Origin of the sequence: Phytopseudomonas argentinensis (assembly GCF_900113905.1) — a bacterium.
Classification (GTDB): Bacteria; Pseudomonadota; Gammaproteobacteria; order Pseudomonadales; family Pseudomonadaceae; genus Aquipseudomonas; species Aquipseudomonas argentinensis.
Genome location: NZ_FORC01000001.1, coordinates 1412326 through 1527135, shown reverse-complemented (window position 1 = coordinate 1527135; position 114810 = coordinate 1412326). Strand labels below are relative to the sequence as shown.

The 114810-nt window shown below is 63.4% G+C and carries 101 protein-coding genes (2 of these 101 cut by a window edge); 59 read left to right on the top strand and 42 right to left on the bottom strand.

The genetic code is table 11. The features are described from left to right. The 3 genes from hisF to BM154_RS06900 all read left to right on the top strand — a co-directional run. A protein-coding gene (gene hisF / locus BM154_RS06910; RefSeq protein ID WP_074881602.1) for an imidazole glycerol phosphate synthase subunit HisF crosses the window boundary here: on the top strand, nt 1-348 show its 3' end. It extends 423 nt beyond the left edge of the window; the window shows 348 of its 771 coding nt (coding positions 424-771); the start codon falls outside the window, past its left edge; its stop codon occupies nt 346-348. Nucleotides 349-551: 203 nt separating this feature from the next. Then, nucleotides 552-1307, top strand: coding sequence for a substrate-binding periplasmic protein (locus tag BM154_RS06905; protein WP_074881601.1), 756 nt, complete (start codon nt 552-554; stop codon nt 1305-1307). 158 nt (nt 1308-1465) lie between these two features. Next, nucleotides 1466-2221 (top strand): substrate-binding periplasmic protein, encoded by a 756-nt coding sequence (locus BM154_RS06900; protein WP_074881600.1) that lies wholly within the window; start codon nt 1466-1468, stop codon nt 2219-2221. A gap of 910 nt (nt 2222-3131) precedes the next feature. Here BM154_RS06900 and BM154_RS06895 read toward each other — a convergent pair. The 3 genes from BM154_RS06895 to gpmI all read right to left on the bottom strand — a co-directional run bounded on the left by BM154_RS06895 (nt 3132) and on the right by gpmI (nt 7385). Continuing rightward, nucleotides 3132-4445: a S41 family peptidase gene (locus BM154_RS06895; protein WP_074881599.1), complete on the bottom strand. Its 1314-nt coding sequence runs from the start codon at nt 4443-4445 to the stop codon at nt 3132-3134. 32 nt (nt 4446-4477) lie between these two features. Continuing rightward, on the bottom strand, nt 4478-5728 hold the full coding sequence (locus tag BM154_RS06890) for a murein hydrolase activator EnvC family protein (protein ID WP_074881598.1): 1251 nt from the start codon (nt 5726-5728) through the stop codon (nt 4478-4480). A 121-nt stretch (nt 5729-5849) separates the two neighbouring features. Continuing rightward, nucleotides 5850-7385 carry a 2,3-bisphosphoglycerate-independent phosphoglycerate mutase gene (gpmI, locus tag BM154_RS06885; RefSeq protein WP_074881597.1) on the bottom strand — a complete coding sequence of 512 codons (1536 nt, stop codon included), beginning with the start codon at nt 7383-7385 and terminating at the stop codon, nt 5850-5852. A gap of 214 nt (nt 7386-7599) precedes the next feature. Between gpmI and BM154_RS06880 the strand changes: the two genes are divergently transcribed. The 3 genes from BM154_RS06880 to secB are packed head-to-tail and all read left to right on the top strand — an operon-like array spanning nt 7600 to nt 8767. Then, on the top strand, nt 7600-8013 hold the full coding sequence (locus tag BM154_RS06880; protein WP_074881596.1) for a rhodanese-like domain-containing protein: 414 nt from the start codon (nt 7600-7602) through the stop codon (nt 8011-8013). A gap of 1 nt (nt 8014) precedes the next feature. After that, nucleotides 8015-8269 carry a glutaredoxin 3 gene (grxC, locus tag BM154_RS06875; protein WP_074881595.1) on the top strand — a complete coding sequence of 85 codons (255 nt, stop codon included), beginning with the start codon at nt 8015-8017 and terminating at the stop codon, nt 8267-8269. A gap of 36 nt (nt 8270-8305) precedes the next feature. Continuing rightward, a complete protein-coding gene (gene secB / locus BM154_RS06870) occupies nt 8306-8767 on the top strand; it encodes a protein-export chaperone SecB (protein ID WP_013792982.1) in 462 nt (153 codons plus the stop codon). Nucleotides 8768-8870: 103 nt separating this feature from the next. On the opposite strand, the gene trmL is transcribed toward secB, so the two are convergent. Then, nucleotides 8871-9332 (bottom strand): tRNA (uridine(34)/cytosine(34)/5-carboxymethylaminomethyluridine(34)-2'-O)-methyltransferase TrmL, encoded by a 462-nt coding sequence (gene trmL / locus BM154_RS06865; RefSeq protein ID WP_074881594.1) that lies wholly within the window; start codon nt 9330-9332, stop codon nt 8871-8873. Here trmL and BM154_RS06860 point away from each other — a divergent pair. Next, entirely contained in the window at nt 9331-9771 is a 441-nt protein-coding gene (locus BM154_RS06860; protein ID WP_074881593.1) for a hypothetical protein, read from the top strand. The genes trmL and BM154_RS06860 overlap by 2 nt on opposite strands. A gap of 540 nt (nt 9772-10311) precedes the next feature. Here BM154_RS06860 and ntrC read toward each other — a convergent pair. The 5 genes from ntrC to glnA form a co-directional block, all read right to left on the bottom strand. After that, nucleotides 10312-11748, bottom strand: a complete 1437-nt coding sequence (gene ntrC / locus BM154_RS06855; RefSeq protein ID WP_074881592.1) for a nitrogen regulation protein NR(I) — start codon at nt 11746-11748, stop codon at nt 10312-10314. Further along, nucleotides 11745-12830, bottom strand: a complete 1086-nt coding sequence (gene glnL / locus BM154_RS06850; RefSeq protein WP_074881591.1) for a nitrogen regulation protein NR(II) — start codon at nt 12828-12830, stop codon at nt 11745-11747. Before glnL ends, ntrC begins: the two co-directional genes overlap by 4 nt. 595 nt (nt 12831-13425) lie before the next feature. Next, nucleotides 13426-14052, bottom strand: a complete 627-nt coding sequence (locus tag BM154_RS06845) for a DUF4124 domain-containing protein (protein ID WP_074881590.1) — start codon at nt 14050-14052, stop codon at nt 13426-13428. 5 nt (nt 14053-14057) lie between these two features. Further along, the gene (locus tag BM154_RS06840) at nt 14058-14585 is read right to left on the bottom strand and encodes a DUF4124 domain-containing protein (protein WP_074881589.1); all 528 of its coding nucleotides are present in this window, start codon (nt 14583-14585) and stop codon (nt 14058-14060) included. A gap of 169 nt (nt 14586-14754) precedes the next feature. Next, nucleotides 14755-16161, bottom strand: a complete 1407-nt coding sequence (gene glnA / locus BM154_RS06835; protein ID WP_074881588.1) for a glutamate--ammonia ligase — start codon at nt 16159-16161, stop codon at nt 14755-14757. A 329-nt stretch (nt 16162-16490) separates the two neighbouring features. On the opposite strand from glnA, the gene thiI reads away from it, so the two are divergent. From thiI to BM154_RS06815, 4 genes are all read left to right on the top strand, one after another. Next, a complete protein-coding gene (gene thiI / locus BM154_RS06830) occupies nt 16491-17945 on the top strand; it encodes a tRNA uracil 4-sulfurtransferase ThiI (protein ID WP_074881587.1) in 1455 nt (484 codons plus the stop codon). Between the two features lie 173 nt (nt 17946-18118). Beyond that, nucleotides 18119-19939, top strand: coding sequence for a translational GTPase TypA (typA, locus tag BM154_RS06825; RefSeq protein WP_074881586.1), 1821 nt, complete (start codon nt 18119-18121; stop codon nt 19937-19939). 295 nt (nt 19940-20234) lie between these two features. Further along, on the top strand, nt 20235-23486 hold the full coding sequence (locus BM154_RS06820) for a DUF2339 domain-containing protein (RefSeq protein WP_074881585.1): 3252 nt from the start codon (nt 20235-20237) through the stop codon (nt 23484-23486). Then, nucleotides 23483-24841 (top strand): DUF3999 domain-containing protein, encoded by a 1359-nt coding sequence (locus BM154_RS06815; RefSeq protein ID WP_074881584.1) that lies wholly within the window; start codon nt 23483-23485, stop codon nt 24839-24841. Before BM154_RS06820 ends, BM154_RS06815 begins: the two co-directional genes overlap by 4 nt. Before the next feature lie 9 nt (nt 24842-24850). On the opposite strand, the gene BM154_RS06810 is transcribed toward BM154_RS06815, so the two are convergent. From BM154_RS06810 to BM154_RS06800, 3 genes are all read right to left on the bottom strand, one after another. After that, entirely contained in the window at nt 24851-25930 is a 1080-nt protein-coding gene (locus BM154_RS06810; RefSeq protein WP_083414463.1) for a serine hydrolase, read from the bottom strand. Between the two features lie 10 nt (nt 25931-25940). Then, nucleotides 25941-27014: a serine hydrolase gene (locus BM154_RS06805; protein ID WP_074881583.1), complete on the bottom strand. Its 1074-nt coding sequence runs from the start codon at nt 27012-27014 to the stop codon at nt 25941-25943. Between the two features lie 96 nt (nt 27015-27110). After that, nucleotides 27111-27503, bottom strand: coding sequence for a YkgJ family cysteine cluster protein (locus BM154_RS06800; protein ID WP_074881582.1), 393 nt, complete (start codon nt 27501-27503; stop codon nt 27111-27113). Between the two features lie 351 nt (nt 27504-27854). Here BM154_RS06800 and BM154_RS06795 point away from each other — a divergent pair, with 351 nt between their 5' ends. The 5 genes from BM154_RS06795 to BM154_RS06775 are packed head-to-tail and all read left to right on the top strand — an operon-like array spanning nt 27855 to nt 32053. After that, nucleotides 27855-29543 carry a histidine kinase N-terminal 7TM domain-containing diguanylate cyclase gene (locus BM154_RS06795; RefSeq protein ID WP_074881581.1) on the top strand — a complete coding sequence of 563 codons (1689 nt, stop codon included), beginning with the start codon at nt 27855-27857 and terminating at the stop codon, nt 29541-29543. A 35-nt stretch (nt 29544-29578) separates the two neighbouring features. Continuing rightward, nucleotides 29579-30589, top strand: a complete 1011-nt coding sequence (locus BM154_RS06790; RefSeq protein ID WP_074881580.1) for a class 1 fructose-bisphosphatase — start codon at nt 29579-29581, stop codon at nt 30587-30589. Between the two features lie 3 nt (nt 30590-30592). Continuing rightward, complete coding sequence (locus BM154_RS06785; RefSeq protein WP_074881579.1) at nt 30593-31192, top strand: DUF924 family protein; 600 nt, start codon at nt 30593-30595, stop codon at nt 31190-31192. A gap of 43 nt (nt 31193-31235) precedes the next feature. Next, the gene (bamE, locus tag BM154_RS06780; protein WP_074881578.1) at nt 31236-31490 is read left to right on the top strand and encodes an outer membrane protein assembly factor BamE domain-containing protein; all 255 of its coding nucleotides are present in this window, start codon (nt 31236-31238) and stop codon (nt 31488-31490) included. After that, the gene (locus BM154_RS06775; protein ID WP_074881577.1) at nt 31490-32053 is read left to right on the top strand and encodes a lipocalin family protein; all 564 of its coding nucleotides are present in this window, start codon (nt 31490-31492) and stop codon (nt 32051-32053) included. Before bamE ends, BM154_RS06775 begins: the two co-directional genes overlap by 1 nt. Nucleotides 32054-32105: 52 nt before the next feature. Here BM154_RS06775 and BM154_RS06770 read toward each other — a convergent pair whose 3' ends face one another. Next, nucleotides 32106-32540 carry a hypothetical protein gene (locus tag BM154_RS06770; protein WP_074881576.1) on the bottom strand — a complete coding sequence of 145 codons (435 nt, stop codon included), beginning with the start codon at nt 32538-32540 and terminating at the stop codon, nt 32106-32108. Between the two features lie 100 nt (nt 32541-32640). Here BM154_RS06770 and pip point away from each other — a divergent pair, with 100 nt between their 5' ends. The 13 genes from pip (at nt 32641) to trhP (ending at nt 47061) form a co-directional block, all read left to right on the top strand. Then, on the top strand, nt 32641-33612 hold the full coding sequence (gene pip / locus BM154_RS06765; RefSeq protein WP_074881575.1) for a prolyl aminopeptidase: 972 nt from the start codon (nt 32641-32643) through the stop codon (nt 33610-33612). After that, nucleotides 33609-34046, top strand: coding sequence for a D-aminoacyl-tRNA deacylase (gene dtd, locus BM154_RS06760; protein WP_074881574.1), 438 nt, complete (start codon nt 33609-33611; stop codon nt 34044-34046). The genes pip and dtd overlap by 4 nt, the downstream gene beginning before the upstream one ends. A gap of 206 nt (nt 34047-34252) precedes the next feature. Further along, nucleotides 34253-35044, top strand: coding sequence for a transporter substrate-binding domain-containing protein (locus BM154_RS06755; RefSeq protein WP_074881573.1), 792 nt, complete (start codon nt 34253-34255; stop codon nt 35042-35044). Between the two features lie 294 nt (nt 35045-35338). Continuing rightward, complete coding sequence (locus BM154_RS06750; RefSeq protein ID WP_074881572.1) at nt 35339-36301, top strand: amino acid ABC transporter permease; 963 nt, start codon at nt 35339-35341, stop codon at nt 36299-36301. Then, the gene (locus BM154_RS06745) at nt 36294-37028 is read left to right on the top strand and encodes an amino acid ABC transporter ATP-binding protein (RefSeq protein WP_073263853.1); all 735 of its coding nucleotides are present in this window, start codon (nt 36294-36296) and stop codon (nt 37026-37028) included. Before BM154_RS06750 ends, BM154_RS06745 begins: the two co-directional genes overlap by 8 nt. Before the next feature lie 565 nt (nt 37029-37593). Next, complete coding sequence (gene rloA2, locus BM154_RS06740) at nt 37594-38094, top strand: retropepsin-like aspartic peptidase RloA2 (RefSeq protein ID WP_074881571.1); 501 nt, start codon at nt 37594-37596, stop codon at nt 38092-38094. 105 nt (nt 38095-38199) lie between these two features. Beyond that, nucleotides 38200-40227 carry a methyl-accepting chemotaxis protein gene (locus BM154_RS06735; RefSeq protein ID WP_074881570.1) on the top strand — a complete coding sequence of 676 codons (2028 nt, stop codon included), beginning with the start codon at nt 38200-38202 and terminating at the stop codon, nt 40225-40227. 759 nt (nt 40228-40986) lie between these two features. Continuing rightward, the gene (gene creB, locus BM154_RS06730; protein ID WP_074881569.1) at nt 40987-41667 is read left to right on the top strand and encodes a two-component system response regulator CreB; all 681 of its coding nucleotides are present in this window, start codon (nt 40987-40989) and stop codon (nt 41665-41667) included. Between the two features lie 30 nt (nt 41668-41697). Continuing rightward, nucleotides 41698-43119 carry a two-component system sensor histidine kinase CreC gene (creC, locus tag BM154_RS06725; RefSeq protein ID WP_074881568.1) on the top strand — a complete coding sequence of 474 codons (1422 nt, stop codon included), beginning with the start codon at nt 41698-41700 and terminating at the stop codon, nt 43117-43119. Between the two features lie 121 nt (nt 43120-43240). After that, on the top strand, nt 43241-43678 hold the full coding sequence (locus BM154_RS06720) for a CBS domain-containing protein (RefSeq protein WP_074881567.1): 438 nt from the start codon (nt 43241-43243) through the stop codon (nt 43676-43678). A 169-nt stretch (nt 43679-43847) separates the two neighbouring features. Beyond that, nucleotides 43848-45197 (top strand): cell envelope integrity protein CreD, encoded by a 1350-nt coding sequence (gene creD, locus BM154_RS06715; protein ID WP_074881566.1) that lies wholly within the window; start codon nt 43848-43850, stop codon nt 45195-45197. Nucleotides 45198-45241: 44 nt separating this feature from the next. Continuing rightward, nucleotides 45242-45544: a hypothetical protein gene (locus BM154_RS06710; RefSeq protein WP_074881565.1), complete on the top strand. Its 303-nt coding sequence runs from the start codon at nt 45242-45244 to the stop codon at nt 45542-45544. Between the two features lie 209 nt (nt 45545-45753). Continuing rightward, entirely contained in the window at nt 45754-47061 is a 1308-nt protein-coding gene (gene trhP / locus BM154_RS06705) for a prephenate-dependent tRNA uridine(34) hydroxylase TrhP (RefSeq protein ID WP_074881564.1), read from the top strand. 86 nt (nt 47062-47147) lie between these two features. Here trhP and BM154_RS06700 read toward each other — a convergent pair whose 3' ends face one another. After that, nucleotides 47148-47855 (bottom strand): 3'-5' exonuclease, encoded by a 708-nt coding sequence (locus tag BM154_RS06700; protein WP_074881563.1) that lies wholly within the window; start codon nt 47853-47855, stop codon nt 47148-47150. Further along, nucleotides 47852-49783: a putative nucleotidyltransferase substrate binding domain-containing protein gene (locus tag BM154_RS06695; RefSeq protein WP_074881562.1), complete on the bottom strand. Its 1932-nt coding sequence runs from the start codon at nt 49781-49783 to the stop codon at nt 47852-47854. The genes BM154_RS06700 and BM154_RS06695 overlap by 4 nt, the downstream gene beginning before the upstream one ends. 201 nt (nt 49784-49984) lie before the next feature. Here BM154_RS06695 and BM154_RS06690 point away from each other — a divergent pair, with 201 nt between their 5' ends. Further along, nucleotides 49985-51028, top strand: a complete 1044-nt coding sequence (locus BM154_RS06690; RefSeq protein WP_074881561.1) for a glycoside hydrolase family 5 protein — start codon at nt 49985-49987, stop codon at nt 51026-51028. A gap of 84 nt (nt 51029-51112) precedes the next feature. Continuing rightward, on the top strand, nt 51113-52156 hold the full coding sequence (locus BM154_RS06685; protein WP_074881560.1) for an acyltransferase family protein: 1044 nt from the start codon (nt 51113-51115) through the stop codon (nt 52154-52156). A gap of 204 nt (nt 52157-52360) precedes the next feature. Here the strand turns inward: BM154_RS06685 and BM154_RS06680 are convergent, their stop codons facing one another. Beyond that, nucleotides 52361-54538: a malate synthase G gene (locus BM154_RS06680; protein WP_074881559.1), complete on the bottom strand. Its 2178-nt coding sequence runs from the start codon at nt 54536-54538 to the stop codon at nt 52361-52363. Nucleotides 54539-54851: 313 nt separating this feature from the next. Between BM154_RS06680 and BM154_RS06675 the strand changes: the two genes are divergently transcribed. After that, nucleotides 54852-55298, top strand: a complete 447-nt coding sequence (locus BM154_RS06675) for a GNAT family N-acetyltransferase (RefSeq protein WP_074881558.1) — start codon at nt 54852-54854, stop codon at nt 55296-55298. Nucleotides 55299-55320: 22 nt separating this feature from the next. Beyond that, nucleotides 55321-55839 (top strand): glycine cleavage system transcriptional repressor, encoded by a 519-nt coding sequence (locus BM154_RS06670; protein ID WP_074881557.1) that lies wholly within the window; start codon nt 55321-55323, stop codon nt 55837-55839. Between the two features lie 87 nt (nt 55840-55926). Here the strand turns inward: BM154_RS06670 and BM154_RS06665 are convergent, their stop codons facing one another. The 7 genes from BM154_RS06665 to BM154_RS06635 all read right to left on the bottom strand — a co-directional run bounded on the left by BM154_RS06665 (nt 55927) and on the right by BM154_RS06635 (nt 63850). Beyond that, on the bottom strand, nt 55927-58356 hold the full coding sequence (locus tag BM154_RS06665) for a TonB-dependent siderophore receptor (protein WP_074881556.1): 2430 nt from the start codon (nt 58354-58356) through the stop codon (nt 55927-55929). An 84-nt stretch (nt 58357-58440) separates the two neighbouring features. Then, nucleotides 58441-59412, bottom strand: a complete 972-nt coding sequence (locus BM154_RS06660; RefSeq protein WP_074881555.1) for a FecR domain-containing protein — start codon at nt 59410-59412, stop codon at nt 58441-58443. Continuing rightward, a complete protein-coding gene (locus tag BM154_RS06655) occupies nt 59409-59930 on the bottom strand; it encodes an RNA polymerase sigma factor (RefSeq protein ID WP_074881554.1) in 522 nt (173 codons plus the stop codon). The genes BM154_RS06660 and BM154_RS06655 overlap by 4 nt, the downstream gene beginning before the upstream one ends. 188 nt (nt 59931-60118) lie before the next feature. Continuing rightward, nucleotides 60119-61003, bottom strand: coding sequence for an EamA family transporter RarD (gene rarD / locus BM154_RS06650; protein ID WP_074881553.1), 885 nt, complete (start codon nt 61001-61003; stop codon nt 60119-60121). An 88-nt stretch (nt 61004-61091) separates the two neighbouring features. Continuing rightward, entirely contained in the window at nt 61092-62066 is a 975-nt protein-coding gene (locus BM154_RS06645; protein ID WP_074881552.1) for a serine/threonine protein kinase, read from the bottom strand. A gap of 229 nt (nt 62067-62295) precedes the next feature. Beyond that, a complete protein-coding gene (locus BM154_RS06640) occupies nt 62296-63060 on the bottom strand; it encodes a TOBE domain-containing protein (protein ID WP_074881551.1) in 765 nt (254 codons plus the stop codon). Nucleotides 63061-63112: 52 nt separating this feature from the next. Continuing rightward, nucleotides 63113-63850, bottom strand: coding sequence for a ComF family protein (locus BM154_RS06635; protein WP_074881550.1), 738 nt, complete (start codon nt 63848-63850; stop codon nt 63113-63115). Between the two features lie 85 nt (nt 63851-63935). Here BM154_RS06635 and bioB point away from each other — a divergent pair, with 85 nt between their 5' ends. The 10 genes from bioB (at nt 63936) to BM154_RS06585 (ending at nt 74854) form a co-directional block, all read left to right on the top strand. Continuing rightward, nucleotides 63936-64991: a biotin synthase BioB gene (gene bioB / locus BM154_RS06630; protein WP_074881549.1), complete on the top strand. Its 1056-nt coding sequence runs from the start codon at nt 63936-63938 to the stop codon at nt 64989-64991. 99 nt (nt 64992-65090) lie between these two features. Continuing rightward, nucleotides 65091-66263, top strand: coding sequence for an 8-amino-7-oxononanoate synthase (gene bioF, locus BM154_RS06625; RefSeq protein ID WP_074881548.1), 1173 nt, complete (start codon nt 65091-65093; stop codon nt 66261-66263). Beyond that, complete coding sequence (locus tag BM154_RS06620) at nt 66260-66970, top strand: alpha/beta hydrolase family protein (protein WP_074881547.1); 711 nt, start codon at nt 66260-66262, stop codon at nt 66968-66970. Before bioF ends, BM154_RS06620 begins: the two co-directional genes overlap by 4 nt. Further along, nucleotides 66967-67758: a malonyl-ACP O-methyltransferase BioC gene (gene bioC / locus BM154_RS06615; protein ID WP_074881546.1), complete on the top strand. Its 792-nt coding sequence runs from the start codon at nt 66967-66969 to the stop codon at nt 67756-67758. Before BM154_RS06620 ends, bioC begins: the two co-directional genes overlap by 4 nt. Beyond that, entirely contained in the window at nt 67755-68438 is a 684-nt protein-coding gene (gene bioD / locus BM154_RS06610) for a dethiobiotin synthase (protein WP_074881545.1), read from the top strand. The genes bioC and bioD overlap by 4 nt, the downstream gene beginning before the upstream one ends. A gap of 92 nt (nt 68439-68530) precedes the next feature. Further along, a complete protein-coding gene (locus tag BM154_RS06605) occupies nt 68531-68797 on the top strand; it encodes a hypothetical protein (RefSeq protein WP_074881544.1) in 267 nt (88 codons plus the stop codon). 45 nt (nt 68798-68842) lie between these two features. After that, nucleotides 68843-69580 (top strand): putative metalloprotease CJM1_0395 family protein, encoded by a 738-nt coding sequence (locus BM154_RS06600; protein ID WP_074881543.1) that lies wholly within the window; start codon nt 68843-68845, stop codon nt 69578-69580. 150 nt (nt 69581-69730) lie between these two features. Continuing rightward, nucleotides 69731-71536: a phenylacyl-CoA dehydrogenase gene (locus BM154_RS06595; RefSeq protein WP_074881542.1), complete on the top strand. Its 1806-nt coding sequence runs from the start codon at nt 69731-69733 to the stop codon at nt 71534-71536. A 143-nt stretch (nt 71537-71679) separates the two neighbouring features. Beyond that, nucleotides 71680-72972, top strand: coding sequence for a GGDEF domain-containing protein (locus BM154_RS06590; protein WP_074881541.1), 1293 nt, complete (start codon nt 71680-71682; stop codon nt 72970-72972). Between the two features lie 106 nt (nt 72973-73078). Continuing rightward, nucleotides 73079-74854 carry an acyl-CoA dehydrogenase C-terminal domain-containing protein gene (locus tag BM154_RS06585; protein ID WP_074881540.1) on the top strand — a complete coding sequence of 592 codons (1776 nt, stop codon included), beginning with the start codon at nt 73079-73081 and terminating at the stop codon, nt 74852-74854. A 271-nt stretch (nt 74855-75125) separates the two neighbouring features. On the opposite strand, the gene BM154_RS06580 is transcribed toward BM154_RS06585, so the two are convergent. Beyond that, nucleotides 75126-75686 (bottom strand): NADPH-dependent FMN reductase, encoded by a 561-nt coding sequence (locus tag BM154_RS06580; RefSeq protein ID WP_074881539.1) that lies wholly within the window; start codon nt 75684-75686, stop codon nt 75126-75128. A 205-nt stretch (nt 75687-75891) separates the two neighbouring features. Here BM154_RS06580 and BM154_RS06575 point away from each other — a divergent pair, with 205 nt between their 5' ends. The 9 genes from BM154_RS06575 (at nt 75892) to BM154_RS06535 (ending at nt 85621) form a co-directional block, all read left to right on the top strand. Further along, on the top strand, nt 75892-76050 hold the full coding sequence (locus BM154_RS06575) for a YqaE/Pmp3 family membrane protein (protein WP_070884503.1): 159 nt from the start codon (nt 75892-75894) through the stop codon (nt 76048-76050). A 406-nt stretch (nt 76051-76456) separates the two neighbouring features. Continuing rightward, on the top strand, nt 76457-77611 hold the full coding sequence (locus BM154_RS06570) for a mandelate racemase family protein (protein ID WP_074881538.1): 1155 nt from the start codon (nt 76457-76459) through the stop codon (nt 77609-77611). Between the two features lie 69 nt (nt 77612-77680). Continuing rightward, nucleotides 77681-79294 (top strand): ABC transporter substrate-binding protein, encoded by a 1614-nt coding sequence (locus BM154_RS06565; protein WP_074881537.1) that lies wholly within the window; start codon nt 77681-77683, stop codon nt 79292-79294. A gap of 63 nt (nt 79295-79357) precedes the next feature. Next, nucleotides 79358-80395 (top strand): ABC transporter permease, encoded by a 1038-nt coding sequence (locus BM154_RS06560; RefSeq protein WP_074881536.1) that lies wholly within the window; start codon nt 79358-79360, stop codon nt 80393-80395. Nucleotides 80396-80453: 58 nt separating this feature from the next. Next, complete coding sequence (locus tag BM154_RS06555; protein ID WP_074881535.1) at nt 80454-82064, top strand: ABC transporter substrate-binding protein; 1611 nt, start codon at nt 80454-80456, stop codon at nt 82062-82064. 57 nt (nt 82065-82121) lie between these two features. Further along, on the top strand, nt 82122-83036 hold the full coding sequence (locus BM154_RS06550; protein WP_074881534.1) for an ABC transporter permease: 915 nt from the start codon (nt 82122-82124) through the stop codon (nt 83034-83036). Between the two features lie 9 nt (nt 83037-83045). Continuing rightward, nucleotides 83046-83885, top strand: coding sequence for an ABC transporter ATP-binding protein (locus BM154_RS06545; protein WP_074881533.1), 840 nt, complete (start codon nt 83046-83048; stop codon nt 83883-83885). 10 nt (nt 83886-83895) lie between these two features. Then, nucleotides 83896-84660 carry an ABC transporter ATP-binding protein gene (locus BM154_RS06540; RefSeq protein WP_074881532.1) on the top strand — a complete coding sequence of 255 codons (765 nt, stop codon included), beginning with the start codon at nt 83896-83898 and terminating at the stop codon, nt 84658-84660. A 226-nt stretch (nt 84661-84886) separates the two neighbouring features. After that, nucleotides 84887-85621, top strand: coding sequence for an oligogalacturonate-specific porin KdgM family protein (locus BM154_RS06535; RefSeq protein ID WP_074881531.1), 735 nt, complete (start codon nt 84887-84889; stop codon nt 85619-85621). A 115-nt stretch (nt 85622-85736) separates the two neighbouring features. Here the strand turns inward: BM154_RS06535 and BM154_RS06530 are convergent, their stop codons facing one another. The 9 genes from BM154_RS06530 to BM154_RS06490 form a co-directional block, all read right to left on the bottom strand. After that, nucleotides 85737-86480, bottom strand: a complete 744-nt coding sequence (locus tag BM154_RS06530) for a FadR/GntR family transcriptional regulator (RefSeq protein ID WP_074882419.1) — start codon at nt 86478-86480, stop codon at nt 85737-85739. A 177-nt stretch (nt 86481-86657) separates the two neighbouring features. Next, entirely contained in the window at nt 86658-90416 is a 3759-nt protein-coding gene (locus BM154_RS06525) for a pilus assembly protein (protein WP_074881530.1), read from the bottom strand. Between the two features lie 222 nt (nt 90417-90638). Next, nucleotides 90639-91091: a type IV pilin protein gene (locus BM154_RS06520; protein ID WP_279626211.1), complete on the bottom strand. Its 453-nt coding sequence runs from the start codon at nt 91089-91091 to the stop codon at nt 90639-90641. Then, entirely contained in the window at nt 91091-94843 is a 3753-nt protein-coding gene (locus BM154_RS06515; protein WP_244157066.1) for a pilus assembly protein, read from the bottom strand. Before BM154_RS06515 ends, BM154_RS06520 begins: the two co-directional genes overlap by 1 nt. Before the next feature lie 8 nt (nt 94844-94851). After that, on the bottom strand, nt 94852-95496 hold the full coding sequence (locus BM154_RS06510; protein ID WP_074881528.1) for a PilX N-terminal domain-containing pilus assembly protein: 645 nt from the start codon (nt 95494-95496) through the stop codon (nt 94852-94854). Next, nucleotides 95493-96341, bottom strand: a complete 849-nt coding sequence (locus tag BM154_RS06505; protein ID WP_074881527.1) for a PilW family protein — start codon at nt 96339-96341, stop codon at nt 95493-95495. The genes BM154_RS06510 and BM154_RS06505 overlap by 4 nt, the downstream gene beginning before the upstream one ends. Beyond that, nucleotides 96338-96904 carry a type IV pilus modification protein PilV gene (gene pilV, locus BM154_RS06500; protein WP_074881526.1) on the bottom strand — a complete coding sequence of 189 codons (567 nt, stop codon included), beginning with the start codon at nt 96902-96904 and terminating at the stop codon, nt 96338-96340. The genes BM154_RS06505 and pilV overlap by 4 nt, the downstream gene beginning before the upstream one ends. Before the next feature lie 15 nt (nt 96905-96919). Beyond that, complete coding sequence (locus BM154_RS06495) at nt 96920-97438, bottom strand: GspH/FimT family pseudopilin (protein ID WP_074881525.1); 519 nt, start codon at nt 97436-97438, stop codon at nt 96920-96922. Between the two features lie 102 nt (nt 97439-97540). After that, entirely contained in the window at nt 97541-98032 is a 492-nt protein-coding gene (locus tag BM154_RS06490; RefSeq protein ID WP_074881524.1) for a GspH/FimT family pseudopilin, read from the bottom strand. 95 nt (nt 98033-98127) lie between these two features. Between BM154_RS06490 and thiO the strand changes: the two genes are divergently transcribed. Next, on the top strand, nt 98128-99237 hold the full coding sequence (thiO, locus tag BM154_RS06485; RefSeq protein ID WP_074881523.1) for a glycine oxidase ThiO: 1110 nt from the start codon (nt 98128-98130) through the stop codon (nt 99235-99237). 90 nt (nt 99238-99327) lie between these two features. On the opposite strand, the gene BM154_RS06480 is transcribed toward thiO, so the two are convergent. The 4 genes from BM154_RS06480 to BM154_RS06465 form a co-directional block, all read right to left on the bottom strand. Beyond that, complete coding sequence (locus BM154_RS06480) at nt 99328-100665, bottom strand: sigma-54-dependent transcriptional regulator (protein ID WP_070884486.1); 1338 nt, start codon at nt 100663-100665, stop codon at nt 99328-99330. Nucleotides 100666-100673: 8 nt separating this feature from the next. Next, the gene (locus BM154_RS06475) at nt 100674-102266 is read right to left on the bottom strand and encodes a sensor histidine kinase (protein WP_074881522.1); all 1593 of its coding nucleotides are present in this window, start codon (nt 102264-102266) and stop codon (nt 100674-100676) included. Next, nucleotides 102256-102501: a PP0621 family protein gene (locus BM154_RS06470; protein ID WP_074881521.1), complete on the bottom strand. Its 246-nt coding sequence runs from the start codon at nt 102499-102501 to the stop codon at nt 102256-102258. The genes BM154_RS06475 and BM154_RS06470 overlap by 11 nt, the downstream gene beginning before the upstream one ends. Nucleotides 102502-102646: 145 nt before the next feature. Next, the gene (locus BM154_RS06465) at nt 102647-103639 is read right to left on the bottom strand and encodes an outer membrane protein assembly factor BamD (protein ID WP_074881520.1); all 993 of its coding nucleotides are present in this window, start codon (nt 103637-103639) and stop codon (nt 102647-102649) included. A 147-nt stretch (nt 103640-103786) separates the two neighbouring features. On the opposite strand from BM154_RS06465, the gene rluD reads away from it, so the two are divergent. From rluD to clpB, 3 genes are all read left to right on the top strand, one after another. Next, nucleotides 103787-104761, top strand: coding sequence for a 23S rRNA pseudouridine(1911/1915/1917) synthase RluD (gene rluD / locus BM154_RS06460; protein ID WP_074881519.1), 975 nt, complete (start codon nt 103787-103789; stop codon nt 104759-104761). After that, nucleotides 104758-105498 (top strand): peptidoglycan editing factor PgeF, encoded by a 741-nt coding sequence (gene pgeF, locus BM154_RS06455; RefSeq protein WP_074881518.1) that lies wholly within the window; start codon nt 104758-104760, stop codon nt 105496-105498. Before rluD ends, pgeF begins: the two co-directional genes overlap by 4 nt. Nucleotides 105499-105764: 266 nt before the next feature. Next, nucleotides 105765-108329 carry an ATP-dependent chaperone ClpB gene (gene clpB / locus BM154_RS06450; RefSeq protein WP_074881517.1) on the top strand — a complete coding sequence of 855 codons (2565 nt, stop codon included), beginning with the start codon at nt 105765-105767 and terminating at the stop codon, nt 108327-108329. A gap of 403 nt (nt 108330-108732) precedes the next feature. Here clpB and BM154_RS06445 read toward each other — a convergent pair whose 3' ends face one another. From BM154_RS06445 to BM154_RS06430, 4 genes are read right to left on the bottom strand one after another with little or no spacing between them, the layout of a single operon-like run. Next, entirely contained in the window at nt 108733-109362 is a 630-nt protein-coding gene (locus BM154_RS06445; RefSeq protein WP_074881516.1) for an ABC-type transport auxiliary lipoprotein family protein, read from the bottom strand. Further along, complete coding sequence (locus tag BM154_RS06440) at nt 109359-110276, bottom strand: MlaD family protein (protein WP_074881515.1); 918 nt, start codon at nt 110274-110276, stop codon at nt 109359-109361. The genes BM154_RS06445 and BM154_RS06440 overlap by 4 nt, the downstream gene beginning before the upstream one ends. Then, complete coding sequence (locus tag BM154_RS06435; protein ID WP_074881514.1) at nt 110277-111056, bottom strand: ABC transporter ATP-binding protein; 780 nt, start codon at nt 111054-111056, stop codon at nt 110277-110279. Then, nucleotides 111053-112183, bottom strand: coding sequence for an ABC transporter permease (locus tag BM154_RS06430; RefSeq protein WP_074881513.1), 1131 nt, complete (start codon nt 112181-112183; stop codon nt 111053-111055). The genes BM154_RS06435 and BM154_RS06430 overlap by 4 nt, the downstream gene beginning before the upstream one ends. A 239-nt stretch (nt 112184-112422) precedes the next feature. On the opposite strand from BM154_RS06430, the gene BM154_RS06425 reads away from it, so the two are divergent. Continuing rightward, nucleotides 112423-113025, top strand: coding sequence for a nitroreductase family protein (locus BM154_RS06425; protein ID WP_074881512.1), 603 nt, complete (start codon nt 112423-112425; stop codon nt 113023-113025). 113 nt (nt 113026-113138) lie between these two features. After that, nucleotides 113139-113564 carry an HPF/RaiA family ribosome-associated protein gene (locus tag BM154_RS06420; protein ID WP_074881511.1) on the top strand — a complete coding sequence of 142 codons (426 nt, stop codon included), beginning with the start codon at nt 113139-113141 and terminating at the stop codon, nt 113562-113564. Between the two features lie 113 nt (nt 113565-113677). Here BM154_RS06420 and BM154_RS06415 read toward each other — a convergent pair whose 3' ends face one another. Then, nucleotides 113678-114181, bottom strand: a complete 504-nt coding sequence (locus BM154_RS06415; protein WP_074881510.1) for a hypothetical protein — start codon at nt 114179-114181, stop codon at nt 113678-113680. A gap of 410 nt (nt 114182-114591) precedes the next feature. On the opposite strand from BM154_RS06415, the gene BM154_RS06410 reads away from it, so the two are divergent. Continuing rightward, nucleotides 114592-114810: the 5' end (the start) of an iron-containing alcohol dehydrogenase gene (locus tag BM154_RS06410; protein WP_074881509.1), read on the top strand. Its footprint extends 945 nt past the window's final position; only the first 219 of its 1164 coding nucleotides appear in the window; its start codon is at nt 114592-114594; the stop codon falls past the right edge of the window.

The following is a 114810-nucleotide window of genomic DNA, read 5'->3' as shown; positions in this document are numbered from 1 at the left end:
CCGCGCTGGGAAATCTTCACCCACGGTGGCCGCAAGCCGACCGGGCTGGATGCCGTGCAGTGGGCGATGAAGATGGAAGGCCTGGGCGCCGGCGAGATCCTGCTCACCAGCATGGATCAGGACGGCGTGAAGAGCGGCTATGACCTGGGCGTGACCCGGGCCATCAGTGAGGCCGTGGGTATTCCGGTGATCGCCTCCGGTGGCGTCGGCAACCTGCAGCACCTGGCCGATGGCATCACCGAAGGCAAGGCCGCTGCGGTGCTGGCGGCCAGCATCTTTCACTTCGGCGAATACACGGTGCCCGAGGCCAAGGCATACATGGCCAGCCGCGGAATCGTGGTGCGCTGAGGCCTGCCGGCGTCGGCGGGCGGCCAACCTGGTGCAATTGCCCTTTTGGATGCCCGCTAATGGCGCTAAGCTAGTACCCGAGTGACAAGGAACGGGTCCAAGCCAGAGCGTCTAGCTCGCCACTTCGCCATGTCGTCCGGTCGCTCCGGGCGCTACCTTTCCGGCCGCCCGTCAACGCTTTTGAATGACAGGTAGTCCAGTACATGTGCAAACGTCTGTGGTTGGCAGCGGCAAGTGCCCTGCTTTTGATGACATCGGCGGCGCGCGCCGAAATCGACCCGAACTACAACGTGGTGTTGCTGACGGAAAACTTCCCGCCGTACAACATGGCGATCAACGGCAAGAACTTCGCCCAGGAAGACAACGTCGATGGTATCGCCGTCGACGTGGTGCGCGAAATGTTCAAGCGCGCCGGCATCAAGTACAGCCTGACCCTGCGCTTTCCCTGGGATCGCATCTACAAGCTCGCACTGGAAAAGCCCGACTACGGCGTGTTCGTGACCGCGCGGCTGCCCGAGCGCGAGGCGCTGTTCAAGTGGGTCGGCCCCATCGGCCCGGACGACTGGGTGCTGCTGGCCCGCGGCGACAGCAAGCTGGTGGTGAACAACCTGCAGCAGGCCAAGCAGTACCGGATCGGCGCTTACAAGGGTGACGCGATTGCCGAGCATCTCGAGAAACAAGGCCTGCAGCCGGTGACCTCGTTGCGTGATCAGGAAAATGCCAAGAAGCTGATGGCCGGGCAGATCGACCTGTGGGCCACCGGTGACCCGGCAGGGCGTTATCTCGCCCGCCAGGAAGGCGTCAGCGGCCTGAAGACCATCCTGCGGTTCAACAGCGCACAGCTGTATCTGGCACTGAACAAGGACGTGCCGGACGAGGTGGTACAGAAGCTGCAGTCGGAACTGGACAAGATGCGTGCAGAGGGCATCGTCGACAGCATACTCAACAGCTATCTCTAGCGGCTTTTGAGGGGGCAGGCGCTGAGGGGGGGCGCCTGCCTGACGATCGTTCATGCTGCATGCGTGCAAGCGTTGGCAGCCATTGCCAGGAAGGTGGTGGTCGGTAGTTCGGCAGGAGGCCGCCAACCATAATCATAATCACGTGGCGGGGACGACAGATGTTGAACACCTTGAAGACCATTGCACTACTCGGACTGACCTTGGTTGCTTGTGCGGCTCGGGCCGAACTGCCCGCCGATTACAAGGTGGTGCTGCTGACCGAGAACTTCCCGCCGTTCAACATGGCGGTGGACGACAAGAACTTCGCCCGTGACGACGGCATCGACGGTATCAACGCCGAGATCGTCCGCGAGATGTTCAAGCGCGCCGGCATCAAGTACAGCCTGACCCTGCGCTTTCCGTGGGATCGTCTGTACAAGCTGACCCTCGACAAGCCCAACTACGGGCTGTTCTCCACCACCTTCACCCCCGAACGCCAGCCGCTGTTCAAATGGGTTGGCCCACTGGCCAAGACCGGCTGGGTGCTGCTTTCGGCGCCGGGTAATAACCTGACCGTGAAGAGCCTCAAGGACGCCGGACAGTACACCGTCGGCGCCTACAAGAACGACGCAGTTAGCCAGCACCTGGAAAGCCAGGGGCTGGCGCCGGTCAATGCCCTGCGTGACCAGGAGAACGTCAAGAAGCTCACCAGCGGCAAGATCGACCTGTGGGCCACCACCGATCCGGTCGGCCGCTACCTGGCCAAGCAGGAGGGCGTCAGCGGGCTGAATACCGTGCTGCGTTTCAACGAGGCGGAGCTATACCTGGCCTTGAACAAGGACACCCCGGACGAGGTGGTGCAACGTCTGCAGAAGGCCCTCGACGAGATGCGTAACGAAGGCTTTATCGACGAGATGACCAACAACTACCTGTAAGCCGCGCCAAGCAAAGCCCGGTACGGCTGATCGCGGTGGCGGGCTTTGTTTTGGTTCTTCGCGGAGTCTCGGGGTAGCCAGTCCTGATACCGGACTGGCAAGTTTGTGTGCGTACCACTTACTGGCTTCGCACTATCCATTACCGTGTCTGCTGAACCTTTGTGTTGCGCCCCTTACGGGCGCCACACCTTTCTTGCTTGCCCAAGAAAGGTGTGCCAAAGAAGGGCACCCCGACTTCCGGGTTTCGCTACGCGAAACTCCCCTTGTTCCGGCGCCGCTCCGGGGCCGGCTTACATGGGCCATCCTTGGCCCATTAAGCCTCTCGCCGCATCCATGCGGCTCGTCCCCCTACACGACACCTCCACTCGGCCTCCTGACGGGACCGGAACGCGAGCTTGAGTAATCTCCGCGAAAATTGAAATTGGCAGCGTCTATGCCTTTGCTCTTCAGCTGCGATGTTACAGGCGACGCTCCAGTCCCCTTCAGGAGGCCGATTGGAATCACCGCGTAAGGGGTTGAGCGACATGGATGTCGCGAGAGCTGCGATGGGCCAGGGATGGCCCTTCGCAGCGTGCCCCTGGAGTGGTGATGGAATGAGGGAACCCCGGCGCAGCCGGGGCCGTATGTAGGGGTGTGTTTCTTTGCTTACTTTCTTTGCACAAGCAAAGAAAGTGAGGCGCCCGTAAGGGGCGAAACCCATCCGGCCAGGCGGCGCGCTAATGGAAAGTGCCAAGTCATCGACAGCTAACACTTAATTGCCAGTCCGGTCTCAACCAAGCATTCCCCAAAAATGCGAAGAACCTTCCTTTTGCCCATCGCAAGGCCTGCAACATGGGTGCAGCGACGCCCATGACCAATAAAAGCCCCGGGGCAGTCGCCTGCGCCGGGGCTTTCGTGGGGCGACCGAGGCTCAGTCGGCGCGGGTGACGTTCAGGCCCTTGAGCAGGTTCAGCGCCTGGCTCAACTGGTAGTCGTCGTCCTGCGGGCGGGCCGCCTTGCCGGGGGCGCCCTGGCTTGGCCGGTCGGCGCCGCCGTTGCCGTTGCCCAGGTGACCTTGCAGGTCGGCTTCCTTGAGGCTCGGGTCGTCACTCTCGCGAGTCAGCTTGGCGCGAGCCACTTCCACGTCCGGGACGATGCCCTGGGCCTGGATGGAGCGGCCGTTGGGGGTGAAGTACAGCGCGGTGGTGATCTTCAGGGCGCGGTCGTTGTTCAGCGGCAGCACGGTCTGTACCGAGCCCTTGCCGAAGCTGTCGGTGCCCATGACGATGCCGCGCTTGTGGTCCTGCAGGGCGCCGGCGACGATTTCCGAGGCCGAGGCGCTGCCGCCGTTGATCAGCACCACCAGTGGCACACCCTCGCTGGCGTCCAGCGGGTCGGCGGAGAAGCGCAGTTCCGAGTTGGGGATGCGGCCCTTGGTGTAGACGATCAGGCCCTTCTTGAGGAAGTGGTCGGCCACTTCCACGGCCGACTGCAGCACGCCGCCGGGGTTGTTGCGCAGGTCGAGCACCAGGCCGCTGAGCTTCTTGCCGTTTTCCTTGCGCAGCTTGTTCAGGGCCTTGCCGACTTCCTCGCCGGTGTTGACCTGGAACTGGGTGACGCGGATGTAGCCATAGCCCGGGTCGATCATCTGGCTGCGTACGCTGGTGACCTTGATCACTGCGCGGGTCAGTTCGACGTCGAACGGCTTGCCGCCTTCGCGCACCAGGGTCAGGACGATCTTGCTGCCGGCCTTGCCGCGCATCCGTTCCACGGCTTCCATCATCGACTGGCCCTTGGTCGGCTTGCCGTCGATCTTGACGATCAGGTCGCCGGGATGGATGCCGGCCTTGGAGGCAGGGGTGTCATCGATGGGCGAGACCACCTTGATGAAGCCGTCTTCGGTGCCGACTTCGATGCCCAGGCCGCCGAATTCGCCGCTGGTGCTTTCCTGCAGTTCAGCGAAGGCTTTCGGGTCGAGGTAGGCCGAATGGGGGTCGAGGTTACTGAGCATGCCCTTGATGGCGTTCTCCAGCAGCTCCTTGTCGGTGACCGGCTCCACGTAGGCAGCCTTGATGCGATCCATCACCTCGGCGAAGGTGCGCAGCTCGTCCAGTGGCAGCGGCGCTGCGTTCTGGTCGGCGGCTGGCGGCGGGGCGATCGGAGCCTGGTCGGCATGCAGCACAGGTGCGCCACCGAGCAGGGCAATCGCCAGGGCCAGGGAGGTGAGGCGAGACAGATGCGGCATTCGAACTAACTCCTACGACAATGAGATGGCGCTTATCCTTGCGCCCGACACCATTGGGCCGGATCGCTGGCGCGGCCCTGCTGGCGAATCGCGAAATACAGTGCTGGGGTTTCCTGGCCGCCGCTGGTACCGACGGTGGCGATGGGATCCCCGGCCTTGACGATGTCTCCGGCATCCTTGAGCAGGCTCTGGTTGTGCCCGTAGAGGGTCAGGTAACCGTTGCCATGGTCGAGAATGACCAGAAGCCCGGAACCGCGCAACCAGTCTGCGAACACTACCCGTCCACCATGCACGGCGCGTACCTGACTGCCGGCGGTGGCGCCGATCAGCACGCCATCCCACTTAGTCCGAGCGTCTTCGCCCCGTGGGGTTCCATATCTCGCTACCAGACGGCCATTGACCGGCCATGGCAGCTTGCCCTTGGCGTTGGCGAACGGGCCGCCATAGGTGGCGCCGGAGCTGACCAGTGGGCCGCTTTCGGCGCGTTTGCCGGTGGCCGCCGGTGCGCTGGGCTTCTCGCGGGCCGCAGCCAGTTCGCGCTGGCGCTGGGCCTCGGCTTCGCGGGCCTGGCGGGCGAGGGTCTGCTCGATGGTCTTGAGCACGCGGCCGAGTTCGGCCTGCTCCTGCTCGCGGGCCTTGAGGCGCTGGTCGCGGGCGGCGTAATCCTTGTTCAGCTTGGCCAGGGCCAGCTGGCGTTCCTTGCGTACCTCGGCCAGCTGGGCGCTGCGGCTGTCCAGTTCGCCTTTCTGCGCCTGCAGCTGCGCCTGGTGGTGGCTGATGTCCTTCTCGACATTGGCCAACTGGCGCAGCGTCTCGTTGAAAGCCGTCAGCTGGGCCATGCGCGCTTCGGCGAGGTAATCGTAATAGGTCAGGGTGCGGGAGAATTTTTCCGGGTTCTGCTGGTTGAGCAGCAGCTTGATGTACTCCTGGCGCCCGCCCTGATAGGCGGCGCGGGCCTGGATGCCGATCAGCCGTTGCTGTTCAAGGCGCGCGCCCTGGAGTTTTTTTTTCTCCTGATCGAGGCGCTTGAGCTCTTCTTCGCTGTCCTGCAGTTCTTCGCGCAGGCCTTTGACCTGGTTCTCCAGCTCACCCATTTCGGTTTCGGTGGTCTTGAGCTGCTTCTGCACGCCGGATTTTTCCTGCTGCAGTTGTTCCAGCAGTTTCTTCAATTCGGCGACGTCGGCGCGCGCCGCTTCCAGCTGCTTCTGGGTGTCGGCTTTCTGATCGGCGAAAGCCGGTGCCAGCAGGCTGGTCATGAGAGCGAAGGTGAGGACACGGAGCATGGTGCAGGCGGTACCTGGCGGGAACGCGCCTAGTATGCCCTTGGCGCGGATTAAAAAGAACGCCCCGGCTCGTCGATTGCGACCCAAGGCGTGCCACTGTCGACCGATGGCCGATTTACCTTCAGTTCAGGGTGACGATGCTGGTGCCGGTCATTTCCTTGGGAATCGGCAGGCCCATCAGCGTCAGCATGGTCGGCGCCACGTCCGCTAGCACGCCGCCTTCGCGGATGCTCACCTGGCGCTTGCCGACATAGATGAAGGGCACCGGCTCGCAGGTGTGGGCGGTGTGCGCCTGGCCGGTGCACTCGTCCTGCATCTGCTCGACGTTGCCGTGGTCGGCGGTGATCAACGCCTCGCCGCCCACTTTTTCCAGCGCCGCCACGATGCGCCCGACGCAGGTGTCCAGGCATTCAACCGCGGCCACCGCGGCGTCGAACACGCCGGTATGGCCGACCATGTCTCCGTTGGCGTAGTTGACCACGATTACGTCGTAGCGCTGGTGCTCGATGGCATCGACGATCTTGTCGGTCACTTCGGGGGCATTCATCTGCGGCTGCAGATCGTAAGTGGCGACATTGGGCGAGGGGATCAGGATGCGCTCTTCGCCCGGGAAGGGCTCTTCACGGCCGCCGGAGAAGAAGAATGTGACGTGGGCGTATTTCTCGGTCTCGGCGATGCGCAGCTGGGTCTTGCCGTTGTTGGCCAGGTATTCGCCAAGCACGTTGACCAGCGGCTCGGGCTTGTAGGCGCTGGGCGTATCGATATTCGCAGCGTACTGGGTGAGCATGATGAAACCGGCGGTCTGCGGCACCCGGGCGCGCTCGAAGGCATCGAAGCCCGGCTCGACGAAGGCGCGGGTCAGCTCGCGGGCGCGGTCGGCGCGGAAGTTCATGAACACCACGGCGTCGCCATCCTCGACGCGCACCGGCTCGCCGATGCTGGTGGCCTTGACGAATTCGTCGCTCTCGTCGCGGGCATAGGCGGCTTGCAGGCCGGCCACGGCGGTTTCTGCCTGGTACTGGCTCTGCCCCTCGGCGATCAGGTTGTAGGCCTGGGCTACGCGGTCCCAGCGGTTGTCGCGATCCATGGCGAAGTAGCGGCCGATCAGCGAGGCGATGCGGCCCTTGCCGAGCCTGGCGAAGGTGGCATCGAGCAGTTCGATGGAGCCCTGGGCGCTTTTCGGCGCGGTGTCGCGGCCGTCGAGAAAGGCGTGCAGGTAGATCTTTTCGGCGCCGCGTCGCGCGGCCAGCTCGGCCATCGCCACGATATGGTCCTGGTGGCTGTGCACGCCACCGTCGGACAGCAGACCAAGGATGTGCACGGCCTTGCCGGCGCCAACCGCCTTGTCCACCGCGCCGGTGATCGCCGGGTTGTCGAAGAACTCGCCGTCGCGGATCGCCTTGGTCACCCGGGTGAAGTCCTGGTACACCACGCGGCCGGCGCCCAGGTTCATGTGGCCAACCTCGGAGTTGCCCATCTGCCCGTCCGGCAGGCCGACATCCATGCCGCTGCCGGAAATCAGCCCGTGGGGCTGGGTGGCGCGCAGGCGGTCGTAGACCGGCGTGTTGGCGGCGAAAATGGCGTTGTGCTCGGGCGTGTCGCTGTGGCCGAAGCCGTCGAGAATGACCAGAACCAGGGGTTTGGGCGCTGCGCTCATACGGGGCTCGCTCTGCTTGGGGTACGCAATGAAGGCCGCTAGCGAGTGCGTGCTCGCCCACGGCGATCCGGAGGCGGTCGCCTGGGGAGGCGACCTACTGAAAACGGTCAGACATTCTACGGCGCCGGAAAGATCCCGTCACCGCCGTGCGGCCTTTGGTGGACTCACCTTGCTGTGTATACTGGCCGGCATTTTACCGCCCCGGAACCGCGTGATGCTTGCCAACCTGATTGAATTCGCTACCAACCACTTCATCCTAGCCGGTCTGTTCGTCATCATTCTTGCGCTGCTGATCTTCACCGAACTGAGCAAGGGCGGCAAAAGCCTGAGCAGCCGTGAAGTGACGGCGCTGATCAACCGCGATGAAGGCGTGGTGGTCGACATTCGCAGCAAGAAGGATTTCGACACCGGCCATATCGTCGGTGCCCTGAACATCCCCCACGACAAGCTGGCGTCGCGCCTGGCCGAGCTGGAAAAGCACAAGGCCAAGACCATCATCGTCGTCGACGCCCTGGGCCAGCAGGCCGGCACTGCCGCCCGTGAACTGCAGAAGGCCGGTTTCACCGCCGCGCGCCTGGGCGGCGGCATCGCCACCTGGCGTGGCGATAACCTGCCCGTGGTGAAGTGACATGGCAAATGTCGTGATCTACTCCAGCGACTGGTGCCCCTACTGCATCCGCGCCAAGCAGCTGTTGACCAGCAAAAGCGTGTCGTTCGACGAGATCCGTGTCGACGGCAAACCCGACGTGCGCGCCGAGATGACGCGCAAGGCCGGTCGCACCTCGGTGCCGCAGATATGGATCGGTGATACCCATGTAGGTGGTTGCGACGAGCTGTACGCCCTGGAACGGGCCGGCAAGCTCGACGCGCTGCTCAACGCCTGATTTCCCTTTAAGTCCTACAGCAGAAGGCTTTGCCCCATGACCGAACAAGCTAACGGCGCCGCCCAAGGCGAACAGACTCCCCAGTTTTCCCTGCAGCGCATCTACGTGCGTGACCTGTCCTTCGAAGCGCCGAAGAGCCCCGAGATCTTCCGCCAGGAGTGGACGCCGAGCGTCTCGATGGACCTCAACACCCGTCAGAAGGCTCTGGAAGGTGACTTCCACGAAGTGGTGCTGACCCTGTCGGTGACCGTCAAGAACGGTGAAGAAACCGCCTTTATCGCCGAAGTGCAACAGGCCGGCATTTTCCTGATCAAGGGGCTGGATGCGGCTTCCATGAGCCACACCCTGGGTGCGTTCTGCCCGAACATCCTGTTCCCTTACGCCCGTGAAACCCTGGACAGCCTGGTGGTACGCGGCTCGTTCCCGGCGCTGATGCTGGCCCCGGTGAACTTCGACGCCCTGTACGCCCAGGAGCTGCAGCGTCAGCAGGCCAACTGAGTCATCGGTTGCTGCATAAAAAAACGCCCTTCGGGGCGTTTTTTATTGGTTGGGGTTCGTAGCCTGCGCTCAACGCCAGGCTACATCGCCGCAGTGGTTGCCCTCAGTCCATGGCAAAGCCGTGCTGGCGCCAGGCCTCGTAGACGGCCACTGCCACGGTGTTTGACAGGTTCAGGCTGCGGCAGCCTTCGCGCATCGGCAGGCGCACGCGTTGCGCCTCGGGCAGGGCATCGCGGATCTCGGCCGGCAGGCCACGGCTTTCCGGGCCGAACAGAAAGGCATCGCCCGGCTGGTAGGCGACTTCGTGGAAAGGCTGCGAGCCCTTGGTGGTAAAGGCGAATACCCGCGGCTGGCCCAGGCTCTCGAGGCAGGCCTCAAGGCTGGCGTGGCGCTTGAGCGGTGCGTACTCGTGGTAATCCAGCCCGGCGCGGCGCAGGCGCTTGTCGTCCAGTTCGAAGCCCAGGGGCTCGATCAGGTGCAGGTGGCAGCCGCTGTTGGCGCAGAGCCTGATAATGTTGCCGGTATTGGGCGGAATTTCCGGTTGAAAAAGGATCACATGAAACATGCACGGCTCCAGGCCAGAAGACGAGCGCCATTCTACGCCGGATAAGCCGCCAAGGCCGCGTCCGTGGCTGCGGGTGATCGGCTCGCTGGCGATCTTCGGCTTCCTAGTCGGGCTGATGATCGGCCGGCTGTTTCACCCCGATGCCATGCACCTCAAGGACGTCGAGGTTCAGGACGACCGCTTGTTGCTGTGGTTCAACGTCGAGCCCCAGGTGCAGGTCAGCGATGCCCACGGCATATTCGCGTTGCGCTTCGAGGGGCTGGGGTGTGAGCGTCAGGGGCAGTTGCAGATTGCCGGGCGTGCTGCGAACTGGCGCGTGGTGCGCGAAGGGCGGGAGCTGGAGGTGCGCGTGGTGGCGGCTCGCCCGCTGCGCGCTGAGATGCATGCCGAGAAAGTCGAGGGCCGCTGGCGCCTGACGGTTCGTCTGGCGCCGCGTTAGGAAGAAAAGAGGGAGGTCCCGGCCTGCCTGTACCAGGGCTCCCGAAGAAAAGGGGGATTGTCTGATCTGCCTGTATCAGAGTCCCCGAAGAAAGAAGGGAGTTCTCAGCCTGCCTGTACCGAGGCTCCCAAAGAAAGAGGGGAATCCCCGGCCTGCCTGTACCAAGGTCCCCGAAACTGGGTTGTCAGTACCATTGCAGGGGGCGTGCCAATTTTGGTTGATTTGCTGCAGGGGCCGTGAATGCTGGGCTGTAACGCTTATGGCGCATTTTTTATGCGCCCGGCATTGCTTCGCGAATGTTCCGCTCGGGTGCATCGCTGCACCTGTCGTGCGCTGATGGCGTGCATTCTTCGGTCGTGAGAGATATCAGGGCTGCCCGATCCCACGATGCCCGGTCTTACGCTGCTTGTTCTGCCGTATTTGCTCCCACAATGATATCGCCAAGCGGCTGTTGCTGTTTTCAGGAGGCGATAAGCCGGCCCCACAAAAAAAACGCCGCGCCCTGTTTGGGGCGCGGCGTTCTCGGTGTCGCAGCGCGGCTTAGTTGTCGTCGCTGTCGTCGTCTTCGCCACCGCCAACGTTCATGCCCAACTCCTTGATCTTGCGGGTCAGAGTGTTGCGGCCCCAGCCGAGCAGCAGCGCGGCGTCACGGCGGCGGCCGGCAGTGTGCTTGAGGGCGGTCTCGATCATGATCCGCTCGAAGGCCGGCACCGCGGTGTCGAGCAGGTTCGACTGGCCGCGGCCCAGGGCCTGGTCGGCCCACTGGCGCAGCGCCTGTTCCCAGTTGCTGACCGGTGCGTTGTCCTGGGGCTGCACCAGCAGCTCGGGCGGCAGGTCATCGACATGCACTTCGCGCCCCGAGGCCATCACGGTGATCCACCGGCAGGTATTCTCCAGCTGACGCACGTTGCCGGGCCACGGCAGCTGCTGCAGGTAGTCCTCGGTTTCGCTCTTGAGCAGCTTGGGCTCGACCGCCAGCTCCGTGGCCGCGCGGCTGAGGAAGTGGCGGGCGAGGGTGGGGATGTCTTCGCGGCGATCCGACAGGCGCGGAATATGGATGCGGATCACGTTGAGGCGGTGGAACAGGTCTTCGCGAAACTTGCCGGCGGTGACCAGGCTTTCCAGATTCTGGTGGGTGGCTGCGATGATGCGCACGTCCACCTTGACCGGCGTATGACCGCCGACCCGATAGAACTCGCCATCGGCCAGCACGCGCAGCAGGCGGGTCTGGGTATCGGCCGGCATGTCGCCGATCTCATCGAGGAACAGGGTGCCGCCATCGGCCTGCTCGAAGCGCCCGCGACGCTGGTTGGCCGCACCGGTGAAGGCGCCTTTCTCGTGTCCGAACAGCTCGGACTCCATCAGGTCCTTGGGGATGGCCGCCATGTTCAGCGCAATGAACGGCGAAGCTGCTCGCGGACTGTGGCGGTGCAGGGCATGGGCGACCAGCTCTTTACCGGTCCCCGATTCGCCATTGATCAGCACGGTGATATTGGAGTGGCTCAAGCGGCCGATGGCGCGGAACACCTCCTGCATCGCCGGCGCCTCACCGATGATTTCCGGGGTACGGGCCTGGGCGGCAGGCACATGCAGGCCTTGCTGCTCCTTGGCATGCTGGTTGGCACGCTTGACCAGGGATACCGCTTCGTCGACGTCGAAGGGCTTGGGCAGGTATTCGAAGGCGCCGCCCTGGTAGGACGCCACCGCGCTGTCCAGGTCGGAGTGGGCGGTCATGATGATCACCGGCAGGCGCGGGTGCATTTCGCGGATGCTCGACAGCAACTCCAGGCCGCTGGAGCCAGGCATGCGGATGTCGGAAATGATCACGTCCGGCTGCTGACGGGATAGTCGGCCCAGCACGCCATCGGCGCTGTCGAAGCTCTGGGTGCTCATGCCTTCCTGTTGCAAGGCCTTTTCCAGGACCCAGCGGATGGAGCGGTCGTCGTCAACGATCCATACGGTTTCACTGCGGCTCATGTCGGCGTTGCTCCTTGTTCCAGCGGCAGAAAGATCGAGAACACGGTTTGTCCGGGATGGCTCTCGCATTCGATCAGGCCTTGATGCTGACTGATGATGTTCTGGGTAATCGCCAGGCCCAGCCCGGTGCCGTCGGCACGCCCGCTGACCATGGGGTAGAAGATGGTTTCCTGCAGTTCCGGCGCGATGCCCGGGCCGTTGTCGATGATCTCGATCTTGGTCACCAGGCGGTGGCGGATATAGCCGATGGTGAACTGGCGCAGGGTGCGCGTGCGCAGAGTGATCCGGCCTGGACGCAGCTCGGGCTTGCCGGCCAGCGCCTGCATGGCGTTGCGCACGATATTGAGCACCGCCTGGATCATCTGTTCGCGGTCGATGATCAGGTCGGGAATGCTCGGGTCGTAGTCGCGCACCAGCACCACGCTGCCCTGGCTTTCCGCTTCCACCAGGCTGGCGACGCGTTCGAGCACCTCATGCACGTTGGTCACCGCCAGGGACGGCAGCTTGTTGGAGCCGAGCATGCGATCGACCAGGTTACGCAGCCGGTCGGACTCCTCGATGATCACATTGGTGTAATCCTTGAGACTTTCCTCGGGCAGCTCCCGGGCCAGCAACTGGGCGGCGCCACGAATGCCGCCCAGAGGGTTCTTGATCTCGTGGGCCAGGCCGCGCACCAGCAGTTTGGTGGTTTCCTGCTTGGACAGCTGGGCCTCTTCCTTGGTAATGCGCAGCAGCCGGTCGCGCGGGTGCACCTCGAGCAGCAGCATGGTCTCGCCGCGGCTCAGCACCGGTGTCACCGCGTAGTCGACGGTCAGGCTCTGCCCGGTCTGGGTGGTCAGCACGGCTTCGCGCTTGTTGAACGGGTGCGCCTCGGCTACCGCCTGGCGCAGGGCGCCAAGGGCTTCGCGGGTTTCGGTGAACAGCTCGCTGATGAACTGGCCATGGCTGCGCTGACCGCTGACCGCCAGCAGCATCTCCGCGGCGGGGTTCATGTACTCCAGGCGCAGGTCGGCGTTGAGCAGCAGCGTTGCCGTGGTCAGGTTGTCGAGCAGCAGGCGGTGCAGGGCGTCATTGATGATCATCGCGCTGCGCCCATCGCTGAGCGGGCTACCTGCAGCCCGGCGGAGTCGTTGTCTGGCAAGGTGGCGCAGCGTGGCAAGTCTCGTTGCGGGTGTAGGCCAGGCAAAAGTCGTTCCTCGTGCGTCATGAGCAGAAGGGCCGGCGAACGGAGCGGGCTTGTGCCTTCGCGTCGCGGCGGTGACGGAGAAAATGCAAGAAGCAAACCAAAGCCCCGCAAAGAAGCGCTGATCCGGATAAATAACCGGGATCGGCTACTTTTCGGCGCAGCGGCAGCGGCAGGCGTGTGCCAATTTGGGACGAGTATAGAAATGAGTGCGTCAATGTGCACCTTAATGGTGCGTATTGATGGGGCCTGAGCTATGGCCGGTGGGCCTGGAGCTTGTTTACGGTCCTTTAGGCGACATTGAGGAGGCTGCTACGAGGCAAGAGCGCATATCCAGCGACCTGGTGGGAGCGGCTTCAGCCGCGAGTGTGTCTATCTGGGCGCAAAGGGCTCGGGGCTAAAGCCCCTCCCACAAAAGCTGCAGCGTCCCATGTCCGCTATCGCCATCTTCAGGCAAAGCGCTGAAGTCGAGCCGACAGATCATGCACGGGCTCTTAAAGGAAGGGCAGGATGCTGATGATGCCCTTGTCCTCTTCCTTGGGTTTGTCCTCGATAGGGCACTCGGGGCGTACGCCGTAGTCGGCCTTCTCGCAGGGGCGTACCTTGCGTTTCTGGGCCAGGGAAACACGCTTCATGTGAAAGGGTTGACTGGGGGTGCGCTCGACGATGATGCCGCCCTCGGTAATGATCTCCACGGCGATCTGGTGGGTGCCGCGGTCGATGTTCTCCAGGGGAAACACCGGGCTGCGCCCCGCGCTGCCATAGGGCTGACCGTCGAGCAGCAGGCGGTAGCTATGGCCCGGGTGTAGCGCCGGCTCGGCATTGACGGTGACGATCAGGTTGCCGGCGCCATCGTTGATGGTCGCGTCGGGCTGCGGGATGGTGATGCGCAACAGCTCGTAGCTGAGGATCGGACCGGCGGGGGCGGCCGGCGCTGGAGGCGGTGACAGTCGCCGGGTCGGCGGCTCGGCGCGGTTGGACGGCGCCATCTGCACCTGCTTGGCGTTGCCGTCGCGGGGGCTGTCGGTAAATACCCGGTTACCCTCGGCATCCACATAGGTATACACCTGGGCAACGCTTGGCAGGGCGACCAGCAGCAGGGCAAAAAGCAGCGTGCGCATGGGCGTCAGTTACCCCGGGCCGGGCTGTTGGTGCTGACCCGCTGCACCGTGAAGGTGCGGGTCTCGCTTTGCTGCACGATACGTTCGCCCTGCATCACGGCAACGGCCAGGCTGTGCTCGCCGCGGTCGACTTCGGTGAGCTGCAGGCGCGGTACGTTGCTTGGCTGCCCGTAAGGCTTGCCGTCCAGCAGCAGGCGCAGGGTGTGCCCTGGCCCCAGGCGTGGTTCGATGGTCACGCCCACGGAAAAAGTACCATTGTTGGCGCGCAGCGCTTCTTCGCTGGGCAGATCGCGCAGTTCGAGAATCTGGTAGGGGTTCTGCGGCAGCTCGCTCAGGCGCGGTTCATCCGGGCTGCTGGGCGGCGTCGGTTGCGTGCTGGTATTGATCGGCTTGAGCTCGACGCTTTCGGCCTTGGTGCCTTCCGGCGGCTGATTGGTAAACACCGTATTGCCGTTGGCATCGGTGTATTTGTAGATCTGTGCGCTGACCGGCAGGGCCAGGATCAGCAGCAGGCAAGTCAGCGTGCGGCGCATCGGGCCAGTCTCCGCGTTAAGTGATGTCGATAGCCTTGCATCGCTGCGGCGTGCTGGCAAGCGTGTCGCGCTGGGGATTTGCACTGGGCCATGAAATGGCAGCCATAAAAAAACCTCCCCGGCACAACCGGGGAGGTTTCGTCGCGCTACCAGCGGTAGCGAGCCTGGCTTAGACGCTGTAGTACAGGTCGTATTCCAGCGGGTGCACGAAGGTGCGCACCTTGATTTCTTCTTCCGATTTCAGCTCGATGTAGGCATCGATGAAGTCGTCGGAGAACACGCCGCCCTTGGTCAGGAACGCACGGCCCTTGTCCAGCTCTTCCAGGGCTTCTTTCAGGCTGCCGCACACTTGCGGGATCAGCTTGCCTTCTTCCGGCGGCAGGTCATACAGGTTCTTGTCCGCCGCGTCGCCAGGGTGGATCTTGTTCTGGATACCGTCCAGGCCCGCCATCAGCAGTGCTGCGAAGGCCAGGTAAGGGTTGGCAGCCGGATCCGGGAAGCGCGCTTCGATGCGGCGGGCTTTCGGGCTGGATACGTAGGGGATACGAATCGAGGCCGAACGGTTACGGGCCGAGTAGGCCAGCATCACTGGCGCTTCGAAGCCTGGAACCAGACGCTTGTAGGAGTTGGTCGACGGGTTGGTGAAGCCGTTCAGGGCCTTGCCGTGCTTGATGATACCGCCGATGAAGTACAGGGCGGTTTCCGACAGACCGGCATAGCCTTCACCGGCGAAGGTGTTCTTGCCGTCTTTGGAGACCGAAATGTGTACGTGCATGCCCGAACCGTTGTCGCCGTACAGCGGCTTCGGCATGAAGGTCGCGGTCTTGCCGTAGGCATCGGCAACGTTGTGTACGCAGTACTTCAGAGTCTGGGTTTCGTCGGCCTTGGCCACCAGGGTGTTGAACTTCACACCGATTTCGTTCTGGCCGGCAGTCGCCACTTCGTGGTGGTGAACTTCGATGACCAGGCCCATTTCTTCCATGGCATTACACATGGCAGTACGGATTTCGTGGTCGTGGTCGCACGGCGGAACCGGGAAGTAACCGCCTTTGACGGCGGGGCGGTGGCCCTTGTTGCCGCCTTCGACGTCCTGGTCGGTCATCCAGGAACCTTGTTCGGAGTAGATCTTGAACATGGAGCCGGAGATGTCGGACTTGAACTTCACTTCGTCGAAGATGAAGAACTCTGGCTCCGGCCCTACGAAGACGGTGTCACCGATACCGGTGCTCTTCAGGTATTCCTCGGCGCGACGGGCGATGGAGCGCGGGTCACGATCGTAGCCCTGCATGGTGCTCGGCTCGATGATGTCGCAGACCAGGATCAGGGTCGGCTCTTCGGTGAACGGGTCGAGCACGGCAGTGCTGTCGTCCGGCAGCAGGATCATGTCGGAGGCTTCGATGCCTTTCCAGCCATGGATGGAGGAGCCGTCGAACATCTTGCCGACTTCGAAGAAGTCTTCGTCCAGGGCGTCACGGGCCGGCATGGTCACGTGGTGCTGCTTGCCCTTGGTGTCGGTGAAGCGCAGGTCTACCCACTTCACGTCGTGTTCTTTGATCAGTTGAACAGCCTTAGACATGTTGTCCTCCAGGTGGATAGGGTCTCTGTTGACCCTTCTTTGAGTTCGTGACGCCGGGCCAGATAGTCTGCCAGGACACCCTGCCTCACAAGGGAGCAATATGCATGCCAGTGCCCCGTGATGGACGCATGCCCGGAAAATCAGCGCTGTAGCGGGTGTTGGTGCCATAAAAGCAGACAGGAAGGCTCTTTGTTGGTGCGCTTTATCCGTGATTTGCTCTGTTTTGGTGCGATGACAGATTGTTTGCGGATTTTCGATCAAAGGTTGAGCAATTTCCTTTATAATCCGCGCCCCTGTTTTTCAGGCTCTGGCCCCCGACATTTGCTCCCATGAAACTGATCGTCAAAGTCTTCCCGGAAATCACCATCAAGAGCCCGCCGGTTCGCAAGAACTTCATTCGGCAGCTGGCCAAGAACATCCGCGTGGTGTTGCGTGATCTCGACCCGCAGCTGCAGGTGACCGGTGTCTGGGACAATCTGGAAGTGAAGACCGAGGCGGCCGAGCACAAGGTGCTGCAGGAAATCATCGAGCGCCTGAGCTGCGTACCGGGCATCCAGCATTTCCTGCAGATCGACGAATACCCGCTGGGCGACTTCGACGACATCGTCGCCAAGTGCAAGCTGCATTATGGCGAGCTGCTGGCGGGCAAGATCTTTTCGGTGCGCTGCAAGCGCGGCGGTCGGCATAGCTTCTCCTCCATCGACGTGGAGCGCCATGTCGGCAGCCAGCTGCGCCAGCAGTGCGGCGCTGCCGGTATCGACCTGAAGAAACCCGAGATCGAAGTTCGTATCGAGATCCGCGACCAGCGCCTTTACGTCATTCACCATCAGCACCCGGGCCTGGGCGGCTACCCCCTGGGTTCGCTGGAGCAGACCCTGGTACTGATGAGTGGTGGCTTCGACTCCACCGTGGCGGCTTACCAGATCATGCGCCGCGGCCTGATGAGCCACTTCTGCTTCTTCAATCTCGGTGGCCGTGCCCACGAACTGGGGGTGATGGAAGTCGCCCACTTCCTGTGGCAGAAGTACGGTCGCTCGCAGCGCGTGCTGTTCATCAGCGTGCCGTTCGAGGAAGTGCTTGGCGAGATTCTCGGCAAGGTCGACAACAGTTATATGGGCGTCACCCTCAAGCGCATGATGCTGCGCGCCGCCAGCCGCCTGGCCGAGCGCCTGCAGATCGATGCGCTGGTGACCGGCGAGGCGATCAGCCAGGTGTCCAGCCAGACCCTGCCGAACCTCTCGGTGATCGACTCGGTGACCGACAAGCTGGTGTTGCGCCCGCTGATCGCCAGCCACAAGCAGGACATCATCGACACTGCCGAGCAGATCGGCACCGCCGAGTTCGCCCGGCACATGCCTGAATATTGCGGCGTGATTTCGGTGAACCCGACCACCAAGGCCAAGCCCCAGCGTGTCGTCTACGAAGAAGAGCAGTTCGACATGGCGGTGCTCGATCGTGCCCTCGAACGTGCGCGGCTGATCGCCATCGACCGGGTCATCGAAGAACTCGGCCAGGACGTGCAGGTCGAGGAAGTCGCCGAGGCCTTGCCAGGCCAGGTGGTGATCGACATCCGCCACCCCGACCAGGCCGAGGACCAGCCGCTGGAGCTCGATGGCGTGGAGGTCCGGACGTTGCCGTTCTATGCCATCAACAACCGTTTCAAGGAACTGGATGAGAACCGCCAGTACCTGCTGTATTGCGACCGAGGCGTGATGAGTCGCCTGCATGCCCACCACCTGCTGAGCGAGGGACATGCCAATGTGCGCGTTTATCGTCCGGCATAAGACGCCCGGGCTCAATGGCGGCAGCATCCGCCATCGCCCTCCCGACCTGATCGGCGATGTATTTGTCGCCACACAGCGTTAACAGACTGCCTTTATCCTTACTTCCGATTTTTCGCGTCGGGCCGCTGAATGCAACTGCTGGGTAGCCCGACCCAACCTACGAGACCACTACTGTGATCGAGAATCTACGCAACATCGCCATCATTGCCCACGTTGACCATGGCAAGACCACCCTGGTCGACGCCCTGCTGCGTCAGTCCGGTACCCTGGAGCGCAGCGAGCTCAACGACGAGCGCGTGATGGACAGCAACGACCAGGAAAAAGAGCGCGGCATTACCATCCTGGCCAAGAACACCGCGATCAAGTGGAACAACTACCGCATCAACATCGTCGACACCCCCGGTCACGCCGACTTCGGCGGTGAAGTGGAGCGCGTGATGTCGATGGTCGACTCCGTACTGCTGGTGGTTGACGCCCAGGACGGCCCGATGCCGCAAACCCGCTTCGTGACCAAGAAGGCCTTCGAAGCCGGCCTGCGTCCGATCGTGGTTATCAACAAGATCGACCGTCCGGGCGCGCGTCCTGACTGGGTCATGGACCAGATCTTCGACCTGTTCGACAACCTTGGTGCCACCGAAGAGCAGCTGGACTTCCAGGTCGTCTACGCCTCGGCCCTGAACGGCATCGCCGGTCTGGACCACACCGACATGGCCGAAGACCTGACCCCGCTGTACCAGGCTATCGTCGACCACGTTCCGGCCCCGAACGTCGACATCGACGGCCCGTTCCAGATGCAGATCTCGGCACTGGACTACAACAGCTTCCTGGGCATCATCGGTGTTGGCCGTATCGCCCGTGGTCGCGTCAAGCCGAACACCCCGGTCACTGCCATCGACACCGAAGGCAAGAAGCGTAACGGCCGCATCCTCAAGCTGATGGGCCACCACGGCCTGCACCGCGTGGACGTCGAAGAAGCCACCGCCGGCGACATCGTCTGCGTCAGCGGTATGGACGAGCTGTTCATCTCCGACACCCTGTGCGACCAGAACAACGTCGAAGCGATGACCCCGCTGACCGTCGACGAGCCGACCGTATCCATGACCTTCCAGGTCAACGATTCGCCGTTCTGCGGCAAGGAAGGCAAGTTCGTCACCAGCCGCAACATCAAGGAGCGTCTGGACAAGGAGCTGCTGTACAACGTTGCCCTGCGCGTTGAAGAAGGCGACTCGGCCGACAAGTTCAAGGTCTCCGGCCGTGGTGAACTGCACCTGTCGGTACTGATCGAGAACATGCGCCGCGAAGGTTTCGAAATGGGCGTTGGCCGTCCTGAAGTGATCATCCGCGAAGTCGACGGCGTCAAGCACGAGCCCTACGAAAACGTCACCATCGACATCCCGGAGGAATCCCAGGGCAAGGTCATGGAAGAAATGGGTCTGCGTAAAGGCGACCTGAGCAACATGGTGCCGGACGGCAAAGGTCGTGTACGCCTGGAATACAACATCCCGGCGCGTGGCCTGATCGGCTTCCGTAACGCCTTCCTGACCCTGACCAACGGTGCAGGCATCCTGACCTCGATCTTCGACCGTTACGACGTGATGAAGTCGGGCCACATGTCCGGCCGCCAGAACGGCGTACTGGTATCGATCGATACCGGCAAGGCACTGACCTACTCCCTGGAAACCCTGCAGGCGCGCGGCAAGCTGTTCGTCGAGCACGGCCAGGAAATCTACAACGGTCAGATCATCGGCCTGAACAGCCGCGACAACGACCTGGGCGTCAACCCAACCAAGGGCAAGAAGCTCGACAACATGCGTGCTTCGGGTAAAGACGAAACCATCGCCCTGGTGCCGCCGGTTCGCTTCACCCTGGAGCAGGCGCTGGAATTCATCCAGGACGACGAGCTGTGTGAAGTCACTCCTAAGTCGATCCGTCTGCGCAAGAAGATCCTCGACGAAGGCGAGCGTACCCGCGCAGCCAAGAAAGCCAAGAACTGATCCGGTTCTAGCTGACTAAAAAGCCCCCGCCGGCTCACACCGGCGGGGGCTTTTTTATGGGCGCTGCCGATGGGGCAGAGTCGCCATACCGAGCATTGTTTGCCGGTTGCCAGGAACAATCGGTTTCTGCGTTGTCTGTGCCGATGCGCAGGCGAGCAGTCGGGTTCGGCGTGATGTTCACCTGCCACATTTGTGATCGACTGCATCATCCAGCCCGTGTGTGCAGCCCCTATAATTCGCGCTCTGCCAGGCCCGCGCCCGGCATGGATGATCTTCTCTTCAAGGATTCGAACGCATGCAGTGGATTTTCATGCTGATCGGGCTGGTACTCGGTGCCCTGGTGCTGGGCGCCGTGAGTGGCGAAGCGATGGCCGGTGCGCTTCTGGGTGCCTTCGTGGGGCTGGCGGTAGGGCAGGCGCTGGCGCTGCAGGCGCTGAGGCTTCAGCATGAGGCGCTGCGCAAGTCGCTGGCAGGACTGATCGAGCGCTTCAACCAGGGCACGGGCGATCTGCATGAGCGCCTGCTGCGCCTGGAGACGGGCGCGCCTCCGCAGGCCGATGACGCGGCCGAATCCCATCATGAGCCAGTTGCGCAGCCTGCTGTCGAGCAGGCCGCTGCGGCGCCGGTCGAGCCAGTCGTGGAGCCTGAGTGGGAACTCGAGCTGGTATTGCCTGCCGCCTCGCCTGGCGAGCCGGTGGTACAGGCGAGCCCTGAGCCCGTCTCGGAGCAGCCTGGCGTGCCGCCTGTCACGGCGGCTGCGCGGGTCACCGAGCCGCCGGCGCCCGGCCTTCTCGAGCGCGGCATCACCGCGGCGCGGGACTGGCTGCTGGGGGGCAATACCGTGCTGCGCGTGGGCCTGGTGCTGCTCTTCCTGGGCCTAGCCTTTCTGCTGCGCTATGCCTCCGAGCGGGTGGTGGTGGCCATCGAGTTGCGCTACGCCGGTGTGGCGCTGGCCGCAATTGCGCTGCTGGCGCTAGGCTGGTGGCTGCGCCGGCGGCGCCCGGCCTATGCCTTGCTGATGCAGGGCGGCGGTATCGCCGTGTTGTACCTGACGGTGTTCGCGGCCATGCGCCTGCATCCCTTGCTCACGCCGCAGGTCGCGATGCTGCTGATGGTGGTGGTGACGCTCTGTTCCGCCGTGCTGGCCATCCTGCAGGACGCCCGCGGGCTGGCTGCGGCAGCTGCGCTTGGCGGCTTCGCCGCGCCAATCCTGGCCTCCAGCGGTGGCGGCAGCCATGTCGCGCTGTTCAGCTATTTCGCCCTGCTCAATGCCGGGATCTTCGCCATCGCCTGGTTCAAGGCCTGGCGCGAGCTCAACCTGATCGGTTTCGTCGGCACCTTTGGTATCGGTCTGGCCTGGGGCCTGCGCTCCTACACCCCGGAGTTGTGGCTCAGCACCCAGGCTTTCCTGTTGCTGTTCTTCCTGATGTACGTGGCCATCGGCCTGCTGTTCGCCCGTCGCTGCCTGCTCGAGGCGTCGAGCGAGCCGGAAAACGATTCTCGCCAGGCCCTGCTCGAGTGGTCGGCGCGCCAGGCGGGTTACGTGGATGGCAGCGTGCTGTTCGGCACGCCCCTGGTGGGCTTCGGGCTGCAGTACGCGGTGGTTCAGCACCTGCCCTTCGGCCCGGCGTTCAGCGCATTGGCCATGGGCCTGCTGTACATGGTGCTGGCCCGGGTGCTGGTTGCCCGTGCGCCGGGGCGTGCCGTGCTGCTGATGGAAACCTGCCTGGCGCTGGGCGTGATCTTCGCCACCCTGGCCATTCCACTGGGGCTGGATGCCCGCTGGACCTCCGCTGCCTGGGCGGTCGAGGGCGCTGGCCTGTACTGGCTGGCGTTGCGTCAGCAGCGCTTGTTCGCGCGCCTGTTCGCCCTGCTCCTGCAAGTGGCCGCCGCTGCGGCCTATCTGTGGGACATACGCTTGGGTTACGACACCTTGCTCACGGGCTCGGCGCTCGGCGCGCTGATGCTGGGTGTGGCGCTGCTGTTCAGCTTCCTGCAACTGCGCGGGGCGGCAGACGCCGCCACGGATCGCGAGCGCAAGCTTCAGCCGGCCCTGGCCTATGGCGGCCTGGCCTTCCTCTATCTACTGGCTCCGCTGTGCTTCGGGCCTTACGCCACGGCTGCCGCCTGGGCCGTGGCCGGCGCCGCGACGCTGTTCGCCGGGTTGTCGCTGGGCACCCGCAGCCTGCTGACCGGCGCCTTGGTGGTGCAGGTGCTGGGCGGCGTGGTCTACCTGACCTTCAGCGACGGCCTCTATCAGGCGCTGGTCGACGAAACTCAGCGACCGCTCGCCCACCTGACGTTCTGGGCGCCCGTGCTGCTGGCGCTGGCGGGCCTGTTCTGCGCCTGGCGCCTGCACCTTGCCGGGCGCCTGAGCCGCGCCGATCTGTGGCCGATGGCACTGCAGGAGCTGTCTCATATGGCGCTGGGCTGGTTTGCCGCCTGGTGGCTGCTGGCAGCGTTCAGCGAGATCACGCGTTTCGTGCCGGACCCGCTGCAGGCCCACGTGTTCCTGCTGGTCGCGGTGGCCAGCCTGGCCGCCACCAGCCTGTTCGCTCTGCACCAGCGCTGGCCGGCACTGGCGGTGCTCAGCCTGGCCCTGGTGCCGCTGGGCTTCGCCGCCGTGCTGTTCGCCTGGCATCTGGGCTATCACCCGGTGGCAGACCTTGGCTGGCTTGCCTGGCCAGCGCTGTTCATCGTGCATTTGCTCATGCTGCGGCGCATGGCCGGGCTGGCGCCCGAGGTGCTGGTGCGCATCAGCCATGTGTTCGGCTGCTGGCTGCTATTGGGCGTGGTGGCGCTGGAACTGCGCTTCCTGTTCGCTGCCCTGGCCGACCATTACAACGCCTGGCGCTGGTTGGGCTGGGTGCTGGTGCCGTGTGCCTTCCTGATGCTGATGAACGTGCGCCGGACGCTGCCCTGGCCGATTGCGGCCTATCCGCGGGAATACCGCAGCTATGCGGCGTTGCCAGTCGCCGTTCTGCTGCTGGGCTGGTTCTGGCTGGTCAATCTGCTCAGTGACGGCTCCGCCGAGCCGCTGCCTTACGTGCCGCTGATCAACCCGCTGGAGCTGGGCATGCTGATCGTGCTCTTCGCCGTGCAACGCTGGGCCCAGGATGGCCTGGCCGTGCTGGCGATCAGGCCGGAGCGACTGCGCCAGGCTACCCAGGTAGTGATTGGCGCTTCGTCGTTCGCGCTGTTGACCATGATGGTGTGCCGTACCGCCGTCCATTGGGGGCAGGTGCCGTTCCAGGCCGATGCGCTGGTGGGATCGCAACTGGTGCAGGCCGGCCTGTCCATCGTCTGGACGCTGATCGCCCTGGGCCTGACCATCACCGGGCATCTGCGCGTGCGGCGTGATCTGTGGATGGTCGGCGCGGCGCTGATCGGTGTGGTGGTGGTTAAGCTGTTCTTCGTCGATCTGGGCAACAGCGGCAGCCTGGAACGGATCATTTCCTTTATCGGCGTCGGCGTGCTCCTGCTGGTGGTGGGCTATTTCGCGCCGCTGCCGCCACGCCGAGAAGCCAGGGCGCAGGTGCCGGCATGAGGCTGAATATCGCGTTGGTGCTGCTCATGCTGGGCACGCCGCTGGTTGCCACGGCCGAGCGTACGGAACGCCCCCAGGACTACGCCGTGACCGTGCCGCTGACCCTGAGCGGCGAGGGGCCCTGGTATCGGATGCAGTTGCCGATGGCGGCCCAGCTCGCCGCCCGGCATGCCGACTTTCGCGACCTGCGCCTGTTCAACGGCGAGGGCGAGCGGCTGGCCTACAGCCTGATTCCCGGTGCCGAGCGCTTTGCCGAGAGCCAGCAGCGTGCCGATCTGCGGCTGTTCCCACTGCATGGCCCGGCAGGGCGCCGCGATGCCGTGCCGACCCTGCGCGTGCAGCGTGGCGATGATGGCTCGATCATCGAACTCGCCGAGCCGGCCGCCACTGCCGAGCTGTTGCGTGGTTGGTTGCTGGACGCCAGCGCCACCGACTTTTCGCTGCAGCGCCTGTACCTGGAGTGGCAGGCCGAGAGCGAAGGCTTCCAGCGCTTCAGCATCGAGGCCAGTGACGACCTGGATCATTGGCGGCCAGTGGGTGAGGGGCAGGTCGCCCGGCTGAGCTTCAATGGCGAGCGCATCGACAAGAGCGAAGTGGAGCTGCCGACTATCCGGGCGCGCTACCTGCGCCTGCTGTGGCTGGCGCCTGAGCAGGCCGCCAACCTCAGCGCTGCCAGCGTCAGCGGCACGCGCAGCACGGCCGAACCGGCTGCGCTGATCTGGTCGGCGGCGCTGCAGGGGCAGGCGGATGAGCAGGGCGTCATCTGGACCATGCCGATGGCCTTGCCACTGGAGCGCGTGCGCATCGACATCGAGCAGGCCAACAGCCTGGCTCCGGTGGTGCTGCAGGGGCGGCGCGACAGCAAGGCGCCATGGGTGCCGCTGGCGAACTCGGTTCTCTACCGACTGCCTGGTGATGGTCACGAGCTGGTGCAGGATCAGATCGAGCTGCCGTCCTGGCCGGTCAGCCAGTTACGCTTGCAGGTCGACAGCCGTGGCGTTGGTCTGGGGTCGAGCGAACCGCGGATGCACCTCGCCATGCGCGCCACCGAGCTGCTGTTTCTGGTGCGCGGCAGTCCGCCCTATCAGTTGGCCCTTGGCCGGGAGGATGCCCAGGCGGGGAGCCTGCCGGTCACCACCCTGGTGCCCGGCTTCGATGCACAGCGCCTGGTGGGTATGGGCCAGGCTGTCATCGCTGGTCAGATTGCGCAGGCCGAGGTAGCGCCCGCTTCTACAACGGCGGAGCCCCGCTTCGACTGGAAGCGCGCCGGTTTGTGGGCGGTGCTGCTGGTCGGTGTCGGCGTGCTGGTACTGATGGCGCTCAGCGTGCTGCGTGCGTCCCGCGGACGCTCCTGACCGGAAAACTCAGTCGCGGCTAACGCTGTGGCGGGCCGCTTCGGCAGGCGCGTCCAGCACCAGCTCCTGGATCGCTTCGCCGACCTGCTCGAACAGCTTGCCGGCCTCGACGTCCTCATCGAGCGCCTCGGCGCAGGCAAGGATCACCAGGGCGTCGTCACCTTGCGGGTTGGCGATGCCCATATGGCAGGCGCGGTGTAGTTGGGTACCGGTCTTCTGGACGAAGGGCAGCTGCTCGCTCAGGCCGGCCTCCAGGCGATAGGCCTCGTAGCTGTCCAGGCCCATGATGTCGTAGAGCAGCCTGGTGCTTGCGTCGGACAGCAGCTCGCCCTTGGCCAGCTTGCCCATCAGCCTGCCATAGGCGACCAGGGTGGCGCTGTTCAGGCCACTTGCGTAGTAGCGCCGGTAGGCTTCGTCGAGGTCGCTGATCTCGAGCTGAGCGGTTTGCAGATTCAGGGCGTTGGCCACGGCCTCGACCCGTTGAGGGCCGAGCGGGGCGGCGGCGATCTCGACGATCTGACGGTTCTCCAGCGAGCGCCCGTCCGGGTGTAGCTGCCCATAGAGTTCACGGCGAACCTCGAGCAGGCGCGTCACCTTGCCGAAACCATTGTCCGCAGCTGCGGCGATGCGCTCGTTGACTCGCGCTTCGCCGGCCACGCGGATCAGCATGTCGGCGGCGGTGTTGTCGCTTTCCTGCAGCATCTCGCGCAGCAGTTCGCCGACGCTGTAGCGGGCGCCGGCGTCTTCCCACACCAGGCCGCCGGAGCCGTCTACCCGGTCGCCTTCCTCCAGGGTGATCGGCTGGTCGAGCTGCAGCTTGCCGTCATCGACTTCCTGCAACACGGCGATGGCGATCGCCGCCTTGGTGGCCGAGGCCAGGTACCAGGTGCGCTCGGCCTGGTAGTTCAGCTCGCTACCGTCGTGCGGGCGCAGCAGATACACGCCCAGCTTGCCAGGGGAGGCGTTCTCGAGTTCACCGAGACGCTGATGCAGTGCCTCGAAGCGCGCGTCACGCTGGGGCGTGGCCCATAGCCACAGCGAGACCGCGGCGCAGCCAAGCAAGGCGATGCTTGCCAGCAGGACTTTCATGGGCAACCCCTCAATTGAGCGCGTCACGCGTGAGCACGCCAGACGCTGTCAGCGCTTCGCCAACCTGGCGCAGGCTGCGCTCGGCCTTGGCCAGGGACTGCTGGCCCTGCACGCAGGCAACCACCAGCACCGGTTCGGCGGCGCCCCGGGCGGGTGCTTCGATCAGCCCCGAGTCGCAGATACGTGCGCGCTGGGTACCGGTCTTGTGGGCGAAGCGCGCGTCTTTCGGCAGCCCGGCGACGATGCGCTGGCGGCCGGTCTTGACCCGGCCCATGACCTCGAGCAGGTAGTCGGTTTGCGCCTTGCCCAGTGCCTGGCCGCTGGCCAGCCGTTCGAGCAACCCGCCGTAGGCGGAGAGCGTCGCGGCGTTGAGGTTGCTGCGGTAATAGTTGGCGTAGGCGGCGTTCAGGCTGATCGGTGCCAGTGCCGAGCGCGGTACATCAAGCAAGGTTGCCAGGCGCGCCAGGCGCTCGTCGTCCTTGCGCGCCTGGCGCAGGCTCAGCAGGTCGCGGCCGCCCAGTTGTGCGGCGCGTGGATGCAGTTCGCCGTAGATATGCCGGCGCACGTCGCCCAGCGTGGTGATCGGCTCGAAGCCCTCGGGCACCAGTTCGCGCACCAGGGCATTCACGGTATCCAGGCCGGCCAGGCGGATCAGCCGGTCGGTGGCGGTATTGTCGCTGTAGATGATCATCTGCTCGAGCAGGAAACGCACGCTCAGGCGTTCGCCGGGGCCGTGCTGGTTGGTGCTGCCGGCACCGTCGACGAAGTCATTGGCGGCCAGCGGCAGGCGCGTATCGAGCTGCCAGTCGCCGCGCTCCACACCACGCAACACGGCGATGGCCACCGGCACCTTGATGCCGGAGGCCATGTACCACCGCTCATCGGCGCGCAGGGTCACCGCCAGGTTGCTGTGCAGGTCCTTGACGTACACACCCAGCTCGCCGTCCTGCCTTTCGGCGACGGCCTGCAGGCGTTCGAGCAGCGGTTCCTGCCAGGCTGGCCGCCCGGTGTCGGCCGTAGCGGTGCTGGCCAGCAACGGGGCAAGGGCAATGAGCAGGGTACTGGCGAGTGCGCGCGGGTGCATGCAAATCCTCCGGGGGGCGGTGCGAGCCGGTGTGGAGGATTCGAGGTGCTGAGGCGCGGGGGTGTTCAGGCAGGCGGGTAACCAGACGTTGCAGGCTTACTTCGGTCGCCAGGCGCAGTAACCGGGGCGCGGGCCGATCTTAGGGTGATTGCGGCAGGTGTCCGGGCGGCGCTCGTAGATGGTGCACAGCCGGGTCTTGCGGTCCAGGTAATAGCAGTCGTTGTTGCTCATGCGCGTCAGGGTGAAGATCCCCGATTTCTGGTTGAAACGCTCGACCAGGCCGTCTTTCTGCAGGCGCTTGGCAATGTTGCGCGGCGGCTCGCCGCGCTCGAATTCGTCGACCACGCCGATGCGGATCAGGTCGCCGATGCGCACCTCCACCGGCAACTGACAGCAGCTGGAAATGCAGCTATGGCACATGTCGGCGGTGTAGCGCGCCCAGGTATCGAGGCGGTCTATTTCCGCAGCGGCGATCAGGTTGCTTTTCATCTCGGAGGGTTTCGCGTGGTGGGCGGCGCGCGATCATAGCGATGTTGCGGAAATTGTGAACAGCTATCCGCCGGCTGGCTTTCGTTCTGCACGGGCTGCGTTCGCGACAGGGCAATAAAAACCTGCTGAAAATGTGATGACTTGCAGTATTGTAGCGACGAAAATTCTTGCCCTACCTGTCTGCACCCTCTAGTGGCTCGCGGCTCGGGTTGACTCTAGGCTGCCAGGCGACCGGCCCTGGCCTCTTTCCTGAGCCGTTGCAATGGACACGTCCACCTTGCTTGCCTCTCTCACACGCTGCGTTGCAGCGCTTCAGGCCATTGCTCGCCCTCAGGCGGGCGGGGTGGCGGCATGAATTCATGCCTGGTCAACGCCTGGCGCCTCGACGTTGCCGTGCTGCTCACCGTGGTGGTCTGCGTAGGCGGCGTGCTGATGACCCGCTGGGTGATCAACCAGCGCGATTTCCCAGGGCGTGACACCTTCATCCTGATGCACCTGGCCAGCATGTGGTGGATGGCCATGGCCGGCCTGGAAGTGGCCTCCGTGGCGCCCGAGTGCAAGATGCTCTGGGCCACCATGTCGTGGCCGGGGATCATCAGCGTGCCGACCTTCTGGGCGGTGTTTCTCTGGCAATACGTCAGCAGTGTGCGCAAGCCGCTCAGCCGGCGTTCGATGCTGGGCATGATCCTCATGCCGCTGCTGATCTGGCTGATGGTGCTGAGCAACCCCTGGCACGGCCTGTTCTACGGCCCCGCCACCGGGCCGGTATCCGACGAGCCGGGGGCGCCGGTCTACTACGACCATGGCCCGCTGTTCTACGCCACTGCCGTGTACGTCTACCTGTTCATGAGTTTCAGCCTGGGCGTGGTACTGCGCGCGGCGCTGATCAGCCATGGCGTGCACCGGCGCCATTATCTGGCGTTCGTGCTGGTCACCGCGGTGCCCTGGTCGGCGAATATCGCCTACGTGGGCTTTGGAATGGTGGTATTCGGCGTCGACCCGACGCCCTTCAGTTTCGTCTTCACCCTGGCCGCCTTCTCCTGGCTGATCCTCGGCGTGCGGCTGTTCGACATGGTGCCGGTCGCCCGCCATCTGCTGCTCGAAGCGCTGCCCGACCCGGTGATGGTGGTCGATACCCAGTGGCGGGTGATCGAAGCCAACCAGGCGGCCCTCAAGCTGGGCGGGCTCGAACGCAGCTGGCAGGGCCGCAAGCTGCAGGACTGGCCAGGGTTTGGCAGCGACCTGCAGTTGCAACTGCTCGAGCAGGGCGAGCTGCGCGAGCCGCTGCTGATCCAGAGCGACAGCGACCATTACTTCGAAGTGCGCATGCGCCCCATCGAGCGGCTGACCCGTCACGGCATGCTGCTGCTGGGCCAGTTGCTGTACCTGCGCGACGTCACCCAGCGGCAGATAGCCAAGCTCAAGCTGGCCGAGGCGCTGGCGCTGAGCGAGGAGCGCCTGCGCACCATCAGCAGCCTGCACGAGCAGCTGCGTGAGCAGGCCCTCTGCGACCCGCTGACCGGGCTCTACAACCGCCGCTACCTGGACGAGCTGTTCGGCCGCGAACTGGCCCGCGCCCGCCGCGAGAACGCACCGCTGGCGTTGGCGCTGATCGACCTGGATCACTTCAAACGGCTCAACGACGAGTATGGGCACCTGGACGGCGACGATGTGCTCAGGAGCGTGGCTCAGTATCTGCTGGTGAACTTGCGCAGTTCCGATACGGTCTTTCGTATCGGCGGCGAAGAGTTCCTGCTGATCCTCCCCGGTGCCGATGCCCGCGAAGCGACCAAACGCCTCGAGGCCATCTGCCAGGGACTGGCGCAAAAACCGATCGAAACCCGCAGTGGCGTGCGCCACGTGACCCTCTCGGCCGGCCTGGCGCTATGGCCCGAGCAGGGCAGGGCGCTCGACGAGCTGCTGCAGGCTGCCGATGCCGCCTTGTATGAAGCCAAACGTCGCGGACGTAACCGCGTGTGCAGCCTGCTGCCGCGCGTTACCGCTCAGGCGGCTGAGGCACCCGTTCCTGGAAAGGGTTAAACTCCTTTCGATTACCTTCCTTCCCGGAGTCCTTCATGTCCCGCGTTACCCTGAGTCGTTACCTCATCGAGCAGACCCGTAGTCAAAACACCCCGGCCGATCTGCGCTTCCTGATCGAAGTGGTGGCGCGTGCATGCAAGGAAATCAGCCATGCCGTGTCCAAGGGCGCCCTGGGCGGCGTGCTCGGCAGCATGGGCACCGAGAACGTGCAGGGCGAAGTGCAGAAGAAGCTCGACGTGATTTCCAACGACATCCTGCTCGAGGCCAACGAGTGGGGCGGTCACCTGGCCGGCATGGCCTCCGAGGAAATGGACAACGCCTACCAGATCCCCGGCAAGTACCCCAAGGGTGCTTACCTGCTGGTTTTCGACCCGCTGGATGGTTCGTCGAACATCGACGTCAACGTCTCGGTCGGCACCATCTTCTCGGTGCTGCGCTGCCCCAGCGAGTACCTGAGCCAGAACGAAAGCCTCAATGAGCAGGCCTTCCAGCAGCCGGGTACCAAGCAGGTCGCTGCCGGTTATGCCATCTACGGTCCGCAGACCATGCTGATCCTGACCCTGGGCAACGGCGTCATGGGCTTCACCCTGGACCGCGAGCTGGGCAGCTTCGTGCTCACCCACGACAACATCAGCGTGCCGACCAGCACCGCCGAATTCGCCATCAACATGTCCAACCAGCGCCACTGGGAAGCTCCGGTGAAGCGTTACGTGGACGAGCTGCTGGCCGGCAAGGAAGGCCCCCTGGGCAAGAACTACAACATGCGCTGGATCGCTTCGATGGTGGCGGACGTGCACCGCATCCTCACCCGTGGCGGCCTGTTCATGTACCCGCGTGACGATCGCGAGCCAGGCAAGGCCGGCAAGCTGCGCCTGATGTACGAAGCCAACCCGATGTCGTTCATCATCGAGCAGGCCGGTGGTGCCGCCACCGACGGCGTGCAGCGCATCCTCGATATCCAGCCGACTTCGCTGCACCAGCGCGTGCCGGTATTTCTGGGCTCGAAGGAAGAAGTCGAGCGCGTTACCGGCTACCACAAGGCCTGACCGATGGCGCCCTGGCAGCCGCTGCTCGACTGGTGGTTCGGCCCCGCGGGCACGGCCGCGCAGAGCGCTGCCGAAAAGCACCGACTGTGGTTCGGCAAGCGTGATGAACAGGACGCCGAAGCCAAAGAGCGCTTTGGCGTCCTGGTCGAGCAGGCGCTGGCCGGCGAACTGCAGGAGTGGTCAGCCGACCCCCACGGCTGGCTGGCCAACGTGCTGTTGCTCGATCAACTGCCGCGTATGATACACCGCGACACGCCGCTGGCCTTTGCCGGCGATGCGCAGGCTCGCGAGCTGGTCGAGCAGGGCATCACCCTGGGCTGGGATCGCCAGCTGTCGCCGCTGCAGCGGGTGTTCATCTACCTGGTGCTCGAACACACCGAGGAGCCGCTTCAGCAGGCACGCTCGGTAGACCTGTTCGAGCAGCTCGCCAAAGCCGCCAGCGCTGCCGAGCGCGAGCTTTTCGCCGGGTTTCTCGACTACGCCAGGCGGCACCAGCGGGTCATCCAGCGCTTCGGGCGCTTTCCCCATCGCAACGAGATTCTCGGCCGCGTCAGCAGCGCGGACGAGTTGCGCTTTCTCGCGGAACCGGGCTCACGCTTCTGACGTCGAACCGGCATCTGCCACCTATCGGACTACGGAGATCCCCATGCGCCTGCGCTCCCTCGTGCTGTTGCTGGGCTGTGTCGTTCTGGCCGCCTGCGGCAAGGTCAACCAGGAAAACTACGCCAAGCTCTACTCCGGCATGAGCAAGGCCGAGGTCGAAGACCTGCTCGGCAAGCCCAGCGAATGCTCTGGCGCGCTGGGCATGTCCAGCTGCACCTGGGGCGACCAGGTGAGTTTCATCAGCGTCCAGTACGCCGGTGACAAGGTCATCATGTTTTCTGCAAAAGGATTGAAGTAATGAACAAACGCACCCTTGGCTTTCTGACGCTGGGCGCCTTGCTGCTGGTCGGCTGCGCCAATTCCGGCACCGGTGTGGCGCCGCCGAAGACCGTCGAATCCGTCGACCTCGAGCGCTATCAGGGTACCTGGTACGAAGTGGCGCGTTTGCCGATGTTCTTCCAGCGCAACTGCGTGGAGTCCGAGGCGCATTACCGTCTGCAGGATGATGGCAGCGTGGCGGTGACCAACCGTTGCCGCGAGGCCGACGGCCAGTGGAGCCAGGTCGAGGGCCGCGCCGTGCCGCAGGTCGAGGGCAAGACCGACAAGCTGTGGGTGACCTTCGACAACTGGGTCAGCCGCCTGCTGCCCGGCGTGACCAAGGGCGAATACTGGGTGCTGGATCTGGACGACGACTACCAGACTGCCCTGGTTGGCCACCCGAACCACAAGTACCTGTGGCTGTTGTCGCGCACCCCGACTATCTCCAGTGAAGTGCGCGATGAACTGCTCTCCGTGGCCCGCGCCCAGGGTTACGACACCAGTGAGCTGATCTGGCGCGACGGCGCCAAGCCCGCCCAGTAACGCTGCTGCCGGATCCGGTCAGGCTGGATCCGGCAGCACCTTCTGCTTGCATTCACTGCCACTGCAGCCGCGCCAGTTTCCATTGGCCGTCGTCCTCCCACCATTCCAGCTTCACGGCGTAATGCCGGGCGCTGTCGGGGATCAGCCCTTCGGCACCGGTGAGCCCCACCTGTGCATCCGTGTAACCCTTGTCGCGGTAGGTCGCGTCCACGCGGCTGTTCTTGCCCAGGGCCAGTACCTTGACGCTGTTATGACGTAGAAACAGCAGGGTCATGGTGCGCTTGGCCCAGTCCCGATCATTGGCCTGCTGGGCACGAAACTCCTTGTGCAGCTGGTCGAGCACCGCCGCGGTCTTCTTCGCTTCGAGGTTGTCCTGCAGTTGCTGCACGGCGGCTTCCAGCCTGGCTTGCGGGTCGTCCTTGGCGCTGCAAGCGCTCAGCAGCAAGCCGAGCAGTAACAGTGGTGCTGCAAATTTCCGTATCGACATGCCGAATTTCCTTTTCATGGTTATGATGCCCGAACGAGCGCAGTAGCCCGCCACGCGCGAGCGGCCCGAGCCTATCTCAATTATTCCTCAGGAGGGCACCATGCAGACGTTGTATCCGGAGATCAAACCGTACGCCCGTCATGAGCTGGCGGTAGATGCCCCGCACGTTCTCTACGTCGACGAGAGCGGCTCGGCGGATGGTCTGCCGGTGCTGTTCGTGCACGGTGGCCCTGGGGCGGGGTGCGATGCGGCCAGCCGCCGCTACTTCGACCCCAACCTGTACCGCATCGTCACCTTCGACCAGCGCGGCTGTGGTCGCTCCACGCCCCACGCCAGCCTGGAGAACAATACCACCTGGGATCTGGTCGCCGACATGGAGCGTATCCGCGAGCACCTGGGCATCGACAAGTGGGTGCTGTTCGGCGGCTCCTGGGGCTCGACCCTGTCGCTGGCCTATGCCCAGGCCCACCCGGATCGGGTGCAGGCGCTGATCCTGCGTGGCATCTTTCTGTGCCGGCCACAGGAATTCAAATGGTTCTACCAGGAGGGCGCCAGCCGGCTGTTCCCCGATTACTGGCAGGATTACCTGGCGCCGATTCCCGCCGACGAGCAGGGCGACCTGATGCAGGCCTTCTACAAGCGCCTGACCGGCTCCGACCAGATCGCCCAGATGCACGCCGCCAAGGCCTGGTCATGCTGGGAAGGGCGCACCGCCACCCTGCGGCCCAACCCGCAGGTGGTCGAGCGTTTCGCCGAGAGCCTGCGTGCGCTGTCGATCGCCCGCATCGAGTGCCACTACTTCGTCAACGACGCCTTCCTGGAGCCCAACCAGTTGCTGCGTGACATGCCGAAGATCGCCCACTTGCCGGGCATCATCGTGCATGGCCGCTATGACGCCATCTGCCCGCTGGACAACGCCTGGGCGCTGCACCAGGCATGGCCCAACAGCGAGCTGCAGATCATCCGCGAGGCGGGCCATTCGGCAGCCGAGCCGGGCATCGCCGACGCCTTGGTGCGCGCCGCCGACGAGATTGCCCACCGCCTGCTCGACCTGGCGCCGGACGAAGCATGAAGGCACTGCTGCAGCGCGTTGCCAGCGCCCGTGTGGATGTCGCCGGGGATACAGTCGGTGCCATCGACCAGGGCTTGCTGGTGCTGATCGGCATCGAGCCGCAGGACAGCGAGGCCAGTTGCGCCAAGCTGCTGCACAAGCTGCTCAACTACCGGGTGTTCAGCGACGCGGCAGGCAAGATGAACCTGTCACTCAAGGATATCGGCGGCGGTCTGTTGCTGGTCTCGCAGTTCACCCTGGCCGCCGACACGCGCAGTGGCCTGCGCCCGGGTTTCTCCACCGCCGCGCCGCCTGCCCTGGGTGAAGCGTTGTTCGATCACCTGCTCGAGCAGGCCCGCACGCAGCACCCTCAGGTCGCCAGTGGCCGTTTCGGCGCCGACATGCAGGTGCATCTGATCAACGACGGGCCGGTGACCTTCCTGCTGGAAACTTGACGACGCCCGATTACTGGCCTGCTTCTTGCCTTCTCTGCAGCGGCTGCAAGCTGCCCTTTGTCGCTGATCTGGCGTGTATCTCTCGCCATCGGCGGCGATCACGGTTAGCATGCCGCGCCGCCTTCACGAAGGGCCTGCTGGTCGCACCGCACTGGTGCATGAGCCTGAGCCGGCCCAACATACTCGTCTGTCTTTCAGGAGCAAGAATGAAAAAGCTTGTCGCCTCACTGCTGTTATCCGTCTGCGCCTTTGCCGGCATCGCCCAAGCTGGCGTCATCGACGACGCGGTCAAGCGCGGTACCCTGCGCGTGGGTATGGACCCGACCTACATGCCGTTCGAAATGACCAACAAGCGCGGCGAGATCATCGGCTTCGAAGTCGACCTGCTCAAGGCGATGACCAAGGCCATGGGCGTCAAGCTGGAGCTGGTGTCCACCTCCTACGACGGCATCATCCCGGCCCTGTTGACCGACAAGTTCGACATGATCGGCTCCGGCATGACCCTGACCCAGGAGCGCAACCTGCGCATCAACTTCTCCGAGCCCTTCATCGTGGTCGGTCAGACCCTGCTGATCCGCAAGGAGCTGGCTGACAAGGTCAAGAGCTACAAGGACCTGAACAGCGCCGACTACCGCATCACCTCGAAGATCGGCACCACCGGCGAGATGGTCGCCAAGAAGCTGATCGCCCAGGCCAAGTACAGCGGCTTCGACAACGAGCAGGAAGCGGTGATGGACGTGGTCAACGGCAAGGCCGACGCCTTCATCTACGACGCCCCGTACAACGTCGTGGCGGTGAACAAGGCCGGTGCCGGCAAGCTGGTGTTCCTCGATCAGCCGTTCACCTTCGAGCCCCTGGCCTTCGGCCTGAAGAAGGGCGACTACGACAGCATCAACTGGATCAACAACTGGCTGCACCAGATCCGTGAAGACGGCACCTACGATCGCATCCACGCCAAGTGGTTCAAGAGCACTAATTGGCTGAAAGAAATGGAATAAGCGGAATCTGCCCACGACCTGCTGCGCGTCGGTCCTGCTGCGTTGAAGACAGTCTCGGAAAGCCGCTTGCGGCTAACGCACTTTAGTGCGGCTCCGAATGGAGCGAGCAAAGCGAGTAATGCTCATGTACACCAGTACAGTCGCCCGCGACTCCGACCGTTCCTCGCCTGCTTTCGCCTTGCATGACTCTAGCTCGCGAGCTCGTGAACAGGTTCCCGGTTTCATACCGCTACACCCGGCGCGCGGCTAGTCCGCGCGCTGTCATGTTGGTAACTCAACGGGTAGACACTCACCGTGGCTAAACAGAAGAAAGCCCAGTGGCCCTGGCACCTGCTGACCGGTCTGATCCTGGTCCTTGGTGTTCTGGCGATCTGGTACAGCACCTCGCTGATCTCCTATGAATGGCGCTGGAATCGCGTTCCCCAGTACTTCGCCTACCACGCCGAACAAGCGCAGCGCGCGGCTGACTACGGCAGCGTCGAGAGCATCAGCCGCCAGGGCAGCGACGCCCTGGTTACCCTGAGCGTTGAGGGTGGCGAACAGCAGCAGCTCACGGTGGCCAGCGACAGCCTGCAACTGAGCGAAGGCGACGACGTGGCCGAGGGCGATGTGATTGGCGTCACCCGTCACTGGGCCGCCGGGCCGCTGCTCTGGGGCCTCTGGACCACCCTGTGGATCTCCGTGGCGGCCGGGGTGTTCGGCCTGCTGATCGGTCTGGTCACCGGCCTGTGCCGGCTCTCGGCCAACCCGACGCTGCGCCACCTGTCGACGGTCTATGTCGAGCTGGTACGCGGCACGCCGCTGCTGGTGCAGATATTCATCTTTTACTTCTTTATCGGCACGGTGCTCAACCTGTCCCGCGAGTTCGCCGGTGTGGCGGCGCTGGCACTTTTTACCGGCGCCTACGTCGGCGAGATCGTGCGTGCCGGCGTGCAATCCATCGTCCGCGGTCAGGACGAGGCGGCCCGCTCCCTGGGCCTCAGTGCTGCGCAGTCGATGCGCCACGTGATTCTGCCGCAGGCGTTCAAGCGCGTGCTGCCGCCGCTGGCCGGGCAGTTCATCAGCCTGGTCAAGGACACCTCGCTGGTCTCGGTGATCGCCATCACCGAGCTGACCAAAAGCGGCCGCGAAGCCATTACCACCTCGTTCTCCACGTTCGAGATCTGGTTCTGCGTCGCGGCCCTGTACCTGGTGATCAACCTGCCGCTGTCGCAGATCGCCAACCGCCTGGAACGGAGGCTCGCGCAAAGTGATTGAAGTCCGTGATCTGATCAAGGTGTTCGACGCCCGTGGCCAGCAGGTGCGCGCCGTCGACGGCGTGACCACCCAGGTGGCGCGCGGCGAGGTACTGGTGGTGATCGGCCCGTCCGGCTCCGGCAAGTCAACCTTCCTACGCTGCCTCAACGGCCTGGAAGAACTGGACGAAGGCTCGGTGAGCATCGACGGCCTGGACCTCGCCAACCCGAAGACCGATATCAACGCCTACCGCCGCGAGGTCGGCATGGTGTTCCAGCACTTCAACCTGTTCCCGCACATGACCGTGCTGGAGAACCTGTGCCTGGCGCAGAAAGTCGTGCGCAAGCGCGGCAAGGCCGAGCGCGAAGCCAAGGCCCGGGCGCTGCTCGACAAGGTCGGCATCGGCCAGAAGGCCGGTGAGTTTCCGTCGCGCCTGTCCGGCGGCCAGCAGCAGCGCGTGGCCATCGCCCGTGCGCTGTGCATGGACCCCAAGGTGATGCTGTTCGACGAGCCGACCTCGGCACTCGACCCGGAAATGGTCGGCGAGGTGCTCGACGTGATGAAGCAGCTGGCCGTGGAAGGCATGACCATGGTCTGCGTCACCCACGAGATGGGCTTCGCCCGCGAAGTGGCCGACCGGGTGCTGTTCTTCGATCACGGCAAGCTGCTCGAAGATGCGCCGCCTGCCGAATTCTTCGCCCAGCCGAAGGATCCGCGGGCCCAGGCGTTTTTGCGGCAGGTTCTGTAGCAAACAGGCCTGGGCCGCTCTAAGGCAGAAGCGGACGGTGAGTAAAGCTATTGTGGGAGAGGCTTTAGCCTCGAGTTTTCTGGACAGCTCGCTGCGCATGCTTGAGCAGTGGTTTGCCATCGTTATCGCATTGCTCTTTCGTTCGGTTCCGCTCTGTCGAGCGGGTTTCTTTTGGCATCGCCCGGATGGCCGGCCCCGCCAAAAGAAACCAAAAGGTCTAGCCCCGACATCCGGCCCCAGCTTCGCTGGGGTTCCCTCGTTCCATCATTGTTCCGGGGGCCGGCCTGGAAGGGCCATCCATGGCCCATCAGGCCTCTCGCCGCATCCATGCGGCTCGTCCCCCTGCACAATGATTCCACTCGGCCTCCTGGAGGGGCGCTTGGTAGCGCCTGATAATTCTGTGGCATGAGGAGCACCCAAAAGCCAAAGCGGCCGAACGGCCGCTTTCGCCACGTTGCGGCCCCTCAGGTGCCGCGTCGAACACGCATTGCCCCGGCAGGTTTCCAGAACCATTCAGGCCTGGCCAAGTCCCAATGTTCTCCCTTCGATATGAGGACGTTAAGGCGTGAAAACCGTTCTAGCCCTGTTGGCCGCTGCCATCACCCTGCCTGCGATGGCCGACCAGCCGACTCTCTACGGTCGCTACGAGTACATCCAGCTTCCCCAGCTCGGCCAGACCCTCAAGGCCAAGATGGACACCGGTGCCATGACCGCCTCGCTGTCGGCCCGCGATATTGAGCAGTTCGAGCGTGATGGCGAGGACTGGGTGCGTTTCCGCCTGGCCGTCGATGACGCTGGCGATCAGCTCTTCGAGAAGCCCCTGGCCCGCGTCACCGAAATCAAGAACCGCGCCGAGGAGGGCAGCTCCGTCGAGCCTTCCTACTCAGCGCGCCCGGTGGTCAACATGGACATCTGCCTGGGTGAGGAAAGGCGCAACATCGAGGTCAATCTCACCGACCGCAGCCATTTCGACTACCCGCTGCTGATCGGTGCCAGTGCCATCCGCAAGCTGGATGCGGCCATCGATCCCGCCAATCGCTATACCGCCGAACGCCCCAACTGCTGATTTGCACAGGCTGCGCATTGCTTTCGCGCAGTCCGGTGTGATTCTTGCCTCGAAATGGCACATTGCCACGGCATTCTGGACCGTGGCGCATGTCCGAGGTGAAGTATGTGGGGTTTGCTCAAACCGGGTATACGCATGCTGGAGTGCGTGAGTTTCGCCCGCAAGTTTCAGTTGCTGTTCGTGCTGTTCGTCATCCCGCTGGGTTATGCGCTCTGGGTGATGACCAGCAGCAACCTGGCGCATATCGAAGTGCTGGGCAGCGAGATAGATGGCATGCATGGCGTGCAGGCGTTGAGCGCGGTCGAGCAGGAATTGCACCAGCAACGTTTTCTGCTGGCGCGCTGGAAGGGTAATGACAAGGCGGCCGAAGCGCTGTTGCGTGAGCGCAGCGGCGAGCTTGGCGAAGCCCTGGCGGCCGCTGCCGAAAAGGTAAAGCTGACGCCGAGCGAGGAAACCGGTCGCCAGCTCGAGGCCCTGCAAGCCTCGGTGGCTGAACTGGATCTCGCCGTGCTGGGTAAAATGGCCCTGCTCGACGCCCTCGAGCGTTACCAAAAAACACTGTCCCTGCTCACCGTGCTACGTGAGCAGGTCGCCACTGACAGCGGCCTGATCCTCGATCCATTCCTCGACACCTACCTGATGATGGAGCAGCTGACGCAGACCCTGCCGCGCCTGTCGGACAATCTGGGCAACTTCGCCAGCCAGGGTTACGGCTCGCTGGTGGCGCAACACTTCACTCTGCAGAACCGCGTGGCGGTGCGTGACCTGCGCCGTTCGCTGGAACAAGCTGGTGCACAGATCGCCAAATCGCGCACCGCTTTGCAGCAGGCTTCGCCGCGGGCCATGCAAACCCTGCAGCAGCCCTACGCCCAGGTCGAGGAAGGCCTGCAGAAGTTTCTCGCCGAGATCGACCGCGACATGTTCGAGGCCAGCCCCATGGTGCTGCAGCCTGCCCAGTTCGTGCAGCAGGTGCAGGCGCTGCAGGAAAGCGTGAGCGTTCTGCGGCAGGCGGTGTATGAGCAGTTCAACGCCAATATCGGCGACTATCAGGGCAAGGCCCGCCGGGACATGCTGCATACCACGCTGATTTTCGCCGTGCTCACCTTGCTGGCGCTGTACCTGCTGCTGTGCCTCAACGCCTCCATTCGCCGCAGCACTGCCGGCATCATCCAGGCCGCCGAGGGCCTGCGTGACGGCGACCTGCGGGTGCGCATGCAGGTGCATGGTGCCGATGACCTGGCGGCGATCGCCACGGCCCTGAATAGCGCCGTTGGCCAATTGCGCGATTCCATGCAGGGCGTCGGCCGCGAAGGGCAGAGCCTCGACGAGACCGTGCGCAATCTAGGGAACCAGGCTGCGGGCTCATTGAGTGCGGTGGAGCAGCAGCAGGCGCAGATGAGCCAGATTGCCACCGCCGCTACGCAGATGGCCGCCACTGCCCAGAGCGTGGCGCAGAGTTGCGAGCAGGCCGCCCAGGAAGCCGGGCAGACCCGCGAGATCGCCAACCAGAGCAACCAGCGCAGTGCCCGCACCAGTGCCAGCATGCGCGAGCTCAGTGAGCGCCTGGCCGGCAGCGCGCAGACCTTGCAGAAGCTGCGTCAGCAGACCGAGCAGATCACCCGGGTGGTCGACGTGATCAAGGGCATCGCCGAACAGACCAACCTGCTGGCCCTCAACGCGGCCATCGAGGCGGCGCGCGCTGGCGAGCAGGGTCGCGGCTTTGCGGTGGTCGCTGACGAAGTGCGCTCGCTGTCGCAACGCACCCAGAATTCCACGGCAGAGATTGCCCAGACCGTCGGTGACCTGCACAAGGTCGTGGGCCAGTCCGTCGCCGAGATGGAGCAGGCCATGCATCAGGCCGAGGGCGATGTGGGTAATGTACTGGCCATGAGTGCAGATCTCGACGGCATCGTCGAGTCGGTACAGCGGGTCAGCGACCGCCTGGCGCAGATCGCCACCGCTGCCGAGCAACAGGCGGCCACCGCCGACGAGGTGAGCGGCAATATCCAGCAGGTCGATCAGGCCGCCAGTGAATTGCTCAGCGGCGCGCGGATGGTCAGCGAAGCCAGTGAACAACTGCGCCGCGGTAGTGAAACCCTGTCGCGTAACACCGGCCGTTTCCGGGTGGAATAAGTGCGCAAGCAGTGGTTGATCAATAAATGAACGATCCTTCGCAGGCCGCTATTTCAGTGGCCTGCAAGGAGTCATCTTCAGGTTGTCCACAGGCTCATGCACGCCCTTTGTGCATGAATGCTTCGTCTCCTTCGCTGTATTCTTTCACGCCTGCTTCAGTGAGGAAAGTCAAGTAATACAGCAGGTTGGAGTGATTCTGCAGAGTGCTGTTCAATAACTGATCAGATAGCGGAATGCCACGGTCGGCGTGGCTTTCGAGGTTCGATACCGTGTTTATCCACAGAATCTTCCACGGCTATTGTGTATAGCGCGCTGATTCAAGCCGCGAGTGCTACATAATCAGCTCCGTTCCTTGTGGAAACATAAATTTTAGGTAGCGTTCGTGCGTTGGTCAGTTAATGATCAGCGTGCCAGAAGGCCCGTCTGTTATGGGCTGCAGCCGATCATGCAAAGGTTATCCACAAAGTGTTCCACTCAAGTTGTGTATTGTCCCCAGTGCTTTGTCGTTATTGCATCTCTTGACAAAGTTCTTTTGATAACAGCGCTTAGTCAAGATTTATTCTGTGAGTAAATGGTTGATCAAATAATGTTCAGGCTATCCAAAGCCGCGGTTTCAGACGCGTGCAGCTCTTAGCTCCAAGCTTATCCACAGAATGATCCACCTGTTTTGTGCATGAGTGGCGGTGCCTGTGCGCTATTGACGCTGGCCACGGCCTCGCGCAGGCTCCGCAACCCACGTGTGCTGCAAGGATGCCAATAATGGCGACTGTCCTGATTGTTGAAGATGAAGCGGCAATCGCCGACACGCTGATCTATGCCCTGCAGGCCGAGGGCTTTACCACGCGCTGGTCGACACTGGCCGGCGAAGCACTGACGTTGCTTGAGCGCGAGGCCTTCGACCTGGTGATTCTCGACGTCGGCCTGCCCGACATCAGCGGCTTCGAGGCCTGCAAGCGGTTGCGGCGCTTCTCCGATGTGCCGGTGATGTTCCTGACTGCGCGCAATGACGAGATCGACCGCGTGGTGGGGCTGGAAATCGGCGCGGATGATTACGTGGTCAAGCCCTTCAGTCCGCGGGAAGTGGCGGCGCGGGTCAAGGCCATTCTCAAGCGCGTGGCGCCCCGCGAGCCGGTGGCCGCCAAGCCCAATGAAGGTCCGTTCCGCCTCGACATCGAGCGGGTGCGCATCGACTACCACGGCCAGCCTCTGAGCCTGACCCGCCTCGAATTCCAGTTGCTGCATTGCCTGCTCGGCCAGCCCGAGCGGGTGTTCAGCCGCGAACAATTGCTCGATGCGCTGGGTGTCGCGGCGGACGTGGGTTACGAGCGTAATATCGACAGCCATATCAAGAGCCTGCGCGCCAAGCTGCGCCAGGTCGCGCCCCAGGCCGAGGCGATCCAGACCCACCGCGGGCTGGGTTACAGCCTGCGCCTCGAATAGCGCCATGCCCAGCCTTCAGGAGGCCTGCTGATGCCGCTTGGTGTACGTATCTTTTTGGCCTACTTCCTGTTCGTCGGCCTGTCCGGCTGGTTCGTGCTGAGCACGGTGATGGACGAGATCCGGCCCGGCGTACGTCAGTCCACCGAGGAAACCCTAGTCGATACCGCACATCTGCTGGCGGTGCTGTTGCGTGAAGAGGTACGCGAAGGTCGCCTCGCCCAGGGGCAACTGCCCGAATTGCTCAAGGCCTATGGCCAGCGCCAGCCGGGCGCGCAGATCTGGGGTGTAGCGAAGAACCAGGTCAACCACCGCATCTATGTCACCGACGCCAACGGCATTGTGCTGCTCGACTCCAGCGGTCTGGCGGTGGGTCAGGATTATTCGCGCTGGAACGACGTCTACCTGACCCTGCGTGGTCGCTACGGTGTGCGCTCGACCCGCGAAGACCCGAACGATCCGGACTCCTCGGTGATGTACGTGGCCGCGCCGATCGTCGACGGCGAGCGCATTCTTGGCGTGGTGTCGGTGGCCAAGCCCAACCGCACCCTGCAGCCCTATATCGAGCGTTCGCAGCGGCGCCTCGGCTGGCTGGGTGGCGGGTTGATCGGCCTGGGCCTGCTGGTCGGTGGCTTGCTCAGCTGGTGGCTCAGCGGTTCGCTGCGCCGTTTGACCCGTTATGCACAGGCGGTCAGCGAAGGCCAGCGTGCCGAGTTGCCCCAGGTACGGGGCGGCGAGCTCGGGCAACTGGCCCAGGCGGTGGAGCGCATGCGCACCGAGCTGGAGGGCAAGGCCTATGTCGAGCGTTACGTGCATACCCTGACCCATGAACTGAAGAGCCCGCTGGCGGCGATCCGCGGCGCCGCCGAGTTGCTGGAAGGCGAGATGCCCGAAGCCCAGCGTCAGCGCTTCGTGGCCAATATCGGCGAAGAAGGCGAGCGCCTGCAGAACCTGGTCGAGCGCCTGCTGCACCTGGCCCAGGTCGAGCAGCGCCAGGGCCTCGAAGAACGCGTCGCCGTACCGTTGCAGCCGATGATCGACGAGCTGGTGCACGCCCAGATGGCACGAATCGAACAGCGCCAGGTGCAGGTGGATAACCGCGTCGACGCCTCGCAGATCGCGCTCGGCGAGCGTTTCCTGCTGCGCCAGGCGCTAAGCAACCTGCTCGACAATGCGCTGGATTTCACTCCGCGTGGTGGCTTGATTCGCTTCGCTTGCGAGGCGGATGAGCAGTCCCTGCAACTGTGTCTGTTCAATCAGGGGCCGGCCATTCCCGACTACGCCTTGGCGCGCCTCACCGAGCGTTTCTATTCCCTGGCGCGCCCGGCTACTGGGCGCAAGAGCACCGGCCTGGGGCTCAACTTCGTACAGGAGGTGGCGCAACTGCATGGTGCGGCGCTGAGCATCGCCAACGTCGATGATGGCGTGGAGGTGCGCTTGAGCTTCCCGCGCTAGGCGCCGTGGCTGCGACCTCGGCGATGCTGGCGGCGACTTGTCGCAAACAGGATGCGTACAGATGCCCGCACTTTGGCTATTCTGAAGCCGTTCGCCAATCTACCGGGACAGGAAGACGCGCATGAAAAAGACCGTGGCTGAAGTGCTCAAGAGCAAGCCGATATCCAACGTTTACAGCGTCACGCCCGACAGCAGCGTGTTTGCTGCGATGAAACTGATGGCCGAGAAGGGCATTGGCGCCTTGGTGGTGCTCGAGGGCGAGCGACTGGCCGGCATCGTCAGCGAGCGTGACTACGTGCGCAAGGTTGCGGTGCAGGAACGCCCGCCAGCCAACCTGAAAGTCAGCGACATCATGACCGGCAAGGTCATTACCGTGACGCCAGGCGAAGATGCCCGGCATTGCATGGAACTGATGACCAACGGTCGTCTACGCCATCTGCCCGTCGTCGAAGACGGCCGCCTGATCGGCCTGCTGTCGATCGGTGACCTGGTCAAGGACATCATCAGCCATCAGGAAAACCTGATTCAGCATCTGGAACAGTACATCCGCGGTGAATGATTCAGCGGCTGCACGAGCAGCCGCTTTGCCAGGTCACCATCCTCTGGCCTAGCCTCGCACGGCTCCATAATCCCTTGTAAATCCCCACACAAATTCCATCTGCGCTCCATGCTGCCTCCACCCGGCCTGGCCAGACTGCGTGCATCCCAACTGCACGGAGCGCTGTGCCATGAACCGAAGCCTGCTATTCAAACTGGGCACCATTGCCCTGTTGATTCTGCTGTTGATGATCCCCCTGTTGTTGATCAATGGCCTGGTCAACGAGCGCCAGAGCGCGCGCGATGATGTGCTGCGCGATATCGCCCGCAGCTCCAGCTATGCCCAGCAGATCACCGGGCCGATCATGGTGGTGCCGTATCGCAAGAAGGTACTGACCTGGAAAACCCGCAAGGACAGTGACGAGCGCTACCAGGAGGAGTCGATCGAGCAGGGCCGCCTGTACTTCCTGCCCGAACGCTTCACCGTCGATGGCGACGTGCGCACCGAGCTGCGTTACCGCGGCATCTACCAGGCGCGCCTGTACCACAGTGATAGCCAGGTCAGCGGCGAGTTCAAGGTGCCGGCCAACTACGGCATCAGCGACGTCGATGCCTACCGGTTCGGCGAGCCCTTCATCGCAGTCGGCATCAGCGATGTGCGTGGCATCGGCAACGACCTCAAGCTGCAGCTCAATGGCGCCAGCCTGAGTTTCGAACCAGGCAGCGGCGATGACAGCTTCGGCAGTGGTGTGCATGTGGCGCTGCCGGCACACGACAGCCGCGACGAGCAGACCTACGCCTTCGCCTTCGACCTCAAGCTGCAGGGCACCGAGCAACTGAGCATCACCCCGGTCGGCCGTGAAAGCCAGGTCACCCTGCGTTCAGACTGGCCGCACCCGAGTTTCGTCGGCGAGTTCCTGCCCAGCCAGCGCGAGGTGAGCGAGCAGGGCTTTACTGCCAAGTGGCAGACCAGCTTCTTCGCCACCGACATGCAGGATGCCCTGAGCAGCTGCGTCAGCGGTTCCTGCTCGGTGATGCAGAGCCGTGCATTCGGCGTGAGCTTCATCGATCCGGTGGACCAGTACCTCAAGGCCGACCGGGCGATCAAGTACGCGCTGCTGTTCATCACCCTGACCTTCGCGGTGTTCTTTCTCTTCGAAGTGCTCAAGCGCATGGCTGTGCACCCGGTGCAGTACGCCCTGGTGGGCCTGTCCATGGCGCTGTTCTACCTGCTGCTGCTGTCGCTTTCCGAGCACCTGGGCTTCGCCGTCGCCTACGGCCTGTCCGCCCTGGGCTGCGTGGCGCTGAACAGCTTCTACGTCAGCAGTGTGTTGCGTAGCTGGCTACGCGGCGCTGCCTTCGGTGGCTTGCTGGCCGCACTGTACGGGCTGCTCTACGGGTTGCTCAGCGCCGAGGACTACGCCCTGCTGATGGGCTCGCTACTGGTGTTCGGCGTGCTGGGCTGCGTGATGGTGCTGACCCGCAAGCTCGACTGGTATGGCGTCGGCCGCCCGGCCTCCAGCGCCCCCCTAAATTCCTGATCCTTTACAGGGGCGTGCCAGGCGCACGCCCCCTGGAGACTGCCATGCGCGTCCTACTGCAATTTTCTGCCTGTTTCTTCCTCGGCCTGTGCATCGCCGGTGTGTTGCTGATCGGCATGATGTTCGTCGGCCGCTTCGACTGGATCGAGCTGATGATGCTCACCGGCTGGCCTTTCGCTCAGCTTGGCCTGCACCTGCTGCCCGAGCCGTTCTGGAACGGCCTGACCGGCGTGACCAATGCCGTGGCCAACAGCTCGGTGCAATCGTTCCTGCAACTGTGCGTGGCCATGGCGCAGACCGCCCTGCTGTTCGCCCTGGGCTTCTTTCGCCTGTGGTACCGGCGATGAGCGGGCGCGTCGGGCTGCGCGAGGAGCGCCAGGCCGGACGGCAGCTGGCGCGTTTCATCGCCCAGTTGTTTCCCGCGCCGGAGCCGCTGTGCCGCGATAACCGACGGTTACTGAGGCAGGTTGCGCGGGCATAGACATGGATCAATGGATGGTCGGGCCGGGGTTTCTAGAATCGCCGGCCCTGCTTTTTTCCGCGAGCTCGTTCCGCCATGTCCAGCCAACCGTTTCGTCCCGAACTGCTGTCGCCGGCGGGCAGCCTGAAGAACATGCGCTACGCATTCGCCTACGGCGCTGATGCGGTGTATGCCGGGCAGCCACGCTACAGCCTGCGGGTGCGCAACAACGAGTTCGATCACGCCAACCTGGCCCAGGGCATTCGTGAGGCGCACGTGCTGGACAAGCGCTTCTACGTAGTGGTCAACATCGCACCGCACAACGCCAAGCTGAAGACCTTTCTCGACGATCTGCAGCCGGTGATCGACATGGCGCCGGACGCACTGATCATGTCCGACCCCGGGCTGATCATGCTGGTGCGCGGCCGTTATCCGCAGATGCCCATCCACCTCTCGGTGCAGGCCAACGCGGTGAACTGGGCCAGCGTGGCGTTCTGGCAGGGGCAAGGCCTGGAACGGGTGATCCTGTCACGGGAGCTGTCGCTCGGCGAGATCGAGGAGATCCGCACCCAGGTGCCGGACATGGAGCTGGAAGTGTTCGTCCACGGTGCGCTGTGCATGGCCTATTCGGGGCGCTGCCTGCTGTCCGGCTACCTCAACCGCCGCGACCCCAACCAGGGCGCTTGCACCAACGCCTGCCGCTGGCAGTACGACGTCAAGGCGGCGGGCGAAAACGAACTGGGCGAGATCGTCCGGGTGGTCGAGCCGACGCTGGGCATCGGCGCACCGAGCGAGCAGGTGTTCGTGCTCCAAGACGGCGAGCAGCAGATGCCGATCTTCGAGGACGAGCACGGCACCTACATCATGAACTCCCGGGATCTGCGCGCCGTGCAGCACGTCGAGCAGTTGGTGAAGATGGGCGTGCACTCGCTAAAGATCGAAGGGCGCACCAAGAGCCATTACTACTGCGCCCGCACCGCCCAGGTGTACCGCCAGGCCATAGACGACGCGCTGGCCGGCCGGCCCTTCGACCGTGGGCTGATGGACAGCCTGGAATCACTCGCCCACCGCGGCTACACCGAAGGCTTCCTGCGTCGCCATGTGCACGACGAATACCAGAACTATCAGCACGGCAGCTCGCTGTCCGATCGCCAGCAGTTCGTTGGTGAGCTGACTGGCCAGCGCCGTGGCGAACTGGCCGAAGTACGGGTGAAGAACCGTTTCTCGGTGGGCGACGGCATGGAGCTGATGACGCCTGAGGGTAACCGGCGTTTCACCCTGGAGCATCTGGAAAGCCGCTCCGGCGATGCGGTTGGCGTGGCCCCCGGCGATGGCCACGTGGTGTACCTGCCGGTGCCGCCCGAAGTGGATCTGCGCTTTGCGCTGCTGATGCGCGACTTGTAGTGCGACGTCGCCCTTCCTGGGTATCGCTGCGCTCAACCGCAGGCTACGAACCGGCGAACAATCCCGTAGCCCGGAACGGTCTGTGACTAGAGCGAATGTCCCTGCAAGCGCTGCCGCCAGCTCTTCAGGCGCTGCTCCAGCGCCTTGAGGCTGTCGGCCTGTTGCTTGCGCGCGCGGCTGAACAGGATCAGCGCCAGTTCGGCGGTCACCAGGGCATCGGCGCTGGCGTGGTGGCGCTGGCCGACCTGCAGGCCGAAGTGCGCGGTCCAGTCATCCAGGCCGCCGTTGCGGATCTCCGCCTGTGGGCAGAGCATGGGCGCCATTTCGGCGACGTCGTAGAAAGGGTGGCGCAGGCGCAGGTTGAGGGTGTCCTTGAGGGCGCGGGCCAGCATGCGCTGGTCGAAGCCGGCGTGAAAGGCCAGCAGCGGGCTGTCGCCGAGAAACTCCATGAACGCCAGCAGCGCTTCGGCGGGCTCGATGCCGGCGGCGATAGCGCTGGGCGCCAGGCCGTGGATCAGCACGCTGGCGCTGACGGTGTGGCCGTCGCGGTGCAGGGTGCACTCGAACTGTTCACCGAGCTGGATGGCGCCGTTGTCGATGACCACCGCGCCAATCGACAGCACTTGGTCGCGCCTGAGGTCCAGGCCACTGGTTTCCAGATCGAGCACCACCAGGCGTTGTTGCCCCAGGGGCGTGTCATCCGCCGGCCGCGGTGCCGGCAAGGCGGCGCAGCGTTGCTGCTGGTCGGCGGGCAGGGCGGGGCGGCGGCGGGTCAGCCAGGCGAGTGCGTTCATAGTTGATAGCGTAGCCCCAGGCTGGTTTGCAGACGCTGGGCCTGACGGAAGGATTCACGCAGGATGCGCCGGTCCAGATGGTTGAGACTGTCCGGGTCGAGGCGGTTGGAGTAGGGCTGCGACTGGCGCGCCTGCAATTGATGCTGTTGCAGGCGGGTCTGCTGAATGAAGTGGTAAGCCTCCTCGTAGGCGGCGCCATCCAGCGGGTCGATCACCCCGCGCTCGATCAACTCGCGCAGGCGCTGCTGGGTGTTGCAGGCCTTGATGCCGTGAGCCAGCGCCAGCAGGCGGGCACCGTCGACGAAAGGCGTGAGGCCCTGGGACTTGAGGTCCAGGGTGTCTTTCTCGGCGCCACGGCGGGCCACCACGAAATCCCGGAAGCGCCCCACCGGCGGGCGTTGGCGCAGGGCGTTGTCGGCCATCATGCGCTGGAACAGACGGTTGTCGGCGATCTGCCCGAGCAGTTCGTCACGCAGGGCTTCGCAGCCGCTGGCATCGCCCCACACCGCGCGCAGGTCAAAGTAAATGGTCGAGGCCAACAGGTTTTCCGGCGAGGCTTCGCGGATGAACCCGGCGAAGCGCCGCGACCATTCCTGGCGCGACAGGCACAGCTGCGGGTTGCCGGCCATGATATCGCCCTTGCACAGGGTGAAGCCGCAGCGCGCCAGGCGCTCGTTGATCTCCATGGCCAGGGGCAGCAGGCGCCCGCGGATCTCGGCGGCCTGCACGTTGCCCTCGGCCTCGAAGAGGATGCCGTTGTCTTGATCGGTATGCAGGGTCTGCTCGCGCCGCCCTTCGCTGCCAAAGCACAGCCAGGTGAAGGGCACGCCCGGATCGCCCATATCCTCGAGGGTCAGTTCGATCACCCGGCACACGGTGTGGTCGTTGAGCAGGGTGATGATATGGGTGATCTGACTGGCGCTGGCGCCGTGGGCGAGCATGCGGTCGACCAGCTGGCGCACGTCCTCGCGCAGCGCGGTGAGGGTTTCCACCCGGCCGGCGTGGCGAATGGTGCGCGCCAGGTGCACCAGGTCGACGCGCTGCAGGGAGAACAGATCGCGTTCGGAGACCACGCCGCACAGCTTGCCCTGTTCCACCAGGCAGACGTGGGCGATATGCCGCTCGGTCATGGCGATGGCGGCATCGAAGGCGCTGGCACTGGGCGGCAGGTGGAACGGCGCCTGGGTCATCAGGCTGCTGATCGGTTGCTCCAGGGAGCTGCCGTCGGCCACCGCGCGGCGCAGGTCGCGCAGGGTGAAGATGCCTTGTGGGCGCAGGCCGGGGTCGACGATGACGATGCTGCCGACCTGCTGCTCGTGCATCTGCCGCACCGCTTCACGCAGCGGCAGGTCGGGGGCGCAGGAAATCGGTTGGCGCATGGCCAGCTCGCCCAGCCGGGTGTCGAGCGAGTACTGCGAGCCGAGGGTTTCCACGGCGCGCATCTGCACCTGTTGGTTGACCTGGTCGAGCAGGCTGCTGACCCCGCGCAGGGCGAAGTCGCGCAGCGGCGTGGACTGGCCGAACAGCCGGGCGAAAGCGGCCTTGTCGAGCAGCAGGCAGAAGGTGTCTTCGGCCGCCAGGTGCGCGGTGCGGGTGGCACGCTCGCCGATCAGCGCAGCCATGGGAAAGCATTCGCCGCTGGTGATCTCGAAGGTGGTTTGCGTGCCACGCCGCGCCGAGTGCGGGCGCTGTCCGTGCACGCGGCCCTGCTTGACGATGTACAGGTGCTGCACCGGGCCGTCGTCCGGATGGATGATCACTTCGTCTTCGCCGTAGAAACGCAGTTGGCAGTGCTCGACCAGGTAGGCGAGGTGCGCGCTGTCCATCTGGTTGAATGGCGGGAATTTCTGCAGAAACTCCATGGTGCCGTGCACGTTCTGGCGTACCGCTGTCTTGCCGGCCTGGACGAAGTCGTCGGCTGGTTTCATCGCGCGTGTTCCTTTTGTTCTTGTAGCGGCATGCTGGCGAGCCGTGCCGGGATTCGACATAGGACATAAGTCTAGGCGACTTGATCGCCGGGCAGATTATGCCGGCCTGCGGTGAACCTCTCACCTCGATTGGCGTCCTGATGTGTCTGAGACGCGTTTTTCAGGCCGTCATCCCTTTCAGGCACAGAGGAGACCTCACCCATGAGTGGCAGCATTCTGCGTCACGCCTTGGCGCTCGGCACCAGCATCCTGCTGAGCTGCGGCGTCGCCAGCGCGCAAACCAAGCCGGTCGAGCTGATCGGCATCAACGTCGCGGGCGCGGGATTCGCCAGCTCGGTGCTTCCCGGCAAGCACGGCACCAACTTCTTTTTCCCGCCCAAAGGTTATTACGAGAAGTGGCAGCAGAAGGGCATCAGCTGGGTGCGCTTTTCCTTCATCTGGGAGCGGCTGCAGCCGGAGGCCAATGGCGAGTTCGATGAGACCTACGCCAAGCTGATCGACAAGACCCTGGATGAAGCGCAGCAGGCCGGCATCGAAGTGATGCTCGACGTGCACAACTATGGCCGCTACTACGGCAAGGTGATCGGCACCGACGACGTACCCATTGCCGCCTACCAGAACCTGATGGAGCGTATCGCCAAGCGCTGGGGCAAGCACCCGGCGGTGTATTCCTACGATCTGATGAACGAGCCCTACGGCGCGGCCAACAAGTACTGGCCGCAAGTGGCCCAGGCCGGTATCGACGGGGTGCGCAAGTACGATTCGAAGAACGATATCTACGTCGAAGGCGCCGAGTATTCGTCGGCATTGCGCTGGCCCAAACTCAACGACAACCTGCTCGACCTGAAGGACCCGGCCGACAAGCTGATCTATTCGGCGCACATGTACATCGACCCGGATGCCAGCGGTCTCTACAAGACCGCCCTGGCGCCGAACCTGGATCCGCAGATCGGCGTCAAACGCCTCGAGCCCTTCGTCAACTGGCTGATCGAGCACAACAAGAAAGGCCATATCGGCGAGTTCGGCGTGCCGGCCGAAGACGAGAGCGGCCTCAAGGCGCTGGACCAGACCCTCGCCTACCTGCAGAAGCACTGCATCCCCTTCGCCTACTGGGCCGCCGGGCCGTCGTGGGGCAAGAACAAGCTTTCGGTCGAGCCGGTCAAGGGCGTGGATCGTCCGCAATGGGCGGTGCTGCAGAAGTACCTGGGCGGTGGCAACTGCACCAGCATCGGCCCGGGAACCTGAAGCACGGGTTGATGCTCTGATCAGCGTGGCGGCGCTCGAGTCGCCGCCATCGCTCTCACGCCGACCTGATTCAAGGATGCTCGCATGACAAACCGTAACCTGTGGGTTGATTACGCCAAGGCCATCGGCATCCTCCTGGTGGTCTACGGCCATGTGGTGCGCGGTTTGCTCAACGGCGGCATCATCACCGAGAACGTGGCCTTTCACTGGCTGGTGGACAGCATCATCTATACCTTCCACATGCCGTTGTTCTTCTTTCTGTCCGGGCTGTTCTTCTGGCACTCGCTGAACAACCGCGGCAGTGCCGGGCTGTTCTGCAACAAGATCGATACCATCTTCTACCCCTTCGTGCTCTGGTCGCTACTGCAAGGCAGCATCGAAGTGGTGCTGGCACGCTACACCAATGGCGGTGTCGGCATGGGCGAGGTGCTGGCGCTGCTCTGGTCGCCGCGGGCGCAGTTCTGGTTCCTGTATGCACTGTTCGCCGCGTTCTGCCTGGCGATCCTGCTGTACCGCAATTTCTCCACGCGGGCCTTCCTGCCGCTGCTGGTACTCAGCGCGCTGTTCTACCTGCTGCAGCAATGGACGCCGCGCGTCGCCGCGCTGGTGTTCCTGGCCCAGAACTTCGTGTTCTTCGCCTTGGGTATCTGGTTCAACCAGGTTCGCGGCAGCATCGAATCCCGTGCCTCGGCGGTGGCGCTGGGCAGCGGCCTGGCCTTTGTGGTGGCGCAGTACCTGTTCCACGGCCCGCTGGGCCTGACCTACGCGGATCGCGGCGCGGCGTCACTGGTGGTGGCCTTTATCGGCATCTTGTTCACCGTCAGCCTGTGCATGGTATTGGCGCGCCGGCCAATGGGCTGGATGCTGACCCTCGGCGCGCTGTCGATGCCGATCTTCCTGATGCACATCCTGGCCGGCAGCGGCGCGCGGGTAATCCTCAGCAAGTTCCTGGGCATCAACGACGACACCCTGCATATCGTCGTGGGCTGCCTGGCCGGCGTGCTGCTGCCGATCATCGCCGCGAAGATCCTCGAGGCGCTGGGCATCACCTGGTTGTACGAAATGCCCAAACGCTTTTCGGCCTACCGTTGGCAGCAACGGCGTATGGCGGTGCAGCCGGCGGCTTGATCCGTATCTGGGGAGATCGCCTAGTGGGTTACGCGATCCGACCCACCTTAAGGGCTCCCACCTATGCATCAGTCAGAGTTGTAGACTGGGTGAAGGCGCCTCGTAGCTCTTATGGTCTGTGTGGCTCTCGCGGCGCCGTAATCCACCAACCTGGCCGACAAAAAGAAAACCGCCTTTCGGCGGTTTTGTTTTTTGCGTGACGGCTTATCGCGCCAGGCTGGCTTTCAGCTCCCGACGGCGACGGTGCAGCACCGGTTCGGTGTAGCCGTTGGGTTGCTTGGCGCCTTCAAGTACCAGCTCCACGGCCGCCTGGAAGGCGATGTTGCCGTCGAACATCGGCGCCATCGGGCGATACGCCGGGTCAGCGGCATTCTGCCGATCCACCACCGGGGCCATGCGCTTGAGGCTTTCGACCACCTGCGTTTCGCTGACCACTCCGTGGCGCAGCCAGTTGGCCAGCAGCTGGCTGGAGATGCGCAGGGTGGCGCGGTCTTCCATCAGGCCGATGTCGTTGATGTCCGGCACCTTGGAGCAACCGACGCCCTGGTCGATCCAGCGCACCACATAGCCGAGGATGCCCTGGGCGTTGTTGTCCAGCTCGTTGCGGATCTCCTCGTCGCTCCAGTCGGTGTCTGGGGCCAGCGGAATGCTGAGGATTTCATCCAGCGACGCCGGGGCGCGCTTGGCCAGTTCGGCCTGGCGGGCGAACACGTCGACCTTGTGGTAATGCAGCGCGTGCAGGGTGGCGGCGGTCGGCGAGGGCACCCAGGCGGTGTTGGCGCCGGCCAGCGGGTGGCCGATCTTCTGTTCGAGCATGGCGGCCATCAGGTCAGGCATCGCCCACATGCCCTTGCCGATCTGCGCGCGACCTTGCAGGCCGCAGGCCAGGCCGACGTCGACGTTGTTGTTCTCGTAGGCGCTGATCCACTTCTCGCTCTTCATGGCCGCCTTGCGCACCATGGCGCCAGCTTCCATGGAGGTGTGGATCTCGTCACCGGTGCGATCGAGGAAACCGGTGTTGATGAACACCACGCGCTCGCTGGCGGCGGCGATACAGGCCTTGAGATTGACGGTGGTGCGCCGCTCCTCGTCCATGATGCCAACCTTCAGGGTGTTTCGCGCCATACCCAGCACCTGCTCGACACGCGCGAACAGTTTGCTGGTGAAGGCCACTTCCTCGGGGCCATGCATCTTCGGTTTGACGATATACACCGAGCCGGTGCGGCTGTTGGCGCGGCTGCTGTTGCCGTTGAGGTTGTGCAGCGCGGCGAGGCTGGTGCACAGCGCATCGAGGATGCCTTCGGGCAGTTCGTTGCCGCTGGCGTCGAGCACCGCCGGGTTGGTCATCAAATGGCCGACGTTGCGCACGAACAGCAGGCTGCGGCCGTGCAGGGTGAGCTCGCCGCCGTCCGGGCGGGTGTAGACGCGATCCGGGCTCATGGTGCGGGTGAAGGTGCTGCCGCCCTTGCTCACTTCTTCACTGAGGTCGCCTTTCATAAGCCCCAGCCAATTGCGGTAGACCAGGGTCTTGTCGTCGGCATCCACCGCGGCCACCGAATCTTCGCAGTCCATGATGGTGGTCAGTGCCGACTCCATCAGCACGTCCTTGACGCCGGCGGCGTCGGTGCTGCCGATCGGGCTGTTGGCGTCGATCTGGATCTCGAAATGCAGGCCGTGGTGCTTGAGCAGGATGGCAATGGGCGCGCCGGCTTCGCCCTGGAAGCCGACCAGCTGATCGGCGTCGCGCAGGCCGCTGATGTCGCCATTGGCCAGGGTGACCAGCAGCTTGCCGCCTTCGATGCGATAGCTGCCGACCTCGGCGTGGGAGCCGGTTGCCAGTGGCGCGCTTTCATCGAGAAAGGCGCGCGCGGCGGCGATCACCTTGTCGCCACGTACCCGGTTGTAACCCTTGCCCTTCTCGGCGCCACCTCTCTCGCTGATCGCGTCGGTGCCGTACAGCGCGTCGTACAGCGAGCCCCAGCGTGCGTTGCTGGCATTGAGTGCGAAGCGCGCATTCATCACCGGCACTACCAGCTGCGGGCCGGCCATGCGGGCGATCTCGTCATCGACGTTTTCGGTGCTGGCTTGTACCTGCTCAGGCTGCGGCTGCAGGTAGCCGATCTGCTCCAGGAAGGCTTTGTAGGCCGCCGCGTCATGGGGCTTGCCGGCCCGCTCGCGATGCCAGCCGTCGATCTGCGCTTGCAGCTCGTCGCGCGTGTCGAGCAGCGCACGGTTCTCCGGTGCCAGATCGCGAAACAGCGCGTCGGCGCCGGCCCAGAACGCATCGGCCGTCACGCCGCTGCCGGGGATGGCTTCGTTGTTGATGAAATCGAACAGCACCTTGGCGACCTGCAGGCCACCGACTCGAACACGCTCAGTCATCTCTCGCCTCTCTGCTTCGCTTAGCCACTGTAACGGCAGGGAACCCTCGGTGCTGCGCAGGCAGATCGCTGTCGGGGCCGTGGTAGACGGCTACCCGCGTATCTACGGTGTGCCTGGAGGTGCTTCGTGAGCGGGGTTTTCCACAACCAGCAGGACTGGGTTTGGGGTCATGTAGTGGGTTTTTGTCGATACTACATGAACGAATCGGGAAAAACAGTCCAGAAATGATCGACCCGACCTTGGTCGTATTCAGCACTGCCGCCTGTCTGCGGCGGCTGCCTATACTCCACGGCACCCCATGAGGATCACGACCATGCCCATATGCATCGCCACCGCGGCGGATCTCGATGACCTGGTGCCGCTGTTCGCCGCCTATCTGACTTTCTACGGCGTCGACAAACCCGATCCCCAGGTGCGTGAGTTCCTCGCGGCGCGCCTGGCCCGCGGCGATTCGACCCTGCTGATCGCCCGCGACGATGGAGCGAACGCCCAGGGCTTCGTGCAACTCTATCCCTTGTATGACTCGCTGGCGCTGCGCCCCAGCTTGCTGCTCAGTGACCTGTACGTGGCCGAGCAGGCACGGCGCCAGGGTGTTGGCGAGATGCTGTTGGAGGCCGCTCGCCAGCATGGGCTGCGCACTGGCGCCTGTGGACTGCAGCTGGAAACCGCGCGAACCAACCAGGCCGCGCAGTCGCTCTACGAGCGCCTGGGCTACGTGCGCGATGCGATCTACCTGACCTACCGGCTCGACCTGAGTTGAGCGCCATCGAGGAGAGAGGCACATGGATCATCTGATACTCACCGTCATCGCCCAGGATCAGCCGGGCCTGGTCGAGCGCGTCGCCCAGTGCGTGGCCAGGCACGGCGGCAACTGGCTGGAAAGTCGCATGTCACGCATGGCCGGGCAGTTCGCCGGCATCCTGAGGGTGGACGTGCCCGCGGCCTCCCACGGCGCACTGATGGAAGCCCTGGGCGAACTGAGTGCCCAGGGCATCCGCGTGCAACTGGCATCGGCCGGCGCCGAGCCGGACTGCACCTGGAAGTCCATCCATCTCGATCTACTGGGCAACGACCGCGCCGGTATCGTGCGCGACATTACCCGGCTGCTGGCCGCCAACGGCGTCAATCTGGAGAGTCTGGTGACCGAGGTGACACCCGCGCCGATGAGCGGCGAGCCGCTGTTCCACGCCCAGGCCACGCTGGCCGTGCCCGAGGGTTTGCCACTGAGTACCCTGCAGAGCTCACTGGAAACCCTGGCCGACGACCTGATGGTGGAGCTGAAGCTGCGCATGGAGGACTAGGCTGGGCATGCCCGCGGCGGCGCCTGATCGCGAGGCAAACGAAAAGGCCGCCCAGTGGGCGGCCTTGTCAGGGGCAGGGCTGGCGGATTACCACTGATAGTCGACGCTGGCGATCACGCTGCGTGGGTCGCCGTAGTAGCAGTAGAAGCCGTCACAGGTCGCCAGGTATTCCTTGTCGAACAGGTTCTTGGCATTGAGAGCGACGCTGGCGCCTTGCAGCGCGTTGCTGAGCTTGCCCAGGTCATAGCGTATTGCCGCGTCGTAGACGGTGTAGGAGCGGGTGTGGCCGTCCGATACATCACGTACGAAGCCCATGCTGCCCACGGCGATGTTGTCCGTCTCGCCGATATAGCGCGCACCGAAGCCGATGCCAACCCCCGCCAGCGTGCCGTCGTTCCAGGTGTAATCGGCCCACAGGGACGCCTGATTCTCGGGCGTCAGTGGCAGTGCCCGGTTTTCGTCCCGTGGGTCATTGGTCTTGCGCATCTTGCTGTTGGCATAGGTATAGGCAGCCGTGATCTTCAGGCTCTCGTTGACGTTGCCGACGGCCTCCAGCTCCAGGCCGCGCACCTGCACCTCGCGAACCGGCTCTGTAGCACCCGCGGTACTGGTGGTGACGATGTTCTGCCGTTTCAGGTCATAAGCCGCGGCGCTGAACAGCATGTCGCTGCCAGGCGGCTGGTACTTGATGCCGAGTTCGTATTGTTTGCCGGTGCTGGGGCGGAAGGTTCTACCGCCGCTGCCACCTGCTTCAGCCTGGAAGGACTCAGCATAGGAAACGTAGGGCGTGAAGCCGGGATCGAACACGTAACTCAGTGCCGCATTGCCACTGAAGGCGCTGTCGTGGCGACTGTCTTCGGCATTGCCGGCGTTATAGAAGGTTGTATCGGAAGAGAGCCAGTCCTGCCGCCCGCCGAGCGTCAGGCGCCAGTTGTCGAGGGCGATCTGGTCCTGGATGTACAGGCCCGTGCCGTGACGCTTCTGGTTGTAGTCCTGGAACGCGGTGTAGGCGACGTTGCTGAAGTCCTGACCGTAGATCGGCGTGATGATGTTGCTGGGCGGCGCAGAGCCGAACAGCCACTGGTAGTTGGTATTGACGCGCTGATAGTCCAGGCCCAGCAGCAGGGTGTGCTTCAGCGCGCCGGTGTCGAAGTCGGCCTGCAGGTTGTTGTCGACGGCAAACTGGCTGATGTCCTCGTTCACCACGTTGGCACCACGGGAGAGCGTGCCGTCGTCGGCGACAGCGGTGGCAAAGCCGCCCGCCGTAATACTCTGAAATTCCAGGTCGCTCTTGGTGTAGCGCAGGTTCTGGCGGAACTGCCAGACGTCGTCGATACGATGCTCAAAGGCATAGCCCAGGGCGTAATAGGTCTTGTCGTAGAACTCCCAATCCGGGTCGCCAAGGTTCTCGTGGTAGTCAACCTTGCCTGCCGGGGTGGCCAGTTTGGTGCCTTGCAGCGGCAGGAACTGGCTGGTGGTGCCGGTATCGTCGCGGTTGAACTGGCTGAGCAAGGTCAGCCGGGTGTCTTCGGCGATGTTCCAGGTCAGGCTCGGGGCGATGTTGAAGCGCTGGTCGTCGATGTGTTCGATCGCCGTGCCGCTGTCGCGCAGTACGCCGCCGACGCGGTACAGGAAGCGGCCGTCTTCGTCGACGCGGCCGGTGCTGTCGAAACTGATCTGCTTGTGCTGGAAGGTGCCGACCTGCAGCTGAACCTGGTGGCTGTCGAGTGCTTCCGGGCGGCGGCTGACCATGTCCAGCAGGCCGCCTGGCGGGGTCTGGCCGTAGACCGAGGATGCCGGCCCGCGCAGCAGGGTTACCCGTTCCAGGTTCCAGGTTTCCAGCTTGGGCATCACGTAGGTACCCTTGGGCAGCGGCAGGCCGTCGAGCATCTGGATGGGTTCGAAGCCGCGGATCTTCATCCATTCGGCACGGCTGTCGCTGCCGTAGCTGCTGGCGATCACACCAGGCATGTAGCGCACCGCGTCGTCGAGGTTCTGCACCTTGCGATCCTGCATCTGCTGGCGTGTCGCCACGGAGATCGAGCGCGGCGCCTCGGCAATCGCGGTATCGGTCTTGCTGCCGGCAGCAGTGCGTGTCGCCAGGTAGCCGGTGGCCGGGCCCCAGGCGCTTTCGACAGCGCTGCTGGCGTTGACGGTGGTTTCCGGCAGCGCCAGTGCGGCGCTGTCCGCTACCGGTTGGACGCTGTAGGTGCCCGCCGCGCCCGGCACCAGCATCAGGCCACTGCCGGCCAGCGCCTGGCGGAGTGCGCCGGCGGTGTCGTATTCGCCCTGCACCGCTTGGGCACGCTTGCCGGCGGTCAGGCTGGGGTCGATGCTCAGCACCACGCCGGCCTGGCTGGCGATCTGATTCAGGGAACTAGCCAGCGGGGCGGCGGGCACTCGATAGCTGCGCACGCTTTCAGCCGACTGGGCCAGGCTGAAAGCCGGCAGGCTGGCCAGGGTCATGGCAGCGACCAGCAGGCGCGGGCGGAACGGGGTACGGCTGAACATCGGCATCGCGAGCGGCTCCTACAGGGAAATGAGTCTGATTTCCTATTGCCGAAGTCGGTGGCGAAAGTGATAGGGGCGCTGCAAAAAAATTTACCGGGGCTTTTCGGTCCGCGGCACGATGCGAATCCACCAGTCGCTGTAGCGCTGTACCCGCACCGGCAGGCTGGCAGGGATGGCCGCCAGGGCCAGGTCGCGGTTGCGCAGCGGGAAACTGCCGCTGATACGCAGGTCGGCAATGCTGGCATCGACACCCAGGTGGCCGCTCTGGTACTCGCCAAGGCGCTCCAGCAATTCGGCCAGGCGCACGTTTTCCACCACCAGCATGCCGTGCATCCAGGCGTCGGCGGCAAGCGGCGCGGCCTGGCTGGCGCCCAGGCTCTCGCGGCCCATCAGCACCTGCTGGCCCTGCTCGATCACCCGCTCATCTGCGGCGTGCTGTGGGTGCGCGGCAACGGCCGATTGCAGAACGATCAGGCGCGTACCCTGATCCTCCTCGCGGACCAGAAAGCGCGTGCCCAGGGCGCGCAGGGTGCCGTGTGCGGTTTCAACCAGAAACGGCCGGGGATCGCCGTGGGCGGTCTCCACGAGGATCTCGCCGCTGCGCAGGAACAGGCGGCGTGCATCGGCCGTGAAGTCGATATCCACGGCGCTACGGCTGTTGAGGCGCAGCCGGCTGCGGTCGGCCAGCTGCAACTCGCGCTGCTCGCCGGCGGCGGTTCTCTCATCGGCCAGCCAGTCGCTCAGCGGGCGTTGCTGGTTGAGCAGGCCGAGGCCCAGCAGGCTGGCCAGTACGACGCCGAGCAAACCACCGATGCTGCGTCGCTGCGGGGTAGCGTCCGTGCGCCTGAGCAAGGCCTTGCGTGCGGCCGGCAGCGCCGCCACGGCCAACTGCTGATCGAGGCCGGTGAGTTGCTTCCAGGCGCGCACGTGCTCCGGGTCGGCGGCCAGCCAACGCTGGAACTCGAGTTTCTCCCGTGCGCTGGTGATGCCCGAATCCAGGCACAGCTGCCAGCCGATGGCGGCCTCCAGTACCCGGTTGCTGACCGGCGCAGACGCGCTCATGGCGTCGGCTCGCCGTACAGGGCGATGTAGCACTGGCGGGCGGCCTGGGCGAGATATTGGCGTACCCGCGGCACCGACACGCCCAGGCGTTGGGCGATCTCGGCGTGGCCGAGGCCATCCAGACGGTTGTAGAGAAAGGCGCTGCGCGCCTTGGCCGACAGCGTGCCGAGCAGGCGGTCGATCTCGCGCAGCGCTTCGAGCACCAGCGCCTGCTCCTCCGGGCTGGTATGCACGGCTTCGGGGCTGCGGCTCAGCTCTTCCAGGTAGGCGCGTTCCACGGCGTTGCGACGGAAATGGTCGATCAGCAGCCCGCGGGCGATGGTGCCGAGCAGGGCGCGGGGCTCACGCAGATGCTGCAGGTCGGGTTTGCCGAGTAGGCGCACGAAGGTGTCCTGGCTCAGGTCTTCGGCCCGGTGTGGGCAGGCCAGGCTTTTGCGTAGCCAGCCGAGCAGCCAATCGCGGTGGTCGCGATAGAGCTGGCCCGTCAGCTGCTGATGCGTGGATTCCCCGACCGACACAGGTAACTCCGCGAATAGGGAGAAATAAAGCAATAATTATTCGCATATGATTACAGGTTGCAACGATGCGCTGCAATCGCTTGTGGTCGGTTTTGTCGGCGAGCTGGCGTTGCTCGCCCGTCGGGGCGCTGGCGGGCCGCCGAGACGGTCACGCCAGGTCGTTCCGCGCCAATCGCGGCAAAGGCCTGCTAGCGCTTGCGCAGGGTCAGCCAGGTATCGACGCTGTACACCGCCAGGCCCGCCCAGATGAACAGGAAGGAGATGATTTTCGCCGGGTCGAAATGCTCGCCGAAGACGAACACCGCCAACAGCAACACCAGGGTCGGCGCGATGTACTGCAGGAAGCCCAGGGTCGCGAACGGCAGGTGGCGAGCGGCCGCGTTGAAGAACACCAGGGGGATCAGGGTGACCGGCCCGGCGGCGATCAGCCAAAGTGCTTCGCTGGTGGTCCAGAACGGTGGCTGGCTGCTCATGGCCGCGGGGTGCAACAGGATCCAGCCGATGGCCAGCGGCAGCAGGATCCAGGTTTCCACCACCAGCCCCGGCAGCGCGGCGACCGGCGCTTTCTTGCGGATCAGCCCATAGGTGGCAAAGCTCAAGGCCAGAGCCAGCGATACCCAGGGCAGGCTGCCCACCTGCCATAGCTGCTGGGCCACCCCGGCGGCTGCCAGGGCGACCGCCACCCACTGCAGGCGACGCAACCGTTCACCGAGAAGCAGCATGCCGAGCAGCACGTTGACCAGCGGGTTGATGTAGTAGCCCAGGCTGGCCTCGAGCATGCGCTCATTGTTCACCGCCCAGACGTAGATCAGCCAGTTGCCGGCGATCAGCGCACCACTCACGGCGAGCACCGCGAAGCGTTTGGGGTGATCGATCAGTTCACGCAGCCAGCCTGGGTGCTTCCAGACGAGCAGTAGCAGGGCACCGAAGAGGGCGGACCAGATGGCGCGGTGAACGATGATTTCCAGCGGCGGAACGGCCTGGATCGCCTTGAAGTACATCGGGAACAAACCCCAGATGACATAGGCGGAAAGGCCCAGGATGTAGCCGCGGCGCAAATCTGCGGTGGCCATGTAAGTCCTTAATGAGGCGGTAGCGGGATGCGTCATTCTAGTGCGCAGTTGTCCGCGTGTTCAGCTTTTTATTGCCGCTGCGGCGCGCTCAGAACAGCTTCAGCGGCTCCTCGTCCAGCGCCGCCATCTGCTCGCGCAGCATGAGGATCTGCTCGCCCCAGTAGCGCTCGCTGCCGAACCACGGAAAGCTCTGCGGGAAGGCCGGGTCGTCCCAGCGGCGTGCCAGCCAGGCGCTGTAGTGCATCAGGCGCAGGGAGCGAAAACCCTCGATCAGCGGAAGCTCGCGGGGGTTGAAATCGTGAAACTCCTGATAGCCCTCGACCAGTTCGGCGATCTGGCCGAGCCGCTCGTGACGGTCGCCGGCCAGCATCATCCACAGGTCCTGGATCGCCGGGCCCATGCGGCAATCGTCGAGGTCGACCATGTGGTAGGTCTCGTCGCGGCACAGCAGGTTGCCCGGGTGGCAGTCGCCGTGCAGGCGGATGGCCTTGGCCGGGTTTTGCGCGAACAGCTGATCAAGGCGCTTGAGCAGATCCCGCGCCACCGACTCGTAGGCGGGCAGCAGGCTCCTGGGGATGAAGTTGCCGTCCAGCAGGGTGGCAAGGGAAGCATGGCCGAAATTATCCACCCGCAGGGCTTCGCGATGCTCGAACGGGCGCAGCGAGCCGACGGCATGCAGACGGCCGAGCAACTGCCCCAGGCGATAGAGCTGGTCCAGGTTGCCCGGCTCCGGCGCGCGGCCGCCTCTGCGTGGAAACAGCGAGAAGCGATACCCGGCGTGTTCGAACAGGGTTTCGCCGTCGCGCTGCAGGGGCGCTACCACCGGTACTTCGAACTCTGCCAGCTCGGCGGTGAAGCTGTGCTCTTCGCGAATCGCTGCGTCGGTCCAGCGATCGGGTCGGTAGAACTTGGCGATCAGCGGGGTTTCGGCCTCGATACCCACCTGATAGACGCGGTTCTCGTAGCTGTTCAGGGCCAGCACCCGCGCGTCGCTGAGATAACCCAGGCTCTCGACGGCATCCAGGACCAGATCGGGGGTGAGGGCGGCGAAAGGATGGCTCATGGACGGCTCCTGCGGTTGGCCGCCGAGTGTAACGCCTGCGGGCCCTCGTCATGGCCACTATTCGTCCCCGTCGCGAACGAGCGGGGTGATGCGGCTCAGTGGTAGGTAGCGGCTTGCTGTCAGCTTGCAGGCGGCCAGCCAGGCATCCAGATTTAAGCCCGTGGGGGGGCGAGGCTTTATCCGTCGACCAGTCGGCAGTTGAAGTGCCGGGTAAGACGCGCCGATCGCGTCAGACCTGGGTTCCCAGCAACACATGACTGGCTGCGAACTGGGCGCGTACCGGGCTGCCGGCAACCAGCCCCTGCCCGGCGAGTTGCTCGGCGCCGGCCTGGGCGCACAGCGTTTGCCCGTTGGGCAGGGCGATGCGCACCTCGCAGGGGCCGTCGCTCTCGGCCAGGATCTGCTCGATGGTCCCCGTTAGCGCATTGAGGCCTGGATCGGGGGGCTGGTCCGGCCGGCTGAGCTGCAGCCAGCCGGCCTTGATCAACACCATCAAGGGAGTCCCGGCCTGCAGTTGCAAGTGAGCGGTGCTGTTGCGGGTGATCTGCGCCTGGAGCGACGCGCCACCGGGCAGTTCGATGGCGATCAGGTGGTTGCCGCCCTGGGGTTGGATCGCCTGCACCCTACCGCTGAGCTGGTTGCGCGCGCTGGTGCGCAGCATCAGGCGGCCCAGTACCTGCAGGTCGGCGTCATCGGCAGCGGCTTGCAGCAGGTCGGCCTGGATGGCCTGCAGGCGCTGGTGCAGCTGCAGCAGGCGTTCACCGGCCGGCGTCAGCCGTGCGCCGCCACCGCCCTTGCCACCGACGCTGCGGGCCACCAGGGGCTGGTCGGCCAGGTTGTTCAGCTCGTCGATGGCGTCCCAGGCGGCCTTGTAGCTCATGCCGGCGGCCTTGGCGGCACGGGTGATCGAACCTTGTGCGGCGATCTGTTCGAGCAGGGCGATACGCTGCGGACGACGGGTGACGTGTTGGGCGAGCAGGGACAGGGTGGACATGGCAGGAGATCGGCACGACGGTCGTTCACTGTGCGCGACGCCCCCGGCGACGTCAATGATCGCCCGGTGCCGGCGTGCGCGCCAGGCAATAGACATCCACACGTAGGGCGCCGGCGCGAGTCAGCAGGCGCGCCAGTTGCTGTGCGGTGGCGCCGGTAGTCAGCACGTCATCGATCAACGCCAGGTGCAGGCCGCGGGGCTGGGCAACCGGGCGCAGTCTGAAGGCGCCACGCAGGTTGCGCCGACGCGCGGCGGCATCGAGTTTCTGCTGGGCGGGTGGATCGCCGATGCGCTGCAGCCAGTCGCTGCGCCGTGCAAGCTGCAGCGCGCTGCTGACCACTTCGGCGAGTATCTGTGCCTGGTTGAAGCCGCGCTGGCGCTGGCGCTTCGGCGACAGGGGCACGGGCAGCAGCAGGTCGGGCCTGGGCAAGCCTTCGTCGAAGGCATGGGCCAGATGCCGCGCGAGCAGGTCGCCGAGCAGGCGGCCGATGGGCCAGCGTGCCTGGTGCTTGAAGCCATTGATCAGCGCATCGACGGGAAAGCCGTAGCGCCAGGGGGCCTCGACCCGGCTGAACGGCGGCGGCCGTTTCAGGCAACTGCCGCAGGTCAGTCCGTCGACCGCCAGCGGCAGCGCGCAAACCCGGCAATGCGGGCCGAGCCACGGCAGCTCGGCATCGCACTCGACGCATAGCGGCATGGCGGTGTCGACCCGTTCATCGCAGAGCAGGCAGGTTTGTTTTATTTTTAACCAGTTGTAAACCTTGAATATAGCTGATGGTTGACAGTGCATGAGGCTTCCTTAACTATGCCGCACATCCGTGTTGGGTCTGCCTTTTCGACTGTAGCAGGCCGCCTGTAGATAAGGACTTGCCCCCATGAGCGCCAGTACCGCCACCACCCTGCGTCACGATTGGAGCCTGAACGAAGTTCGCGCCCTGTTCGAGCAACCGTTCAACGACCTGCTGTTCCAGGCCCAGACCGTGCACCGCGGGCATTTCGATGCCAATCGCGTGCAGGTCTCGACGCTCTTGTCGATCAAGACGGGGGCCTGCCCCGAGGACTGCAAGTATTGCCCGCAATCCGGTCACTACAACACCGGCCTGGACAAGCAGAAGCTGATGGAAGTGCAGAAGGTGCTGGAGGCGGCCGCCGAGGCCAAGGCCATCGGCTCGACCCGCTTCTGCATGGGCGCGGCCTGGAAACATCCGTCCGCCAAGGATATGCCCTACGTGCTGAAGATGGTCGAGGGCGTCAAGGCTCTGGGCCTGGAAACCTGCATGACCCTGGGCAAGCTCGACAGGGAGCAGACCGCCGCCCTGGCGGAAGCCGGGCTGGACTACTACAACCATAACCTCGACACCTCGCCAGAGTTCTACGGCAGCATCATCACCACCCGCACCTACAGCGAGCGCCTGCAGACCCTGGCCTACGTACGCGACGCCGGCATGAAGATCTGCTCCGGCGGCATCCTCGGCATGGGCGAGTCGCTGGACGATCGCGCCGGCCTGCTGATCCAGCTCGCCAACCTGCCGGAGCACCCGGAGTCGGTGCCGATCAACATGCTGGTCAAGGTCGAGGGCACGCCGCTGGCCAATGAGGAAGACGTCGACCCGTTCGATTTCATCCGCATGCTGGCGGTTGCGCGCATCATGATGCCCAAGTCCCACGTGCGCCTGTCCGCCGGCCGCGAGGCGATGAACGAGCAGATGCAGGCCCTGGCGTTCTTCGCCGGCGCCAACTCGATCTTCTATGGCGAAAAACTGCTGACCACCGCCAACCCCCAGGCCGACAAGGACATGCAGCTGTTCGCCCGGCTCGGTATTCAGCCCGAAGCGCGTGAAGAACATGCCGACGAGGTGCACCAGGCCGCCATCGAGCAGGCGCTGGTCGAGCAGCGTGACTCACGGTTGTTCTACGACGCTGCCATCTGATCCCCAAGTAGGCGCCAGCACGGCGCCTGCCCCTTGCCGGCCAACCGCGCGGCGGCGGCCGGCCTGTGCTGGATGCTTCGCGCTTTACGGTGATAGCCCATGAGTTTCGATCTTGCCGCTCGCCTGGCCGAGCGCCGTGCTGCCGATCTGTATCGCCAGCGCCCCCTTCTGGGCAGCCCACAGGGGCCACTGGTGGAGGTGGATGGCCGTCAGTTGCTGGCCTTCTGCTCCAACGATTATCTGGGCCTGGCCAACCACCCGCAGGTGGTCGAGGCCTGGCGCGCTGGCGCTAAACGCTGGGGCGTCGGCGGTGGCGCTTCGCATCTGGTGGTCGGCCACAGCACGCCGCACCACGAGCTGGAGGAGGCGCTGGCCGATTTCACCGGGCGCCCGCGGGCGCTGCTGTTCTCCACCGGCTACATGGCCAACCTGGGCGCCGTCACGGCGCTGGTCGGCAAGGGCGACACGGTGCTCGAGGATCGTCTCAACCATGCCTCGCTGCTGGATGCCGGCCTGCTCAGCGGCGCGCGCTTCTCGCGCTACCTGCACAACGACGCGCAAAGTCTTGCCAGCCGTCTGGCCAAGGCCGAGGGCAATACCCTGGTGGTCTGCGACGGCGTATTCAGCATGGACGGCGATCTGGCCGACCTGCCGGCGCTGTGCGCCGAGGCGCGGCGCAGGGATGCCTGGGTGATGGTCGACGATGCCCATGGCTTTGGCGCCCTGGGCGCCACCGGTGGCGGTGTGGTCGAGCAGTTCGGGCTCGGCATGAATGAGGTGCCGGTGCTGGTTGGCACCCTCGGTAAGGCATTCGGCACCGCTGGCGCCTTTGTCGCTGGCAGTGAGGACTTGATCGACACCCTGGTGCAGTTCGCCCGGCCTTACATCTACACCACCAGCCAGCCGCCGGCGCTGGCCTGCGCCACCCTCAAGAGCCTGCAATTGCTGCGCAGCGAGCACTGGCGCCGCGAGCATTTGAACGCCCTGATCGCGCGCTTTCGCCAGGGCGCTACCCATATCGGCCTGACGCTGATGGACAGCGACACGGCGATTCAACCGATCCTGATCGGCGACAGCGGTCGTGCCATGGCTCTGTCCCGGGCGTTGCGCGAGCACGGCCTGCTGGTCACCGCGATTCGCCCGCCCACCGTGCCGGCGGGCAGCGCGCGGCTGCGGGTCACCCTGTCCGCTGCCCATGAACTGGCTCAGGTCGATCGGCTGCTCGAAGCCTTGGCCCAGTGCTGGGCGCAGCTACCCGGGGAGCCGGCATGACGGCTCAACCGTTGATTCTGCTGCCCGGCTGGGGGCTGGGCAGCGCGTCGCTCGTGCCGCTGGCCGAGGCGCTGGGCGAACATTTCCAGGTCAGCATCGAAGCCTTGCCGGTGGTCAGGCAGGCCGACGCCGGGCAATGGCTGGACGTGCTGGACCAACGTCTGCCCCGTGGCACCTGGTTAGGCGGCTGGTCCCTGGGTGGCATGCTCGCCACGCTGCTGGCGGCGCGCCGTGGCGCGGATTGCCCGGGGCTGCTGACGCTGGCCAGCAATGCCCGGTTCACCGCCAGCGCGGCCTGGCCGACGGCGATGCCGGTGGCGACTTTCGAGGCCTTTCGGGAGGGCTATGCCCTGAGCCCCGCGGCGACGCTCAAGCGTTTCGCCATGCTCTGCAGCCAGGGCGCTGGCGATGCAAGGGGGCTATCGCGCGGCCTGCTGGCGCAGGCGGGTGGCGTCGACACGCTGGCCGGGCTGGACCTGCTCGCCATGCTCGATAGCCAGGCGGCGCTGCAGCACTTCGAGGGGCCGCAGCTGCATCTGTTCGCAGGGGGCGATGCACTGGTGCCGGAGGCAGCGGCGGCAGCTGTGCAGGCGCTGCAACCCGCTGCCGCGGTGCACTGCATCGGCGGTGCGCCCCACGCCTTCCCGCGTGCGCAGGCTACCGAGGTGGCGTCTCTGGTGGGCCGTTTTCTGGAGGCGTGGCAATGAACGAGCGCCCGGACAAGCGTCTTGTCGCTGCGTCCTTCTCCAAGGCCGCCGGCAGCTACGACAGCGTGGCGCAGCTGCAGCGTGACGTCGGCCAGCAGCTGCTGCAGTACCTGCCGCTGTCCCTGCAGCCGCAGCGTTGGCTCGATGTGGGATGTGGCACCGGGTTTTTCAGCCGCGCGCTGACGGACCGCTATCCGCGTAGCGAAGGTATTGCCGTGGATATCGCCGAAGGCATGTTGCAGCACGCTCGGCAGGCGAGCGCCGCGCAAGCCTTCGTGGCCGGCGATGCCGAGCGACTGCCGCTGCGCGACGCCAGCTGCGACCTGCTGTTCTCGAGCCTGGCCTTGCAGTGGTGCGCGGATTTCCAGGCTGTGCTGGACGAGGCGCACAGGGTATTGCGCCCAGGCGGAACGCTGGCGTTCAGCAGCCTGTGCGTCGGCACCTTGCAGGAGCTGCGTGACAGCTGGCTGGCCGTGGACGGTTTCGTGCACGTCAACCGCTTTCGCAGCGCCGAGGATTATCAGGCGCTCTGTGCCGGCAGCAGCCTGCAGATACGACGGCTGCAGGTGCGTGCTCATCGGTTGTACTACGCCGATCTGCGCAGCCTTACCCATGGTCTCAAGGCACTTGGTGCACACAATCTCAATGACGGTCGCCCCGCCGGGCTGACCGGTCGCGCCCGACTGCGCGCGCTGGCCGATGCCTACGAGCGCCAGCGCCAGGCCGAGGGGCTGCCCTGCACCTACCAAGTCATCTATGGCGTACTGCAAAAGGAGCCCGGCCCATGAGCGCCGCCTATTTCGTCACCGGCACCGATACCGAGATCGGCAAGACCACCATCGCTGCCGGCCTGCTGTACGCGGCGCGCCGCGCGGGGCTATCCACTGCGGCGGCCAAGCCGGTAGCCTCCGGCTGTCAGCTCGGCGCAGAGGGGCTGCGCAATGACGATGCCCTGGCGCTGCTCGCCCAGTGCAGCCTGCCGCTGCGTTATGAAGAGGTGAATCCGCTGGCGTTTGCGCCTGCCATCGCGCCACATCTGGCCGCTCGGGACGCCGGCGTGACGCTCGATGTGCCGAGCTTGCACGCAGCGGTTCTGGCGATTCTGAGCAAGGGCGCAGACTTTACCCTGGTCGAAGGTGCCGGTGGCTGGCGGGTGCCACTGGGCGGTATGGCCACGCTGGCCGATCTGGCCCAGGCGCTGCACATTCCCGTGATTCTGGTGGTGGGTGTGCGGCTGGGCTGCATCAACCATGCGGTGCTGAGCGCCGAGGCGATCATCGGCGACGGCCTGCCCCTGGCAGGCTGGGTCGCCAATATCGTCGACCCGCACGTCGCACGCCTGCAGGACAATCTCGAAACCCTCGACGAGCGCTTGCCGGCGCCCTGCATCGGTCGGGTGCCGCACCTGTCAGCGGTGACAGCCGAGCAGGTAGCGCAGCACCTCGATTTATCGCGATTGATGCTATGAACGGCAACTTTTGCATCATTTTTAGCTGTACATCTTTTCACCGGCTTCTGCTTAAATGCAGCCTATAAAGTTCCTGCGGCAGGAGACGTCCCATGCAGATCTCTTCCACCAGCGCCTTCAATGCTGGCATCAATACCATTCAGTCCGGCCAGCGCCGGGTCGACCAGGCTGCCGGTGAAATCGCCAGCGGCCCGATCACTGCCGAGCGTGCCCAGGCCAACGAGCCGTCCGCGGCGCGTGCTGACATTGCCGAGAACATGGTCGAGATGCGTGTTGGCCAATATGAAGCCCAAGCCGGTGCGCGCGTCGTGCAGACCGCGGACAAGGTGCTGGGCACCTTGATCGACGTTACCGCCTAAATCGCAGCGCCTGCCCAGGCGCTCGACTCCAGGAGGGAGAACGACATGCAAGTTGGCGGTTTTCCCTCCTCCTATCATTTCGCTTCGCCGCTCTCGGCTTCCATACCCCGCCCCTTCGAGTCCGCCAGTTCGCCCGAGCTGGCCCGCGCCGCGTTTGCGCCGGTGACGGCAGGCGCCGAAGCCGATTCCTCTCAGGCCGCTACCTCGCAAGAGGAACAGGACAGGTCGGACGATTCTTCCGCTCAGCCGGGAGAGCCTCGCAGTGCCAAGGAAGAGCAGAAGCTGCAGCTCGTGGTGGCCGAACTGGCCAACCGTGACCGCGAGGTTCGCGCCCACGAGCAGGCCCACGCCGCAGTGGGTGGTCCCCATGCCGGAGCGCCCACCTATACCTATACCCAGGGGCCGGACGGCAAACGCTATGCCTCCGGTGGCGAGGTGAGGATCGATGTCGGCGCGGTCGCCAATGACCCGCAAGCCACCCTGAGCAAGATGGAGATCGTCATCCGCGCTGCACTGGCACCCGCCGAGCCGTCCGCTCAGGATCGCAGCGTGGCCAGTCAGGCCCAGGCACAAATGGCGGCGGCGCGCGCCGAGTTGGCCGCCCTGCGGCGTGGTGAAGGGGAGGGGGGCAAAGCGCCTGCCGACCAAGGTGCCGAAAAAAGCGACGACCCGTCGGTCACATCCGATGCCTCCAGGAGCTCGCCCGTGCCAGCGGGCATCAGCCTTTATGCCGCGTCCGCGGATCAGCAGAGGCCTTCCGGGTTGCTTGATCTTCGCGCCTGAGCGTGCATGAGCGGCCTTGACAGTAATTGGGCGTAAACGTATGTTTCAAACATGTGTTTGAGAGGCGTGATCCTCTCTCCATGTTCATCCTGCAAACGACCGCCCACCGGTCATCCCGAACATAAGAGACCACCCGCAGAGGTACCCGCTATGCCTGATTACAAGGCCCCCTTGCGCGATATCCGTTTCGTACGTGACGAGCTGCTCGGTTATGACGCGCACTACCAGAGCCTGCCCGGCTGCCAGGACGCCACGCCAGACATGGTCGACGCGATTCTCGAAGAAGGCGCCAAGTTCTGCGAGCAGGTGCTCTCGCCGCTGAACCGTGTGGGCGATACCGAAGGCTGCACCTGGAGCGAAGCCGGCGTGAAGACGCCGACCGGCTTCAAGGAAGCCTACAAGCAGTTCGTCGAAGGCGGCTGGCCGAGCCTGGCCCATGACGTCGAGCATGGCGGCCAGGGCCTGCCGGAGTCGCTGGGCCTGGCGGTCAGCGAAATGGTCGGCACTGCCAACTGGTCGTGGGGCATGTACCCGGGCCTGTCCCACGGCGCGATGAACACCATTTCCGCCCACGGCACCGCCGAGCAGCAGCACATCTATCTGACCAAGCTGGTATCCGGCGAGTGGACCGGCACCATGTGCCTGACCGAACCGCATTGCGGCACCGACCTGGGCATGCTGCGCACCAAGGCCGAGCCCCAGGCCGATGGCTCCTACAGCATTTCCGGGACCAAGATCTTCATCTCCGCCGGTGAGCACGACATGGCCGACAACATCGTCCATATCGTCCTGGCACGCCTGCCCGATGCGCCGGCTGGTACCAAGGGTATTTCCCTGTTCATCGTGCCCAAGTTCCTGCCCAATGCCGACGGTGGCGTGGGCGAGCGCAATGGCGTGAGCTGTGGTTCCATCGAGCACAAGATGGGCATCCACGGTAACGCCACCTGCGTGATGAACTTCGATTCGGCCACCGGCTTCCTGATCGGCCCGCCGAACAAGGGCCTGAACTGCATGTTCACCTTCATGAACACTGCACGTCTGGGCACTGCCCTGCAGGGCCTGGCCCATGCCGAACTGGGTTTCCAGGGCGCCATCAAGTACGCCCGGGAGCGCTTGCAGATGCGTTCGCTGACCGGCCCGAAAGCGCCCGACAAGGCGGCCGATCCGATCATCGTGCACCCGGACGTGCGCCGCATGCTGCTGACCATGAAGGCGTTCGCCGAAGGCAACCGTGCGATGGTCTACTTCACCGCCAAGCAGGTGGATATCGTCAAGTACGCCCAGGACGAAGAGCAGAAGAAAGCCGCCGATGGTCTGCTGGCCTTTCTGACCCCGATCGCCAAGGCATTCATGACCGAAGTGGGCTTCGAATCCGCTTCCCATGGCATGCAGGTGTACGGCGGCCATGGCTTCATCAGCGAGTGGGGCATGGAGCAGAACCTGCGCGACTGCCGCATCGCCATGATGTACGAAGGCACCACCGGCGTTCAGGCCCTCGACCTGTTGGGCCGCAAGGTGCTGATGACCCAGGGCGAGGCGCTCAAGGGCTTCACCAAGATCGTCCACAAGTTCTGCCAGGCCAATGAAGGCAACGAGGCGCTCAAGGCGTTCGTCGGGCCGCTGGCCGCGCTCAACAAGGAATGGGGCGAAGTGACCATGAAGATCGGCATGGCCGCCATGAAGGATCGTGAGGAAGTCGGTGCCGCCTCGGTCGACTACCTGATGTATTCCGGTTATGCCTGCCTGGCCTACTTCTGGGCCGACATGGCGCGTGTGGCGGCCGAGAAGCTGGCAAGCGGTGACGGTGATCAGGCGTTCTACAAGGCCAAGCTGCAGACCGCGCAGTTCTACTACGCGCGTATCCTGCCGCGTACCCGCACCCACGTGGCAGCCATGCTGTCCGGTGCCAGCAGCCTGATGGACATGAGCGAAGAGGATTTCGCCCTCAGCTACTGATCGCGCCGGTGGCAATCGAACCGCGGCCTGGTGCCGCGGTTTTTTTATGTGTGCCCTGTGGAGACCGGACAGGCGCGGCGTGCGTCGGCAGCCAATTACAGGCAAAATGCCAGTCTCTTTTTTCGGTCACTGCGGAGCTCGCCTTGCCGCGTCTCGTCGCGTTGCGCTTGGGACACTTTCTGCCGGCATTGCTGCTGCTCGGCGGCGGTTTGCTGGCCGCGACCCTGCCGACCCTGACCGACTTCTTCACCTCGCTGTTCAATGTGCTGCCCACCTCGTTGCTGCTGCTCGGCGGCACCTTCTGCATGGTCTATGGCCGCCAGCGTGAATTGTTCATGCTGCTAGTGCTGTACCTGGGCTACTTCCTGCTCGACGAGCAGGCCGATTACTACCGTGAGTTCGGCAGGGTGCGCGATGACGCGGCGCTGGTCTTCCACCTCAGCAGCTTGTTGCTGCCTGCGCTCTATGGTTTGTTCGCGCTATGGCGCGAGCGTACCCACCTGATCCAGGATCTGGTCGCACGGGCGGCTGTATTGCTGGCGGTCGTTGGCGTGGCAGCGGCGTTGGCGCGCCGTTATCCCCAGGGGCTGGAACAGTGGCTTTCGGTGATCCGCTGGCCAGCGCTGCATGCCGAGTGGATGAGCCTGATACAGCTCGCCTACCCACTGTTCCTGCTGGTGAACATCGCCCTGCTGGTCCAGTACCTGCGTACGCCGCGGCCGGTGCATGCCGTGCAACTGGTGGGCGCGCTGGCGCTGTTGTGGATGTTGCCCAATACCTTCATCCACACCCATGCGCTGCAGGTGATGTCCAGTGTGGTAATGCTGATGATCGTCGTTGGCGTGGCCCACGAGGCCTACCAGATGGCGTTTCGCGACGAGCTGACCGGCTTGCCCGGCCGCCGCGCCTTGAACGAGCGACTGCAGCGCCTGGGGCGCAACTACGTGATCGCCATGGCCGACGTCGACCACTTCAAGAAATTCAACGACACCCACGGCCATGATGTCGGCGACCAGGTTCTGCGCCTGGTGGCCAGCCAGCTGCGCAAGGTGGGCGGCGGCGGCAAGGTGTATCGCTACGGTGGGGAGGAGTTCACCCTGGTATTCGCCGGCAAGGACATCGAGCAATGTATGCCGCATCTCGAGGCCGTTCGCCAGGCCGTCGAGCGCTACCAGATCCAGCTGCGCGACCGCCAGCAGCGCCCCAGTGACGACACGCTTGGGCGCCCGCGCCGCAGCGGCTCGCGAGCGGCCCAGGTATCGGTGACGGTCAGTATCGGGGTGGCGCAGCCTGGCAACCAGCACCGTAACGTGGAAGACGTGCTCAAGGCCGCTGACAAGGCGCTTTATGCCGCCAAGAGCGCCGGGCGCAATTGCGTCAGCAGCCAGGCGCAGCGCCGTCGCGGCGCGGTCAAGGTCAAGCCCGGGCAGGCCTGAGCAAGCCAGTGACCGATCCGTGGCTGAGCGGTCACGACACGACCCTATGTGTCTGAAAAGTTGTTGGGCTAGACTCGGCTTCTGACCGTGCTACCGAGGACTTCCCATGGCCGACTACAAAGCTCCCCTGCGTGACATGCGCTTCGTGCTCAACGAGGTTTTCCAGGTTTCCAAACTCTGGGCGCAGCTGCCTGCCCTGGCCGAAGTCGTCGACGAGGAAACCGCCAATGCGATCCTCGAGGAAGCCGGCAAGATCACCGCCGGCATGATCGCCCCCCTGAATCGGGCCAGCGATGAAGAGGGGTGCACCTGGGTAAATACCGAAGTGCGCACGCCGGCCGGTTTTATCGAGGCCTACAAGGCCTACGCCGAGGGCGGCTGGGTTGGCGTGGGCGGTGATCCGCGGTTTGGCGGCATGGGCATGCCCAAGGTGATTTCCGCCCAGGTCGAGGAGATGGTCAATTCGTCCAGCCTGTCGTTCGGCCTTTACCCGATGCTCACCGCTGGCGCCTGCCTGTCGATCAACGCCCACGCCAGCGAAGAACTCAAGCAGGCCTACCTGCCGAACATGTATGCCGGCGTCTGGGCCGGCTCGATGTGCCTGACCGAACCGCATGCCGGTACCGACCTGGGCATCATCCGTACCAAGGCCGAGCCTCAGGCTGATGGCAGTTACAAGGTCAGTGGCACCAAGATCTTCATCACCGGCGGCGAGCACGACCTGACCGAGAACATCATCCACCTAGTGCTGGCCAAGCTGCCGGACGCACCGGCCGGTCCCAAGGGCATTTCGCTGTTCCTGGTGCCCAAGTTCATGGTCAATGCCGACGGCTCGCTGGGCGAGCGCAACGCGGTTTCCTGTGGCTCGATCGAGCACAAGATGGGCATCAAGGCGTCGAGCACCTGCGTGATGAACTTCGACGGCGCCACCGGCTATATCATCGATGCGCCGAACCGCGGCCTGGCCGCGATGTTCACCATGATGAACTACGAGCGCCTGGGGGTCGGCATCCAGGGCCTGTCGACCGGCGAGCGTTCCTACCAGAGCGCCATCGAGTACGCCCGCGAGCGTATCCAGAGCCGTGCGCCGACGGGGGCGGTGGCCAAGGACAAGGCGGCCGACCCGATCATCGTGCACCCGGACGTGCGCCGCATGCTGCTGACCATGAAGGCGTTCAACGAGGGAGGGCGTGCCTTTTCCAGCTACGTCGCTCTGCAGCTCGACACCGCCAAGTACAGCGAAGACGAAGTCACCCGCAAGCGCGCCGAAGAGCTGGTGGCGCTGCTGACGCCGGTGGCCAAGGCGTTCCTCACCGACCTGGGGCTGGAAACCACCATTCACGGCCAGCAGGTGTTCGGTGGCCATGGTTACGTGCGCGAATGGGGCCAGGAGCAGCTGGTTCGCGACTGTCGCATCACGCAGATCTACGAAGGCACCAACGGCATTCAGGCGCTGGATCTGGTCGGTCGCAAGATCGTCGGCAGTGGCGGCGCGTTCTGCCGACATTTCATCGAAGAAGTGCGGGCCTTCGCCAGCGATGCCGCATTGGCCGAGGAATTCCGGGCGCCACTGCTGGAGGCCGTGGAGATTCTGGAGACCCAGACCGAGGCATTGCTCGAACGCGCGCGGGTCAACCCCAATGAAATCGGCGCTGCTTCGGTGGAGTACCTGCACCTGTTCGGCTATACCGCCTATGCCTATATGTGGGCGCTGATGGCCAAGGCCGCGCAGGGTAAGGAAGGGCAGGATGATTTCTATGCCAGTAAGCTGGGCACCGCGCGTTTCTACTTCTCGCGTTTGCTGCCGCGCATCCACTCGCTGAACGCTTCGGTGGGGGCTGGTAGCGAGAGCCTCTACCTGCTGACCGCTGAGCAGTTCTAAAGGCGCGAACCGCGTGTAGGCGATTGCTTACACGTGGTTCTGCCTTTGCCCACTATTGGCGTTTGCGCCCGAGGCGTAATCTTCACTTCAAGGACTTAGCGCAGGAAGCGCACTGAACAGACAGGGATACGTGGGACGCTGCCAGGATGGCGCGCTGATCAAGGATGTCAGAATCGAGTCTGCAAACCCCGCCTAGGCGGGGTTTTCTTTTGGGCGTGAAAAATGCCAGGCCTCCTGGTCGAGGGCCCGCAGAACGGGCCTCGACTGCAGCTCAGCTTTTGGCTGTCTTCTCGACCCAGGCTGCGAAGGTGTCGATGTACTTCTGCAGGAATGGCTTGACGCTGTCGCTGAGCTTGCCGCTGTCATCGAAGAAGTTGCCCGCACCGCCCAGGTAGGCTTCGGGCTGTTGCAGCATCGGCATATCGAGAAACACCAGTGCCTGACGCAACTGATGGTTGGCACCGAAGCCGCCGACTGCTCCCGGCGAGGCGCTGACCACGCCCGCTGGCTTGCCGCTCAGCGCACTCTTGCCATAAGGCCGCGAGGCGACATCCACGGCGTTCTTCATCGGCGCGGGGATCGAACGGTTGTATTCCGGGGTCACGAACAGCACCGCGTCGGCGGCGTTCAGTTCCTGGCGGAAGGCAGTGTAGGCGGCCGGTGCCGGATCCACGTCGATATCTTCGTTGTACAGTGGCAGCTCACCGATCTCGACGATCTTCAGCTGCAGGTTCTGCGGCGCCAGGTCGGCCAGGGCCAGGGCCAGCTTGCGGTTGATCGAGGCCTTGCGCAGGCTGCCGATCAATACGGCCACGTTGTAGGTCTTGCTCATGAGAACTCTCCTGAAAGGGGTGCAGCGGTTATAGACAGGGCCAGCACACTATAGACTCCGCACGACGCTGCGAAAGCCTTGCCAGCGGCCTGCAGGGCGCCATGGCCTCGCAATGTGTGGATGATTTTTCTTGAACCGGATGTCGCCTGAGTCAGTCGATTGTGGGGTATCGCCCAGCCGGGCCAACCTCTATAGGACGCACTCCATGGACCTGATCCGCATTTTGATCGCCATTCTCCTCCCGCCGCTGGGGGTTTTCCTGCAGGTCGGCTTCGCTGGCGCCTTCTGGCTGAATATCCTGCTGACGCTGCTTGGCTATTTCCCGGGTATCATCCATGCGGTGTACATCATCGCCAAACGCTAAGCCTGGCGCCTCACCGAAACCGCGCAATCGCGCGGTTTTTTGTTGCCTGCCATTTAGCGAAAGCATGCTCTGCTGTATGACAACTTAGTCGGGTTGTCCTTTTTAGCAGGGTTCGGTGTGGGAGATTTTGTTTTAGGCGGCGCTTATCAGTAGGCATTGGTCTGGTGAAGCAAGTAGCTTACCTAAGCTATGTTTTTGCACCATCTAATTGAATTTAAAGGGTTAATCCTTGGTTTTAGGGGCCTTTCCTGATTGTGATAGTGGCAATTTCATATGCCGCCATGTAGTGAAATTCTTCGTTGCAGCTTCTTGACAGCATTTTTGATTGGGGCAATTATCCGCTCATTCGCTGTATGACAACATACATCGAGCCACTCAAATAATCACAAGATCCAAGGCGCGCTCAATGAAGATCACCCAGGTCAATGTCGAGGTTTTCACCTTCCCCACTCGCCGTAGCGTCGATGCGGCCGGTCACGCCCACCCGGGCGAAGAGTCGCTGGCCAAGATGGCCATGCTGCGCATCGCCACGGAAGACGGCGTGGAAGGCTATGCCTTTGGCGCGCCCGAGCTGATTCGTCCGCACATCATCGACAGCTTCGTGCGCAAGGTGCTGATCGGCCAGAACGTCATGGACCGCGAGAAGATCTGGCAGGATCTCGCCCACTGGCAGCGCGGCAGCGCCAGTCAGTTGACCGACCGCGCCCTGGCGCTCGTCGAGCAGGCGCTGTGGGACTGGGCAGGGCGCAAATTCAAGCAGCCAGTGCACAAGATGATCGGCGGCTACCGCGACAAGGTGCTGGCCTATGGGTCGACCATGTGTGGCGATGATCTGCCGGGCGGCCTGTCGACGCCGGAGGAATACGGTCGTTTCGCCGAGCAACTGGTTGCCCGCGGCTACAAGGCGATCAAGCTGCACACCTGGATGCCGCCGATCTCCTTCGCGCCGGATCCGAAGATGGACGTGCGTGCCTGCGCCGCGGTGCGTGAGGCGGTCGGCCCGGACATCGCCCTGATGCTCGATGGCTATCACTGGTACAGCCGCACCGACGCGCTGTACATCGGCCGCGAACTGGAGAAACTCGACTTCGCCTGGTTCGAAGAACCGATGATGGAGGAGTCCGCCGAATCCTATGCGTGGCTGGCGGCCAACCTCGACATCCCGGTGTTGGGCCCGGAATCCCTCGGTGGCAAGTACATGAGCCGCGCCAGTTGGGTCGGGCAGGGTGCCTGTGACATCCTGCGCGCCGGTGTGGCCGGGGTCGGTGGTATCGCACCGTGCCTGAAGGTCGCGCACCTGGCCGAAGCCTATGGCATGCACTGCGAGATCCACGGTAACGGCGCCGCCAACCTGGCGGTGGTCGGTGCGATCAAGAACTGCGACTGGTACGAGCGCGGCCTGCTGCACCCATTCCTCGACTATGACGACGTGCCGGCCTACCTGAACAGCATCGTCGACCCGATGGACGCCGACGGCTACGTGCACCTGCCGGATCGCCCGGGCCTCGGCGAGGACATCAACTTCGCCTACATCGAAACCAATACCGTCACCCGGTACTGATGTGCTGGCGCGCAGCCGACCGCGGCTGCGCTGTTTCTGAGAGTCGAATAACTATAAGAAGGCTATCTCATGATCAAACCAATTCCGCATCTGGTAGCGGGCCTCCTGGCCGCTACCCTGGCCCTCGGCACCGCGACCACGGTGCAGGCCAAGACGCCTGCCGACCAGCTCATCGTCGGCATGAGCATGATCAACCTGTTGTCCCTTGATCCGGCCGCCGCGACTGGCCTGGACGTCTCCGAGGTCAACGCCAACCTGTACGACATGTTGCTGGTGCAGGACGCCGCCGCGCCGGACAACCTGGTACCGGCCCTGGCCGAGCGCTGGGAAATCAGCGATGACCACAAGACCCTGACCTTTCACCTGCGCAGCGGCGTCAAGTTCCACTCCGGCAACGAGCTGACCGCCGAGGACGTGATCTGGTCGTTGCAACGCGTGCTCAAGCTCAACCTGGCGCTGGCCTCGACCTGGAAGGCCTACGGCTTCACCGCCGATAACGTCGAGCAACAGATCCGCGCCACCGACGACCATACCGTGGTGATCGAGCTGGCGCGCCCGACCGACCCGATGCTGGTACTCAACACCCTGGCCACCTCGCCCAGTGCTTTCATTCTCGACAAGAAAGAAGTGCTCAAGCACGCCAAGAACGGCGACATGGGTGGTGCCTGGCTGACCACCAACGCGGCGGGCAGTGGGCCCTTCGTGCTCAACGCCTGGCGCGCCAACGACGTGATTCTGATGACCCGCTTCGAGGACTACTGGGGCGGCCCGGCCAAGCTCAAGCGTGTGGTGATGCGCAACATGACCGAGTCGCAGTCACTGCGCCTGATGGTCGAGCGTGGTGACCTGGACATCGCCCGCGGCATGTCCGCACCGGACATCACCGCCCTGAGCAGCTCGGACAAGGTCAAGACCCAGACCGTGCAGCGTGGCACCCTTTATTACGTGGCGCTGAGCACCAAGCAGCCGATGTTCGCCGACGCCCGCGTGCGCAAGGCGGTTCGTTCACTGATCGACTACCAGGGCATCAACGATGTGGTGATGCCGCATTACGGCACCCTCAACCAGCGTCCGATGCCCCTCGGTTTGCCAGCGCGCCTGGATGACCCGGGCTATCGCCTGAACGTCGAGGAGGCCAAGAAGCTGCTGGCCGAAGCCGGTTACCCGGACGGTTTCCAGACCACCATCCGCGTGCTCGCCGAGCCGCCGTTCATCAATATCGCCTCCAGTCTGCAGTCGACCCTGGCCCAGGCCGGTATCAAGGCGCGCATCGTCACCGGAACCGGCACCCAGGTGTACGGCTCCATGCGCGAGCGCACTTTCGACATCATCGTTGGCCGCGGTGGCGGCGGCGCCGAGCGTCACCCCCATTCCAGCCTGCGCACCCTGGTCTACAACCCGGACAACCGTGACGAAGCCAAGCTGAGCAACTTCCAGGGCTGGCGCACCTCGTTCTACAGCCCCGAGCTGAACGCGCTGATCGAAAAAGCCGAGGTCGAGCCGGACAAGCAGGCGCAGATGGATCTGTACCACCAGTTCCAGAACCTCTACGACGAGCAGGTCGGCGCCATCATGCCGATCTCGCAGATGACCGACACCGTGGTGATCTACCACGACGTGGTCGGCTACGTAGGCCACAGCGCGGCGACCACGCGCTACAAGGATGTGCACAAGGATCGTTGAGCGGCGGGCGGCCCCGGCCGCCTTTGCTGAGACGAACGAGCTGCGATCAATCGGGAGCCTGTTATGTTTGCTTCGACTGCGTCTTTCTTCGGCACGCGGATGGGCGGCACCTCACGCCGTTTCGGTGCGGTGCTGATGACTCTGCTGGGCCTCTTGGCCATGACCTTCTTCATCGGCCGGGTGATGCCTCTGGACCCGGTGCTGGCGGTGGTCGGCCCGGATGCCGACAGTTCCACCTATGACCAGGTCTACCAGGCCATGGGCCTCGACCGACCACTGCTGGTGCAGTTCGGCTACTACCTGCGCGACCTGGCCCAGGGTGATTTCGGCAATGCGCTGCTCACCGGCCATCCGGTGATCGAGGACATCGCCCGGGTGTTTCCGGCGACCATCGAACTGGCCACCCTGGCGATCATCTTCGGTGTGGTGCTCGGTCTTCCACTGGGCGTGTTCGCCGCCGCCAACCAGGGCCGTATGGGCGATCACCTGGCTCGCGTGGTCACCCTGTTCGGCTACTCCACGCCGATCTTCTGGCTGGGCATGATGGGCCTTCTGGTGTTCTATGCCTGGCTCGGCTGGGCCGGCGGGGCAGGGCGCATCGACCTGGCGTACGACGGCATGGTGCCCTCGGTGACCGGCATGCTGCTGATCGACAGCGCCATTGCCGCCGACTGGGAGGCCTTTTCCAGCGCACTCAAGCACATCCTCCTGCCGGCACTGATCCTGGGCCTCAACTCGGTGGCCTACATCAGCCGCATGACCCGCAGTTTCATGCTCGAGCAGCTTTCCCAGGAATACATCCTCACCGCCCGGGTCAAGGGCCTGTCGCGGCGCAAGGTGATCTGGGGCCATGCGTTTCGCAACATCCTCGTGCAACTGCTAACCGTGGTGGCGCTGGCCTACGGCTCGCTGCTCGAAGGCGCGGTGCTGATCGAGACGGTATTCGCCTGGCCCGGTTTCGGCCAGTACCTGACCAGCAGCCTGCTGCTTGGTGACATGAACGCGGTGATGGGCTGCGTGCTGGTAATCGGCTTCATCTTCGTCGGCCTCAATCTGCTCAGCGATGCGCTGTACAAGGTGTTCGACCCACGCACCCGCTGACCTGACTCCTACCCAATCGATTGCAGCCCTTCAATAATTACAAAATAGGGATATCCGCATGAAATCGTTTTGCTCCACCGTGCTGAGCGCGGTACTCGGTGCACTGCTGTGCACCGCGCCACTGCTGACTGCCCAGGCCAAGACGCCGAGCGACCAGTTGATCGTCGGCATGAGCATGGCCAACCTGTTTTCCATCGACCCGGCGAATGCGCCGGGGCTCGATGCCTCGGGCATCAACGCCAACCTCTACGACACCCTGGTGCTGCGCAAGGACGGCAGCCCGGACGAGCACGTGCCGCAACTGGCCGAGCGCTGGGAGGTCAGTGAGGATGGCCGGCGGCTGACCTTTCACCTGCGCGGCGATGCGCGCTTTCACTCCGGCAATCCGGTGACCGCCGAAGACGTGGCCTGGTCGCTGTACCGCGTGCTCAAGCTCAACTATGGCCTGGCCACCACCTGGAAAGCCTACGGCTATACCCTGGACAACATTGGGCAACTGATCCGCGCCGAAAACGATTCGACGCTGATCATCGACCTGCCACAGCCGACCGACCCGCTGCTGATGATCGACACCCTGGCCACCTCGCCTAGCGCCGTGGTGCTGGACCGCAAGACCGTGCTCGAGCACGACAAGAGCGGTGACTTCGGCGCCGCCTGGCTGGTGACCAACGAAGCCGGCAGCGGCCCGTTCACCCTCAGCTCCTGGCGCGCCAACGACACCCTGGTGATGACCGCATTCGCCGACTACTGGGCCGGCCCGAGCAAGCTCAAGCGCGTGCTGATCCGCCATATCACCGAGTCGCAGTCGCTGCGCCTGATGCTCGAACGTGGCGATCTGGACATGGGCTACGGCATGGCCGCCTCTGACGTGCAAGCGCTGGCCGCCAAGGGCGAGATGCACATCCAGACCCTGCCGCGCGGCACCATGTACTACGTGGCGCTGAGCATGAAGTCGGCACCGTTCGACGACATCCGCGTGCGCAAGGCCGTGCGCTCGCTGATCGACTATCAGGGCCTGGACAAGGTGGTAATGCCGTATTACGGCAAGCTCAACCAGCAGCCGATGCAGCTGGGCCTGGAGGCGCGTCTGCCGGACCCCGGCTACGCACTGGACGTAGAGGGTGCAAAAAAACTGCTCGCCGAGGCCGGTCACCCGCAGGGCTTCAAGACCACCATCCGCACCCTGGCCGAGCCACCGTTCGTGAATATCGCCTCGAGTCTGCAGTCGACCCTTGCCCAGGCCGGCATCCAGGCGAGCATCATTACCGGCACCGGCAACCAGGTGTACGGCGCCATGCGCGCGCGCAACTTCGAGATCATCGTCGCCCGCGGTGCCGAGCGCTACCCGCATCCGTATTTCAGCCTGCGCACCTTCGTCTACAACCCGGACAACCGCGATGACGCCGGTATCGCCAATTTCCAGGGCTGGCGCGCGGCCTTCCAGGACGACGAGCTCAACAGTCTGGTCGACAAGCTCGGCGTGGAGCGCGACGAAGCCGCCAAGCTGAGCATGTACCACCGCGTGCAGCAACGTTACGACCAACTGGTCGGTCCGATCATGATGATTTCGCAGATGACCGATCCAGTGGTCAGCGCGGCCGACGTCAAGGGATTCCAGGGTGCCGACGCCGAGGCGACGCGTTACCTGGGTGTGTACAAGCAGCGTTGAGTGAGCGGGCGCGGTAGCGCGCCCGGCTCCCACCGAATCGAGTAACGGAGGCATACGATGATTGCCAACATCTCTTCATCTTCATCCATCAAGCGGGCGAACGTGCAGGCGCCGGTCTCCGCGTTCCAGGCGTTCTGCCTGAGCAGTGTTCGCGTGATGCAGCATCTGCTGCGCAACCCGATGACGCTGATGGGCTCCAGCGTGGTCCTACTGCTGCTCCTGGTGGCGGCGTTCGCACCCTGGATCGCCACCCACGACCCCATCGTGCAGAACCTCGGCAATGCGCTGCAGGCGCCGAGCGCGGTGCACTGGTTCGGCACCGACGAGTATGGCCGCGACGTGTTCAGCCGACTGGTCTACGGCTCGCGCATCACCCTGTACATCATCGCTCTGGTGACCGTCATCGTTGGGCCGATCGGCTTGCTGGTGGGCACCATCTCCGGTTACTTCGGTGGCTTCGTCGACGCGCTGTTCATGCGCATCACCGACATCTTCATCTCGTTCCCCAGCCTGGTCCTGGCGCTGGCCTTCATCGCCGCTCTCGGCCCTGGCCTGGAGCACGCGGTGATCGCCATCGCATTGACTTCCTGGCCGCCCATCGCGCGCCTGGCGCGGGCGGAAACCCTGTCGCTGCGCAACGCCGATTTCGTGGTCGCGGTGCAGCTGCAAGGCGCCTCGTCGTCGCGCATCATCCTGCGCCACATCATGCCCATGTGCCTGTCGTCGGTGATCATCCGCCTGACCATGAACATGGCCAGCATCATCCTCACCGCCGCTGCCCTGGGCTTTCTCGGTCTCGGCGCGCAGGCGCCGCTGCCGGAGTGGGGCGCGATGATCTCCACCGGGCGTCGCTACATGCTCGAGTGCTGGTGGCTGGTGGCGGTACCGGGGGCGACCATCATGCTGGTCAGCCTGGCGTTCAACCTGTTGGGTGACGGTCTGCGCGACGTCCTCGATCCGCGCAGCGAATAAGGAGGCCCCATGTCCGCCATCAAACTGGAAGTAGACGATCTCTGCGTACGCTTCACCAGCGGCCGCAAGGAGGTCGATGCGGTACGCAACGTGTCCTTCTGCCTGGGCCGCGAAAAGCTGGCCATCGTCGGCGAATCCGGCTCTGGCAAGTCGACGGTGGGGCGCAGCCTGCTGCGCTTGCACCCGACCAGCGCGCGGATCACCGCGAACACCATGCGCCTGGGCGATATCGACCTGCTCACCGCCAGCGAAAAGCAGGTGCAGGCCATTCGCGGCAAGCGCATCTCGATGATCATGCAGGACCCCAAGTACTCGCTGAACCCGGTGGTGCGGGTGGGCGAGCAGATCGCCGAGGCCTACCTGGCGCACCACCGCGCCAGCAATGCCGACGCTCGCGAGCGGGTGCTGGACATGCTCGACAAGGTGCACATCCGCGACCCCAAAAGGGTCTACGGGCTGTACCCCCACGAGGTCTCGGGCGGTATGGCGCAGCGCATCATGATCGCCATGATGGTGATCACCGACCCCGACATCATCGTCGCCGACGAGCCGACCTCGGCGCTGGACGTCTCGGTCCGCCGCCAGGTGCTCAACGTACTCGACGAGCTGGTCAGCCAGCGCGACCTGGGCCTGATCCTGATCAGCCACGACCTCAACATGGTGCGCAGCTTCTGCGACCGCGTGCTGGTGATGTATGCCGGCCGGGTGGTCGAGGCGCTGGATGCCGCCGACCTGGACAACGCCAGGCATCCCTATACCCAGGGCCTGCTGGCGGCATTGCCGAACATCGACAGACCCCGTCCGCGCCTGCCCAACCTGCAGCGCGATCCCCTCTGGCTGACCCATTGAGTACGCACCCATGGCCATGATCGAAGTGGATTCACTCAATCTCAGTTTCGGCGTCAGTGCGGCGCGCAACCAGGTGCTCTACGACGTCGCGTTGCGCGTCGAAGAGGGCGAGTCGTTCGGCCTGGTCGGCGAGTCCGGCTCCGGCAAGACCACGGTACTGCGCTGCCTGGCCGGGCAGTACCGGCACTGGGAAGGGCAGTTGAGCATCGCCGGGCGCGGTCTGCGCCACAAGCTGGACATGGCGCATTTCCGCCAGGTGCAGATGGTCTTCCAGGATCCCTACGGCTCGCTGCACCCGCGGCACACCATCGACTCGGCCCTGAGCGAACCGCTCGCCGTGCACGGCATCGGTGACCGCGGTGATCGGGTCACCGCGATCCTCAACAAGGTCGGCCTCAACGACAGCTTTCGCTATCGCTACCCCCACCAGCTGTCCGGTGGCCAGCGCCAGCGTGTGGCCATCGCCCGGGCGCTGATCCTCGAGCCGCGTGTGCTGCTGCTCGACGAGCCGACCTCGGCGCTGGATGTGTCGGTGCAGGCGGAGATCCTCAACCTGCTGTCCGACCTGCGCGAACAGGAAGGCCTGACCTACCTGCTGGTCACCCACGACCTGGGCGTGGTCGCTCACCTCTGCGACCGCGTGGCGGTGATGCAGCACGGGCGCATCGTCGAAACCCTCGACACCGCGCTGCTGGCGCAGAACCGTGCCGAGCATGCGTACACCCAATTGCTGGTCGATGCCAGCCGCGATATCGGTGCCGTCGCACCGCCCTGATGGGGCAATACCCGAGCGCTCAGGTGAACGCCTGACGCGCCCCACCGCGACGTAGCGCGCCTTCTGCAAGACCTCTGAAACGGGCCCTCGGGCTCGCGGCACGGGCTCGCCTGCGCGGTGGCTTTACCTGGAATCCGAACATGCGGGCACGGCGCTGCAGGGCGGCGCTTTGCCCAAAAACCGGGCAACACAAACTCAACCCATAGAAAACAATAAGAAGGTCACGATGAACAAGAAAACTCTCACGCTGCGCCTGCTCGCCTGCCTGCTGTCCACTGCCGCCGCGGGCAGCGCATGGGCCGACAGCGCCTCGATCAACTACCGCCACCAGTACCTGGACGACGACCGCATGCATGCCGACCGGGTCAAGCTGTCATACCGCATGGACAATGGCTGGGGCTTCGAGGGTGAGCTGAAATACCGCACCGCGGGTGATCGCAAGGACGTCGCCTTCGACAACACGGTGTCCAACGGCCACGAGTTGACCACCAGTTATCAGTACAAGCCCAATGCGGTATCGACCTGGCAACCGGCCATCCAGCTGGACAGCAACGAGAACGGCACCACCTACAAGTTCGGCGTGCGCTACACCCACAAGCTGAGTGACCAGTTCTACGTCGCCGCCCGCTACCGTTTCGACGCCCTGAAGCTGAACCGTGACCGCATCGACGAGGAGGTGCCGGATCGCGGCTCCGACAACCGCAACACCCAGCGTTACGAGGGGTGGGTGGGCTACACCCCGGCCGGCAAACTGTCTTATGAGTATCAGTACATCCACTTCGAGACAGACTACATCCGCTACGACAACAAGAAGAGCGACTACGAGCAGAACCTGATCGTGAAGTACAAGTGGGACAAGGCCTGGGCACCGTTCTTCGAGATCGGCGATATCAAGGTCAGTGCCACCGAGGATGATCGTCAGCTGCGCTGGCGTATCGGGGTGCAGTACAACTTCATGTAAGCACCCCGCCAGCGACGGGCGCCCGCGGGCCCGGCATCGATGGATGCGGGGCCTGCAGGCGCCTTTTTTGCATTGTGGGACAGGCATCGAGGGCTGCGTCGAACGAGCAGCCGGGTCAGGCGCGGCGCTGGGCCTTGAGCAGGCGTTCGCGACTATTGATCAGGTGCAGCTGCATCGCCGCCCGGGCGCAGTCGACGTCGCCACGGGCAATCGATTCGTAGATCATCTCGTGCTCGAGGCTGAGGTTTTCCTTGTAGGCCTCACCATCCTCGTGGGCCTTGTAGGCCGAGTTGAACTTGTTGCGCGGGATCTGCTTGGCGCCCAAGTGCTTCATGATGTCGAGCAGGTGCGGGTTGTCCGCCGCCTTGGCGATCTTGATATGGAATTGGAAGTCCGCACTGATCGGCAGGCCAGCCGGCAGCTGCACGGCGCCCTGCTGGATGGCATCCAGTGCCACGCGAATCTCCTGCAGCGTTTCCGGCGTGCGCCGCTGCGCTGCCAGGCCGACCGCCGCCACCTCCAGGCTCATGCGCAGCTCGAGCAACTCCAGCACGTCCTCGGCGGTACTGATGGTCGCCGGCCCAAGCTGCAGTTCAGGCGCTGCCGGCATGTCGCACACGAAGGTGCCGACGCCACGCCGCGTTTCCACCAGGCCCGCCACCTGCAGGCGCGACAACGCATCGCGCACCACGGTACGGCTGACCCCTTCGGCACGCATGATATCCAGCTCGGCCGGCAGCTTCTCGCCACGCTTGAGGGTACCGTCACGCATGTGCTGGGAAATCTTCGCCACCAGGTCTTCGGCCAGGCGGCTGCGTTGCTTACGTGGGGGAAGCGACCAAATCGGGTTGTCCTGCATCATCGATCCGTTGTTGTTTCGTTATCGGCATACGACCGCAATGCTGGCGATTTGGTCGCATCGAATGACAGGGGGGTGATAGTAGCAGTCCCTTTGTTTGAGTGCTTGATGGGCAGCGGGCAATGAACGCTACCCGATGCCATGACTCCATCCACCGCTTGCGGAGGCGAGGTCCTCTCACTGAAGTTGTTCGATCCGTCGCCAACTTTGACGGCCGACGCTGGACGGATCCGGATAGATGGTCACGCATTCCTGGCCCGTGCAGTACTGGTAGCCACCGTCGGGATTCTGCGACAGGCTTCCTCCGCCCTCACCACCCTGGCTTACCCCGGAAATGACGGCGGTGCCGACATTGCTGCTGGGTGAATAATCAAAAGCACGCTGATTGGTGCGCCCCCCGGTAGAGGGATTGATTGCATAGCTCCAGTTGCTGGCACCATCTCCGCAGGGATCACTGTTAGGGACCAGGGACTGGAAGGTCAGCGTACGGCCGAGCTGCGACATGCTCTCCACAACCATCTCGCCATCACTCTGCACCAGGTTGAGATACCAGCCATTTTGCGCAGGGAGGTTATTGGTCGCTTGCCAGCGAATACTGTTGTTACTGATCACCCGGGCTTGCCTTGTCGAGCCATCAGTGGCGGTGCCGACCAGGGTATTGGTGATGCTCTGCTGTTGCAGGGAACTGCGATTAATACTGGGGTTATTGGCGACCTCTCCAAGGGTCTGCTTGTCCCAGATGCCATAGACGGACTGCGGCATGCTCTTGTCGCCGTCCTTGTCGTCCGCATCGAAGAACCGGCCGGTTCCGAATATCACCAGATAGCCTGTTCCAGTCGGGTGAGCGACCAGGCTGGGCGCCGATGTAATGGCTTGGCGCTGGGTACCGGCATTGTCGGCTGTTGCCTTGAACAGTGGGTTTCCGCCAAAACCGACTTTGAACTCGCTGACTGCAGTGTCGCTGTCGTCGGTCGTGGTGAACGGAGTGGTACTGTTACGACCACTGCGCAGTAGGTCGAAGCGCCACATATTGCCTTGCAGATCGCCTGCATAGGCATAATCGGCCACGCCGTCAGCGTTGTAATCGGCCAGCTTGGGTGTCGACAGCCCATTGGCAAGGCCAACTGTCCCTTGTACCTCAAGGCTCCTGAGCAGTGTCCCCTGCATAGCATCGAGGATAAAAAGGGCTGCCTTGCCGTTGGTGTTTCCCGCGCTTTCATAACCATTGCCGAATACCACCCCCCACTTGCCATTATGCAAACGGGCGATGGTGGGCTGCGAATAGCTGTATCCCATCTTCACGGCGTTGGTCGCAGCGATGCTGTTCTCATCGAATTGCCACAACAGCCTTTCGCTGCCAGGTGTGGTGACATCGATAGCAAATATGGACTTGCCACCTGCTTTGAGAGTGCCGACCAAAATGGTTCGCCATTGTCGGGTAGCACTGTCATAGACATCGCCAACCACAGGCGAACCGTCGACATAGAACTCGTGTGAATAGTTGGAGCCTGTCAGCTTGTGCAGTTTGGAAAAGACCGCTGATGGAACGAAGGCAAACTCTTCGACTCCCGTAAGTGCATTGAAGCCATGCAGCATGCCGGCATTGCCACCGACATAGATGCGCGGAGTGCGATTGGCGATGGCAGCTTTGAAGGTGGTGTAGGCCGTATTGCCCTCCAGGCGGTTGGAGAACTGTTCGAGATAGCGAGCCCCTGCTACAACGGCCGGGCTCGATGAGTAGAAGTCACCCAACAACCCGCTGCGACGACGGAACGTGGTGCCTTCACCCGCCCGATTGCCACGCAGATAATCCACACGAGAGGCGGCCAAGTTATCAACGAGGCCGGTTTCCGGATTTCTCGCCAGATAGGCGAGCAGCGTAGTGCCAGCGTATTGGCTTAGTGACGCATTGGCGGAGGTGAGGTCCTGAAGCCCGTTATTACTGGCAGTGACCGGGGCTGCGATCTTTATTCGCCGTTGCGCCCAGGCTGGGACCTTGGTCTTAGCGCTCCAAACCTCCACGGTATCGATGGCATTGGTTTGAGGGTTCCAGCGCTTTTCAAAGCGTTTTACGTCTCCAGACCAATTGTCGTCACTGGCGTAGGAGGTTTGGTAGGAGACTGTTTGAGTCGTACTCTGGTCAGGGTTTATCTGCCCAGAGTTGATCGCCGGGCGGGCGGCACTGGATTTGCGGTCGGCGATGCGGGACAGGATATCCGCGAAGGCTTGCACCATGGCCTCAGGGCTGTCGACGCTGAAAAACTCACCACGGGAGTTGATTGCCGCATGCCAGAGGTCGTAGACATTGGCGTCAGTGGCATTGGCTGCTGCCGCAGGCCATGCTGCGCCGGCTTCAAGCGCCGAGTAACCAATTCCGGCAAAGGTGCTGCCGCCCCACGGAATATTGCTCTGGGTAAGGGACTGTGTCAGCCCGAGCCCCATAGTGAAATTGGTCATATGTTGCCAGGTCGCCGGATCGTTGCGCGGATTCCAGTAGTCGGCTGTCGTATCGCCACTTTTGAATGGCAGGTAGGCGGGCAGGTTGTTGCTGAGACTGGGGTTCAGATCAGTGGCCCAGTAGTGCATGGCGAGATCCGCTAGCGTATTGGGCGTACTGTCGTAATAAGGAGCGCGTTGCGTGAAAGCTCTGCCATCCGGGAGCGTGAAGGATGCCGCATCATGCCGGAAATTGCTTGGCGCGCTTGCGGCTTCGTTCCACTGCCCGTCGGTCATCATGATGTGGTAACTGGCGCGGCAGGCGTAGGTATTTTGAGTCGTGTTGGTTCCGGTCGAGTTGGGGAATGCCTGCCAAGGAACCGTCGTTCTGTAAAACTCTCCAGCACGCTTCATTGCTGCCGGCAAGTAGGTGCTTTGGTCAAAGGCGATACTCTGCAGCCAGACATAGAGCTGACCTTTGTGAGTGGGTGTATAGGCTTTGAATGCATTGTTGCGGCAATAGGTGGTGTCGCTGCCATCGAAGGTAGTGCAGCGTCCCAATCCTTGCCAACTCAACCTAACGGACGGCGACAGATTGTAGAAAGCCAGAGCTGCAGCAGAGATGGTCGACAGCGCGCGGTTGCGATAGAAGGAGTACCAATTTGCGAAGTTAGCTTGTTCGTTGCTACCAACGAAGCGCAAGGCATAGCAATTGTCGTTGCTCGTAGTGCAACTGCTGGCTCTGCTTGAATCATAGATGTAGTAGTAGGCCGGAACCGGACGCCTGACCAGGGTGGCAGTGTAGCCAAGGGCCGTTCTGCTGCAATCGGCAGTCAGGCCCGAAAAAATGCCCGGGTAGCTGGCGGTGGCCGTGCAGCCGAGCACGCCTATCAAGACCGGCGTAATGGTGAATTGGATGCCGCCAGGCGACGTCACCTGCGTCTGGAAGAGCGTGCCAAGGCCGACCGTCGCGGAGAAGTCGGCGCTCGGGTTTTCAGCCAGTCTGGAGACGGTGCCTGTCGGCTGAGCGTAGTTGCTGACGTCCCCGTAGTTGTAGCTGGTACTTCCTGGCGCCGTGGTTATGGGAACGTCCCAGGCGGCTCGATAGCCAGCGCCGCTCAGATTGGTCGAGCCCACTGTCGTCCTGAACCCGTTATGCCAGGCTTGGGTGAAGGTTGTCGCCAGTTGCTGTTCGTTGCCCGATGCATCAAAAACTACCGGAGCAGCGTAGGTGGCGTTAGGGTTGTAATAGATCGGGTTGTAGGCGCTGGACTTGGCCCGGCGAGTAGCGGACTCGGTGCTCAAACCATCTGGCGCGAATCCCCAGCGCATGCTTCCCGAATCATCGAGCGTTAGCAGCATATTGGGTGGCACGCCCACTGTTAGGCTTAGCGGGCTCTGCGAAACGGCTGCAAGGCTGCTCGTGGCGCCCGACAGCGCAACGCTCAACATGGCGTAGCGCAGCGTTTTAACATAGCGGGTGACTGTGAGTCGCTTCATCTAGCCGGCTCTCCCTTGCTCATGCTCCTCATGTATAGGGTCGTACCTACCGCGGATAGTTCTGCCCGATTCAGCTACCTCTCGTCGTTCAAATAGCCGATAGGCATCACGGTTTCATTAAATACGAATAGCGCCACGTGATGCCTTCTGAAAGGGCTTACCTGGTAAATCGTAGGCAAAAAAAACCGCGCCAGGCGCGGTTTTTAGTTGCAGATTATTGAGCTAACGCCAGCAGTCGCTCGCACTGGCGCCTGAAGCGGTGGCTCCTTTGACACCGTTCGCGGTGAGCGTGAGGTTGCCACATTTCGTATCGCTGAACTGTTGGGTGGCTGTAAGGGTATAACCGCCGTCACCATCAACCTTACCTACGGAAAAGACATATTTTCCGGTAGCCGATCTGTTGTTTGAAAGATTCATTCCTAATTTTCCAATGTCGTCCGCAGCCGTGACATAGGTATTGTTCTGGCTGTAATAGCGCTCCTGGCGAGCGGCCGCATCACTCAGTAACGCCTGGCCCTCTGTACGATTACCGCGTTGTACGTATTCGGTATAACTCGGATAGGCAATGGCCGCCAGTATGCCGATGATTGCGACGACAACCATTACCTCGATCAGGGTGAAGCCAGCGTGCCGAGCTTTGCCCATGGGGCGTCGAAGATTGCCTATAAGACTCATTATTTTTCCTCCGTGCGACGCCAAGCTTGACGGCCGATGCTGGTTGGGTCCGGATATATGTTGGTGCACGACTGGCCCGTGCAGTACTGATAGATATTGTTCGAGTTCTGCGACACGGTACCGCCACCCTCACCATCTTGGCGCACGGCAGAAACAACCTGAGTACCCACGTCCGTGGTTGGCGTGTAATCGAATGCTTTTTGTGTTGTTCTACCGCCGCTAAATGGGTTGATGGCATATGTCCAGTTGGCTGCACCATCGCCACAAGGATCGTCATTGGGCAGCAATGATTGGAAAAATATTGTACGGCCCAGTTGGGACATGTTCTCCACAATCATTTCGCCGTCTGCCTGTACTAGATTGAGGTACCAGCCATTCTGGGCCGGGAGCGTTCCACCCTGGCCGTTCTGTGCTGGCTGCCAGCGCACGGTATTGTTGCTCAGGATTCGACCCTGAATGCTGCTGCCATCGGCGCTGACCGTAGTGGTGTTGGTGATTGTCTGTGCCTGCAGGGTCGAGCGAGAAATATTGGGGTTGCTGGCGATCTCGCCCAGCGTTTCCTTGTCCCAGATACCATAGACGCTTTGCGACATGCTCTTGTCGCCTTCCTTGTCTCCAGTGTCATAGAAGCGGCCTGTACCGAAGACAATCAGATAGCCTACCCCAGTAGGGTGCGCCACCAGGCTTGGTGCCGATGTGATTGCCTGACGCTGAGTGCCTGCGGTATCCGCACTGGCCTTGAACAATGGGTTGCCCCCAAAGCCGACTCTGAAGTTACTGGCGGGTACATTATTGGTGACCTTGAATGGTGCCGTCACGTCGCGATTGGAGCGAAGCAGGTCAAAGCGCCACATATTGCCTTGCAAGTCACCGGCGTAAGCGTAGTCTGCGGTGCCGTCACCGTTGTAATCCCCGAGTTTCGGGGTGGACAGGCCGTTGGCCACACCATTGGTGCCCTGCACCTCTAGGCTTCTTACCAACGATCCATCCATGGCATCGACAATAAAGAGAGCTGCTTTGCCATTACTGTTGCCAGCGCTTTCGTAGCCATTGCCAAATACTACAGCCCATTTTCCAGTATGCAGGCGAGCAATGGTTGGTTGCGAGAAGGTGTAGCCCAGCTTCACGGCATTACTGTCAGTGATACTGCTTTCATCGAACTGCCATAGCAGTTTTTCATGGCCGGGCGTAGTGATATCCAGAGCGAATACCGATTTGCCACCCGCTTTCAAGGTGCCAACCAAGATAGTGCGCCATTCTGTACCGGTATAGACATCCGCTACCACGGGCGAGCCTTCGACATAGAACTCATGGCTATAGTTGCTACCGGTCAGCTTGTTGAGTTTCGGAAATACAGCGGATGGAATGAAGGCGAACTCTTCGACGCCGCTGGTAGCGTTGAATCCATGCAGCATTCCGCCATTGCCGCCCACGTAGACACGTGGAGTTCGGTTGGCAATCGACTGCTTGAAGTCCGTATAAGCAGTGTTGCCCTCAAGGCGATTGGTGAACTGCTCCAGATACCTGGGTGTATTCAGCACCACTGCGGGGGTCGAAGAGTAGAAGTCACCCAGTACGCCGCTGCGTCGGCGGAAAGTACTGCCTTCGCCTGTGCGGTCTCCACGAAGGTAGCTGATGCGGGCTGCAGCCTTGGTGTCAACAGCGTTGGCATTTTCGGGATCCCTGTTGAGGTAGGATGCCAAGGTGGTGCCGGAATAACTGGCCGAGCCAGCGTTGGTAAGATTGAAATCGGCAAGACCGGAGTTGTCGCTGCCGGCAATCTTGATACGACGGGCTGCGGGCCCTGGCGCGTTCGTCTTGGCGCTCCAGACTTCGGTCGTCTCCATAGAGTTCGTTGTCGCGTTCCATTTTTTCTCGAAGCGCTTTACGTCACCAGACCAGTTATCGTCACTTGCGTAGGAGGTCTGATAAGAGACCGTCTTCACTGAAGTGTCGCCATTCTCCTCGGAACTGACCTGCCCGGAATTGATAGCTGGACGTGCGGCGGTTGACTTGCGATCAGCGATACGGGAAAGAATGTCTGCAAATGCCTGCACCATTGCCTCCGGGCTATCGACGCTGAAGAAGTCACCGCGTGAGTTGATGGCGGCGTGCCAAAGGTCGTAAACCTTACCCGTGGCATTCGTCACTGCGGGCCAGGATCCGGTCCCCCGTTTCAGTGCATCATAGCCTGCACCTGTGTGAGTGCTGCCCTCCCAGGGAAGCCCTGTTGCTGACAAGGATTGGGTCAGGCCTAGCCCCATGACGAAGTTCGTCATGTGTTGCCAGGTGGCCGGGTCGTTGCGTGGGTCCCAGTAATCGGACGTCTCTGTGCCACTTTTGAAGGGGACGTAAGCCGGAACCTTATTGGCTAGGTTGGGGCGCAGGTCAGTGGCCCAATAATGCATCGCCAAATCGGCAAGGGTATCTTCCGAGGTGTCATTGAATGGGGCTTGTCCGCTGTATTTTTTCCCGTCGGGTAAGTCGATATTTTTGGAGTCGTGGTTGTAGTTCGTGTCCGGTTTTACGGTGTCGCCCCAAATTCCGTCAGTCATTACAATGTGGTAGCTGGCTCGGCAGGCATAGGTATTGGCGGTGGTATTGCCGCTACTGGCATAGGGTGTTTTTTGCCAGGGCGTATCTGTTCTATAAAACTCTCCGGCACGCTTCATGGCTGCCTGAAGAGGCGTGCCTCCGCTGAACGAGATGTTTTGCATCCAGTCGTACAGCGAACGTTTGTGCTGGCTGGAAAACGCTTGGAAAGCATTGCTGTTACAACTATTGTTCCGACCGTCGAAGCTGGTGCAACCCGCCAGACTCTGCCAGCTCAAACGAGCAGACGGAGACAGATCATAGAATGCCAGGTTCGCTGCGCTGATCGTTGCTAATGCACGATTGCGGTAAAAAGAATACCAGTTGGCAAAATTTGTCTTTTCTGTATCGCTGGTTACGAAACTGATGGAATAGCAACCGTCATACCTGTCGTCGTTGGCAAGTGCACAGTTTTGGCGATTGGCATCATAGGTGTAGTAATAAGCAGGGACGCCACGTTCTTGTAGAGTGCCTTTATACGTGTTGCTGGCTGTTCGAGAACAGCTTGCCTGAATATCTGTTAGCCAGTCCGGATGGCTGGCGCTAGCGGTGCAGGCTGATGCATTGTTTGCATCGCGTACGATGGTAAAGGTGATATTGCTCGCGGTGTTTCGTTGTGTTATCGCACGGCCACGCTCTGAGTTGGAGATAGTGACAGTAGCCGCGAAATCGGCCTCCGAGTTCCTGGCAAAGCGATTGTCGGTGTTGGCAATACCATAATCTGTAGGCAGGCCTGTATTTACTTCATAGGTCCAGTTGACTTTGTAGTCTTTTGATAAATCCACGGTGCCCAAGTTGTTTTTGTAGCCATTGACGCGAGCCGCGGTGAAACTTTGCTGAAGGCGCACTTCACGGCCATTGCTGTCATAGGACACCGGGGCCAGATACGTTGCTTGTGGGTTGTAGTAAATAGGGTTGAAACTATTCGATTTGCCTCGGCGAGCAGGCCCGGCACCACTGATCGAATCGGGTGCGAATCCCCAGCGCATACTGCCCGAGTTATCCAGGGTCAGCAGCATGTTGGGCGGAACGCCAATCGTCAGGCTCAACGGACTTTGCGAAACGGCGGCATAGCTGTTGGCACCATGCAGCAATGTAATGCCAAACAGCGCGCAGGAAAGCGACCTGGCACCGGAATTAAGTTTGGAATGACTCATCATGCCGATTCTCAATTGTTCAGCCCCAGATAAATATTGGCGTGCGTCGACTGCAGGTAAACCTGATCGTCTGCTTTGGCATTGTTGAGGTAGTAATAAGTACCTTGCCCTTCGGCGACCATTCCGTATTCGGCATTGACGGCGTTGTTGCCTGCCGTGACGGCTCGAGTACTGTTCCAGTAGGTAGTCCTTTCACTGCTGGTTTCCCGGGTGCCGGCTACGGTCTGATTGGCTGCGTCAGTGCCCCTATAAGGCATCCACAGCAACCCGCCGGCAGATTCAGATTTCAGGAAATTGGCAACAGTGCTTTTGGGGCTCTCCACGAACGCCTGCAGGTTCTCATCCTTGATCGCAAGTAAGCATGGTTTGTTAATGCCGTTGGTTTTGAGCGTATTGCCCAGTGCGCAATTAGCCGCCTTGCCCTCGAGCTTGTCGACCAGATTGGCCGGGCCGTAGTAGCGAAACTCAGCTTCTCGTAGCGCGGCGTCAGCTGCACTTTGCTGCTGGGTGTCGTGGGCGCGGTTTGCCGTGATGCGACTTTCCAGTGTCGTGCCTCGCATGCTACCGACGGCCATCAGGGTCAGTACCAGTAGCATGACCAAGGCGACCACCAAGACGGCACCTGTCTGTGACTGACGATTCGATAAGTGGGTCATGGCATTAGATTCCTGACAGTTTGAGTACTTCCGACGACTTGATAAATGCGTTTGTTATCGCCTGTTTGCAGGCGCGTTTTGGTCGCGTCAGGCGCCACCGCGAGCCAATCGGTGAGTACTTTGGAGTCGTCGCTATCCCGCTGCCCGGTTGCGCTTGCCATTAGCAGGGAGTAACGCACGCTGCGGATAGCTCCCGAACTGGTCGTCCAGTCTTTCTGCGGTACGTAAGACGTCACTTCTTTGGAAAGCACGTCACTGCTGCCAATACCAAAGTCCACACGCATATCGGCGATGCCTGTGAGCTGTTCGGTGAATTGAGGTGTCGTGGCGTTCAGGCTCTTGCACAAAAGCCTGCCGTTCTGCAGTGCGGTCGAAGCCCCAGGCTCATATTTGAAGGCAAGGACGATCAAGTCACTTGCGGTCAGGTTAGAAGGGAAGGCTTGCGTGAATGTGGTGTTACTGGCCACGCCCTGGCAATCGAGATCTCCACTTACCTGCGGCTGATAGCGTAGACAGAACCCCACCCCTTCGTCCGTAGCCAGGTTGGTAACGGACGCCCCTGCGCTAAAGGCCATGCAACCATCCGATGCCGCGCGTGCTGGAAAGGATGTTTCCAACAGGCTCGAAGGAGTACGGCGATAGCCGGCCTTCCCCAGATATTGATCGAGCAACAGCGACGCGAATCGCCCGCTGTCGAGATTGCCGCTTTGGCTCTGCTGGAACAGGTAATGCCGTTGGTTATCGATGTATACCTGGGTGATACCCAGAATCAGAAAGCTGCTGATCGCCAAGGCAATCAGCAGTTCGATCATCGACAAACCGCTTTGGCGCTTCATGTCATTCATGGCTGCACTCGCACGGTATAGGTACAGATGGTCGAAGAGTTGCTGGTGTCAGCTGCGTCCAGGCAGGTGCCTTCACGCACCTGCCAGGCCAGGCGGATTTCGATCATCGAGCCCTGACCATTGCAATTGCCGGCGCTGCTGCTGCGACAGATATACGAATCGCTGAGGAAGACGGTCGAGCCGCCCGGCAGCAGTGCCTTTGCCTTGCTGGCCCAGCAGTTACGTTGTTCGGCAGCGGTCCTGGGCACTACGGTAGCGCTCGCGACACAATCGGCTGGGTTGGAGAAATCCGACGCTTTGGCTTTGTAGAAAATCGAACTGCTCTTAAGACCGTTATTCATCGGGAATTGCGGTGCGGCATTGTTAAAGGTTTCGCTAGGGTTGGCTCGGATGATTTCCACCAACTCAGTGGCCAGATCTACCGCCACATTGCGCTGCACGGAGTCTTGTGAGTACTGCACGCTACGCCCTTGAAGGGCAACCATGCCGAGCACTCCGACGGTGGTTAGCAATAGAGCCACCAGTACTTCGATCAGGCTGAATCCCTTGTCCACGTTTTTCATCGCCATTCCTCGGTACTACTGACAGGCTGTCATGCTGGTGGTGGAGTTCGTCATGCCTCTTGGCCAGCTCCGTACGCTGCCGCTGGCTTTTACGTCGATGGTGTAACCGTTGGCGTGATCGCTACCTTGGCAGGTAAGCAAGGTCGTATCGGTACTGGTTCCGTTGTACCTGAACAGTATTTCAGTGACGGAAGTGACTACCGGATTCACCGTGCTGCCGGACGGGATATCCAGTCTGCGCAGCACTTTGGCGGTATCAGTACAGGTTTTCTTAACCGTCCAGCGGCCGCTCTCCTTGCAAACTCTCATGAATGTCTTTTGCTCGACTGCAGTGGTGCGTGCGTATTGCACCAGTGCCAGCATCTCGTTGTTCAACGATTGCGTACGACTCTTATTGATGAACTGGTTGAAGTTCGGAACGGCGATTGCGGCGACGATCCCGACCAGGGCGATGATGATCATCAGCTCAATAAGGGTGAAACCACGCCGCGTATGCGAGTACGCCGATGGCTGGCTATCCGAGAATCTTGGCATGGTTGTCCAGTCTAAATACAGGAGGGCATGCGAATCCTGACGGCTTCGCTGGTCGCTGTCTTCAGACCGTAGATGATCGGCCGTGAAGCACGGATGACTGGTCTAGCAGCAGCGGGAATTGTGACCGGTTCCAACTCTCAGACGGCCCTGGCGGTTCAGCGTCAGTAGCTGGTGAGGTCCATTGCTGTTGCATATGAAAATCGTACCGTTGCTAGTCCAGCTTGTTCCGTTGGGATGGAAACGGATGCTGTCGCCGCCAAAGCCCACTCTGCAGATGTTTTTCGTCGGGGCTGCCTGCTTGGTCACGATAGTCGGCTCATTGCCAGCCCTAGCTATAAGCCAATAACTGCCCCAGCTGCCGTCGCAGCTCTCACCGTCGCTCGAGCCGCATAGCTTGTATGTGCGCCCTTGAGTTATGGCATTGGCGCGGGTTTTCAGGATATGGCTGGCAAGCAGATCACGGGCCGACTCGTGACGTTTACTTTCCTGAAAGCGAGCGAAAGCGGGAAGGGCCGTGCTGATCAAGATACCCAGCAGAGCGACGGCTACCAGCAATTCCACCAAGCCCACAGCCCTCTGTTGATCTCTATTCATGATGCACCTCCTTATGCGCGTATGATTGGCGGCCTTCCTGGCTGCTTTTTCTGTTTACACCCTCAGGTGTCGCTGTCAAGGCATGCAGTTTGGTGATGGGGTGGGTTGTGGGTGCGGATGTAATCGTTATCGGTGGCGGGGTCATCGGGTTGTTATCAGCGTATCTGCTGGCTCGCGCGGGCGAGCGGGTCACGCTGGTGGAGCGCATGTCGGTCGGTGGTGAAGCGTCTTGGGCGGGGGGCGGAATTGTTTCGCCGCTTTACCCGTGGCGCTATAGCCAGGCGGTAACGGCCTTGGCGCACTGGTCACAGGATTACTACCCAGGCCTTGGCGAGCGCCTGCTGGCGAATACTGGCATCGATCCCGAGGTGCATGTCACGGGGCTGTATTGGCTGGATCTGGATGATCAGGCCGAAGCGCTGGCCTGGGCGCAGCGAGAGGGGCGACCCTTGCATGAGGTGCCTGTCGAGTCCGCTTACGCCCAGGTTCCTGCGCTGGGTGAAGGATTCGAGCGCGCCATTTATATGCCCGGTGTAGCCAATGTGCGTAACCCGCGACTGGTCAAAGCGCTGCGAGCTGCCCTACAGAATTTGCCGAACGTGACGTTGCTTGAACACAGCCCGGTGCTGCAGTTTGTCCGTGATGACGCGCGGGTAATCGGGGTTCGTACCGCTGAGGGCGAGATGCTGGCCGAGCAGGTGGTGGTCGCTGCTGGAGCTTGGAGCGGGGAAGTCTTGCAGAGCCTCGGGCTGGCGCTTCCGGTGGAGCCGGTCAAGGGGCAGATGATCCTGTTCAAGTGCGCCGAGGACTTCCTGCCCCGCATGGTCCTGGCTGGCGGGCGCTATGCGATTCCGCGACGTGATGGCCACATTCTGGTGGGTAGCACGCTGGAGCATGCAGGTTTCGATAAAACGCCGACCGGCGAGGCGCTTGCCAGCTTGCGTGCTTCTGCCGAAACGCTGTTGCCGGCGTTGCGCGATGCGCAGGTGGTGGGGCACTGGGCGGGATTGCGTCCTGGCTCCCCTGAAGGCATTCCCTTTATCGGCGAAGTACCCGGTCGCCCGGGGCTGTGGCTGAACTGTGGGCATTACCGCAATGGGCTGGTGCTGGCGCCAGCGTCCTGTCAGTTGCTGGCGGATCTGATGCTGGGGCGCGAACCGATCATCGATCCTGCGCCTTATGCGCCGGCTGGTCGCTTGAACTAGACGGTTACGTGGCTTTGGCAGCTTGCCCCGTTAGCAGGTCACCATGAACCTGGGTATCGCTTCGCTCAACCGCAGGCTACGGTCGCTGCCTCAGTCGATGCCCAGTTTCTTCAGGCGATAGCGCATCGAACGAAAGCTAAGCCCCAGGCGCTGTGCAGCGGCGGTGCGGTTCCAGCGGGTTTCTTCCAGGGCCTGCATGATCAGTTTGCGCTCGACGTCTTCCAGGTAATCCTCGATGTTGTCGATCTGCGCCAGGCTTGCGTCGCCGTTCTCGCCAGCCGGAGCGGCATCTGCCAGGCGCAGGTCGTTGGCGCAGATCACGTCGCCTTCGCACAGGGTGTAGGCGCGCTCCAGCATGTTCTCCAGTTCGCGCACGTTGCCCGGGAAGCGATAGCTCTTGAGCTTTTCCAGCGCCGGGCCGTCGAGCTTGACCGGTGGCAGGCCGATGCCTTCATTGAGGCGCTTGAGCATCACGTCGGCCAGCAGGGGGATGTCCTCGCGGCGTTCGCGCAGCGGCGGTACGCGCAGTTCGATGACGTTGAGACGGTAGTAGAGATCCTGGCGGAAGCGGCCGGCCGCCACTTCGGCGGCGAGATCCTTGTGGGTGGCGCAAAGGATGCGGGTGTCGACCACCACTTCCTGCTGGCCGCCGACGGCGCGGATGGCCTTTTCCTGAATGGCGCGCAGCAGCTTGACCTGCATGGTCAGCGGCAGGTCGGCCACTTCGTCGAGGAACAGGCTGCCACCATTGGCGGCCTGGAACAGGCCCTGTTTGTCTTCGACGGCGCCGGTGAAGCTGCCCTTCTTGTGGCCGAAGAATTCGCTTTCCATCAGCTCCGAGGGAATCGCGCCGCAGTTGACCGGCACGAAGGCGCGCTCGCGGCGCGGGCCCTGTTCGTGGATAAGGCGGGCGACCAGCTCCTTGCCGCTGCCTGATTCACCGCTGATGTAAACCGGCGCCTGGCTGCGCGCAAGTTTCTGGATCTGCCCGCGCAAGGCGCGCATCGGTGGCGACTCGCCCAGCAGGCGGCTGCTGCCCGGCGCTTCGCCTTCCTCGGCGGCATGCAGGCGCAGGGCAGTGTTCACCAGTTCGCGCAGGCGGCCCAGATCGACCGGTTTGGTCAGGAAGTCGAAGGCGCCGGCCTTGAGGGCGTTGATCGCCGTGTCGACGCTGCCGAACGCGGTGATCATCGCCACCGGCGTTTGCGGATGGCGCTGCTGGATATGCTGCACGATATCCAGGCCGCTGCCGTCGGGCAGGCGCATGTCGGTCAGGCACAGGTCGAACGGCTCCTTGGCCAGCCATTCGCGCGCTTCCTTGACGTTGCGGGCGCTGCGAGTGTCGAGTTTCATGCGCCCGAGGGTGATCTCCAGCAGTTCGCGGATATCGGGTTCGTCGTCGACGATCAGGGCTCTCTGGCGATTCATCAGGTCGTTCAGCTCATTTTGCGCGGGTGCGCGAAGGTGATACGGAAGCAGGCACCGCCGCCTTCACGCGATTGATAGTGAAGATGAGCCTGGTTGCTTTCGCAAAGCTCTCGGGAAATATACAGGCCCAGGCCGGTGCCTTTGTTCTCCGTGGTGTAGAACGGCTCGAAGATGTGATGCAGTTGGTCTGCCGGTACGCCTGCGCCGTCGTCAAGCACCTCGAGCACCGGCAGATCGTTGCGCGGATCGCGGAACAGCTTCAGCCAGACCTGGCCCTGTGGGTGCAGTTTGGCGCTGTGGCGCAGGCCGTTCTGAACCAGGTTGGTGATGACCTGGTTGAGCTGGTTGGGGTCCATGCGGGTCTGGATGCTGCTGCCCTCGATGGTCAGGTGCAGCACCTTGGAGGCCGGCGCGGTGCTGCGAAATTCGGCGGCGAAGCGGTGCAGCCAGTATTTCAGATCCAGCAATTGCGGCTCCGCCTGACGCCGGCGTGACAGCTGCAGGACGTTCTCGATGATCAGGTTCATGCGCCGCGAGTGATCCTGGATGATCTGCGCCAGGCGCAGATCTGGCCCCTGCAGGTCTTCGGACTCCTGCAGCAATTGCGCGGCGTGGCTGATGGCGCCCAGCGGGTTGCGAATCTCGTGGGCGATGCCGGCCGTCAGCCGGCCGAGGGCGACTAGCTTGAGTTGCTGGGCCTGCTGGGCGATCTGCGAGATGTCATCGAGCAGGATCAGGATATGCCGCTGGCCGCCGCGCTGCAGGGGGATAAAGCTGGGCTGCAGGGTCGGGCCGTCGCTGAGTGTCTGCAGGCTGGCCGGGCGCAGGCTGCTGTTTTCCTGCCACTGCTGCAGGCGCTTGACCAGCTCGGTGCAGTGCGGATCGAGAATCTTGCCGGCCAGGTTTCGCTGGCCCAGCAAGCCGAGTGCCGACTGGTTGGCCAGCAGCACGCGGCGTTGTTCGTCCACCACCAGAATGCCGGTGCGCATGCGCTGCAGAATCAGGTTGTTCAGGGTTTCCAGGTCCGCCACATCGGCAGCCCGCTGTTCGGCCAGGCTCTCGCTGACCTGCAGGCGCCGGGTCAGCCCCTGTACGAACAACGCCGCAGCGAAGCACAGCGCGCCCAGTGCACCGACCTGCACGTACTGACTGCTGGCCTGGGGGTGGTTGAGGCTCAGGTAGAAGGTCAGGTAGATCATGCCGATCGCCGCGGCAGCGGCGATCAACACACCGAAGCGCCCGCGCAACAGGATGTTGGCGATTGCCACGGAGACGATCAGCAGGTTGCCGATACCGCTTGGTGTGCCGCCGCCAGCGTAGAACAACGCCGAGAGCAGCATCACGTCGCCCAGCGCCACGGTAAAGACCGGCACCAGGCGATTTGGCGTGTGAATGATCAGCGCGATCAGGATATTGAGGATCAGGTAGACCCAGCTGGCGCCCCGAAACAGCGACGCGTGGGCCAGCTCCAGCAGCTCCGAATCCAGGTTGGCGGACACCAGCAGCACCAGCACCACGCCAATGACCAGGCGATAGAGATGGTACAGCCTGAGGATACGATGCCCTTGTGGGCCGCGTACAGCGAGGGCGCTATTGGGCACCGGGCTTGGGGCCTTGTTCCAGGTGGGCCTGGCTGCAGTACCAGCGCTGCGCCAGTTGCACGGCGTGTTGCTGGGGCGTGTGCACGCCGCAGTGGGCGCAGCGCACCATGGGCGCCGGGTTGTCCGCAGGTGGTGCTGCCTTCTGGCGCTGGCGTGTGGCGCCGACATAGCGCCGCCATAGCCATATGGCGGCAAAGATGATGGCTATCCAGAACAGCAGGCGGAACAGACCCATGGCGCTCTCTTCGTGTCGAGTGATGGGGCAGTGTAGCTAACGAGGCCCTGGGCGGACAGTTACCCGATCAGCGTTTTTGCAAGGGTTCAAAAGCACGATGCCAGTCGTTTGACTGGCATCGTTGGCAGGCAGCTGGAGACCAGGCTCAGTCGAACAGGCCGAAGGTCATGTAGCTGAACCACGAGCGCTTGGGCGCCTGTTGCGCCTCGCCCTGTTCGGAAGACTTCAGCTCCGCCGGCATCTGGTCGACCGCTTCCTGATACTGGCGCTGCACGTCCTGGCTGGCCTGGGTCTGGCTCGGCGGTGGCGGCGCGTCGCCTTCGATCAGGCCCAGGGTGGCCTTGGCCAGCCATGAGCGCTCATCAGCGGCTTCCTCGCGCGGCACGAACTCGCCGTTCTCCAGGCTCGGATGACCCGGGTAGTTGAGCTTCAAGGTTTCCAGGCTGGTAGCGGCCAGGTCGTCCAGGGTCAGGCGCTGGTAGGCTTCGACCATTACCGCCAGGCCGTCACCGACCGCTGGGGTTTCCTGGAAGTTCTCCACCACATAGCGGCCGCGGTTGGCGGCGGCGACATAGGCGTGGCGGGTCAGGTAATAGTGGGCCACGTGGACTTCGTAGGCAGCCAGCAGGTTGCGCAGGTAAATCATGCGCTGCTTGGCATCCGGGGCGTAGCGGCTGTTCGGGTAGCGATTAGTGAGCTGAGCGAACTCGTTGTAGGAGTCGCGCGCGGCGCCCGGGTCACGCTTGGTCATGTCCAGCGGCAGGAAGCGGGCGACGATGCCGCGATCCTGATCGAACGAAGCCAGGCCCTTGAGGTAATAGGCGTAGTCGACGTTCGGGTGCTGCGGGTGCAGGCGAATGAAGCGCTCGGCAGCCGAACGTGCGGCTTCCGGCTCGGCATTCTTGTAGTTGGCGTAGATCAGCTCGAGCTGCGCCTGCTCGGCGTAGCGACCGAAGGGATAGCGCGATTCCAGGGCCTTGAGCTTGGTCACAGCGCTGGTGTAGCTGCCGTTGTCCAGGTCTTGCTGAGCCTGCTGGTAAAGTTCTGCCTCGCTGAGGTTTTCGTCCAGGACTTCCTTGGACGAACAGGCGGCGGTGAGGGCGAGGATGGCGATCAGCAGCAGGTGTTTCACTTGCATGGCGGCTTGCGTCCCTGGGACGGCGGCTGTCTTGGGCAGGGCCGTCCTGTTATGATGAGCGCCCCCGGTACCCCTGGGGCAAAGACGCCGTATTTAACCACAAGCGTGTAGCCGAAACCAAAGGCTATGCCCCCGCCGTTGCCGAGCATGTCATCTATTAATAAGCAGGCCATTGAGTTAACCGCCGAGGTCCCCGCCGATCTGGGCGGTCAGCGCCTCGACCAAGTCGCCGCCCAGCTGTTCGCCGAGCACTCGCGCTCGCGTCTTTCCGGCTGGATCAAGGAGGGCAACCTGACCGTCGACGGCCAGGTGCTGCGTCCGCGCGATATCGTCCACAGCGGCGCCGTGCTGGCGCTGTCCGCCGAGCAGGAAGCCCAGGGCGAGTGGATCGCCCAAGACATCGAGCTCGATATCGTCTACGAGGACGAGCAGATCCTGGTGATCGACAAGCCTGCCGGCCTGGTCGTGCACCCGGCTGCCGGGCATGCCGACGGCACCCTGCTCAATGCCCTGCTGCACCACGTGCCGGACATCGTCAACGTGCCGCGCGCGGGCATCGTGCACCGCCTGGACAAGGACACCACCGGCCTGATGGTGGTCGCCAAGACCATCGAGGCGCAGACCCGCCTGGTCGATCAACTGCAGAAGCGTACCGTCAGCCGCATCTACGAGTGCATCGTGATTGGCGTGATCACCTCGGGCGGCAAGATCAACGCACCGATTGGCCGCAGCTCGTCCCAACGCCAGCGCATGGCGGTGACCGATGGCGGCAAGCCGGCGGTCAGCCACTACCGCGTGCTTGAGCGCTTCCGCTCGCACACCCATGCCCGGGTCAAGCTGGAAACTGGCCGTACCCACCAGATTCGTGTGCATATGAGCCATATCGGCTTTCCCCTGGTGGGCGACCCGGTTTATGCCGGCCGCTTCCGCATCCCGCCGGCTGCCAGCCAGACCATGGTGCAGAGCCTGAAGGAATTCCCGCGCCAGGCCCTGCATGCGCGTTTCCTGGAGCTGGACCACCCGATCACCGGTGAGCGCATGAAATGGCAGTCGCCGTTGCCGGACGACTTCGTCTGGTTGCTGACCCTGCTGCGCCAGGATCGCGAGGCGTTCATCGGATGAGTGACAAGGCCCATGACTGGCTGACGCCGCACTGGCCGGCGCCCGAGTGGGTGCGCACCTGCGTGACCACCCGGGCTGGTGGTGTGAGCCTGGCGCCCTATGACAGCCTCAACCTGGCCGCCCATGTCGAGGATTACCCGGCAGCGGTGGCCAAGAATCGCCAGCGTTTGCTCAGCCAGCTCGGCTGTCGGCCGGCCTGGCTGCAGCAGGTGCATGGTATTGCCGTTGCCCATGCCGACCCGGAAACGGTGGTCGAAGCCGACGCCAGCTGGACGGCGACACCCGGCATCGCCGCCACGGTGATGACCGCCGACTGCCTGCCGGTGTTGTTCTGCGACCGCGCCGGCAGCCGTGTGGCGGCAGCCCACGCCGGCTGGCGCGGCCTGGCCAATGGGGTGTTGGAAGCCACACTGGATGCACTGGCTATCGAGGCGGACAACACGCTCGTCTGGCTGGGCCCGGCCATCGGCCCCCAGGCCTTCGAGGTTGGCGCCGAGGTGCGTGAGGCCTTTGTCAGCCAGCATGCCCAGGCCGCGGGCGCTTTCATGCCGAGCCAGAATGCCGGGCGCTTCATGGCCGATATCTATCAGCTGGCGCGCATTCGCCTGGCTGCGCGCGGTGTCAACGCGGTATATGGCGGCGGCTTCTGCACCTTCAGCGACTCGCGGTTCTACTCCTACCGTCGTGCGGCCCAGACCGGCCGCTTCGCTTCGCTTATCTGGCTGGCCGATCGCTGAGATCTAGCCGTCTTGGTTAAGGGGGCGGCGTGCGCCGTGAATGATCGGCTCGCTCTTGTGTCATGGCCACAGGAGCTTTGCGCCGGGGCGACGCTGCTACCGATCAAGCGGCTCACGCGCTTGGATGCGAACCGCGCGCCTGACCCCCGTCAAACCGCCCCCGCTTGAAACCCGCACAATCGGCCTCATCTATGCTGCATCTCGGCAGGTTCTTCAGTTAGGCGCATCCATCGCGCCGGCCTGCCTCCAAGAGGAAGGATGACGCCATGCGAATCGACCGTTTGACCAGCAAGTTGCAACTTGCCCTTTCCGACGCCCAGTCCCTGGCCGTCGGCCACGACCATTCCGCCATCGAGCCGCTGCACCTGATGCAGGCGCTGCTCGACCAGCAGGGCGGTTCCATTCGCCCGCTGCTGATGCAGGTGGGCTTCGATGTGAACAGCCTGCGCCAGGCCTTGAGCAAAGAGCTCGACCAACTGCCCAAGATCCAGAACCCCACCGGCGACGTCAGCCTGTCCCAGGACCTGGCGCGCCTGCTCAACCAGGCCGACCGCCTGTCGCAGCAGAAGGGTGATCAGTTCATCTCCAGCGAACTGGTGCTGCTCGCCGCCATGGACGAGAACACCAAGCTCGGCAAACTGCTGCTCGCCCAGGGCGTGAGCCGCAAGGCGCTGGAAAACGCGGTGAACAACCTGCGTGGCGGCGATGCGGTTAACGATCCGAATATCGAGGAGTCGCGCCAAGCGCTCGACAAGTACACCGTCGACCTCACCAAGCGCGCCGAAGAGGGCAAGCTCGATCCGGTGATCGGCCGTGATGACGAGATCCGCCGCACGATCCAGGTGCTGCAGCGCCGCACCAAGAACAACCCCGTGCTGATCGGCGAGCCCGGGGTGGGCAAGACCGCGATCGCCGAAGGCCTGGCCCAGCGCATCGTCAACGGCGAGGTGCCGGACGGCCTCAAGGACAAGCGCCTGCTGTCCCTGGATATGGGCGCGCTGATCGCCGGCGCCAAGTTCCGCGGCGAGTTCGAGGAGCGCCTCAAGGCTGTGCTCAACGAGCTATCCAAGCAGGAAGGTCGGGTGATCCTGTTTATCGACGAGCTGCACACCATGGTCGGCGCCGGCAAGGCCGAGGGTGCCATGGACGCCGGCAACATGCTCAAGCCGTCCCTGGCCCGTGGCGAGCTGCACTGCGTGGGCGCCACCACCCTGAACGAATACCGCCAGTTCATCGAGAAGGATGCCGCCCTGGAGCGGCGCTTCCAGAAGGTGCTGGTCGACGAGCCGAGCGAGGAAGATACCATCGCCATCCTGCGTGGCCTGAAGGAACGCTACGAGGTGCACCACAAGGTGGCCATCACCGACGGTGCGATCATCGCCGCGGCCAAACTCAGCCATCGCTATATCACCGACCGCCAGCTGCCGGACAAGGCCATCGACCTGATCGACGAAGCCGCCAGCCGCATCCGCATGGAGATCGACTCCAAGCCCGAGGTGCTCGATCGTCTCGATCGCCGTCTGATCCAGCTCAAGGTCGAAGCCCAGGCGCTGAAGAAGGAAGAAGACGAGGCGGCCAAGAAACGCTTCGTCAAACTCCAGGAAGACATCGCCAAGCTGGAGAAAGAATACGCCGATCTGGAGGACATCTGGAAGTCGGAAAAAGCCGAAGTCCAGGGCTCGGCGCAGATCCAGCAGCGCATAGAACAGGCCAAGACCGAGCTCGAAGCGGCCCGCCGCAAGGGCGATCTCAATCGCATGGCCGAGCTGCAGTACGGGGTGATTCCCGATCTGGAGCGCAGCCTGCAGATGGTCGACCAACACGGCACCACGGAAAACCAGCTGCTGCGCAGCAAGGTTACCGAGGAGGAAATCGCCGAAGTGGTTTCCAAGTGGACCGGTATTCCGGTGTCGAAGATGCTCGAAGGCGAGCGCGACAAACTGCTGAAGATGGAAGGCCTGCTGCACCAGCGGGTGATCGGCCAGGACGAGGCCGTGGTGGCGGTGGCCAACGCCGTGCGCCGTTCGCGTGCTGGCCTGGCTGACCCGAACCGGCCCAGCGGCTCGTTCCTGTTCCTCGGCCCGACCGGGGTGGGCAAGACCGAGCTGTGCAAGGCGCTGGCCGAGTTCCTGTTCGACACTGAAGACGCCCTTGTGCGTATCGACATGTCCGAGTTCATGGAGAAGCACTCCGTGGCCCGGCTGATCGGTGCGCCACCCGGTTACGTCGGCTACGAGGAGGGTGGTTATCTGACCGAGGCGGTACGCCGTAAGCCTTATTCAGTGGTGCTGATGGATGAGGTGGAAAAGGCTCACCCGGATGTGTTCAACGTATTGCTGCAAGTGCTGGAGGACGGCCGCCTGACCGACAGCCATGGGCGCACCGTGGACTTCAAGAACACGGTGATCGTGATGACCTCCAACCTGGGCTCAGCGCAGATTCAGGAGCTGGTCGGTGACCGAGAGGCGCAGCGTGCCGCGGTGATGGATGCGGTGGGTAACCACTTTCGGCCGGAGTTCGTGAACCGTATCGACGAAGTGGTGGTATTCGAGCCACTGGCTCGCGAGCAGATCGCCGGGATCGCGCGCATTCAGCTTTCGCGCCTGCTGCAGCGTCTGGCCGAACGCGAGCTGAGCCTGGAGCTGTCCGACGAGGCCATGGACAAGCTGATCGCGGTTGGCTACGACCCGGTATATGGCGCACGGCCGTTGAAGCGGGCGATCCAGCGCTGGATCGAGAACCCGCTGGCGCAGCTGATCCTGGCCGGCAAGTTCAACCCTGGCAGCACGGTGACCGGCAAGGTCGAGAACGACGAGATCGTCTTTGCCTGACATTGATGGCAGCAAAACAAGCGGCCGGTGTGAGCGATCACACCGGCCGTTTTTATGGGGCATACAGGCGAGAGCAAGGCCGTAGGTGCCATCGAGCAAATGCGTAGCTATGTGGTAGCGGGTAGCTGAAAAGTCGCCTCACTTGTCGGCGACGGCTATCAGTGGTTCTTAAGCTGGCCGCGTATCCCTGTGGGAACGGGCCATGCCCGTGATTTTTCGCGGGCATGACCTCCCACAGTTGGGCGCTGTAAGGCGGCTAGCACCCGTCACGGTTGCTGTCAGCAGTTCTTGGCGCTTGCTGGGCATCTGTACGGACGGCGCGTGCCCGCAAGCTTTCGCGGGCATGGCCGTTCCCACATTGGGGCGCGGAAGGCTGCTAACACCTCCTGAAGACAGGCGCCAATCAGGGCTTGCTGCTATCCGGGGCATTACGCCGGCCTTCCTCCACCACCCAGTCCATCAACTGGCGCGAAAGCTGGTCGTTGGCTGCGCCGAATGCCTTCACCACCGACGCCACCGCGGCATCGCCGGCAATCTGCCGAACCTCGAAACGCCGGCTGGCAAGGATGCGCTGGTTGCCGGCCTGCACCAGGCGGGCGTCGAGCAGGATGTGCACTTCCGGCCGTCCGTTGCGGTATTCGCTCTGGAAGGCGCGCAGGTCGCTGCTCAGCTCAAGGTCGGCCTGCAGGCGGCTGTCGTCGCTGCTGACGGCACCGACGTGACCGTCATCGAGAAAGGCCGCGATCAGCCGGTCGCGAAACAGTGCCGGCGCGCGATCGCTCCAGCGTGCGCCCTGGTAGGCGCTGATGCGGTCGCCTTGCGGCAGTACGGCGATGCGCGGGCTGTCCAGCAGCTGGCTGCTCTGCGGGCGATTGACCCGCAGTGACCAACTTTCCCGCGGCGCCTCGGCCGCGCGCACCGGCAGGTTGCTGGGCAGCAGGTACACGTCGAGCGCCTCGCCCGTGGGCAGGATCGAGCAGGCGCTGAGCAGGCCGGTCAGCAACAGGGCACCGGCAGTGGCGATTGCTTTCATGGTTGGAACTCCTTGATGCTGTCGCTGCGCAGCAGATAGCCGGCCGGGTCCTCTTCCAGGCGCCGCGAGAAGGAACGCAGCGAACCCAGGGTGTCTCGCAGCTCGTTGATCGCCGGACCCAGCTCGCCGATACCCTGCATGCCCCCGTCGAGGGCGGCGCGGTTGTCCTGCAGCAGCTGTTCGATGTTGCTGCTGCTGCGCTCCAGCGAAGCGGCCAGGCGCTCGGCGCTTTCCAGGGTGTTCTGCGCCGGGCCGCTGAACAGCTTGTTGGCGTTGTTCATCAGGGCGCTGGCCTCGCGCCCCGCGGCGGACATTTGCGCCAGCGCTTCGCGCAGTTCCTCGCGTTGTTCGGAAACGCTGGCGGTGATCTCCTCCAGGTTGCGCAGGGTCTTGGCGATGTTCTCGGTGTTCTCGCGGGAAAACATGGCATTGGCCCGATCGAGCAGGCGGGTCACGCTGATCATCAGGTCCTCGCCGTTGGCCATCAGTCGCGACAAGGGCGAGCGGTCGGCGACGATCACCGGCGTGTGGCCATCGCGGGCCTTCAGGGCCGGGCTTTCGGGCGAGCCGCCGTGCAGCTGGATCACCGCGCCGCCGGTGATGTTGGTGATGGTCAGGCGCGCGCGGGTGTCTTCCTTGATCGGCGTGGTGCCCGTGATGCGGATATTGGCGTGCACCTTGCGCGGGTCCTGCGGATCCAGGGTCAGGCTGGTGACGTCGCCGACGCGAATGCCGCTGTACTGCACCGCGCTGCCCTGGGACAGGCCGCTGACCGCTTCGGTGAAGATCACTTCGTAGTAGTTGAACTGCTTGTCGGCGCTGGACTTACCCAGCCACAGGGCGAACACCAGAATGGCGCTGACGATCGCCACCGTGAACATGCCGATCAAGACGTGATGGGCGCGTGGTTCCATTCAGCTAATCCTCGCTGCAGCCTGTTCGGCCGCGCGTCCGCGCGGGCCATGGAAATAATCCTGTATCCAGGGATCGTCGGTGGCGGCGACCACGTCCAGCGTGTCTGCCACCAGCACCCGCTTCTGCGAGAGCACGGCCACGCGGTCGCACAGGGTGTAGAGCGTGTCCAGGTCGTGGGTGACCAGAAACACGCTGAGCCCGAGGGCGTCGCGCAGGGTTCGAATCAGCTGGTCGAAGGCCGCCGCGCCAATCGGGTCGAGGCCTGCGGTCGGTTCGTCGAGAAACAGGATGTCCGGCTCCAGCGCCAGGGCGCGAGCCAGGGCGGCGCGCTTGACCATGCCGCCGGACAGTTCGGTCGGATACTTGTCGCCGGCGTGGCCCGGCAGGCCGACCAGCGCCACCTTGGATTCGGCCAGGTGCTCGGCCTGTGCGCGATTGAGGCCGGCGTGTTCGATAAGGGGCAGGGCGATGTTCTCCAGCACGGTGAGCGACGAGAACAGCGCACCGCGCTGATAGAGCACGCCGAAGCGCCGCTCCAGCTCGGAGCGCCGCCCGGTAGGCAGCGTCAGCAGATCCTCGCCGAACACCCGCACCGTACCGGCGTTGGGCTGGCGCAGGCCGACGATGGTGCGCAGCAGCACCGACTTGCCGGTACCCGAGCCACCCACCACGCCGAGCACTTCGCCGCGGTACAGATCCAGGTCCAGGTGCTGGTGCACCACCTGCGGGCCGAATTGATTGGTCAGGTCGCGTACCTGGATTATAGCTTCGCCACTCACCAGCCCATCTCCATCAAGAACAGTGCGGCCACGGCATCGACCACGATGACCACGAAGATCGACTGCACCACGCTCGAGGTGGTGCGCTCGCCCACCGACTGAGCGCTGCCGGTGACCTTGAAGCCTTCCAGGCAGCCGATCACGGCGATCAAAAAGGCGAAGATCGGCGCCTTGCCCATGCCGACCAGAAAATGATTGAGCGGGATATTTTCCTGCAGCAGGTACAGGAACATCGACGGCGAGATATCCAGGGTAATCAGGCACACCATGGCGCCGCCGAGCATGCCGCAGACCATGGCGACGAAGGTCAGCAACGGCAGGGCGATCAGCATGGCGAACACCCGCGGCAGCACCAGCAACTCCATGGGGTTGAGGCCCAGGGTGCGGATCGCGTCGATTTCCTCGTTGGCCTTCATCGAGCCGATCTGCGCGGTGAAGGCGCTAGCAGTGCGGCCGGCCATGAGGATGGCGGTGAGCAGCACGCCGAACTCGCGCAGAAAGGAGAATGCCACCAGGTCGACGGTGTAGATGGTCGCGCCGAAATCCCTGAGGATTGTCGCGCCGAGAAAGGCCACCACGGCGCCGACCAGAAAGGTCAGCAGGGCGACGATGGGCACGGCATTGAGGCCGATCTGCTCGAGGTGCGCCGCCAGGGAGGTCAAGCGCCAGCGACGTGGATTGAGCAGGATCAGCAGCATGGCGCTGAGGGTCATGCCGACGAAGCCCAGCAGGCCAACCGCCTTGTGCCAGACGCCTTCGACCACCTCGCCGATATGCCCGAAGAACTCGCGCCAGCTGGAGCGGCGCGGGTGCTCGACTAGCTGCTGATCCTGCAGCATGGCCGTGGCAACGGTGTGCAGCAGGGCACGACGCTCATCGCTGAGCGCGCCGTCGGGCAACAGCGCGATCAGCCGCTGGGCGCCGAGCAACTCGACCAGCAGGCTCGCCCCGGCGGTGTCCAGGGCATTCAGGGCGCTGAGGTCGGCGCGGCCCGAGCCGGCGAGCGTCGCCTTGGCCTTGTCGACCTGATCGAGCAGCGCGCTGTAATGGGCGAGCGTCCAGTCGCCTCCCACCTGCAGCGTGTCGGCGTTGTCAGCTGGCGGGGTGATGTAGGGGGAATGGGTCATGGTCGACAGCTTAACGCTCGAGTCTCGGGCTGGAACAGTCGTTAATGGGGCCGGTGCTTTACCGATTGATTCGCTGGCAGGGAAAGGCGGCCCTGATCGGCGCTGAGTAATCGACTCGCTCGTGACGGCAGCGGTTCGGATAAATCGTTACAGGCGATGAATTGCATCGGAATAGCTCAGTGGCGCTGGCGCTTCGGCTTGCCTAGCATGTGGCGGTTCCCATCTCTCGAGAGTTTGCCATGCATATCGATGAAGCCATCCGCAGCCGCCGCGCCGTAAAGGGTTACGACGCCGGTTTCACCTTGAGCAGCGAAGAAAAGAACGAATTACTGCGGTTGGCGCTGCTCGCGCCTACGGCCTTCAATCTGCAGCACGTACGCCTGGTAGAGGTCAGCGACCCGGCCCTGCGCCAGCAGATCCGCGAAGTCGGCTGGGGCCAGGCGCAGATGACCGATGCCTCGATGCTGGTGGTGGTCTGTGCCCAGCTCGACAGTTGGGAAAAGAACGTCAACCGGGTGTGGGACGGCGCACCGGTCGAGGTACAGCAGTTCATGGCTGGCGCCATCGACAAGTACTACCGCGACAAGCCACAGGTGCAGCGCGATGAAACCATGCGCAGCTGCGGCCTTGTGGCGCAGACCCTGATGCTCGCTGCTCGTGGCAAGGGCCTGGACTCCTGCCCCATGGACGGCTTCGACTTCGATGCCGTGGCCAGGCTGATCAACCTGCCGGAAAACCACGTGATCGGCCTGATGGTCGCCGTCGGCAAGAAGGCCATCGAGCCTAAGCCACGAATCGGCAAACTGCCCTTTGACGAAGTGGTGATCCGCAATCGTTTCTGATCATCCAGGCGTTGCCCGTGCTGGTGGTCTCGCTCCAGTGACGGCAATCAGCAGGAACCTAGTCTCGATCCGCCGCCTCCAAGCCAGTAGACCCGTCAAAAGCGAGGAATACCATGCAAGTTCATGTGAACAGCAACCATATCGAAGGCAGTGCGCGTCTCCAGGAATGGGTGAGCGCATCGGTGGCGGATCGGCTGGAGCGTTATGAGGAGTTCCTCTCGCGGGTAGAAGTGCACGTCAGCGACGAAAACGGCGGCAAGGGCGGCGCCGATGACAAGCGGTGCCAGATCGAGGCCCGCCCCAAGGGGCATCAGCCGCTTTCGGTGACCCACAAGGCCGAGTCGCTGGAGCAAGCTATCGAAGGGGCTGCCGAGAAGATGCGCCATGCCCTTGAGCACCTGGTTGGCAAGCTGGAAAGCAAGCCGGTCGCTACTGGGCATCTGGAGCAGCAACTCGAAGGCGACGAGGTGGACGAAAGTGCCGATGCCCTGCTGCAGGAAGAGTTTCTGCAGCGCCAGGAGGCGCTTGGCAAGGATTGACCGCCTAGGCGCCCGCTCTAGCGGGTGGGCGCTTCAGTGACCAATTTTGCAGAAAAAAACCGGCCCCCGTGTACTGTCGCCTGTTGCGATAGCACACGGGGGCCGGTTCGTTTTTAAGCCACCAGGCTGCGGCTGATAAAGTCCGGAGATTCGGTCTGGCGATAAGTAGAGATCGCCTCGGCTGCCAGTCGCGGATTGACCTGGGTGGGAGTCGCCGCCGGTGGTGCGAGTTCGCTCTGCACCCGCTGCCTGGCAAGGCTCTCGGTCGATAGCGGGTTGAGTGCGTCCTGGCGTTGCTCACGCAAGGCCTCGAGACGCTCCTCACGTTGTAGCTCGTCAAGGGCACGGGCTGCTTCCTGGCGTTCCTGCCGTACTTGCAAGGCTCGCTCTTCTTCCTCTTCCTGTTGAGCAATCCGCGCTTCGCGCGCTTCACGTAGCTGATCCTGGCGCTGCTGATCCACCCGCCGCCGCTCCAGCAGCTGTTCCTGCAGGTCGCTCAGGCGCTGCGCTGGCGGCGTTACGCGCTCAAGGGCATTGGTTTGCAGCCCGCCGTTGATATTGCCCACTGGCCGATAGCTGTACTGGCCGATATTCATGCCGTCGATTGAAAGGGGCATGAGTCACCTCCGTCTTTCGCTTCGATGAATGGAGTCTAAGTCGAGCAGGCAGCAAGCTTTAGGCAGATATTTCATAAGCCCAAGAACAGGATGGACTAGCACTTTTCCTGCAGGCAATTGTCGCCTTCGGTGGCGATCTTCGCGATTGCGTTTGAAAGGCGCGCGGCTACTGGGTTGTGCAGTGATCCAAGATCAGCTCGCCCGCTGGCACCTCGAGTGCTCATCGAGCGGACGGCCTAACACGGCTTGCCAGCTAATCGACGAACGGCCATGACCTTGCGCTTTTTCGGGCAGATATGGGCTCAGGGCCTACTATGAACAGAGGTCTTGTCGGAATGCTGCTGCGATCCATGGGTGATGGGGCAAGGCCTTTCGCGCCATACCGCGCCGCATGAAAAGAGGAAAGCGCCATGCAGCCGTTCAGTTTTGCTACAGCCGCCCATCTCATCTGCGAACCCGGGGCCGTTCAGCGGCTGGTGCCGTTATGCCAGGCCTGGGGCGCCCGCTCCGTGGTGCTGGTGACCGATGCCGGCATTGCCCGGCAGGACTTTCTCACAGAGGTGCGCAGCGCCTTTGCCAATGGCGGTGTGGCGCTGCACGTGTTCGACGGCGTGGTCGCTGGCGCGCCG

Bases quoted from the DNA above. Each gene is read 5' to 3' on its own strand.
- bamE (WP_074881578.1), top strand. From the start codon at position 31,236: ATGCGCCTGCGCTCCCTCGTGCTGTTGCTGGGCTGTGTCGTTCTGGCC.
- pilV (WP_074881526.1), bottom strand. From the start codon at position 96,904: ATGAAAAACGTGGACAAGGGATTCAGCCTGATCGAAGTACTGGTGGCT.
- trmL (WP_074881594.1), bottom strand. From the start codon at position 9,332: ATGTTTCATGTGATCCTTTTTCAACCGGAAATTCCGCCCAATACCGGC.
- BM154_RS06440 (WP_074881515.1), bottom strand. From the start codon at position 110,276: ATGGAACCACGCGCCCATCACGTCTTGATCGGCATGTTCACGGTGGCG.
- BM154_RS06605 (WP_074881544.1), top strand. From the start codon at position 68,531: ATGCAGATCTCTTCCACCAGCGCCTTCAATGCTGGCATCAATACCATT.
- BM154_RS06620 (WP_074881547.1), top strand. From the start codon at position 66,260: ATGACGGCTCAACCGTTGATTCTGCTGCCCGGCTGGGGGCTGGGCAGC.
- BM154_RS06445 (WP_074881516.1), bottom strand. From the start codon at position 109,362: ATGAAAGCAATCGCCACTGCCGGTGCCCTGTTGCTGACCGGCCTGCTC.
- BM154_RS06735 (WP_074881570.1), top strand. From the start codon at position 38,200: ATGTGGGGTTTGCTCAAACCGGGTATACGCATGCTGGAGTGCGTGAGT.
- ntrC (WP_074881592.1), bottom strand. From the start codon at position 11,748: ATGAGCCGCAGTGAAACCGTATGGATCGTTGACGACGACCGCTCCATC.
- BM154_RS06800 (WP_074881582.1), bottom strand. From the start codon at position 27,503: ATGAAAAGCAACCTGATCGCCGCTGCGGAAATAGACCGCCTCGATACC.
- BM154_RS06535 (WP_074881531.1), top strand. From the start codon at position 84,887: ATGAACAAGAAAACTCTCACGCTGCGCCTGCTCGCCTGCCTGCTGTCC.
- clpB (WP_074881517.1), top strand. From the start codon at position 105,765: ATGCGAATCGACCGTTTGACCAGCAAGTTGCAACTTGCCCTTTCCGAC.
- rarD (WP_074881553.1), bottom strand. From the start codon at position 61,003: ATGGCCACCGCAGATTTGCGCCGCGGCTACATCCTGGGCCTTTCCGCC.
- BM154_RS06545 (WP_074881533.1), top strand. From the start codon at position 83,046: ATGTCCGCCATCAAACTGGAAGTAGACGATCTCTGCGTACGCTTCACC.
- BM154_RS06820 (WP_074881585.1), top strand. From the start codon at position 20,235: ATGCAGTGGATTTTCATGCTGATCGGGCTGGTACTCGGTGCCCTGGTG.
- BM154_RS06570 (WP_074881538.1), top strand. From the start codon at position 76,457: ATGAAGATCACCCAGGTCAATGTCGAGGTTTTCACCTTCCCCACTCGC.
- BM154_RS06860 (WP_074881593.1), top strand. From the start codon at position 9,331: ATGCACGGCTCCAGGCCAGAAGACGAGCGCCATTCTACGCCGGATAAG.
- BM154_RS06645 (WP_074881552.1), bottom strand. From the start codon at position 62,066: ATGAGCCATCCTTTCGCCGCCCTCACCCCCGATCTGGTCCTGGATGCC.
- BM154_RS06685 (WP_074881560.1), top strand. From the start codon at position 51,113: ATGACAAACCGTAACCTGTGGGTTGATTACGCCAAGGCCATCGGCATC.
- BM154_RS06900 (WP_074881600.1), top strand. From the start codon at position 1,466: ATGTTGAACACCTTGAAGACCATTGCACTACTCGGACTGACCTTGGTT.
- thiO (WP_074881523.1), top strand. From the start codon at position 98,128: ATGGGGTGGGTTGTGGGTGCGGATGTAATCGTTATCGGTGGCGGGGTC.
- BM154_RS06575 (WP_070884503.1), top strand. From the start codon at position 75,892: ATGGACCTGATCCGCATTTTGATCGCCATTCTCCTCCCGCCGCTGGGG.
- BM154_RS06600 (WP_074881543.1), top strand. From the start codon at position 68,843: ATGCAAGTTGGCGGTTTTCCCTCCTCCTATCATTTCGCTTCGCCGCTC.
- BM154_RS06710 (WP_074881565.1), top strand. From the start codon at position 45,242: ATGCGCGTCCTACTGCAATTTTCTGCCTGTTTCTTCCTCGGCCTGTGC.
- BM154_RS06520 (WP_279626211.1), bottom strand. From the start codon at position 91,091: ATGAGTCTTATAGGCAATCTTCGACGCCCCATGGGCAAAGCTCGGCAC.
- BM154_RS06510 (WP_074881528.1), bottom strand. From the start codon at position 95,496: ATGACCCACTTATCGAATCGTCAGTCACAGACAGGTGCCGTCTTGGTG.
- BM154_RS06425 (WP_074881512.1), top strand. From the start codon at position 112,423: ATGCATATCGATGAAGCCATCCGCAGCCGCCGCGCCGTAAAGGGTTAC.
- BM154_RS06665 (WP_074881556.1), bottom strand. From the start codon at position 58,356: ATGCCGATGTTCAGCCGTACCCCGTTCCGCCCGCGCCTGCTGGTCGCT.
- BM154_RS06635 (WP_074881550.1), bottom strand. From the start codon at position 63,850: ATGCACTGTCAACCATCAGCTATATTCAAGGTTTACAACTGGTTAAAA.
- BM154_RS06770 (WP_074881576.1), bottom strand. From the start codon at position 32,540: ATGTCGATACGGAAATTTGCAGCACCACTGTTACTGCTCGGCTTGCTG.
- BM154_RS06670 (WP_074881557.1), top strand. From the start codon at position 55,321: ATGGATCATCTGATACTCACCGTCATCGCCCAGGATCAGCCGGGCCTG.
- BM154_RS06495 (WP_074881525.1), bottom strand. From the start codon at position 97,438: ATGCCAAGATTCTCGGATAGCCAGCCATCGGCGTACTCGCATACGCGG.
- BM154_RS06675 (WP_074881558.1), top strand. From the start codon at position 54,852: ATGCCCATATGCATCGCCACCGCGGCGGATCTCGATGACCTGGTGCCG.
- bioD (WP_074881545.1), top strand. From the start codon at position 67,755: ATGAGCGCCGCCTATTTCGTCACCGGCACCGATACCGAGATCGGCAAG.
- trhP (WP_074881564.1), top strand. From the start codon at position 45,754: ATGTCCAGCCAACCGTTTCGTCCCGAACTGCTGTCGCCGGCGGGCAGC.
- BM154_RS06505 (WP_074881527.1), bottom strand. From the start codon at position 96,341: ATGAATGACATGAAGCGCCAAAGCGGTTTGTCGATGATCGAACTGCTG.
- BM154_RS06805 (WP_074881583.1), bottom strand. From the start codon at position 27,014: ATGCACCCGCGCGCACTCGCCAGTACCCTGCTCATTGCCCTTGCCCCG.
- secB (WP_013792982.1), top strand. From the start codon at position 8,306: ATGACCGAACAAGCTAACGGCGCCGCCCAAGGCGAACAGACTCCCCAG.
- BM154_RS06815 (WP_074881584.1), top strand. From the start codon at position 23,483: ATGAGGCTGAATATCGCGTTGGTGCTGCTCATGCTGGGCACGCCGCTG.
- rluD (WP_074881519.1), top strand. From the start codon at position 103,787: ATGTCATCTATTAATAAGCAGGCCATTGAGTTAACCGCCGAGGTCCCC.
- BM154_RS06555 (WP_074881535.1), top strand. From the start codon at position 80,454: ATGAAATCGTTTTGCTCCACCGTGCTGAGCGCGGTACTCGGTGCACTG.
- glnL (WP_074881591.1), bottom strand. From the start codon at position 12,830: ATGATCATCAATGACGCCCTGCACCGCCTGCTGCTCGACAACCTGACC.
- BM154_RS06530 (WP_074882419.1), bottom strand. From the start codon at position 86,480: ATGCAGGACAACCCGATTTGGTCGCTTCCCCCACGTAAGCAACGCAGC.
- BM154_RS06560 (WP_074881536.1), top strand. From the start codon at position 79,358: ATGTTTGCTTCGACTGCGTCTTTCTTCGGCACGCGGATGGGCGGCACC.
- BM154_RS06690 (WP_074881561.1), top strand. From the start codon at position 49,985: ATGAGTGGCAGCATTCTGCGTCACGCCTTGGCGCTCGGCACCAGCATC.
- BM154_RS06775 (WP_074881577.1), top strand. From the start codon at position 31,490: ATGAACAAACGCACCCTTGGCTTTCTGACGCTGGGCGCCTTGCTGCTG.
- pip (WP_074881575.1), top strand. From the start codon at position 32,641: ATGCAGACGTTGTATCCGGAGATCAAACCGTACGCCCGTCATGAGCTG.
- BM154_RS06580 (WP_074881539.1), bottom strand. From the start codon at position 75,686: ATGAGCAAGACCTACAACGTGGCCGTATTGATCGGCAGCCTGCGCAAG.
- BM154_RS06695 (WP_074881562.1), bottom strand. From the start codon at position 49,783: ATGAAACCAGCCGACGACTTCGTCCAGGCCGGCAAGACAGCGGTACGC.
- grxC (WP_074881595.1), top strand. From the start codon at position 8,015: ATGGCAAATGTCGTGATCTACTCCAGCGACTGGTGCCCCTACTGCATC.
- bioB (WP_074881549.1), top strand. From the start codon at position 63,936: ATGAGCGCCAGTACCGCCACCACCCTGCGTCACGATTGGAGCCTGAAC.
- BM154_RS06700 (WP_074881563.1), bottom strand. From the start codon at position 47,855: ATGAACGCACTCGCCTGGCTGACCCGCCGCCGCCCCGCCCTGCCCGCC.
- BM154_RS06795 (WP_074881581.1), top strand. From the start codon at position 27,855: ATGAATTCATGCCTGGTCAACGCCTGGCGCCTCGACGTTGCCGTGCTG.
- BM154_RS06810 (WP_083414463.1), bottom strand. From the start codon at position 25,930: ATGAAAGTCCTGCTGGCAAGCATCGCCTTGCTTGGCTGCGCCGCGGTC.
- thiI (WP_074881587.1), top strand. From the start codon at position 16,491: ATGAAACTGATCGTCAAAGTCTTCCCGGAAATCACCATCAAGAGCCCG.
- gpmI (WP_074881597.1), bottom strand. From the start codon at position 7,385: ATGAGCGCAGCGCCCAAACCCCTGGTTCTGGTCATTCTCGACGGCTTC.
- pgeF (WP_074881518.1), top strand. From the start codon at position 104,758: ATGAGTGACAAGGCCCATGACTGGCTGACGCCGCACTGGCCGGCGCCC.
- creC (WP_074881568.1), top strand. From the start codon at position 41,698: ATGCCGCTTGGTGTACGTATCTTTTTGGCCTACTTCCTGTTCGTCGGC.
- BM154_RS06585 (WP_074881540.1), top strand. From the start codon at position 73,079: ATGGCCGACTACAAAGCTCCCCTGCGTGACATGCGCTTCGTGCTCAAC.
- BM154_RS06415 (WP_074881510.1), bottom strand. From the start codon at position 114,181: ATGCCCCTTTCAATCGACGGCATGAATATCGGCCAGTACAGCTATCGG.
- BM154_RS06790 (WP_074881580.1), top strand. From the start codon at position 29,579: ATGTCCCGCGTTACCCTGAGTCGTTACCTCATCGAGCAGACCCGTAGT.
- BM154_RS06895 (WP_074881599.1), bottom strand. From the start codon at position 4,445: ATGCCGCATCTGTCTCGCCTCACCTCCCTGGCCCTGGCGATTGCCCTG.
- creD (WP_074881566.1), top strand. From the start codon at position 43,848: ATGAACCGAAGCCTGCTATTCAAACTGGGCACCATTGCCCTGTTGATT.
- BM154_RS06480 (WP_070884486.1), bottom strand. From the start codon at position 100,665: ATGAATCGCCAGAGAGCCCTGATCGTCGACGACGAACCCGATATCCGC.
- BM154_RS06890 (WP_074881598.1), bottom strand. From the start codon at position 5,728: ATGCTCCGTGTCCTCACCTTCGCTCTCATGACCAGCCTGCTGGCACCG.
- BM154_RS06640 (WP_074881551.1), bottom strand. From the start codon at position 63,060: ATGTCCACCCTGTCCCTGCTCGCCCAACACGTCACCCGTCGTCCGCAG.
- BM154_RS06755 (WP_074881573.1), top strand. From the start codon at position 34,253: ATGAAAAAGCTTGTCGCCTCACTGCTGTTATCCGTCTGCGCCTTTGCC.
- glnA (WP_074881588.1), bottom strand. From the start codon at position 16,161: ATGTCTAAGGCTGTTCAACTGATCAAAGAACACGACGTGAAGTGGGTA.
- BM154_RS06880 (WP_074881596.1), top strand. From the start codon at position 7,600: ATGCTTGCCAACCTGATTGAATTCGCTACCAACCACTTCATCCTAGCC.
- dtd (WP_074881574.1), top strand. From the start codon at position 33,609: ATGAAGGCACTGCTGCAGCGCGTTGCCAGCGCCCGTGTGGATGTCGCC.
- bioF (WP_074881548.1), top strand. From the start codon at position 65,091: ATGAGTTTCGATCTTGCCGCTCGCCTGGCCGAGCGCCGTGCTGCCGAT.
- BM154_RS06540 (WP_074881532.1), top strand. From the start codon at position 83,896: ATGGCCATGATCGAAGTGGATTCACTCAATCTCAGTTTCGGCGTCAGT.
- BM154_RS06430 (WP_074881513.1), bottom strand. From the start codon at position 112,183: ATGACCCATTCCCCCTACATCACCCCGCCAGCTGACAACGCCGACACG.
- BM154_RS06565 (WP_074881537.1), top strand. From the start codon at position 77,681: ATGATCAAACCAATTCCGCATCTGGTAGCGGGCCTCCTGGCCGCTACC.
- BM154_RS06525 (WP_074881530.1), bottom strand. From the start codon at position 90,416: ATGAAGCGACTCACAGTCACCCGCTATGTTAAAACGCTGCGCTACGCC.
- BM154_RS06515 (WP_244157066.1), bottom strand. From the start codon at position 94,843: ATGATGAGTCATTCCAAACTTAATTCCGGTGCCAGGTCGCTTTCCTGC.
- BM154_RS06660 (WP_074881555.1), bottom strand. From the start codon at position 59,412: ATGAGCGCGTCTGCGCCGGTCAGCAACCGGGTACTGGAGGCCGCCATC.
- BM154_RS06465 (WP_074881520.1), bottom strand. From the start codon at position 103,639: ATGCAAGTGAAACACCTGCTGCTGATCGCCATCCTCGCCCTCACCGCC.
- BM154_RS06785 (WP_074881579.1), top strand. From the start codon at position 30,593: ATGGCGCCCTGGCAGCCGCTGCTCGACTGGTGGTTCGGCCCCGCGGGC.
- BM154_RS06550 (WP_074881534.1), top strand. From the start codon at position 82,122: ATGATTGCCAACATCTCTTCATCTTCATCCATCAAGCGGGCGAACGTG.
- creB (WP_074881569.1), top strand. From the start codon at position 40,987: ATGGCGACTGTCCTGATTGTTGAAGATGAAGCGGCAATCGCCGACACG.
- BM154_RS06845 (WP_074881590.1), bottom strand. From the start codon at position 14,052: ATGCGCACGCTGCTTTTTGCCCTGCTGCTGGTCGCCCTGCCAAGCGTT.
- BM154_RS06680 (WP_074881559.1), bottom strand. From the start codon at position 54,538: ATGACTGAGCGTGTTCGAGTCGGTGGCCTGCAGGTCGCCAAGGTGCTG.
- BM154_RS06420 (WP_074881511.1), top strand. From the start codon at position 113,139: ATGCAAGTTCATGTGAACAGCAACCATATCGAAGGCAGTGCGCGTCTC.
- BM154_RS06490 (WP_074881524.1), bottom strand. From the start codon at position 98,032: ATGAATAGAGATCAACAGAGGGCTGTGGGCTTGGTGGAATTGCTGGTA.
- BM154_RS06470 (WP_074881521.1), bottom strand. From the start codon at position 102,501: ATGGGTCTGTTCCGCCTGCTGTTCTGGATAGCCATCATCTTTGCCGCC.
- BM154_RS06720 (WP_074881567.1), top strand. From the start codon at position 43,241: ATGAAAAAGACCGTGGCTGAAGTGCTCAAGAGCAAGCCGATATCCAAC.
- BM154_RS06840 (WP_074881589.1), bottom strand. From the start codon at position 14,585: ATGCGCCGCACGCTGACTTGCCTGCTGCTGATCCTGGCCCTGCCGGTC.
- bioC (WP_074881546.1), top strand. From the start codon at position 66,967: ATGAACGAGCGCCCGGACAAGCGTCTTGTCGCTGCGTCCTTCTCCAAG.
- BM154_RS06595 (WP_074881542.1), top strand. From the start codon at position 69,731: ATGCCTGATTACAAGGCCCCCTTGCGCGATATCCGTTTCGTACGTGAC.
- BM154_RS06905 (WP_074881601.1), top strand. From the start codon at position 552: ATGTGCAAACGTCTGTGGTTGGCAGCGGCAAGTGCCCTGCTTTTGATG.